Here is a 111,907-nt window from a genome sequence, read left to right on the forward strand (position 1 = left end):
TGCTCGACAATATCGCCGAGGTCAACCGCTCGGACAGCTTCATGGTCGGTCAGATCGCCACGCTGCAGGAAGTGCTCTCGCAAGAACCCTTGTCGATGCAGCAGATCTACCAGCTGGAAACCAGCCTGAAGGAAGTCATCCGCAAGCAGGGTGCGCTGAAGAACTCGCTCGACGAGGCCGCCAGCTCGCTGCGCAATCTGCTGGATCGCTTCGTGTCGCGGCTGGCCAGCATGACCGACAGCACCGACGAGTTCCACAGCAAGATCAGCACGCACAGCACGCGGCTGAGACAGATCCAGAACGTCGAGGAACTCACCCCCATCATCAGCTCGCTGATGGAGGACACCTCGACGATGCAGCTCAACCTGGTCAGGTCGCGTGACGAGCTGCTGTCCTCGCGCGAACAGGTGGAGTCGGCCGAGCAACGCATCAAGGAACTGGAAATCGCCCTGGAGGCGGCCAGCGCCAAGGTGAAGGAAGACCAGCTGACCGGCGCCTACAACCGGCGCGGGCTGGCCGAGCACTTCCAGCGCGAGATCAGCCGCGCCGAACGCACCAACAGCCCGTTGTCGGTGGCGCTGATCGATGTCGACAACTTCAAGCAGCTCAACGACCACTATGGCCACCTGACCGGCGACGACGCGCTGAAGCACCTGGTCAACGTGACCCGCCATACCATGCGGCCTTCTGACATCGTGGCGCGCTTCGGCGGCGAAGAATTCGTCATCCTGCTGCCGGACACGCCGCCCCCCGAGGCCATCCAAGCCATCCAGCGCTTGCAGCGCGAGCTGACCAAGACCTTCTTTCTCGCCAATAACGACCGCCTGCTGATTACCTTCAGCGCCGGGGTAGCGAAATGGCATCTGGGCGAGCGCGATACCGACGTGATCGAACGGGCGGACCAGGCCATGTATCAGGCCAAGATCAGCGGCAAGAACCGGGTCTGCTCCGCGGAAGCGGAAGAAGCCCCCCCTGCTGCCTGACGGCGTTCATCCAACAAAAAACGGCCCAAACGGGCCGTTTTTACTTTGGGGGCTCACTCTGCCACCGGGCCGCCACCCTTCTTCGTGGCCTTGCCGGCCTCGGCGCGACGCCGCCGCACCTCCTTGGGGTCGGCAATCAGGGGACGGTAGATCTCCACCCGATCATGCGCACGCAGGACGAAATCCTCCTTCACCGCCTTGCCGAACACCCCCAATTGGAGATGAGCCAGGTCGATCTCGGGGAACTGCCCGGCAATACCCGAGAGCTCCACCGCTTGACGCGCCGTGGTGCCTGCCGCAACGGTCTGCGTGATGATCTGCTGGCGCTCGCGCCGCGCGTACGTGACTTCAATCTCGATGGTATTAGTCATCGCCGTAAATCCGGTCTGCTTCCTTGATGAAGGCATCCACCAACGAACCGGAGATATGGCCAAATACCGGTCCGATCAGTTTTTCCAGCAGATGACTGGAAAAGCGGTAGGTGAGGCGAAACTCGATCTTGCAGCCGATCTCGCCCAGCGGGTGGAAATGCCATCGTCCCTGCAGATGCTCGAAAGGCCCCTCGACCAGTTCCATGCTGATCGTCTCGCCATCGACATTGACATTGCGGGTGGTGAAATGCTGCCGAATTCTCAGATAGTCGATATGCAGACTGGCCACCAGCTGGTTGCCCACACGTTCATGAACCTCGGCCCTTCCGCACCAGGGCAGGAAGCGGGGATAGTGCTCGACATCGTCCACCAAGGCGAACATCTGTTCTACCGTATGGGGCACCAGGACATTCTTTTCGACAACCAGCATGGCAAGGGAAAACGCAAAAATAGTAAAGGTACACCAAGCGCGCCTCCCCCGCCATGTCCGAGTTGGACGCTGCCAGGCCCAACGGAGCCAAACCGCTGAAATGACTCGACTTTAGCGATAGCACCGGTATCTGATAGAATACCGGATTCTCTTACCCTCACATGCCCATGAGCATCATCGACAACCGCAAGGCCTACCACGATTATTTCATCGAGGAAAAGCTCGAGGCCGGCCTCGTGCTGGAAGGCTGGGAAGTCAAGGCGATCCGGGCCGGCCGGGTGCAGCTCAAGGAGAGCTACGTCATCTGGAAGAATGGCGCCTTCTGGCTGTTTGGCTGCCATATCTCGCCGCTGCAGTCCGCCTCGACCCACGTCAAGCCCGACCCGACACGCAACCGCAAGCTGCTGCTGAACCAGGCCCAGATCAATAAGTTCATCGGCAAGGTCGAGCGAGCCGGCTACACCATGGTCGCCCTCGACCTGCACTACACCAAGGGCATGATCAAGGCTGAAATCGGGCTGGCCAAGGGCAAGAAGCTGCATGACAAGCGCGACAGCGCCAAGGAACGCGAACTCGACCGCGAGAAACAGCGTTTCCTGCGAGACCGGGGGTAGGCCATGAAAACCAGTGTTTCGCTACCGATCGTACTGATCACGCTGGGCTCGCTGTGGTTTCTGAAGAGCACCTACCTGCTGCCAGAAACCTCGACCCTGCTCGCCCTGTTGCTGGTGACGGCCGGGGTTATCCTCTTCGTCATCGACGGCTTCAACAAGTCGTCGATGGTCACCAGCCCGATGCTGATGTACGGCGGTGCCGCCGTCTACCTGTACGACTCGGCCGGTCTGCGCCTGAGCCACGTGCTGTCGCTGGGCATGGTGCTGATGGGAATCCTGCTGCTGTTGGCGCGCAGCGACCGCATCCCGGAGCGCAGCCAGCGTGCACCGGAACGACAGCTCAACGGCGACGGGCGTTGAGCCGATACTGACATCTATTAGACGATTGAGGGCCGCAAGGCCCGTTCTCCATTATCAAGGATAGGCATGGACAAGATCCTCATTCTCGACTTCGGCTCCCAGGTGAGTCAGCTCATCGCCCGCCGCGTTCGCGAGGCCCACGTGTATTGCGAACTGCATCCGTTCGACATGCCGATCGACGAGATCCGCGCGTTCAATCCGAAGGCCATTATCTTGTCCGGCGGTCCGAACTCGGTGTACGAGTCCGACTACCAGGCCGACCCGAAAGTCTTCAAACTGGGCGTGCCGGTGCTGGGCATCTGCTACGGCATGCAGTTCATGGCCCAGACCCTGGGCGGCAAGGTGGAAGCCGGCGACAAGCGCGAATTCGGCTACGCCGAGATTAAGGCACGCCACCACTCCAAGGTCTTCGAAGGCCTGCAGGACCGCATCGACGACGCCGGTAACGGCTACCTCGACGTCTGGATGAGCCACGGCGACAAGGTGGTGGAGTTGCCTGCCGGCTTCAAGGTCATCGCCGAGACCCTGTCCTGCCCGGTCGCCGCCATGGCCGACGAAGACCGCGGCTTCTACGCCGTACAGTTCCACCCGGAAGTGACCCACACCAAGCGCGGCACCGAGATGCTGCATCGCTTCGTGCTGCACGTGGCCGACGCCAAGCCGTCCTGGACCATGCCGAACTACATAGAGGAGGCGATCCAGAAGATCCGCGAGCAAGTGGGTGACGAAGAAGTCATCCTCGGCCTGTCCGGCGGCGTGGACTCCTCGGTGGCAGCCGCGCTGATCCACCGCGCCATCGGCGAACAACTCACCTGCGTCTTCGTCGACCACGGCCTGCTGCGCCTGAACGAAGGCAAGATGGTGATGGAAATGTTCGCGCAGAACCTCGGCGTGAAGGTGATCCATGTCGACGCGACCGAACAGTTCATGGGCAAGCTGGCCGGCGAGACCGACCCGGAGAAGAAGCGCAAGATCATCGGCGCCGAATTCGTCGAGGTGTTCCAGCGCGAGTCGGGCAAGCTCACCAACGCCAAGTGGCTGGCCCAGGGCACCATCTACCCGGACGTGATCGAATCCGCCGGCGCCAAGACCAAGAAGGCGCACGCGATCAAGAGCCACCACAACGTGGGCGGCCTGCCGGACGACATGAACCTGAAGCTGCTGGAGCCGCTGCGCGACCTGTTCAAGGACGAAGTGCGCCAGTTGGGCGTAGCGCTCGGTCTGCCACATGACATGGTGTATCGCCACCCGTTCCCGGGCCCGGGCCTCGGCGTGCGCATCCTGGGTGAAGTGAAAATGGAATACGCCGACCTGCTGCGCCGCGCCGACGCCATCTTCATCGAAGAGCTGCGCAACACCATCGACGAGAAGACCGGCAAGAACTGGTACGACCTGACCAGCCAGGCCTTCGCCGTGTTCCTGCCGGTGAAGTCGGTGGGCGTGATGGGCGACGGCCGCACCTACGATTACGTGGTGGCGCTGCGCGCGGTGATCACCAGCGACTTCATGACCGCGCACTGGGCCGAACTGCCGTACAGCCTGCTCGGCAAGGTGTCCAACCGCATCATCAACGAAGTGCGCGGCCTCAACCGCGTGGTCTACGATGTGAGCGGCAAGCCGCCGGCGACCATCGAGTGGGAATAAGCCCTCTCCCTTTGCAGCATGAACACCATGGCCCTGCCTTTGCGCAGGGCTTTTTCTTGTCCGTTGGCCGACAACATCGGTGATGTTATCGCCCCCGAACCACTTGGACTCGACGCCTGATGTCATAGACTGTTAGGGTAATCGCATGTTTCCATGCTGAAGGGAGTGGCGGAACCGCCACGTCCTTCCTCTTCCCGTTTCACCACGCACCAGGAGGATCACCATGAACGAGCAAACATTTGCCGCCGAGAAGGAACAATTGCTGCAGGATGTCCGCCACGTTCTGTCCAGCACGGAGGATCTGCTCACCGCCGCTGGCGACGAAGGCGGCGAGAAGGCCCAGCAGTTGCGCCAGCGCCTGGCCGACAAGCTGAAGGAAGCCAAGGCCAAGCTGACCGAGGCCGAGCAGGTGGTGGTCGGCAAGGCCAAGGTGGCGGCCAAGGCAACCGACCAGTACGTGCACGAAAACCCGTGGAAGTCGATCGGCATCGCTGCCGTGCTCGGCTTCCTGCTGGGCCTGCTGGTTTCCCGCCGCTGAGCCGGCCCGTCCCGATGCCGGAACATACTCCGACACCGCCCCGCCCGGGCTCGCTGCGCTCGCTGTTGGGCGGGTTCGTGGCCTTGGCGCTGACCCGGGCCGAGCTGTTCGGCCTGGAGGCCGAGGAACAGAAAGAACAGCTGCTGCGCAATACCCTGATCGGGGTTGCGGCGCTGATCTGCCTGCTCATCGGCCTCATGGCCGCGCTGCTGTTCGTCGTGCTGCTCACCCCCCCCGAGTGGCGCGTGACGCTACTCGGCTTGCTCACCATCCTGTTTGCCGTTCTCGGGGCCGCCGCCTTGCTGCAGTTGCAGCGGCGTCTGAGCCGGCAATCCGCACCGTTCGCCACGACTCTGGCCGAGGTGCGCAAGGACTGGGACGCCCTCAACGGACGCGAGTAAGCGATGACTCCACAACAACGCGCCATCAAGAAAGAGCTGCTGCTGATGAAGGGCGAGGCGCTACGCCTGAAACTGCGCATGGAGCTGAAAGCCATCAAGCGGCCGATGAGCCTGGCAGGAGAAGGCTGGCGCACCTGGGGCAACCTGCGGCGACTCGGCCCGGTGCTGGGCGCGCTGGGCGGCATCATTCCCAGCAAGCGCCTGCGCCGGATGCTGCTGGGCGGAGCCCAGCTGTTTCTGCTATGGCGAGCGGCGCGCAAGCTCTGGGCCCGCCTGTGAGTAAACCGGCGCTGACGCTATAATCGGCGCCATGACGCTACTGAGCTCGCCCCCTCTTCCCCCCAATACCCTCCACCACCTGGCTGTGCTGGGCATCTCCAGCCGCGAGGCCTTGCGCGCCCAGGGAGTGGTACATACCTTTCTGTTGTTGAAGGCGGCCGGCCATACCGTGACGCAGCGCCTGCTGTTCGCGCTGGAAGCGGCGGCGCGCGGAGTGCATTGGCAGGAACTCGACGACGATGATCGTGCCCAATTGACATGGGCGCTGCACCATCACGCCCCGGTGCGCCTGCCGCCGCCGGACGAAGAAGCACAGCGTTTCATGGCCGAGGCGATCCGCCTGGCCAAAGCCGCCGCAGCTGAAGGCGAGGTGCCGGTCGGGGCGGTGGTGGTGAAGGAAGGCCGCATCATCGGCCGTGGCTTCAACCGCCCGGTGACGAGCCACGACCCGTCCGCCCACGCCGAGATGGTGGCCTTGCGCGAAGCCGCCGCGACGCTTGGGAATTACCGCCTGAGCGGCTGTGATCTGTACGTGACGCTGGAGCCGTGTCCGATGTGCGGCGGGGCGATCCTGCATAGCCGGCTAGACCGGGTGATTTATGGCGCACGTGACCCCAAGATCGGTGCCGCCGGCAGCGTGCTGAACCTGTTCGGAGAGCGCGCCCTGAATCATCAGACGGCACTGTTTAGCGGGATAGAAGCAGAGGCCTGCGGCCGGTTGCTGAGCGAGTTTTTCCGGCAGCGCCGTGCTGCCGGCTGAGCATGAAGGGAACGATGAAGATTCGTGTTTCAATCGCCGAACAGGCGCTGACGCTGCGGGACGACGACGGCCGCGTGCTGCGCCGCTACCCGGTATCCACCGCCGCCTTGGGCGCGGGCGAGCGCAGCGGCAGCTACCAGACGCCGCGCGGGCGTCACATCGTGCGCGCCAAGATCGGCGCCGGCATGCCCGCCGGTTCGGTGTTCAAGGCGCGCCGCTGGACCGGTGAAATCTGCAGTGCCGAGGCGTACGCCGCCCAGCCCGAGCGTGACTGGATCCTGAGCCGCATCCTGTGGCTGTCCGGGCTCGAACCGGGGCGCAACCGACTGGGCCCGGTCGACACCATGCGCCGCTACATCTACCTGCACGGCACGCCGGACCAGGTCGAATTGGGCCGCCCCGGCTCGCACGGCTGCGTGCGCATGCGCAACAGCGACATCATCGAGCTGTTCGAGCTGCTGCCGTGCGGTACCGAAGTGGAGATCGTCGAGCATGAACCGGCTTAAGCTGGTGCTGGCCACCGGGCTGGCACTGGCGTCGGCCTTGCTGTACGCGGCCGAGGGTGAGAACACCCCGCCGCCACCCGCCGAGGCTGGCTTCATCCTGGCGCAGCAAACTACCGGCCCCCTGCTGCCCACGCATCCCAACCCGCAGCAGTACGGCAAGCCGTGGATCGTGGTCGGGGTGAAATCGCAGTCGCTGACCTTCTACGACGGCTGGGGACTGATGCAACACCGCTATAGCGTGTCCACCGCCCGCAATGGCGTCGGCGAGCTGGCCAACAGTTTCATGACGCCGCGCGGCTGGCACCGGGTATGCGAGAAGATCGGCGACGGCGCCGAGGAAAACACCATCATCTTCCGGCGCCAGGTCACGCCGTGGAAGTACACCCCGGCGCTGCACGCGCAATACCCCGAGAAGGACTGGATCCTGACGCGCATCCTGTGGCTGTGCGGCATGGAGCCGGGCAAGAATCAGGGTGGCGACGTCGACAGTTACGACCGCGCCATCTACATCCACGGCGCCGGCGAGCACGTCGCGTTCGGCACCCCGACTTCGCTCGGCTGCGTACGCATGCGCAACCCCGACGTCATCGAACTGTTCCAGCAGGCCGAACTTGGCACCGACGTGCTGATCGACGAAAACAGCTGACCCCCCTGCTCCCGCCGGCCCAAGTTGGCCGAAGCCCTTTTTCCCCGCACCGCACCACGATGGCTCGCTGAACGACCCGAATCCCATTCGCGGTGCCGCATGACGCTGTTCTGGTGCATGTGCTCCGCCGGATTCCCCCTCCGTCATGGCACGTGGCTTGCTAAGTCCTGTTCAGGGCCATGCCATCTCTCCAGCTGGCCCGCCCGAAAAACATCAAGACAAGGGAGATTCCCATGCACGCCCTAATGCTGCCCCATTCGTCCCACTACGATGAAATGCTGCTCTCCAGCGGCGCGGTCCGCCCCCACTACCAGGGCTTTGCCGAATGGCTGCAGGCCCAGACCCCGGAAGCGTTGTCGCGCAAGCGCGAGGAGGCCAACCAGCGCTTTCACCGGGTCGGCATCACCTTCTCGGTGTACGGCGACGAGTCCGGCGCCGAGCGTCTGATTCCGTTCGATACCATTCCACGCATCGTGCCCGCGGCCGAGTGGCGCGCGCTGGAGGCCGGCATGCGCCAGCGGGTGAAGGCGCTCAACGCCTTCCTGCACGACATCTACCACGACCACGCCATCATCAAGGCCGGCATCATCCCGGCCGAGCAGGTGTTCACCAACGCCCAGTACCAGCCGGCGATGCAGGGCATCGACCTGCCCGACCAGATTTACGCCCACATCACCGGGGTCGACATCATCCGCCACGCCGACGGCCAGTACTACGTGCTGGAAGACAACCTGCGCGTGCCGTCCGGCGTGTCCTACATGCTGGAAAACCGCAAGATGATGATGCGGCTGTTCCCCGAGCTGTTCGCCCGCCACGCCGTGGGCGTGGTCGACCAGTACCCGGCGCTGCTATTGTCGACGCTGCGCCAGGCCAGCCGGATCGACAACCCCACCGTGGTGGTACTCACCCCCGGCCATTACAACAGCGCCTACTTCGAGCACGCCTTCCTCGCGCAGCAGATGGGGGTGGAGCTGGTGGAGGGGCGCGACCTGTTCGTGCGCGACGACCACGTCTACATGCGCACCACCGCCGGCCACAAGCAGGTAGACGTGATCTACCGCCGCATCGACGACGCCTTCCTCGATCCGCTGGCGTTCCGCCCCGACTCCATGCTCGGCGTGCCCGGCCTGCTCTCGGCCTACCGCCAGGGCAACGTGATCCTGGCCAACGCCATCGGCACCGGCGTGGCGGACGACAAGTCGATCTATCCCTACGTGCCGGAGATGATCCGCTTCTACCTGGGCGAAGAACCGCTGCTCAACAACGTGCCGACCTGGCAGTGCCGCAAGCAGGAGGATCTGCAGTACGTGCTGGAACACCTCGACGAGCTGGTGGTGAAGGAAGTCCACGGCGCCGGCGGCTACGGCATGCTGATCGGCCCGGTGGCGAGCGAAGCGGAAAAGCAGCTGTTCCGCGACAAGCTCGCGGCCGACCCGGCCGGCTACATCGCCCAGCCGACGCTGTGCCTGTCGTCGTGCCCGACCTTCGTCGAGGCCGGCATCGCACCACGCCACCTCGACCTGCGACCGTTCGTGCTGTCGAGCGGCAAGGACATCACCATGGTGCCCGGCGGGCTGACACGAGTGGCGCTGAAGGCCGGCTCGCTGGTGGTCAACTCGTCGCAGGGCGGCGGTACCAAGGACACCTGGGTTTTGGAGGACTGAATCATGATGCTATCGCGTACTGCCGACCACCTGTTCTGGATGGGCCGTTACATGGAACGGGCGGAAAACCTCGCCCGCCTGCTCGAAGTCAGCCATGCCATCTCGCTGATGCCGCGCTCGCACAACGGCGGCGCCGAGATCAGCGCGCCGCTGGCGCTGACCGGGAGGCTGGAGGATTTCCAGAGCCGCCACGACGGCACCGAGCCTGCCCAGGTGCTGCACTACATGGCCTACGATCTCGGCAACCCGGCGTCGATCCTGTCGGCGCTGCGCAGCGCGCGCGAAAACGCCCACGCGGTGCGCGGCAAGATCAGCTCGGACATGTGGATGTCGCTCAACGCCAGCTGGCTGGAAGGCCGCAAGTTGGCCGAACAGGGCGAGGATTTCCAGTGGTTCTTCGACTGGGTCAAGGAGCGCGCCCACCTGTTCCGCGGCGCCACCTACAGCACCATGCGCCGCAGCGATGCCTTCTACTTCCTGCGTCTGGGGACCTTCCTTGAGCGCGCCGACAACACCGCGCGCCTGCTCGACGTGAAGAGCCACCTGTTGCCCGACCAGCAGAGTGCCGACAGCACCGACTACTACACCTGGAGCACGCTGCTGCGCGGGCTGGGGGCGTTCGAGGCCTACCACGAGACCTACCGCGACACGCTCAACGGCAAGCGCGTGTTCGACCTGCTGCTGCTGCGCGAGGACATGCCGAGAAGCTTGCGCGCCTGCTTCGACGAAATCCGCCAGGCGCTGGCGCAGATCCAGGGCGACAACGGACGCCCGGCGCGGCGCCTGGCCACCGAGCTCAACGCCGCGCTGGAGTTCACGGCGATGGACGAGGTGTTCGACGAGGGGATGCACCCGTTCCTGCGCCGCATGCTGGGCGAGATCAACCGGCTGGGCGAGTCGATCCAGCGGGCCTACCTGGAGGCGGCGTGATGAAGCTCGCCATCCGCCACTGCACGCTGTACCAGTACGCCGAGCCGGCCTCGCGCAGCACCCAGTACCTGCGCCTCACTCCGCGCTCCAGCCGCCATCAGCAGGTGCTGAGCTGGCGCCTGACGCTGCCGGGGCCGGCCAGCCAGAGCGTCGACGCCTTCGGCAACATCACCCACCTGATGACGCTGGAAGCGCCGCACGACAGCATCGAGCTGGTGGCGGAAGGGGTGGTCGAAACCGGCCCCGACGGCTGGGACGACGATGCCTGCCGCCTCGATCCGCGCGTGTTTCTTCGGCCAACCCTGCTCACCAGCGCCGACGCCGCGATCGAGGAACTGGCGCGCCAGGCCGCCAGACCCGGGGGCAAGGCCGCCAAGCGCCTCGCGGCGCTGGCGGAGACGGTGCTGGCACGGATGCCCTACACCGCCGGGGTGACCGACGCCACCACCACGGCCGCCGCCGCGCTGGCCCTGGGGGCCGGGGTGTGTCAGGACCACACTCAGGTGTTCATCGCCGCCTGCCGTCGCCTGGGCTACCCGGCGCGCTACGTCAGCGGCTATCTGCTGAGCGGGACGGTCGAGCATGCCGCCAGCCATGCCTGGGCCGAGGTCTACGCCGACGGCGGCTGGCTGGGGTTCGACATCAGCAACCGGTGTACGCCGGGCGATCATCACCTTAAACTGGCGGTCGGTCTCGACTACCTCGACGCCTGCCCGGTGCGCGGCATGCGCCGCGGTGGCGCCGGCGAAACCATGCACGCCCACGCGGCGGTAGAACAACACGACCATTAACGCTTGCAACCGGGAAGTCCGACCGAGGGTCACTTCCCGGCCTTCACGGATTTCCCGACCATGACGTACTGTGTGGCCATGCGCCTGGAGAGCGGCCTGATCTTCGCCTCCGATTCCCGCACCAACGCGGGCGTGGACAATATCGCCACGTTCCAGAAAATGTATACCTTCGAGCTGGCCGACCGGCTGCGGTTGGTGATGCTGACCTCCGGCAACCTCGCCACCTCGCAGAGCGTGGCCAGCCTGCTCGATCTGAGAAGCCGCCGGGACGGGCCGGACTCGTTGCGCAGCATCGGCTCGCTGTACGATGCGGCGGTGCTGGTGGGCCAGACGCTGCGCGAGGTCATCGCCCGCGACGGCGGTGGCGACGGCCAGGTCGACCTGGGTTCCAGCTTCCTGCTCGGCGGCCAGCTGGCCGGCGAGAGGCCACGTCTGTTCAACATCTACCCGCAGGGGAATTTCATCGAGGCGACGACGGACACCCCCTGCTTCCAGATCGGCGAGACCAAGTATGGCAAGCCCATCCTCGATCGCGTGCTGAACTACCGCTCCTCGCTGGAGGAAGCCATCCGCTGCGCGCTGATCTCGCTCGACTCGACCATGCGCTCCAACCTGTCGGTAGCGTTGCCGATCCACCTGATGTGGCACCGCAACGACGATTTCTCGCCGCGCTCGCCGCTGCACATCGGCGAGGACGACGGCTATTTCCGCGAGCTGCGCGCCGCCTGGGGACGCGGCATCAAGGAAACCTTCGCCGCGCTGCCGGCCACGCCGTGGAGCGAGGAGCTGGCATGAACACCCCGTTGTCCCTGACCACCCCGGCCCTGCTGTTCCCGGCCATCTCGCTGCTGCTGCTGGCGTACACCAACCGCTTTCTCGGTCTGGCCAGCATCATCCGCCACTTGTTCAACGACTACCAGGACAACCCCGAGGACAAGATCATCCAGCAGATCGGCAACCTGCGCAGCCGCATCAACCTGATCAAGTGGATGCAGTTTCTCGGCGTGGGCAGCCTGTTCCTGTGCGTGGTCACCATGCTGCAAATCTACGTGCAGATGGCGATCAGCGCGCAGTACACCTTCGGCGTCAGCCTGCTGCTGATGATGGCGTCGCTGGCGCTATCGCTGGTCGAGCTGAGGAAGTCGTCCGACGCGCTGAACATCCTGCTATCGGACCTGGAACAGCAGCACGGCCGGGGCTGAGCCAGAAATCGCATGATTGGCGCAAAAAAAGCCGGAGCACGCGCTCCGGCTTTTTGCTTCGGCCAACCACAAGGCCGATGCGCTACACCTTGTAGCGCTGCAATGTCTCGCCGACGCGCGCCGCCAACTGGTCGAGCCGGCGCGCGTTGTCGGCGGTCTCGTTGGAGGTGGCGTGGTTCTGCTTGGCCATGTCCGAGATGGTGTGCACGTGATGGACGATGGCCTCGCTCGCCTCGCCCTGCACCTTGAGGATGCGGGTGATATCGGCCACGGCATCGGCCACGCGCTGCGCCTGCCCCTCGATCTCGGCGATATGCTGGCCGGCGCCGCTGGCAAGGGCGCGCCCTTCGCCCACCTGCTCCACCACCTGGCGCATCTCCTCGACCGCGCCGTTGGCGGCGTTCTGGATCGCCGTCACCATCACCCCGATATCGGCAGTGGACTTGGCGGTGCGTTCGGCCAACTTGCGTACCTCGTCCGCCACCACGGCGAAGCCGCGGCCGGTCTCGCCGGCACGCGCCGCCTCGATGGCGGCGTTGAGCGCCAGTAGGTTGGTCTGGTCGGCAATGTCGCGGATCACCTGCACCACGCTGCTGATCTGGCGCGACTCCTGCCCGAGCTGCTCGATCACTTTCGACGCCGCCGTGACGCTGTCGGCGATACTGGCCATGCCGTCGGTGGTCTGGGCGATCACCTGGCAGCCCTGGCGCGACACCTCGCCGGCCTCCAGCGACAGCTGCATCGCCGCGTCGGCGTGCTCCGCCACGCCGTGGATGTTGCCGGTCATCTCCTGCACCGATCCGGCGATCGCCCCGGTCGAGCTGTTCTGCTGCGCCGAGCTGGACGCGAGCTGTTCCGACGCCGCCGACAGGCCGCTCACCGCGAGGCGGATGTCGGCCTGGCTCTGCTGAATCTCGCGGAACGACTCCTGCACCCGGCCGATCAGGTTATTGAGGGCGCTAACCATCTGCCCGACCTCGTCCTTGTTCCTGACGTCGATACGCTGGGTGAAATCGTTGCTCTCGGCGATGGCGAGCACGGTGCGACGCGCCCGGTTGAGCGGGCGCAACACCGCCGCCAGCACCGAGGTACCGTTCGCCAGCAACAGCAGCAGCGCGAACACGTTAACCGCGATCATCCAGTGCAGGCTCTGGCGCGAGGCGGCATTGGCCTGCTCCACGCTGGTCTGGGCCAGGCGGTCGTTGACCTCCACCATCTTGCGCAACAGCTCGTCCATGCCCTCCACCACCGGCAGCTGCACTTGGGCGTTGGCGTAGAATTCGCGGAAGATGGCGTACTGCTCTTCCGGCGTCACGCCCTTGGCGAGCTTGTCGAGCAGTTCGTCCTGCGATTTGTCGGTACGCTGCCACTCCTGCAGCAGCGGGCCGAACTGGTGCCACAGCTTGTTCTCTTCCTCGCTGCGCGGGAAGACGGCGTAACGTTTGAGCGCGTCGTCGAACAACTGACGCGCCTGCTGCTTGCCCTTGAAGGTGTCGGCAAACAGCTTGCGCGACTCCAGCGAATTGTCGGTGGCACGCACCGACACCTGCAGATTGCGCAACAGGGTGCGGTTGAAGTTGGAGCGCGCATCCAAGAGCGCAATCACCGCCGGCATGCGCTGTTCGCCCACTTCGGCCATCGAGGCCCCGGAGGACAGCATGCCGCGGTAGCCGAAAACCGCTACCAGCGCCAAGCCCAGCAAAGCGGTCAGCAATAGCACGATCAGGCGTGTTCTTATCGTCATCGAGTTCCTCCCCCGGCGTATGGGACACCGTATTCGCTTACCTTGCCTCCCTTTTCGGCACGACGCCATCAGGGAAAACAGCAGCCGATAATCGAACCCACGTCATTATCGGGCGAGCATGACACTCGGCTGAACGAAAAACAAGAGCAAGGAGTACGCGCACGATTCATGTCATGCCGGAGCGTTGCGCCGGATGTCCGCCGACCCACCGTGAGCACTACGGCCATGGAGGCCTCCTCGTCCGACAACCCGGCGCGGCGGCTGCCATGCCGGAAAAAACAACGTTTGCCATTCGAACGAAAAGTTCCTGTTGCTTTTGTAAAAAAATGTAATGACAATGATTCGCATTAATATATCTGAGTAACGGACCCACCAACCCGAGTCGCCATAACCGTCTCGGCCCCTTAAAACCTCGGCTCCTGCACCGCATCAACCGAGGCATCCAAACCCCTGGCAACACCCCGTTTCCACCCGCCCCGGCAGGGAGGAGAGGCCGCTGTTGCCTGCGCGGTACGACGAGGAGGCCGTGACGTTCCGGGATGCTCGTGTTCGATCGTTCGGCCGGCCCCATCGGCGCTGTTTACGGACCATAACCCAAAGCAAAATCATGAAGCAGAAGACGCTATCCACCCTCATTTCCCTGATCGGCACCTTCGGCGCTCTGCCGGTGCTGGCCGATACCGAATTGCCCGCCGTGCGCGTGGAAGCCAGCCAGGATGCCGATCCGACCACCAGCTACACCCGCGCCAGTTCGACCAGTGCCACCAAGATCGCCGCCCCGCTCAAGGACGTGCCGCAGACCGTCAACGTGGTGCCGGCGGCGGTGCTGAAGGACCAGAACGCCAGCTCGCTGCAGGACGCGCTGGCCAACGTGCCCGGCGTCAGCTTCAGCGTCGGCGACGCACAGCGCGACCAGGTGAGCATCCGCGGCTTCTCGGCGATCAACGACCAGTACGTCGACGGCGTGCGCGATGACGCGCTGTACTACCGCGACCTGTCCAACGTCGAGCGTGTGGAAGTGCTGAAAGGTCCGTCCTCGGTGCTGTACGGGCGCGGCAGCTCGGGCGGCCTGATCAACCGCATCACCAAGAAGCCGCAGGCGGAGCCCGTGCACGAGCTGGCAGTCAGCCTGGACGACCAGGGCAAGCAGCGCCTGTCGTTCGACATCGGCGCCAACAGCGACGACGACTTCGCCCGCTTCCGCCTGACCGGCGCGCTGGAGGATTCCGAGGGCTTCCGCAACCAGTCTTTCCTGAAACGCGAGGCCGTGGCGCCGTCGTTGCAGTTCAACTTCTCGCCCAACACCACCCTGCTGCTGCAGGCCGACTACCTGCAGGACAAGCGCCTGGCTGACCAGGGCGTGCCGGGCTACAAGGGCAAGCCGGTGGACGTGCCGATCGAGACCTACTACGGCTCGGCCAACGGCCGCGACCAGACCGCCAACGAGAGTGATGTCACCAGCTTCACCGGCACCCTCGACCACCAGTTCGATAGCGGCTTGAAGCTGCACAACGTGTTCCGCACCTACGATTTCTCGCTGGACCGCAATTACACCACCATCGCCAGCGTCAACGAGACCACCAACCAGGTCACCATCGACCGCACCAAGCGGCTGCGCGACGAGCATGGTTTCTACAATCAGCTGGAGCTGAGCCACGATCTCGACCTCGCCCAGACCAGGCACACGCTGCTGTACGGACTGGAAGTGGGCAAGCAGCACAAGACCGAGAAACTGTGGACGCGCAAGAACGCCGCCACCTACGACCTGTTCGATCCCCAGCTGATCGAGCTGCCGGCGATCAACACCAGTGCCGCGCCCGGCAACGACAACGACACCGACATCGACATCGCTGCGCTCTACCTGCAGGACCTGGTGAGCCTGAGCGAGCACTGGAAAGCGCTGGCCGGGGCGCGCTACGACCACCTGACGCAGACACGCGACGACAAGACCAGCAAGAACCAGGACCTGGCGCGCACCGACAACACAATCAGCCCACGCCTGGGCGTGGTGTACCAGCCGACCGAGCGCGTGTCGCTGTATGCCTCGGCCAGCCAGTCGTTCCAGCCGATCGCCGATTCGTTCACCTTCAAGCAGAACAGCGACCAGCTGAAGCCGGAGGAGACCATCAACTACGAGGTCGGCAGCAAGATCGATTTGTTCGACAACCTCACCCTGACCACCTCGGTGTTCGAGATGACGCGCAGCAACATCCAGGCCGCCGACCCGAGCGACAGCAACAAGGCGTTGTCGGTGGGCGAGCAGCGCGTACGCGGACTGGAACTGGCGGTGGCCGGTGCCCTCACCCCGCTGTGGGACGTGATCGCGGGCTACGCCTACCTCGACGGCGAGATCACCCAGTCGACCGAGAAGACCAAGATCGGCACGCCGTTCCAGGGCAACAAACCGGCGCTGACGCCGCGCCATTCGGCCAACCTGTTCGTCAAGCGCAAGCTGCCGGGTGGCTTCAACGTCAACGCCGGCCTGCGCTACGAGGGCGAGCGCTACGCATCGCCGGACAACCTGGTCAAGCTGCCGGGCTATACCCGCTTCGACCTCGGCACCGGCTACAGCGGCAAGTCGCTGGAGGTGAACTTCACGCTGAAGAACGTGTTCGACAAGAAGTACTACATCTCGGCACACAGCGGTGCCAACGACTACAACATGCCGGGCGCCCCGCGTACGGCCGAAGTCACGGCTCGCTGGAAGTTCTGATCCAGGCAGTGCGGCGGATTGTGAGTCATGAGCCGGTGAAGCCCCCCTGCAGGGTCAGGGCGGACGGCGGGTGACGCTCTCGCGCCAATCGGCGATTGGCACGCAGAGCTTCGCTCAATGAGGGACAGAGGCGAAATGGACAGGCGGTGGAATGTCCATCACGGCCGGCCCCCCAACCGGGACTAGAGCGGCGGGGTGTCGACGAAGGCGGGCAATTGCTCGGCCTGGTGGGCAAACGCCTGCAGTAGCGGGAAATCAGTCGCCTTGACCACGTCCGGCAGCATCAGTTGGGTAAAGCGCCACGCCACCGCGACGCTGACGCCCGCCTGGTCGATCCCCTCCGCGCTGGCAGCCAACGGCGCACGCGCGAATTCGCGCTCCAGTTCGCCGTAGGCCGCCAGCACCTGACCCTCGACGCGCTCCAGCCAGGGCTGGTGCTGCTTCTCGGCCGGCCTCAACTGACGCTCGTAGACGATCTGCACGCTTTTCTCGCACGCCGCCAGCGCCAGCCCGATCAGGCGCAAGGCACGCTGGCGCCCGGCAGGCCCGGCCGGCATCAGGCTCTTGGCCGGGGCCAGGCAGGTTTCGACGTAGTCGAGAATCAGCGTCGAATCCATCAGCACCGTGCCGTCGTCGCAGACCAGGGTCGGGGCCTTCACCACCGGGTTGATCCGGTGAAACTGCTCGAAGGTGCGGAACACCGAGACCGCCTGGTGCTCGAATCCGACCCCCATGAGCCGCAGCGAGACGGCCACCCGGCGCACATAGGGCGAATCCAGCATGCCGATCAATTGCATCGTGTTTTCTCCTGTCAGAAGCAGACTTTGCCCAGTAGCATCGTCCCCTGCGCGGCACGGTCCTCTGCGCCGCGAGCCGGCAGAGCAGAGGGCGGCGAGAACTCCAGCTGGCCCAGCCCCTCGGCCAGGATTTTCCCGGCCGGAACGGTTTCCCGCTCTCCGGGAGCGAGGCAGACGTCCAGTCCATCGACCGTCAGCCAATGGTAGCCCGACACGGCGCGGACCTCGACAGCAGACGGCAATTCGATCGCCAAGAGTTCGTGGCTGGCCAATTCGACACGTAGATGATGTTGCATGATTGCTCTCCGGTTGACGTTCTGGGTTCACTATAAGCGTCAGAAGAGGCAGAAAAAATCGATATTTATTTGTCGTTCATGTTAGTTTTACTTACATGAGCACACTTCCCCCCTTGCCCGCGCTGCGCAGTTTCGAAGCCGTGTCCCGCCTCGGCAGCATCACCCTGGCGGCGGACGAACTGCACGTCACCCACTCCGCCATCAGCCAGCAGATCAAGCAGCTGGAAGAGCTGCTGGGGGTGGCGCTGTTCACGCGCGAGGGGCGCGGCCTCAAGCTGAGCGAGGACGGTCGGCTCTACGCCCTGCAGATCCGCATCGGGCTGGGGGAAATCACCGAGGCCACACGGCTGGTGCGCGCCCGGCCACGCGTGGACGAGGTGGTGGTGGCGGTATTGCCTTCGTTCGGGGTGCACTGGCTGCTGCCGCGCCTGCCACGCTTTTACGCGCGCCACCCGCAATACCGCGTCAGCCTGCGCGCCAGCCTGGATATCCAGGACCTGCGCCAGGGTTTGGTGGACATCGGTGTGCGCATGGGCCAGGGCGGCTGGGAGGGACTGGCGCAGAAGCGGCTGTTCGACGACGAGCTGGTGGTGGTGGCCTCCCCCGCCTTCAACGGCGGCCGCCTGCCGCAAACGGCGCAGGAGGTCGTCTCCGGTCCCATCGTCCGCACCGTGGAATCGTGGCTACCCTGGTGCAGTGTCGCCGGCGTGGCCGAGCCGGGCAACGCCGGGCTGTGGATCAACGACTCCAACCTGGTGCTGGAGGCGGTGCGTCTCGGCATGGGGGTGGCGCTGGAGCGGCGCAGCCTGGTGCACGGCGCCCTGCAGCGCGGGGACTTGGTGCAGCTGACCGATATCAGCGTGCCCTATCCCTACCCGCACTGGCTGGTCTGGCCGCAACGCGAGAGCTCGCAGACCAAGCAGCAGGATTTCAGCACCTGGATCGAAGAGGAAATTGCCAGCTATCTGGCGGAACGGCCGCCCACGGCGTGAAGCCGTGGTCCGCTCCCGGGAGGGGCTAGCCGTGCCAGCGTCCCCACGCCAGCACCAGCCCCCACGCCGCCACGGCCCAGCACAGCGCCGCCACGAACAATGCCCAGCCCAGGCGCAGGCGGTCGGCCAGCAGGTACACCGCCGCCAGATAGACGAAGTAGGGAATCAGCGACCACATACCGAACACGATGGTGGTCTTGAGCTCGGCCACCGAGCGCTCAGAGCCGACCAGGTAATGCGCGATCAGGGCAAAGGTGGGGAACAACGGCACCAGCCCGGCGATGAAGTAGTGCTTGCTCTTCGACAGCACGGCGATCAGCAGCACCGCCGCCGAACCCAGCAGGGCTTTGAGAAACAGGGCCATCGGCCACTCCACGGAGAAAACCCGTGATGGTGGCCCAGGGCGCGCCATCCGGCAAGCGCCGGCCCGCGGTCTTGGCGCCGTCTTCGGCCAACCTGTGCGCGTCAGCGCACGTCGGCGCCGCGCTCGGCGAGCAAGAGGCGCAGCACCGAGCGGTGGCAATGCGCCTCCTCGGCGCAGTAGCAGCCGACGGAGAAGCTGCTGTGGTGCGACAGCGCCGCCAACAGATCCAGCGTGCGGCTGTTCTCCGGCGTCGCCATCTCGGCACGGTACTGCTTGATGAAGGCCGCCCAGTCGCGGTCCGTCTTGGCCTGCTGCGCCAACTTCACCGTTTCAGCGCTGGGCGCCAGGTTCGGGTACCACACGTCGTACCAGTTCTGCGTGGCGAACTCGCTCTTCGGCACACCCCGTGGCGGGCGCCGCACCGTGCCGATGCGCAACCCTTCGTCCTGCCGCCGCTCGCTACCCAATCTGACGATATACACCGGCATCGTATCCTCCCTCCCCGATCAAGCGCCCGGCCCTCAGCCCGGCCGCGGCGCGAACAGGATGATCGCCATGCCGGCCAGGGTCACCGCGCTGCCCGCCACGTCCCACAGCGAGGGACGGATGCCGTCCACCGCCCACAGCCAGCCCAGCGCCACCGCGACGTAGACCCCGCCGTAGGCGGCGTAAACCCGTCCCGCCGCCTGGGGATGTAGGGTCAAGAGCCAGGCGAACACCGTCAGGCTCAGCGCCGCCGGCAGCAGGTACCAGGCCGGCGCCGACTTCTTCAGCCAGAGATACGGCAGATAGCAGCCAATGATTTCGGCCAGCGCCGTGGCGATGTACAAGGCGAGGGTTTTGGCGATCACAACCATGCGAATCCCGATCAATGGCAACCCGGCAGCATAGGCGCGAGCCCGCCCGTGGCGCAAGCTGCGCCAGCGCTCACAGCGCCCGACCGTCGAAGTGCTTGACCGTGAGCGTGTCCAGATCGACGTCGTCGAGGCAGCGCACGTTGACCGCCGCCATCGCGTTCCCGGCCGGGTCGCGTCCCTCGCCAAACGGGTGCATGCCGCAGGTCGGACAGAAATGGTGCTGGATGACGTGCTTGTTGAAGGTGTAGGTGCTCATGTCCGCCTCCGGCGTCAGCAGGCGCAGTTGCTGGCGCGGCACGAACCACATCAGCGCCCCCTTGCGGCGACAGATAGAACAGTTGCAAGACATGACCTGGCCGAGATCGCCCTCCACGTCGAAGGCGATCCGCCCGCAATGACAGCTTCCATGGTAAATCATGATGTAGCTCCTTCAATGTCCAACTCTTCAGGCTCATGGCCGCGCTGCGCGGCCTCGTCAGACGTGGCTTCTGCCAGCACCAAGACCATGATGCTGACGATTTACACATCCTGCGGACCGATCGCCATGAACGGATTCCATGCCACTTCCCAGAGATGGCCATCCGGATCGGCGAAATAGCCGCTATAGCCTCCCCAGAAGGCATCTTGTGCCGGTTTCACCAATCGCGCGCCGGCATTCAGCGCCTGCTCCAGCACCTGATCGACCTCTTCCCGCGTCGACACATTGTGGGCCAGGGCACAGCCGCGAAAACCGCTACCCTCGGCCGGCACCGTGGCGTCTTCGGCCAGCGCCGTCCACGGATACAGGGCCAGCCAGGTGCCGTGGAGCGCAAAGAAGGCGACGCCGGCCGCCTCCATCGGGTAGCGCGGCAGACCCAGCCCCTGCTCGTAGAACCGGGTGGCACGGTCGAGGTCGCCGACACCCAGCGTCAGCATGCTGATTCGCGGTTTCATGGTTTTCTCCCTGGCTTGACGATGGCTGCCGTGCCAGCTTACAGCTCCCCGTACACCGGCTCGCAACGCACCTCGGTCTTGACCGAGTTGGCGATGAAGCACTCCTCGTGCGCCTCGTGATGCATCTGGTCGAGCTGCTCCCGCGTGGGGAGGCGCTCCCCGGAAAACGTCACCTCCGGCCGCAACGTAACCACCGTCATGGCCATCTTGCCAGCCGCATTCTTGGCCATGACGCCGACGGCCGCATCGAAGTAGCGCTCGACACAGAACGCGCGCCTGGCGGCAATCGACAGGAACCACAGCATGTGACAGCTCGACAGCGAGGCCACGAACGCCTCCTCCGGGTCGACGGCGGAGGCGTCGGACATCGGGACGGGAACGACGTGCGGGGACGACGAACCAGGCACTTCCACGCCGCTGTCGAAGCGCAAAACATGGCGGCGGCTGTAACGGTTGCCGAGGAAATCCTGCTCGCCGCGCTGCCAAAGGACTTCGGCGGTGTACTGGGCCATTCTCTGCTCCTGGGAAATGAACGATCGGCAGCTGGCAACAGCGGCACAGCAACCAGCCAATTGGCATGCCAGTTTAGCGCCGGTTCACCCCTCTGGCCCGTCAAAGCGGCACGTGCCCGCATGCAACGTCATCGGCCAACCTCACGGAGAAGACAACGGATGAAATCCGGGGCTGCACACTCTCCGCCGGCGGGGGGCGTTTCCAATCAAGCCACCCCGGCGTAGGCGCGCTGCAAGGCGGCGATGTCGAGCTTTTTCATCTGCAGCAGAGCGGTCATGACGCGCTCGGATTTTGCATAATCGGCATCGCTCAGCATCTTGGGCAGCGCCGTCGGCACCACCTGCCAGGACACGCCGTACCGGTCCTTGAGCCAGCCGCATTGCTGCGCCGCCTCATCCCCGCCGGCGGACAATTTTTCCCAGTAGTAGTCCACCTCTTCCTGCGTCTCGCAGCTCACCTGGAACGACACGGCCTCGTTGAAGGTGAATACCGGTCCACCGTTGAGGGCGGTGAAGGCCTGTCCATCCAGCTCGAACTCCACGGTCAGGACCGACCCCGCCGGCCGGCCGTGAATCTCATGTCCCGCCTGGCCGTAGCGGGTCAGGCTGACGATCCGTGAGTTCTTGAAGATGGCGGTGTAATACTCTGCCGCCTGTTCGGCCTGATCGTCGAACCACAGGCAGGGAGAGATTCTGTGAATGCTTTGCATGATGCGCCTCCTCACTGCTCGCCATGGCCGAGCCGCCAAGACTACCAGCTTAGACCGCTGTGGACGGGAGGATGCCTCCGAGATCATTCCGGCGGCCTTCACCCTCACGGCAAGAGCGAGAGAGACGCATCGCCATCTCAGCCTAGTTCGCCCGTCTTTGCCTTGCCTTCACGACGGAGACATTGAGGTCGATTGCGGCACGGATGAGCGCCTTGAACGCATCCGCGTCGATCTCCTCTCCCTCATGGATATCAATCGCGCGCCTTGTGTTTCCGTCGAGGCTCGAGTTGAAGAGCTTGGCCGGGTCCTGCAGCAACGCCCCCTTGGCGAAGGTCAACTTCACGATCGACTTATAAGACTCGCCGGTGCAGATGATCCCGTCGTGCGACCAGACGGGCGTGCCCATCCATTTCCACTCCTCCACGACGTCCGGGTCGGCCTCTTTGATAAGCTGCCGCATCCGGCTCAAGGCCGCCCCGCGCCAGTCCCCGAGTTCGGCGATTCGTTGGTCGATCAGCTCGGATGCGGGATGGCCCTCGGTCGAATCCAGTTTTTTCATGCTCTCCTCCCTAGCTTGTCGCTCCCACCAGCCTGTCAGCCTGCGGACTGTGGCTCAGGCGAGTGGCAGGCAATACAGATTTTGTTGCCGTCAGGATCGCGGAAGTAGGTGCCAAAGTAATGCTCGTGGTACTCGGGCCTTAGGCCAGGAGCGCCGTCACATGTACCTCCGTTGGCGAGTGCGACTCGGTAGGCCTCGGCAACCATTGGTCGGCTTTCAGCGAGAAAGGCCACCATTTAACCATTGCCTGGCGAGGGGGGCTGTTGGTTGTAGGGAGAGCCGATCAGGAAGAGCGGCCTAGGCTCGTCAGGGCGCTGCCAACCCGCCCAAGGGCGGCTTCGATCACAAAAGCGAAGCTGGATGCCGAGGCTAGCCATGAGCGGTTCATAAAAAGCCAATGCGCGGTCGATGTCACTCACGCCGATAAAGATATGGGAGAACATACAGCGCCCCTTTGTGTGAATATCCGACGTTTGGCATGAGCGGCAGCCGATGGACGCAGCCCCTAGGAGTCTATCTAGGGGGAGTTGGGCAGCACAGTACGTCTACTGCTTCCTGGCTGTTTCAACATGGCGAGTAAAATTATTCAAAATGGCCTGCCACCCGTCGCGTTGCTGTTCGATGGAATGCGATGGCTCACTATCGAAAGTCACGCGAACCACAACACCTTTTGGGCTATCCGCAAATTCAACCTGCGCGGTGCGATCGCCAAAGGAATATTCGATCAGTTTGTGTGCCACCACAGCGGTATAGGTTCCGGCAAAATCGAACCCCACGCTGCCATCCTTGGCTTCCATTCGTGACGAGAAGATGCCGCCGACGCGCAAATCCACTGTGGCCGAGGTGGTGTGCCAATCATCAGACGCGGCGTTCCACTGCTTGATATCCTCGGGAGTTGTGTATGCGTGCCAAACGTTCTCGATGGGGGCCGCGACTGTGGTTTCAACAGTGATTTTCATGACGAGCGTCCTTCTTGGTTTGGGGCAATTAGATTTGGCGATGTGGTGCACCGGTGTACTCAAGCTAGAAGACGTATTTTTTACGTCATCATCCAGAATGCGTGGCAACAATCATGCTGGCCATGATTGCCACAGAACTATTTATGACATAAGAGTGCGAAATAGCTACCGGGAAATACGTCATATCCACACCTCTTCCCACGCTGCTTGATCAGGTGCGCAACCACATCCACCTCTTTGATAGCGCATTGCTCAAGACAGGTGTGATGGACGTTGGGCTTCATGCAGGAAGCCCAACCTACCGTGCTGTCCGTGTTGAACACCTTGTTATGCACACGCTCTCTAGCCCTGAGCTGCGCCTTGTTTTTTAGGGAGCTGGGGGTCCATAAAATCCCACGTTGCAGCACTTGCCACATAGAAATCTAACTTTGGTACGTAGAGCGATGCTTCGTTCAACGTGCCTGCCTTTATACCCAGCATGCCGGGAAGACTGCTGAACTTTGCAAACAATTGAGAGCCGCAATTCGGGCAGAAGCCTCTTTTGTGCACATTTCCGCTGTCGGCCGTTGACTTGAAATATCTTGCCTCGCCGGAAACAACAACGTCTTTCTCGTGGAAAAGCATTGCAGGAATAAACGCACTACCTGAAGCCCTTTGACAGTCTTTGCAGTGACAGTTTCCAGAAAATAATGGCTCGACATCGATTGAATAGTGGATTGCGCCACAAAGACACTGCCCGGTGTATTTTGAATTCATACTTAAATCCATGCTGGTTGGTAACGCGCATAACTAGAAGTAGGCGTCCAATAAAAACGTATTTTTTACGTCACCATCTGGACAGCTTGCCACATCACCACCTATGACGGAAGAGTAGGCAGCCCATCCCCAAGCAGTCCCTTCCTCCTCCACACCGCAGAACCATCATCTGCCAACAGACTGAGCGCCTCCCCAAACAAAACACCCCCGCCTGCAGCGCAAGCGGGGGTGTGGATTTGGCCTTCGGCCAACGTTGGCCGAAGAGTTCAGCGTGCGTTCAACAACACGCCATCAGGCGGTGGCGACCGGAATCTTGCCGATCTTGACGCGCCATTCGGCCGGGCCGGTGTTGTGCACCGAGGTGCCACAGGAATCCACCGCCACGGTCACCGGCATGTCCTTCACTTCGAACTCGTAGATGGCTTCCATGCCGAGGTCTTCGAAGCCGACCACCTTGGAGGCCTTGATCGCCTTGGAGACGAGGTAGGCGGAGCCGCCGACGGCCATCAGGTACACCGCCTTGTTGTCCTTGATCGCCTCGATCGCCGCCGGGCCGCGCTCGGCCTTGCCGATCATGCCCAGCAGGCCGGTCTGCTCCAGCATCTGGCGGGTGAACTTGTCCATGCGGGTGGCGGTGGTGGGGCCGGCCGGGCCGACCACTTCGTCACGTACCGGATCGACCGGGCCGACGTAGTAGATGAAGCGGTTGGTGAAGTCCACCGGCAGCTTCTCGCCCTTGTTCAGCATGTCGACCATGCGCTTGTGCGCAGCGTCGCGGCCGGTAAGGATCTTGCCGTTCAAGAGCAGCACGTCGCCCGGCTGCCAGCTCGCCACTTCTTCCTTGGTGATCTTGTCCAGATCGACGCGCTTGCCGTTGGAGCTGTCGTAGGTGATGTCCGGCCAGTCTTCCAGGCTCGGGGTTTCGAGGTGGGCCGGGCCGCTGCCATCCAGGTGGAAGTGGATGTGACGGGTGGCGGCGCAGTTCGGGATCATGGCGACCGGCAGCGACGCGGCGTGGGTCGGGTAGTCCAGGATCTTGACGTCGAGCACGGTGGTGAGACCGCCCAGGCCCTGGGCGCCGATGCCCAGCGCGTTGACCTTCTCGAAGATTTCCAGGCGCAGCGCTTCGACCTTGGTCAGTTCCGCGCCGCTGTCGGCCTTGGCCTTGAGCTCGTGGATGTCGACGTGGTCCATCAGCGATTCTTTGGCCAGCAGCATCGCCTTTTCCGGGGTGCCGCCGATGCCGATGCCGAGGATGCCCGGCGGACACCAGCCGGCGCCCATGGTCGGCACGGTCTTGATGACCCAGTCGACGATGGAGTCGGACGGGTTGAGCGCGTAGAACTTGGATTTGTTCTCGGAGCCACCGCCCTTGGCGGCACAGATTACCTCGACGCCGTCGCCTTCGACGATCTCGAAGTGCACCACGGCCGGGGTGTTGTCCTTGGAATTCTTGCGCAGGCCGGCCGGGTCGAGCAGCACGGAGGCGCGCAGCTTGTTGTCCGGGTTGTTGTAGGCACGACGCACGCCTTCGTTGACCATCTCCTGTACCGACAGCTCGGCGTCCCACTGCACCTTCATGCCGACTTTCAGGAACACCACGGCAATACCGGTATCCTGGCAGATCGGACGGCGGCCTTCGGCGCACATGCGGCTGTTGATCAGGATCTGGGCCATGGCGTCCTTGGCCGCCGGGCTTTCTTCGTGCTGATACGCCTTGTACAGCGCGTCGATGTAGTCTTTCGGGTGGTAGCAGCTGATGTACTGGAAGGCATCCGCGATGCTCTGGATGAAGTCTTCCTGACGGATGATGGTCATGAGGCTGTCTCGCAAAAACGTGGGGTGATGACGAGTGGCCAGCGGGCTGGCCGCGGGAGCCGCCAAGAGCAGCCGTCCGACGGGAGCGCGATACGGCTGGTCTTAGCGGCCCAGCCGCCGATTGTAACACCGTTCCGGCCCCGGCTTCTGCCTTGTCGCCCCCATGACAGGCTGCTAGGCTTCATGAAGCACCTGTTCACGATCTTGCTGGACGTCTCTGGGCGTGATCCCGCAGACCGGAGAGCGCCAGCCGGCGTTCATCGACGATGGGTTTCGCTACGCTCCCCCATCCTACGCTCTACCTCGATCCACGATCCGCTCTCGACATATCGTGAAGCAGGTTCGGAAAATTGCTTCTCGTGCAGGAGAGACTGTCATGTCCGTCCGTATGGAACGCGATACCTTCGGCGAGATCGCCGTCCCGGCCAAGCGGCTGTGGGGTGCCCAGACCCAGCGTTCGCTGGAAAACTTCCGTATCTCGAGCGAGAAAATGCCGCCCGAGCTGATCGAGGCGCTGGCCCAGGTGAAGCGTGCCGCGGCCGGGGTCAATGCCGAGCTCGGCCTCCTGGCACCCGAGCTGGCGGGGGCGATCGAGGCCGCCGCCGGCGAAGTGATCGCCGGGCAGCATCCGGGCGAGTTTCCGCTGGCAGTGTGGCAGACCGGCTCGGGCACGCAAACCAACATGAACATGAACGAGGTACTGGCCAACCGCGCCAGCGAGCTAATGGGCGGCGAGCGCGGCGAAGCGCGCATGGTGCACCCGAACGACCACGTCAACCGCGGCCAGTCGTCCAACGACGTGTTCCCCACCGCGATGCACGTGGCGGCGGTGGCGGCGCTCGAACAACGCCTGCTGCCGGCGCTGGACGTGCTGGCGGCGACCCTAACCGTCAAGGCGCTGGCGTTCACCGACATCGTCAAGATCGGGCGAACCCACTTGCAGGATGCTACGCCGCTGACGCTGGGACAGGAGTTTTCCGGCTACGTGGCGCAGTTGGCGCATAGCCGGCGCCATCTCGAAGACGCGCTGCCGCACCTGTGTGAACTGGCTCTCGGCGGCACGGCGGTCGGCACAGGGCTCAACGCACATCCGGAATTCGCGGTGCGCGTGGCGCAAAGGTTGGCCGAAGACACCGGCCTGCCCTTCGTCACCGCTCCCAACAAGTTCGAGGCGCTGGCGACGCACGACGCGCTGGTGCACGGCCACGGCGCGCTGAAGACGCTGGCCGCTGCGCTGATGAAGCTCGCCAACGACGTGCGCTGGCTGGCCAGTGGGCCGCGTTGCGGCATCGGCGAGATCACCATTCCTGAGAACGAGCCGGGCAGCTCGATCATGCCGGGCAAGGTCAACCCGACGCAGAGCGAAGCGCTGACCATGGCCTGCGCCCAGGTGCTGGGCAACGATGTGGCGGTCAACATCGGCGGTGCCAGCGGCAACTTCGAGCTCAACGTGTTCAAGCCGCTGATCATCCACAACTTCCTGCAGAGCGTGCGCCTGCTGGCCGACGGCATGACCAGCTTCAACGAGCACTGCGCGGCCGGCATCGAACCGAACCGCGCCCGCATTGACGAGCTGCTGGAAAAATCGCTGATGCTGGTGACGGCGCTCAATCCGCACATCGGCTACGACAAGGCGGCAGCCATCGCCAAGAAAGCGCACCAGGAAGGGCTGACGCTACGCGAGGCGGCGCTGGCCAGCGGCTACCTGACGGCGGAGCAGTTCGACGCCTGGGTGAAGCCACAGGACATGGTGGGCTGAGCGCAGCCCGGCCGACGCTTAGAGCCTGTTTACGATCTCACGAGCGAGAGCGAGACAAGGCAAAAATGGCTGAGGAAGCGGAGTTTACGAGGGGTAAATGAGCATTCCGAAGTCGTTTTTAACGCCGTACCGCCGAAGCGCAGCAGATCGCAAACAGGTTCTTACGCCGGCACCCCCAGGATCACACTCGACGCCTTGAAGATCGCTGTGGCGGTCTTGCCCACGGCGAGGTCGAGTGCCTGGCTGCTGTCGTTGGTGACGATGGCGGCCACGGCGATGCCGCCGGGCAGATCGATCACCACTTCGGTGTTCACCGCTCCGGGCACGATGCGCGCGATAGTGCCGCTCAGACGATTGCGCGCGGAGAAGCGGGCGCCTTCGCCATCGGTCAGCACGATCACCGACGACGACTTCACCAGCGCAAACGCCTCGGCGCCGGACCGCAGCCCCAGCCCTTCGGCACTCTCGTGCGTGACGGTGGCCACGATCTTCTGCCCTCCCGTGACTTCCAGCTCGATTTCGTCGTTGACGGCGCCATGCTTCACGGCGACGACCTTGCCGAGGAACTGGTTGCGCGCACTGGTATTCATCCCCATCCTCCTGATCAGAACATAATCGTCGGCGAGGCTGTCGGCCTGTCGCCCCAGCTGCTCGATGAAACGGCGGTGCTCGCGCTCGATGATGCGGAAGTTCTCCACCAGTTGCTCACCGCGCGGCGTCAGGCGCGTGCCGCCGCCGCCCTTGCCGCCCACCAGCCGCTCCACCAACGGCTCGCCGGCCAGGTTGTTCATGGCGTCGATGGCGTCCCACGCCGCCTTGTAGCTCATCTTGATGGCCTTGGCGGCCCGGGTGATGGAGCCGCATTCGGCGATCTTGGCCAGCAATTCGATACGTCCGGCCCCACCGAAATTCTCGCCGCCCACCGTCATCCACACCGAACCGCACAAGGCAATGCTGTTGTCTTTCGTGTCCATGGCTTGCTAGCACCCTCGCCTGTCTGAATCGGAAAAGCCCGCACGCGGCCCCAGACCCGCAGCGCCTCCCGGCGCCGCCGCGCCAGCACGCGAGGCCGCCAGCTCGGCGAACAGGAAGGATTTCCAACTCCGGCGGGCGGGGTTGCGTCGCGACAGCGACGGGAAATAGCGCACCAGGAGCCGCGACACCGCCTCCCGCCCGCTCAGCCCCAGGTCCACCGACAACGGCCGCTCGCCAAAGCAGGCCGCCGCCACGGCGCGTGCCAGCCACTCGGCCTCCGCCTCCAGCACATCGGGCGCGCGGTGCGCCCCCAGCAGGGCGACCAGCTCGGCAAAGCCGGCGGGCGTCGCGGCGCGGATGCTGGCGTAATCCGGTTCCGGCATCGGCTCCAGACGGTCCAGCTCGGGGAAGCGCTGCGCCAGCATCGCCAGCAGCGCCGGCTGCGGCAGACCGAGGGTCCAGGCGAACAGCGGCAAGTCGCCGTCCTGGGCATGGCGCAGCACCCCGGCGATCGCCCGGTCCAACAACGCCGACTCGTCACGGGGCAGCGGCGCCGTGGCCGTGGAGAGAGAAAGAGCACTCATGTCGCGAGCCTTTCTGGTGTCGAGGTGGGTGGGTAGGTCATGGGACAGCGCAGCCGGCCCGTCCGCCGGCGCCGGGCAGAGGGAACGCGGGTCAACACGCCCGGGCCGGCAGCACGCCCGGCGGCTGGCACGCCTCGGCGGGAGCGATCATGCCGTCGTGCAGCGCCAGCACCTGCTCGCCGAACACCGCCACGTCCTCCGGATCGTGCGTGATCAGCACCATCGGCACCTGCAGGCGGCGCTGCAGTTCGTCCAGCTCCTCCCGCATCCGCTGGCGCAACAAGGGGTCGAGCGCGGCAAACGGCTCGTCCAGCAGCAGCGCCCGGGGTTCGGCCACCAGCGCCCGCGCCAGCGCGGTGCGCTGGCGCTGCCCGCCGGACAGTTCGCCGGGCATCTGGTGGGCGAGGTGGCTCAGATGCAACGCCTCCAGCCAGTAATCGACCGCCTCGCTCTTCTCGGCAGCGCGCGGGTTGAACCAGCCGCGCTTCAGGCCGAAGCCGATGTTCTGGCGCACGCTCAGGTGCGGAAAGAGCGCATAGTCCTGGAACAGGTAGCCCACCTTGCGCGCCTGCGGCGCAAGGTCGATGCCGGCGCCGGCATCGAACAGGGTCTCGCCGTCGAGGCGGATATGGCCGTGGTCGGGCCGCATCAGCCCGGCGATCGCCTTCAGCGTCAGGCTCTTGCCCGAACCGGACGGCCCGAAGATGACGATGCGCTGGCTCACCGACTGAAAGCGGACCTGCAACTGGAAGGTGCGCTTGCCGGAATGCAGGGTCTTGCGGATATCGATATCGAGCTGCATGCTCCGCTCTCCTACTGGTTGGCGATGCGGCCGGGGGCCAGACGTCCCGCCGCCAGCAGCACCACCATGCACACCACCGAGGTGATCAGCACCAAGGTATTGGCCACGTCGTCCTGCCCGGCCTGCACCGCCTCGTACACGGCGATCGACAGGGTTTGCGTCTTGCCCGGGATGCTGCCCGCCACCATCAGCGTCGCGCCGAACTCGCCCAGCGCCCGGGCGAAGGCCAGCAGCACCCCGGCCAGGATGCCGCGCCAGGCCAGCGGCAAGGTGACGCGGAAGAAGATCGCGGCCTCCGAGACGCCCAGCACCCGCGCCGCCTGCTCGAGCTGGCCGTCGACCGCCTCGAACGCCGCCCGCGCCGGCTTGAACACCAGCGGAAAGGCCACGAGGGAGGCGGCGATCACCGCGCCCTGCCAGGTAAAGATCAGATTGATGCCGAAGCTGTCGTGCAGCCAGGCGCCCAGCGAGCCGCGCCGTCCCACCAGCACTAGCAGGTAGAAGCCCAGCACCGTGGGCGGCATCACCATCGGCAGGGTCAGCACGGTGTCGAGCAGGTCACGCCCGACGAAACGCCCCCGCGCCAGCAGGAAGCCCACGCCCACGCCGAGCAGCAGATTGAGCAGCGTGGCGCAGCCGGCCACCTTCAACGACAGCGCCAGCGCCGTCCATGCCGATTCCATGTGTCCTCGCTCAGGGCTTCAAGAAACCGTACTTGCCCAGGATCGCCTGCCCGGCCGGGGACAGCACGTAGGTGACGAAACGCCGGGCTTCGTCGCCATTGGCGCTGCTGGCGGTTTTGGCGATCGGGTAACGGATGGCGAGGTCGAGCGGCACCGAGAACGCCACTTTCACCTTGTCCTTCATGATGGCGGCGTCGGTGCCGTAGACGAAACCGGCATCGACCTCGCCGCGCGCCACGTAGTCCAGCGACTGGCGCACGTTCTGGGTCGTGACCGCCTTGGTTTCCAGCGCCTGCCACAGCCTGGCGGCCTCCAGCGCGTGCCGGGTGTAGCGGCCGACCGGGACGCTGGCCGGGTTGCCGATGGCGACCTTCTGCACGCCGCCCTGATTCAGGTCCTCCAGCCGCTTGAGCGCCAGCTTGCTGTCGCCGGGCACGATCAGCACCAGGCTATTGCGCACGAAATCATGCCGCTCGCTCGCCGCTACCAGCTTCTGCTGCACGGCCTGGTCCATGGTTTCCTGATCGGCCGAGGCGAACACGTCGACGGGGGCGCCCTTGGCCATCTGCTGCAGCAGTGCGCCCGAGGCGCCGAAGTTCAGCAACACCTTGGAACCCGGATACTTGGTCTCGTAACCCTGAGCGATGTCCTTGAAGGCGTTGGTGAGGCTGGCGGCGGCGGACACCGTGAGCTCGCCGGCGTGCACCAGGCCGGTGACGGCAACGATGACGGCGGCGGCCAAAAGGCGTTTCGTCAGCGAGAGAGGCATCTTGGTCTCCGAGTTGAAATGTCGATCGAGCGTAATATACAGCAATATATCACGCTGTCGAAAACCCTCGCGACAGAAGCTGATTTACATCAAGGAAGGCGTCCGGCCCCGGTCACCTCGGACGCGCGTGGCCGGGCGCAATGGCCGGATCTTGGGAGGGGAAAGGTGGACGCTGCCGACCCTTACGGGAGGCCGGCCGGGACGCTCTCAGTCGTCCCGCGTCAGCACTTCCAGCAGTTCGATTTCGAAGATGAGGTTGGAGTTGGGTTTGATGTGAGCGCCGATCTGCCTTTCGCCATAGGCGAGATGGGCCGGCACGAAGAGCTTGCGCTTGCCGCCGACCTTCATCCCCATCAGGCCCTGATCCCAGCCCTTGATCACCCGCCCGGTGCCGATGACGCACTGGAAGGGGCGGCCGCGGTCGTACGAAGAGTCGAACTTGGTGCCGTCCTCGAGAAAACCGTTGTACTGGGTGGTGATCAAGGCGCCTTTGACCACCTCCTTGCCGTCGCCCGGTTGAATGTCCACAACCTGTAATTCGTTACTCATCAAGCACTCTCGTTGATTCGGTCATCGGTCAATGCTGCACGCAGCACGTTGGCCGAAATTGTAGCGCATCTTGCGCCGCCGTCGCCGCAGCGGGCACTGCCAAGGGTGCGCTCAGGCCCGGGGGGCATTGAAACGCGCTTCGGCCTCGCGGAACAGCGTTTTGACCCCCTCCACGTCCCAGGGGCGCTCGATCAGCGTTTCGTGGTCCCACTCGCTTCTCGGCCGGGCAGGGTGGAAGAAGTCGCCGCCGTACACATGGATGGCGCAGGTCATCTTGCCGATGGGATTCAGCACCGAATGAATGATGTCGCGACCGAGGGTCGCCACTTCGCCGGTGCCGAGTGACTGGGCCCCGGCCGCCTCGATGCCGCCTGCCGTGCGGCGCCAGAACACGTTGTCTTCACGGCCGGAATAGATGCCGATCACGGCAAACATCTGGTGGTTATGCGGCATCAGGCTCATGCACGGCGCCCAGACGAAGTTGAGGATGGTGAGTTCCGGGCCGGCATAGAGCGGGGTAATGCCGGCATGCTGCGGCTCGCCCAACCCGGCCATAACGCCTTGCCTATCCGCCACCGCCTCCTGCACCAGCTCGCGAATGGCCCCCTGCCCGTCGGCCACCGCCTTCAGGCAGTTCTGGATGAAACGGTCCTTGTCGAACATGATTTTTACCCTCCCCGGTTTCGCTCGATGGCCGGCCCTTTCAGCGTGGCACATGCCTCCCTAGTGAGAAAGGTTTTCGCGACGGTCACGCCCGGGCCGGGCGCGCCCTCCCGGCGCGGCGGCCGGATCTCGAGTCGGTTGATGGCAGTCAATGAAAACAGCGCGCCGCTTCGCCACTATCACCTCACCAACATCAGCGGAGTAACTGAACATGCAGAACAGACTTCAAGGCAAGGTGGCCGTCGTCACCGGGGCCAGCAGCGGGATCGGACGCGCGATCGTGACGCGGTACGTGGCGGAAGGCGCCCGCGTGGTCGCCTTCGCCCGCAACGCCGAGGCGCTCGCGGAACTGGCGGCGGCGCATCCCGGACAGGTGATCGCCGTCACCGGCGACGTGACGCGCCAGGAGGATTTGCAGCGGCTGGTCGAGGAAACCACCAGGCACGTCGGCAAGATCGACATCCTGGTCCCCAACGCCGGCATCGCGCGCGTGGTGCCGTTTGCGGACAGCAGCGCCGAGGCGTTCAACACGCAATTCTCGGTCAACCTGTTCGGGGCCGCCGAAACCGCCCGGCTCTTTCTGCCGCACATCCGCCCGGGCGGAACGATCCAGTTCATCACCACCTTCCTCACCCAGGTCGGCTTTCCCGGGCTCGCCATCTACAGCGCCAGCAAGGCGGCGCTGAAGTCGCTGTCGCAGACGCTGGCGGCGGAACTGGCGCCCAGAGGCATCCGCGTGAACTGCATCGCCCCCGGCCCCATCGGCACCCCGCTGTGGGGCACGGTGGGTCTCCCGCCCGAGGTGCTCGGCCAGGTGGCGGAACAGGTCACCGCCAGGCTGATCCCCGGGGCGTTCGGCCAACCCGACGACATCGCCGAGACCTCGGTGTTCCTGGTGTCGGATGCGGCCAAAAACATCTACGGGCAGGAAATCGTGGTCGATGGCGGTTACACCATTGGCTAAGCGCAAGCGGCCTCCTATCCTGCTAGGAACGGAGGCCGGCTCGCGATGCCGCACGGCATCGCCATCGACCTCCCCGTTGTCACTGTCACACCGAGTATCGCCACCATGAGCTATCCCGCCTTTTTCGACGCCGTTCCCCCGATTCTGGTTCACGACAAGCTGGCCGGCCTGCTCGGCGCCAGCAGCGACGGCATGCTGACCTATCACTACGTCGATGCCGTGCGCCTGGCCGGCCACTCCTGCCCCACCGTGGCGAGCGCCTACCTGATGGCGAGGCGCGCCTTGCAGGTGCTGTTCCCCGACGACGTGCCGGAGCGCGGCGAGATCGACGTCAGCTTCGCCAAGTCGCAGGACGAGGGCGTGACCGGCGTCATCGCCAGCGTGATCGGCCTGATCACCGGTGCCGCCGGTCCGGGAGGGTTCAAGGGCATCGGGGGACGCTTCAAGCGGCACGACCTGCTGCATTTCGATGCCGCGATCGAGGGCGAGGTCCGCTTCCAGCGCAAGGACAACGGCGCCGCCGTGCAGCTTGGCGTCAACCTCGGCCGGGTGCCTCCCAGCCCACTCAGTGGCCCCCTGCTGCAGCGGATCATGGCCGGCACCGCCACGTTGGCCGAAGCCCATGAATTCGCCGAACTCTGGCAAGCCCGGGTGAAGAAGATCCTGATCGAGCATGCGGACGACCCGGAGCTGATCGTCGTCAGGCTCTGAGCCTCCTCCATCTGGCATCACTGGCGCAGCCATGCCCGGGAGGTGGTGCCTCACCCGCTGGCCGGAGGCCGTCGCGCGGCGCCATCGCACAGCGGCCCCCTCCTCTATGCCGGATCAACACGCGCAGGCCGCAGCGCCGCCACGCATCCCGTTTTCCCGTTATGATGTTTGTGGCCGGGATGAGAGCGGGCCTCCTGCCGACGACCGGTGCCGGTATTTGCTACCGCTATCGCTCCTCCCTTCATTCGCCTACCCGGCAGGGCGGCCGCCTCGGCGGGCCTGCCCGCAACCAAGTCGACGCGATGATTATCGATTTCACCAAGACCGATCCGTTGCTGGCCTACCAATGGCTCACCGCCACCGTGACCCCACGCCCCATCGCCTGGGTATCCACCCGCTCGGCCCAGGGCATCAGCAATCTGGCACCGTTCAGCTTCTTTCAGGTGGTGACCGGCACGCCGCCGACGGTGATGCTGTCCCCCTTGGTGCAAGGCGACGGCAGCCTCAAGGACACCGTCCGCAACATCCAGGAAACCGGGGAGTTCGTCGTCAACCTGGTGCCGTTTGCCATGGCAGACCGGATGAACGCCACCGCCTTCGGCTACGAGCACGGCATCAGCGAGTTCGAGCGCTGTCACATCCCGAGTCAAGCGTCGGAACACGTCCAACCGTTGCGCGTCGAGGGCGCCAGCGTCAGTTTCGAATGCCGGATGGCCGCGCTGTACCCCTACCCGGAACACAAGCCGTCGTGCCACATCATTCTGGGAGAAGTGCTGCTGGCTCACATCGACGAGTCGATACTGGACGAACGCGGCCGCGTCGATCCGGCTTGCCTGGACATCATCGCCCGCATGGGCGGCAAGTGGTACAGCCGTACCCGCTCGGAAGCCAACTTCGAACTGTCGCGGCCGAGCGGCTGGGACGACCGCTCCACCGGCCGTACCACCCAGTAAGGCCAAATCGCGGCAGGCCGGGCCGGCGTTGACGCCGTGTCGTATCGACAGCGTACCGACAACGTCGGCCACCGGTTCTGCGAGGCCTTCCGAATACATTCATGAAGAAGCAATCGGAGCCTGCGCTAAAGCCTGCATTGTGCCGCTGGTTTCGAAACCGGCGACCTCCGCCCCCCCAAATGGTGCTGCCCGTAGCGCGTCCTATACTGCATCAGGATCAGTGTACACATCGATATCCACAAGGAGTTTCACCATGGGCAAGATCAGACAAGGCAACAAGGAAGCAAAGAAATCACCCATCATGACGCCCAAGGAGAAGAAAGCCGCGAAACAGGGCAAGAAACACACCTCGGACAAGATGCCTTGATGGTTTCCTGATCGGTTTGCCGCGATGGATGGCTTGATCCATGGACAGGACGAGCAGGCTGTTTTTCTAGCATGGGATGTTTCAGTCTTGCCGAATAAGGATTCAATTCTTGGTCTCGGCAGGCGGCTTGCCTTGTGCCCCCATCCGCCATCGCAGGGTTCTGGACGGATGTCGGCCCTCCCCTGCCACTGATGAGTCACGTGACCGCCTCAGCTGAGGGAAGTCGTTTGTTTGGTGGCCAGCCAAGACAGCCACGCGTTCATGGTGGAATAGAGCATGACGACCACCGGGGGTAAGATGCGTCACGCATTAAGCAATCACCGAACAAACCTCATCACGATTGCCACGTTGGCAATGTTCAGCCGCGGACTTGACCCAGAGTATTCTCGCGGCGTACAGCAGGAACTCGCCCGGCTGAAAGGGCCCGCCCGGGAGTCGGATAGCCATATTCGGGACCTGACGGCGCTGCTCTGGTGTTCGATTGACAACGACGACTCCCGTGACCTTGACCAACTGACGGCAATCCAGCCCCTGGCACGAGGTTCGGTGCGGGTATTCGTAGCGGTTGCCGACGTTGATGCACTCATCACAAAGGGATCACAAATTGACGAGCATGCCCGCGTCAACACCACTTCCGTTTACACCTCGGCACGCGTTTTTCATATGCTGCCCGAACGTTTGTGCACCGATCTAACTTCCCTCAACCCCGACGAAGACCGCTTGGCCCTAGTGACCGAGATGGAGTTCACCTGCGACGGTGTCCTGGTCCACCCGACCATTTACCGCGCCCTGGTTCGCAACAAGGCCCAGCTCGCTTATGACGATGTCTCCGCCTGGATCGAAGGGACAGGCGAGTTGCCCGCCGCGGCGCAACGCATCACGGGGATGAACACCCAGTTGCGCATGCAGGATGAGCTTGCCCAAAAATTAAGGGTGCTGCGACGTGCACAGGGCTCCCTGGAATTTGAAACCTTCCAACCCAGGGCAGTATTCCATGGCGAACAAATCACCGACATAAAACAGCAGGAGCAAAACCGGGCACGTCAGCTGATCGAAGAACTGATGATCGCCACCAACGGCTGCACAGCACGCTTCTTGGCTCAGCAAGGGAGTGCCTCTCTGCGGCGGGTGGTGCGCTCGCCCGAACGCTGGCAGCGCATCGTCAGCGTGGCCAACGGTTATAACGCGCAGCTTCCCAGCCAGCCTGATGGCCAGGCGCTCGAAGCCTTTCTCGCTCTTCAACACAAGACCGACCCGCTGCGCTTTCCCGATCTTTCGCTCGTGATCGTAAAACTGATGGGCTCGGGAGAATACGTGGTAGAGCGGCCCCATGGGCCACCTATCGGTCACTTTGGCCTGGCCGTGCAGGACTACATGCACTCTACGGCACCCAATCGGCGCTTCCCGGACTTGATCACATTACGTCTGCTCAAGGCGGCACTGGCCGGTAGCGTGTCGCCATACTCCAATGATGAACTGGACGAACTGGCCTTGCACTGCACCATGCAAGAAGACGCCGCACGAAAGGTGGAGCGACAGCTCCGCAAGTCTGAAGCGGCTCTGCTGCTGCATTCGCGAATCGGACAACGCTTTGATGCCCTGATAACCGGCAGCGGGGACGAAGGCAGTTGGGTGCGTATTTTTGAACCGCCGGCGGAGGGGCGGCTGACTGGCGACTTGCCCGAGTTGAAAGTTGGGCAACTAGTACGGGTGCGATTGGTGTCCACATCCGTGGAGCGAGGCTTCATTGACTTCGTTCTCGTACACTAACTCCCGCGTTTTGCGGGAATGAGCAGACGATACCAAGGCGGCTCTATGAAATCCAAGGTGTGGTGGCTTGAGTCGCTGACGGGTGAACCTGACCATCTTTCCAAGCTCAATGCCGGGTTGTCCAGTGCCGAGGCAAGAAAGAGGCTTGCCCAATTCGGCCCCAACCTGTTCCGGGAACGAGACGAAAAATCGTTGCTACGGCAGTACCTCAGCCGCTTCAAGAACCCTCTGGTCCTCATCCTCCTCGTCGCCAGTGCTGTTTCGGCTTTTACCGGAGAGGTCACAAACTTCCTCATCATCAGCTTCATTGTGCTGCTGAGCGTCACGCTGGACTTTGTGCAGGAACACCGTGCCAACCAGGCTGCCGATAAGCTACGGCAATCTGTTTCCATTCGCGCCATCGTGGTACGTGATAGTCAGAACAAGGAGATTTCGGTAGCTCAAGTCGTTCCCGGCGATCTCGCGTTGCTGTCGGCCGGCGACTTGATCCCTGCCGACGGACGCGTTCTTGAAGCACGCGACTTCTTCGTCAAGCAGGCGCTGCTGACGGGGGAGACCTACCCAGTAGAGAAGCACCCTGGCGAGCTCCCTACTACGGCCACTGAAATTCAGGAAGCGACCAATGCGGTATTCATGGGCACTTCGGTCATCAGCGGCAGCGCCCGTATCCTCGTAGTCAAGACCGGCACCGCGACCGCCATTGGTGAAATCGCGGACAGCATCTCCCGACAAGCGCCCGCGACATCGTTCGAGCTGGGCGCGCGCCGCTTCGGCATGCTGATCATGCGCTTGACGGTGTTGATGGTGCTGTTCGTATTGCTCGTGAATCTCTGGTTTCACAAGCCGTGGCTGGATTCATTCTTGTTCGCCGTGGCGCTCGCCGTGGGCCTGACGCCGGAACTCTTGCCGATGATCATTTCGGTCACCTTGGCGCGTGGCGCATTGCGGATGGCCAAGAAGCACATGATCGTCAAACGACCCGCGGCCATTCAGGACCTGGGCTCGATGGACATGCTGTGCACAGACAAAACGGGCACGCTGACCGAAGCCAAAATCACGATGGAACGGCATGTCGATGCAGAAGGCCAATCGAGCGAGCGGGTATTGGAACTCGCCTATTTGAACAGTTTCTTCGAAAGCGGCCTGAAGAACCCTCTCGATGAAGCTATCCTCAACCACCAACATGTCGACGTGACGTCCTGGAAAAAAGTGGATGAAGTCCCATTCGACTTCGAGCGTCGTTGTGTCTCGGTGCTACTGGATAACGGCCAAGACCGATGGCTAGTAGTGAAGGGAGCGGCCGATGAAATAGTCGGCCTGTGCACCCATTATGAAACGCAAGGTAGCCCACTCCAGCGCCCGCTGGATGAGTCCGCCCGATCGGTGATTCAGACCCAGTACCACGCCCTCGAGGCGGAAGGCTTCCGCGTGCTGGGTATCGCCTGGCGCCAGGTGGCACAGGATCATCCCCACGCGGTGCTGAGTGACGAAACGGAACTCGTACTGGCCGGGTTTGCCGCCTTCCTCGACCCGCCCAAAAAGAGCGCCGCCTCGGCACTCAAGGCACTGGAAAACGCAGGGGTAACCATCAAGATCGTTACGGGCGACAGTGATCTCGTCACCCGGCATGTCTGCACCCAACTCAACATACCTGTCACGGGACTTCTGACTGGCAAGGAAATCGAGCAGATCGACGACCACACCCTGCGTGCCAGGGTCGAAACGGCTAACCTCTTCTGTCGAGTCAATCCAGCCCAGAAGGATCGCGTGATCCAGGCACTCAAGGCGCGCGGTCATGTGGTCGGATACCTGGGGGATGGCATCAACGATGCACCATCGCTGCATTCGGCAGATGTCGGTATCTCGGTCGATTCGGCGGTGGATGTCGCCAAGGAAGCGGCCGACATGATCCTGCTGAAACACGATCTGCATGTGCTGCATGAGGCGGTACTGGAAGGGCGTCGTACTTTTGGCAACATCATGAAGTACATCATGATGGGAACCAGTTCCAACTTCGGCAACATGTTCAGCATGGCCGGCGCTTCGCTGTTTCTGCCTTTCCTGCCGATGTTGCCGACACAGATTCTGCTCAACAACATCCTTTACGACGTCTCGGAAGTGCCGATCCCGCTCGACGAGGTTGATGCCGAGGAAATTGCCAGCCCGCGAGTGTTGGACCTGAGTTTCATCCGCAACTTCATGCTGGTGATCGGGCCGATTAGTTCAGTGTTCGATTTCATGACGTTCTACGTGATGCTGGCTGTCTTGCACGCGGACGAAAAGCTGTTTCAAACGGGCTGGTTCGTCGAATCGCTGTGTACCCAGGTGCTGGTGATTTTCATCATTCGAACCCGCGGGAGCCCCCTGAAAAGTCGTGCCAACCCGATTCTGACGGCGACATCGCTACTGGTGGTGGCCGTCGCGATGCTATTACCGTTCACACCATTAGGGGTCCATTTCCGATTTGAACCGCCGCCCGCGCGCTTTTTTTTCATCCTGAGTGGCATGGTGCTTGTCTATCTGTTTGTTGTCGAACTGGCTAAACAAGGCTTTTACCGATGGTCGATGGCGAATCACCATCGTCGCCACCGCTTTCGAGCCAGGGCGGCTTGATGTAGTCAAGCAAGCGCCAGCCCTGCCGTGCTCGGGGTGATTGCGAAGCCGCCCGCCATGCATAGCAACCACCGGGGCACCCGACATCACGCGACACAGGCGTCGAACGATTTCACCACGCTGTTGCATCCTCGGTTGAATCCGCCCCCACCGAGGGCCGGCCTGTCCACAGTATGTGCAGACCGGCCGCGGCGGTCGAGGATAGAGTCCACGGAAGTGGTGTAAATGCAGGCCGCAGCACACCATGGCGGAGCCTGCAGAGGGCCTGCCAGACAACACCCCGCTACTGGGCGTGTAAACCTGGAAAACCGGACCAGAGTTCGGCCCTGAAATTTACACCACCTTGACGGACGCTATCGACATTATTGAATTCATGAACAGAGCCCGCCTATAAGAATACGGGCATTTGTTATGAAGACAATGACGTGCAGGGCTAGCCGTATGCAGGATCCCGCTCAAGTCTTAGAAGCCACTTACCTACCGCCCTACCGCCCACCGCCCCGCACCTCATCCAGCAAGACTTGCAGCGGATGGCGAAGCTGACGGCCGGCAAAGCGCTTGGTCTGACTCCGGCATGAGTAGCCGGTCGCCAGCGCCTCGCCCTCACTCGCCGGAGCGTCAACATGAGCGGCCCACGATTGCTGGAAGATGACCTCTGAAGTCGACACATTGCGTGCTTCGTGGCCATAGGTGCCAGACATGCCGCAGCACCCTGTCGGCTGTACCAGCAGCTGCAAGCCGCGGCGCTTGAATAGCTGCTCCCACTGCCGGTTGCTGTCCGGTGCATTGGTCTTTTCCGTACAATGGGGCAACAAGCGGTAGCGGGTGCCTACCTGCGTGACGGCCTCCGGCAATGCCTGCTGCAACCACTCCTGCGGCAGCAAAACCTGCGGCGGCGTCCCCATTTCCGGCACTTTGGCGTACTCCTGCCGGTAGGTCAGCGTCATCGCGGGGTCCAGGCCAACCAGAGGGATGTCGAACTGGCCAACTTCCTGCAACTGACTCGCATTGCGTATCGCTGCTTTTGCGAAGGCGTGAAGAAAGCCCTGCACATGCAGCGGTTTGCCGTTCGGGCTTAGCGGGGCAACCCACACCTGATAGCCCAAACGCGCGGCCAGCTCTATGAAGGCACTGAACAGCTCCGTCTCGAAGTAACGGGTAAAGGCATCCTGCACCAGGATTACGCTACGGGCACGCTGTTCACCCGACAACCTGGACAAGGCCTGGGGCGTGGCCGGCCGGACGTCCCAGCGGCGCAGCGTATCCGCCAGCTTGAAGCGGCTGAAGAGCGGGCTGTCGACAATACCGACATGCCGGGTGAGAAGTTTGCACACCCAAGTTTGGCTCATCAGGCCATTGTAGAGAGCCGGCACCTTGGCGAGATACGGCATGCTGTATTCCAGCGAGCCGATCATGTAATCGCGCAAAGGGCGCAAGTATTGGCGGTGGTACAGTTCCAGAAAGCGCGAGCGAAACTCGGGTACGCTGACCTTGACGGGGCATTGGCCGGTACAGGACTTGCATGCCAGGCAGCCCGCCATGGCGTCGTAGACCTCATGCGAAAAATCCGCCCTCCCCCGCCGCGCCGCCCGGCTATTGCGCCAGCGCTTGAGGAAGCTTCCAGCAAAGGACTGGCGCTGGCGCGCGACCTCGAGCACATCCACCCCGGCTTGTCCTTGCAGGCGCAGCCATTCCCGCATCAGCGAAGCCCGCCCTTTCGGGGAATGGACACGGTCGCGTGTCGCCTTCCATGAGGGGCACATCGCATCGTCGGGGTCGAAGTTGTAGCACGCGCCGTTGCCGTTGCAATGCATGGCGGTGCCATAGCTCTGCCAGACGCGCTCGTCGATTTGCCGGTCGAGCTCCCCGCGCGTGCTCACCTCATCGATCTTCAATAGCTGGATCGTGCTGGCTGGCGGCGTGGCGATCTTGCCCGGATTGAACTGGTTATAGGGGTCGAACACCGCCTTTAGCTGTTGCAGAGACGGGTAAAGTTCGCCGAAGAATGCCGGAGCGTACTCCGAGCGCACCCCCTTCCCATGCTCACCCCACAACAACCCGCCATAGCGTTGCGTCAACGCGGCGACGCCATCGGAAATCGGCCGGACCAGTGCGGCTTGCTGCGGATCTTTCATATCCAGTGCGGGCCGCACGTGCAGCACGCCGGCATCGACGTGGCCGAACATGCCGTACTGCAGCTTGTACTGATCCAGCAGCGCCCGGAATTCAGCGATGAAGTCCGCCAGATTCTCCGGCGGCACCGCCGTGTCTTCCACAAAAGGCTGCGGACGCGCTTCGCCCTGGATATTGCCCAACAGGCCGACCGCGCGCTTGCGCATGGCGTACACCCGCTTTACTTCGGCCTCTCCCACCGCAATGGTATGGCCCAGGCGTTCCACGGTCGTATCCGTGCGCAGGTGAGCGATGAAATCGGCCACCTGCGCATCGACCTGCCCGGCATCATCGCCGCTGAATTCGATGAGGTTGATCCCCAGGGTCTCGCGGTCTTTGTCCTGAGGAAAATACTCACCCACGCTATTCCAGACGATATCCTGCATGGCCAGCAGCAATACCTTGGAATCGACGGTCTCGATCGACAGCGGGTTAAGGGCCAACAGGGCACGCGTGTCGCGCAGCGCGTCCATGAAACTGCCGTAGCGCACATTCACCAGCACCGAATAATTCGGTATCGGCAGCACATTGAGCTTGGCCTCGACGACAAAACCCAGCGACCCCTCGGCGCCGCAGAGCACGCTGTTGAGGTTGAACCGTCCATCCGGTTCGCGTAAGTGGGCCAGGTCGTAGCCGGTCAGACAACGGTTGAGTTTGGGAAACTTGGCTTCGATCAGCGCCGCTTTTTCTTCACTGATCTGGCGCGCCGCACGGTACACCTTGCCCACGCGGTCCTGACGAGCGCATTGCTGCTCCAGCTCTTGCTCATCTAGTGGCCTGCCATGCAGGCGCTCGCCGCCCATCAGCACAAAATCAAGCGCCAGGACATGGTCGCGGGTCTTGCCGTAGGTACAGCTCCCCTGCCCGCTCGCATCGGTATTGATCATTCCGCCGATGGTCGCCCGGTTGGACGTGGACAGCTCGGGCGCGAAGAACAGTCCATACGGCTTGAGGGCGGCATTGAGCTGATCCTTGACCACCCCTGCCTGTACCCGCACCCACCGTTCCTCGGGGTTGATTTCCAGGATGCGGTTCATGTGACGGGAGAGATCGACCACCACGCCATGGGTCAGCGATTGCCCATTGGTGCCCGTTCCGCCACCACGGGGGGTGAGCACCACATCCCGATAAGACGGCGTATCCATGAGAGCCGCCAGGCGCTGCACATCGTGGGCATCGGCAGGGTAAACCGCCGCCTGGGGCAGGCGCTGGTAGATGGAGTTATCCGTCGACAGCACCGTTCGAGTGCCGTAGTCGGCACTGATCTCTCCAACAAACCCACTCGCCTTGAGTGCGTCGAGGAACGCACGAGTCGTTGAGGGCAGTTCTGCGTCTGTTTGGGCGAGTAGAGCAATCGACATAGCGGCAACCGTAGTGATGAGCCAAGGAGAAACCTTGACCTGTCTGCATGAGATGGAAGTGGCATTCCCACAATGGTGCTAGTATCCCTGAGCCACTTCACGGCAACAAACGACAATTTCACAGCAAAAGAATGAGTAAAACTCATGAATCATCGGCGCCTGACACCCTCGATGTCGCTACTGCTGGTATTCGAGTCCGCGGCTCGACATGAGAGCTACACGCGTGCGGCGGAAGAGCTGTCGCTCAGCCAGAGCGCCATCAGCCGCCAGGTGCAGGCGCTCGAGGAGCATCTGGGGCTCAAGTTATTCCGGCGCGAAGGAAGATCGGTCAGGCTGACCGATGCGGGACGTCGTTACTACCTGGAGTTGAGCGAAGCGCTGGGACGCATCCGTAGCGCGACCTTGCAAGCCATGTCTTCGCAATCAGGGACCGGGGCACTACGCCTGGCAACGCTGCCGACGTTCGGGTCCAAATGGCTGTTGCCGCGCCTGCATGAGTTCTATGCAAGCCACCCTGGCGTGACGATCCACATCCATTCGCGAATAGGGGATATCGATTTCAATACCAGCGAGATCGATGCCGCCATCACCGTCGGCACCGGCGATTGGCCCGGGATGATGGCGCATCGGCTATACAACGAATTTCTCGTTGCCATTGTCGATCCGTCCGGAGTTGAAGACGGCCAAGACATAGCGCCGGATTGGGCCATGAAGCAGACCTTGCTGACGGTCGCCAGCAATCCGCAAGCCTGGGCCGAGTGGTTCTCGCACTATCACCTCGATCATCGCCAAATGCGCATGGGGCCGAGCTTCGAACTCACGTCCCACTTGATCCAGGCGGTCAGGGCAGGCATCGGCATCGGCCTGGTGCCACAGGCCCTGATAATGGACGAACTGCAACGCAAAGAACTCATCACTATTGGCGAGGCCATCGCCAGCCCGCGCAGCTATTACCTGGTTTACCCCCCGAGAAATGCCTCGCTCCCTTCCTTGACTGCATTTCGAGACTGGCTGCTCAGCGCTTGCTGAGTAAGAATAAACTCCTTCTCTGTTCCCCCTGCTTGGAGGTTGCAGCCGGGTTGGAGGGCATACTCCCCCAGAGGAGGCCTAGCCCCGTCGCAAGGCGAGCGTTCGTTCAAATCAGGCACTGTCTACGACTTTAATAAATCGTCTACGACTATATTTGCGCAGAACAACAGATATTCTGGTCTATTAAAGTCGAAAACAAGCCCCCTGCTCTAGCAAGGCTTTAAGAGGCCCTGTTTCAGTTGGAGTTTTGGCTAAAGTCGAAAACAAACCGGCCCCACTGAAGCAACTCTCTCACAAACCATCAATTAAAGTCGAAAACAACTAACTCGTCATCTGCCTGCAAGCCTTATCCAGACAGGGATGTCGCACCTCATGATCACACTGAAAGCTTACCGCTAAGAGCAACCGATACGCTACCCGGCAGTTCATCCGCCTTTGCTTCCATTGGAAGGCAACCCGCGCTACGTCAGCTATCTGTCGGGTAGCTGATGGTAGCGGTATGCCTGCTCTAAATGACTGCTTTCCTCAGCGGCAAAGGACGGCATCCGACCCAAAGCTGTCGTTTCCTGGTCATAACGAAAACGACAGCTTAGAGTTATCATGCCGCCGTTGTAGCGGTCGACGGGGACACGGCCAAGGCATCCAGCGTATTGCGGGTTGATATACGGACAAGCCTATGACGAACACCTTGAAAAATATGGTGTTTGAGTACAATAATGGATGTCAGCAATAACTATTAATATACGGGCCCGTGTGTCTGTATATACACTGTTAGACAGGTATATGGATGCGTTTGAAGAAACTAACCTGGCTGTTGAAGCATTCTCTGAATGGAGTATGCCTTGGTTGTTTATGGAAAATATTTTAAGTAATCCGTCATTGTCTGTCGCAGCAATAGACGTCCTGTTGGATGTCTGGAATAAAGCACTTGAGGAAAAGTATTGGAAAGATGCAGATCTTTCCGCCTGCTCTCAAATTGCGAAAGCAGATTTGGCTGCTAATTTTCCTCAGTTAAAAATAGAAACAATTGAAGCAATCGTTAGGGCCGCATCTTACCAGTGGCGTTAATCGGTCTAACAGTGCATTGCAGCCTACGCCTTCGGCGCGGCTGAATTCCAACGTTAGGGGCGTATGCGTTTCGCACTTGTGACCTTCATCGTTCTTTTTGCGAGCACCAAGAGTTTTGGTGCTGAAATAGATATGAAGGCTGGTTGTAAAAGCAACCCACAGCTTGTCGCGGCCTGTTTTACCGTGCATGGTCGGTTGTCTGCCTACAATGGCACGCCCGGCTTACGCATCTGGCCAATAGGTCCGCATCGATTACTTGGGATTATTAAAGACGAAGACCCTTTGGCTATTCCTGAGAGCATTAGAAACGAAGTTGGCTTTGGCAAAGACATTTCCGGAGACTTCTTGGTTTGCCCATTTACCAAATCAAAGCCTGGGCAAATGCAATTGGTGTGTGTGGAGGAAGTTTCAAATGTTCAGGTTAAAAAGCGACCCTAACATGGCGCTTAACCTCGCTCCCTTCGGTCGCTGGACTCGCCAAAGCTGTGCTTTGGCGAGCCGGTTAGCTCTACGTTAGGTGCACATGAAACTTTCTCAAACCGCCATAGCGTTTATCCTACTAGTCGCGGGTGCGGCCCAAGGCGAAAGTTCTCTCCCACCTCCAGCGTGGCCAGTACCGGACATCAAGTCCAGCGGAACGCGAATTCAGCCTGTCACAGGTGTAACGCTAGGCTCATTTCACGTCACTTTTGAAAAAACCACGTTCAATGACATCCTCGGCGCTTTGGGCAAGGCCCCCATCGGACAGCAAGGTGATGCCGGCGAATTTCTAATGTGGGTCTGCTATACAGTGCCGGTTGCGCATGTGCGTATTTGGCTTACATCAAGTGAGCTTGGTGGGCAAGAGTACATTGACGGCATGGTTGCAAAACAACTCGAACGTGCAGAAACAGAAAATTCTCTGTGCCCAATTCCAGCCAACAAAGCGGCGGTCGCCTCCATAGACAACGGCATCTGGCTTGACGAGACCGTTGAGAGAATAAAAAGCATACTGGGTACTCCAAACAGAGCGTCTGCATCGGTAATTTACTATCTGTATGAAGGGAAAGACGGTGAGTCTGATATAAGCAGTATTCTGGCTTTGAGGATTCACAAAAACAAAGTTACGGAGCTTTATGCAAATCACTCGACCACAAACTGAGAGCTGCACACCTAACATTGTGGTCAAGCGGGACGCCAAAAAAGCTCCGCTTTTTCGGCGCCACTTACCTTAAATGTTTATGGCAGCTTTGCGATAAACAACGGCCGTTCAGCTACTGAGTAGTTGGAGCTTTGGTATGTCCGCAATTGGCCGGGAGCGCGTATTCTCCAGTAAGCCCGAAACCTGCCGTTCCCGGTTTGGCAGAACAATAAGACTCCCTTCAACAACAAGGAGTCTGTCATGGAATCCACTCGCTCTCGGGAACCTTGGAACAAGGGCAAACTGGTCGGCCAGAAGCCACCGCTGAAGCCGAAGGACATCTGGGCCATCCGGACCCATCTGCAGAATGCCCATCAGGTGCGAGACCTGGCCATGTTCAATCTGGCCATCGACAGCAGGTTGCGGGGCTGCGACCTCGTGAATCTGCGGGTCCGGGACGTCACCCACGGCAATCAGATCCTGCCCCGGGCCATGGTCGTGCAGCGGAAGACCCAGCGTCCTGTTCAATTTGAGCTAACCGAACCGACCCGGACTGCGGTGGCGGCGTGGATTGCCAAGGCGAATCTCAAGCCAGAGCAGTATCTGTTTCCCAGCCGGGTCACCAGGTCGCCTCATGTTTCGACACGGCAGTACGCCCGGATCGTCCATCAGTGGATCGCCGCGGCTGGACTCGACACCTCCGCCTACGGCACCCACACCATGCGCCGGACCAAGGCGACACTGATTTACAAACGGACAAAAAACCTGAGGGCCGTTCAGTTGCTCCTGGGCGACTTTAATAACTTGTTTTCGACTTTATTAAACTGTTTTCGACTTTAATAGACAGGAACAACAGAGGACAAAAAACCACACTCGAGGCGGTTCTGCTTGTAACTAGACGGTCGGTCTATTATTCTTCGTCCATGGCACGCCCCAGCTTATACCCCGATACCCGCGAACACATCCTCGCCACCGGCGAGGGCTTGATCCATGGCCGCAGCTTTACCGCGCTGGGCCTGACCGAGCTGTTGTCCGAGGCGGGGGTGCCCAAGGGGTCGTTCTACCATTACTTCAAGTCGAAGGAAGACTTCGGCGTGGCGATGCTGACACGCTACTTCAGCGGCTACCGCGAGCGTGTCGGCGGCTTGTTGACCGACGACAGCGTCGGCAATGGCCGCGAGCGGCTGCTGGCCTACTTCCAACAGTGGCTGGACAACCACGCCCGCTGCGAGGCGCAGAGCTGCCTGGCGGTGAAGCTGGCGGCCGAGGTGTCGGACCTGTCCGAGCCAATGCGCGTGGCGCTGGACGAGGGCATGCTGGCCATCGTGCAGCGGCTGGCGGCCTGTATCCGCGAGGGCCAGGCCGACGGTTCGATCAAGCCGCAGTTGCCGCCGGACGACACCGCCTACGCGCTCTACAGCCTGTGGCTGGGCGCGGCGCTGATGTACAAGACCCAACACAGTCTGCGACCGTTGCAGGCCGCGATGATCCATACCCAAGGCCTGCTGCTGCCCTGCAGCGCGGCCTGAGAGCGATACCGTTTGCCAGCGTGCAGGCGGTTTTTTTTTGACACCGAGACTAGACGACCGGTCTATTCTTTTCGAAACGACGGAGCGATCGATGAACGCGACACTCGAACAGATGCAGCAACACCGCAGCATCCGCAGCTACCAGGACAAGCCGGTACCGGCCGAGGTGCTGGACGCCATCATCCAGGCGGCCTGGCACGGCCCCACCTCGATCAACGGCCAGCAGGTGTCGCTGGTGGTGGTGCAGGACGCGGCGCGCCGCCAGAAAATTGCCGAGCTGGCCGGCGGCCAGCCGTGGATCGCGCAGGCACCGGTGTTCATCACCGTGGTGGCCGACTTCTACAAGACCCGCCTCGGCGTGGAGAGGGCCGGCAAGCATCAGGTGATCCACGACAGCGTGGAGGGTTTTGCCGTGGCGGCGGTGGATGCCGGCATCACGCTGGGCAACCTGATGACCGCGGCGCGCTCGGCCGGCCTCGGCGTGGTGCCGATCGGCGGTATCCGCCGCAACCCGGCGGCGATGATCGACCTGCTGCAGCGGCCGGAACTCACTTTCCCGCTGGCCGGCGTGGCCATCGGCTACGCCGCCGACGCCGGCGACATCAAGCCGCGCCTGCCGCTGGCGAGCTTCGCGCATCGCGAGCGCTACAACGCCGCCGACCTGCCCGGCCACATCGCCGCCTACGACGCGCAGCTGGCCGCGCACTGGCAGCGCATCGGCCGTGACGACGGCGAGCCGTGGAGCAGCAATACCGCGCGCTACTACCAGCAGGTGTATTTCCCGCAGGTGGCCCCGGTGGCCCGCCAGCAGGGCTTCGGATTCGATCAGTAACCCCAACTCAGCCAGAGGACTCCCCATGCAAGCCGACAAACTGCTCACTCCGCTGCGCCTTGGCGCCGTGACCCTGAACAACCGCGTGCTGATGGCGCCGCTGACCCGCCTGCGCAACACCGAGCCGGATGACCTGCCCACGCCGCTCGCCATCGAGTACTACCGCCAGCGCGCCGGCGCCGGCCTGATCATCAACGAGGGCACCCACATCTCGCCCACCGCCAAGGGCTACGCCGGGGCGCCGGGCATCTACAGCGAGCAGCAGGTGCGCGCCTGGCAGGAGATCAACGACGCCGTGCACGCCGCCGGCGGCAAGATCGCCATCCAGCTGTGGCACACCGGCCGCATCTCGCACACCAGCCTGCAGCCGAACGGCGAGGCGCCGGTGGCGCCGTCGGCGATCAGGGCCGACAGCAACACCAACATCCGTGACGAAAACGGCCAGCTGGTGCGCGCCCCCACCTCGACCCCGCGCGCGCTGGAAACCGCCGAAATCGCCGACCTGCTGGACGACTACCGCCGCGCCACCGACAACGCGCGCCGCGCCGGTTTCGACCTGGTGGAAATCCACGCCGCGCACGGCTACCTGCTGGACCAGTTCCTGTCGCCGGCGGCCAACCAGCGTACCGACCAGTACGGCGGCAGCGTGGAAAACCGCGCGCGCCTGGTGCTGGAAGTGCTGGACGCGGTGATTGCCGAATGGGACGCCGCCCACGTCGGCATCCGTCTGTCGCCGCTGGGCGTGTTCAACGGCCTGTCGGAAATCGACCAGCAGGAGATGGCGCTGTACCTGATCGGCGAGATCGCCAAGCGCCACATCGCCTACCTGCACCTGTCCGAGCCGGACTGGGCCGGCGGTCCGAAATGGCCGGACGAGTTCCGCCGCGCCGTGCGGGCGGCCTACCCGCACCCCATCGTCGCTGCCGGCGGCTACACTGTGGACAAGGCCGAGGAGCTGATCGGCGCCGGGCTGATCGACGCCGTGGCCTTCGGCCGCCCCTTCATCGCCAACCCGGACCTGCCGGTGCGCTTCGCGCAGGGCGCCGAACTCAACCCGCCGCGCCCGGAAAGCTTCTACGGCGGCGGCGCCGAGGGCTATACCGACTATCTGGCGCTGGCAGTGTCACATTGAGAAAGGTCGATCATGAGCAAGGTTCTGTTCGTTCTCACCAGTCACGACCAGTTGGGCGACACCGGCCATAAAACCGGCTTCTGGATCGAAGAGTTCGCCGCGCCGTACTACGCGCTGGTCGACCACGGCGTGTCGGTGACGCTGGCGTCGCCCAAAGGCGGCCAGCCGCCGATCGACCCGAAGAGCGCGCTGCCCGAGTCGCAGACGCCGGCCACCGCACGCTTCAACGCCGACACCGCGCTGCAAGCCAAACTGGCCGCAACGCTGCGTTTGGACGCGGTGTGCGCCGACGACTTCGACGCGGTGTTCTACCCCGGCGGCCATGGCCCGCTCTGGGACCTGGCTAACGACGGCACCTCGCAGGCCCTGATCACCGCCTTCCTGGCGCAGGGCAAGCCGGTCGCCGCGGTGTGCCATGCCCCGGCGGTCCTGCTCGGGGCGCTCACACCGGAGGGGAAGCCGGTGGTGGCCGGCCGCCGCGTCAGCGGCTTCTCCAATAGCGAAGAACAGGCGGTCGGGTTGGCCGACGTGGTGCCCTTCCTGCTCGAAGACGCGCTGCAAGCCAAGGGCGGCGCGTATCAGCGCGGGCCGGACTGGCACTCTTTCGCGGTGGAAGACGGCTTGCTGATCACCGGGCAAAACCCGGCCTCGTCGGAAGCCGTGGCCGAAGCGCTGCGGCACCGCCTGCCGCACTGAGCGCGCCGGCAGGTTGGCCGAAGCCCTGTCAGAACGGGCTTCGGCCAACCTTTGTCATGGCGGCATCTCACACCGCCTTGCGCCCCAGCGCCACGCACAGCACCACTCCCGCCGTCACCAGCAGCATGCCGGTATTGAGCTGCTCACCCAACACCAGCATGCCGCACAACATCATGCCGAAGGGCTGCAACAGCTGCACCTGGCTGACCCGCGCCACGCCGCCCAGCGCCAGGCCGCGATACCAGACGAAGAAGCCGATGAACATGCTGACCAGGCTGACGTAGGCGAAACCGGCCCAGGTCTGCCAATGGGTGATCGCCGCCGGACGTGTCAGCCACACCGGCAGCAGCAGGAACGGCGCCGCCAGCAGCAAGGCCCAGCAGATGGTCTGCCAGCTGCCCAGTTCGCGCGCCAGGCGGCCGCCCTCGGCGTAGCCGACGCCGCACAGCAGGATGGCGATCAGCATCAGGCCGTCCGCCGCCTGCCAGCCGCCCGCACTCTGCCACCAGGCGTAGCCCACCACCAGCGCGCTGCCCGCCAGCGCGAACAGCCAGAACAAGGGGCGCGGCCGCTCGCCGCCGCGCAAGGTGGCGAAGCCCGCGGTAGCCAGCGGCAGCAGGCCACCGAACACGGCGGCATGCGACGCCGCCACCCGCGCCACCGCGAGCGAGGAAAACAGCGGGAAGCCGATCACCACGCCGCCGGCCACCAGCGCCAAGCGGCGCCACTGCAACCCGGTCGGCGGCGCGGCACGGGTCAGCCACAGCAGTAGCCCGCTCAGCACGGTGGGCAGCAAGGCGCGGCCCAAGCCGATGAAGATCGGGTCGAGCTCGAACGAGGCCAGCCGTGACGCCACCAGCGTACCGCTGAAACAGGCCACGCCGAGCAGCCCCCACAACAGGCCGGCCAGCGGCTGCGATGCCGTCGTGCTCATGATGCACTCCCCAGGTTGAAGAGCCTTGAGCGTAACGCCAAACTGTCTGCCATAATCCAGACAGTTACACCAATCACTTCCCCACTGTACAGGTCACACCACCATGACAGTTTGCGCCGACAACTGGCCGATCGCCGCCACGCAGCCCGTGCCGCTGACCACGCAGATCGTCGACTTCTGCAGCGACAACATCCGCCGCCAGCTGTGGCCGGCCGGTGCGCGCCTGCCGTCGATCCGCGCCCTGGCCGAGCGCTACCCGGTGAGCCGCTTCACCGTGGCCGAGGCCTACGAGCGGCTGGTGGCGCGCGGCCTGATCCAGGCCCGCCACGGCGCCGGCTACTTCGTCGCCGGCCAGCGCAGCACACCGCACGGGCACGAGGCGCACCCGGCCGACAGCGCGCTGGCGCAAGAGGTGGAGCTGATGCGGCTCAACCTGTCCGGGCAACGGCGCTGGCAGCCGGGCGTCGGCTGCCTGCCCGCGGCCTGGCTGGCGGACGGCCCGCTCGCCGCCGAGTGGCGCGCCCTCTCCCAGGCCGCGCCGCGCCTGGTCGGCTACGGCAGCCCGCAGGGCTACCTGCCGCTGCGCGAGGCGCTGGTGCAAAAACTGGAAGCCCAGGGGCTGACGCTGTCGCCGGCGCAGCTCGTCACCACCAGCAGCGCCACCCATGCGCTCGACCTGATCCTGCGCCTCGTCACCACACCGGGCGACACCGTGCTGGTGGACGACCCCGGCTTCTACAACTTCCACGCCGCGCTCCGGCTGGCGCGCGTCAACGTGGTCGGCATTCCGCGCACCCCGCACGGCCCGGACACCGACAGGTTGGCCGAAGCCCTGCGCCAGCACCGGCCGCGGCTGTTCCTCACCGTCAGCGCGCTGCACAACCCGACCGGCAGCACCCTGACGCTGCCGGTGGCACACCAGGTGCTCAAGCTGCTGGAACAGTGGAACTGCCTGGCTGTGGAGGACGACATCTACGCCGACTTCGAAGCGCGCCCCGGCGTGCGGCTGGCGGCGCTCGACGGGTTGTCGCGGGTGATCTACCTCGCCAGTTTCACCAAGACGCTGTCGGCCAACCTGCGCTGCGGCTACATCGCCGCCGACCCCGGACGCATCGCCGGACTCACCGACATCAAGCTGATCAGCGGCATGACCACCCCGGAAGCCGTGGAAACGCTGGTCTACCGACTACTCACCGGCGGACGCTACCGGCGTCACGTCGACGGCCTGCGCAAGCGGCTGGAGCCGCTGCGCGCCGACGCCATCGCCCGCCTCAAGGCCCTGGGGTTCACGCTGTGGCACGAACCGGCGGAAGGCTTCCTGCTGTGGGCCGAGGCACCACCCGGGGTCGATCTCGACGCCTTGGTCGAACGCGCCCGCGCCGCCTCGCTGCTGCTGGCGCCGGGGCGCTACTTCAGCCCGGCGGGCGCGCCCAGCCGCCACCTGCGCTTCAACGTGGCGCAATGCGGCGAAGCCGGCCTGTGGCAGGTCATGGGCGACACGCTGCACGGCTGAGAACCCGTTCCCGATCTTGCTGCGCATCCCTGATCGGGGCTCACGTGCATTGCGTGCGAATCTTGCGCTGGGAACATCAAAGATGTGCACGCAGGGATTCGCTCAGCGAACCGTAACCCTCAGGTCTTCCCGTACATGCCGGCTTCTGCGCTGCGCTCCACCCCGCTGAGGGCCGCTTGCGACAGATCGGGAACGGGTTCTGAGCGGCCCCATGGCGGCAGACGCCGCAGGCATAGGCCATAACGAAATCAAGGGACCGGCGATACCCCCGTCATCTGGCCGAAACGGCGCGTTTCTGCTACATTAGCGGGTTCGGCCGGCCCCTTGCGGGGACGCCGCCGGTGCCGGGTGAGACCGATCCCGCGTGCCGCGTGACCTCGACTGTCTTTCGATGGAAACCGCAATGAATTCAAGCGACAAAGCCCTCGTCGTCCTGTCCGGCGGCCAGGACTCCACCACCTGCCTGTACTGGGCCCTGCAGCGCTTCGGCGCCGACAACGTGGAAGCCGTCACCTTCGACTACGGCCAGCGCCACCGCGTCGAGCTCGACAGCGCACGCACCATCGCCGCGCTGGCCGGCGTGCCGCACACCGTGCTGCCGATCGACACCTTCGCCGCCATCGGCGGCAACGCGCTGACCGACGCCAGCATCACCCCCGAGAGCGGCGCCCGCGCCGACGACGACACCGCGCTGCCCAACACCTTCGTGCCGGGCCGCAACCTGATCTTCCTGAATTTCGCCGCCGCCTTCGGCTACACCCGCGGCGCGCGCCACCTGGTGACCGGCGTGGCGCAGACCGACTACTCCGGCTACCCGGACTGCCGCGAGAACACGCTCAAGGCGCTGGAGCTGGCGCTGCGCCTGGGCCTCGATGCCCGCGTGGAACTGCACACCCCGCTGATGTACCTGTCCAAGGCCGACACGGTGCGGCTAGCGCAACAGGTCGGGGCGATGGAGGCAATGGCCTTCAGCCATACCTGCTACAACGGCGAGCAGCCGCCCTGCGGCCACTGCGCCGCCTGCGAGCTGCGCGCCAAGGGCTTTGCCGAGGCCGGCGTCGCCGACCCGCTAGTCGAACGTTTCCGCCAGGGCTGATCATGCACGCATCCTACCTTCTCGCCGGCGCGCGCTTCGAAGCCGCGCGCCAGTTGTCCGCCGACTGGTTCGAGCCGCAATTCGCCAGCCTGCACGGCCACAGCTTCCGCGTGCAGCTGCGCGTGGAGAACATCCACACCAACCAGGCCGGCCTGGCCGAGACGCTGCAGCGCGCGGTGCAGCCGCTCAACTACGCCTCGCTCAACCAGCGCATGGCTGCGGTGGACGACCTGGCCATCGCCGAACACCTGTCCGAACAACTGAGCTTTCCGCACAGCCTGACGCTCACGAGCGCACCGGAACGCGGCGTGATCCTGGACAACGGCACCCGCCTGGTCTGGCTCAACGCCGGCTTCGAGGCGGCGCACCAGCTGCCGCACGTGCCCGCCGGCCACAAGTGCGGCCGCCTGCACGGCCACGGCTTCGGCGTGCGGCTGGTGGCGGACGCGGCTTCGGCCAACCACGTCGACCTGGCTGCGGCTTGGGGTCGGCTGTTCCTGCGCCTCAACCACCGCTATCTCAACGACATCCCCGGCCTCGCCAACCCCACCAGCGAGGTGCTGGCACAGTGGATCTACCGCGAGCTGTCGGCCGATCTCGCCGGCCTGGCCTGGGTCGAGGTGCGCGAGACGCACACCGCCGGCAGCCAGTTCGACGGCCGCACCTTCCGCATCTGGAAGGAACAGCACTTCGAGAGCGCGGTGCCGTTCGACGCCGACGGCAACTACACCGGCCACAGCTACCTGATCCGGCTGATGCTGCAAGGCGAGCTGGACGGCGCGATGGGCTGGCTGCTCGACTTCGGCGACGTCAAGGACCGCTTCAAGCCGGTCTATCGCCAGCTCGACCACAACCCGCTCGACCGCCTCGCCGGCATCCGCAACGGCCACCCCGCCTCGGTGGCGGAATGGGTACACGCCGAGCTGTCGCCGCTGGTGCCGGAACTGGCGCGCGTCGACCTGATGGAGCGCGACGAGCGCGGGGTCTCGGTGTTGTTCAAGGACAACATGCGCTGGCCGCTGCTGTAGCAAGGGGGGAAACCATGTACACGGTGAAGGAAATCTTCTACACCCTGCAGGGCGAAGGCCGCCAGGCCGGCCGCGCCGCGGTGTTCTGCCGCTTTGCCGGCTGCAACCTGTGGAGCGGCAAGGAACGCCACCGCGCCAAGGCCATCTGCCAGTTCTGCGATACCGACTTCGTCGGCACCGGCCCGGACGGCGGCAAGTTCAAGACCGCCGAGCAACTGGCCGAGCGCATCGCCGGCGCATGGCCGGCCGGCGCCGGCGGCACGCCGTTCGTGGTCTGCACCGGCGGCGAGCCGCTGCTGCAGCTCGATGCGCCGCTGATCGACGCGCTGCACGCGCGCGGCTTCGAAATCGCGGTGGAAACCAACGGCACCGTGGCCGCCCCGCCCGGCATCGACTGGCTGTGCGTCAGCCCCAAGGCCGGCGCGCCGCTGCTGCAGACCTCCGGCCACGAACTGAAGCTGGTCTATCCGCAGCCGACGCTGATGCCGGAGAGCGTGGCCGGGCTCGCCTTTCAGAACTTCTACCTGCAGCCGATGGACGGCCCCGACGTCGCCGCCAACACCCGCGCCGCCATCGCCTATTGCATGGCTCAGCCGCAATGGCGGCTGTCGGTGCAGACCCACAAGGTGCTGAACATTCGTTGAGGACGGGATTGCACATTCCCAAAAAGCCGGATGTTCCGGCTTTTTCCTTGTCTGCTCGCCCCGCGTGATCTTTTTTTCGTGTATCCCTGTAATGAATGCCCGCCTGAGCTGACCAATCAACAGCCCCGTCGCAACCGCCCGGCAGTATCCTGTAAGAAACGCCACGGCGGCACGACCAACGCTCAAGTCCGGCCACCGGCCGGATCGCCTACCCCACCCATCACTTAGGAGAAACACCATGACTGCATCCCGTGCCCTGATCGCCTCCGCCCTCGGCGCCGTCGTCGCCATGGGCGCCATCGCCCCCGCCGTGGCCGCCGAGAAGGAAAAATGCTTCGGCGTCGCCAAGGCCGGCAAGAACGACTGCGCCTCGGTGGTGGGCACCCACTCCTGCGCCGGCCAGGCCAAGGTCGACAACGACCCGAACGACTGGAAATTCGTCGCCAAGGGCAGCTGCGACAAGATGGGCGGCAGCCTGCAGCCCGGCAAGAAGTAAGCCTCCCGGCCTTCGGCCCGGCGCCCATCACGACGCGGGGCCGAAGCCACCCCCTCCCGAAAGCCCGCCATGACCCAGACCCGACTCCCGTGCCGCGCCGGCATCGGCCTGCGCGCCCCGCACTACCAGCAGGTGCTGCAGCAGCAACCGGAGCTGGGCTGGGTCGAGGTGCACAGCGAGAATTTCTTCGACGGAGGCCTACCGCTCGCCATGCTGCACCGCGTGGCCGAGCGCTACCCGCTGTCGCTGCACGGCGTCGGCCTCGGGCTGGGCTCGCCGCAACGCCCCGAAGCCAGACACCTGGCCTCGCTGAGGCGACTGGTCGACGCACTCGACCCGGCGGCGGTGTCTGAGCACCTGTGCCTCAACCACTCGGCCACGCGTTTCGTCAACGACCTGTTGCCGCTGCCCTACACCCGCGATGCGCTGGAAGCCGTCAGCGCCCACGTCGCCGAGACCCAGGACGCGCTGCGCCGCCCTATCCTGCTGGAAAACCTGTCGAGCTACGTCGAGTACCCCGGCAACGAAATGCACGAGGGCGAGTTCCTGGCCGAACTGGTCAAGCGCACCGGCTGCGGCATCCTGCTCGATCTCAACAACCTCTACGTCAACCAGGTCAACCTCGGCACCGATGTGGACGCGGTGATCGCCGCGCTGCCGCCCGACGCCATCGGCGAAATCCACCTCGCCGGCTACTCGGAGCGCGACGGCCTGCTGGTCGACACCCACAGCCAACCGGTCTACGCGGCGGTGTGGCAGCTCTACCGCGACACCGTGGCGCGGCTCGGCCCGCGCCCGACGCTGATCGAATGGGACATCGACATCCCATCGCTCGACGTGCTGTGCGGCGAGGCCGCCAAAGCCCAGGCCATCCTGCAGGAGCGACACCATGACCTCGTGGACTGACTGGTCGAGCGCGCTGCTCGAGGCCATCGCCGACCCCGAGCGGCACGCCCCTTCGGCCAACCTTGGCCTGTCTGCGGCCGGGCTCGCGGTGTACCGCAACAACTACCGCGTCGGGCTGATCGACACGCTGGCCTACGCCTACCCGGTGCTGGGCCAACTGGTCGGCGAGGAATTCTTCCGCGCGCTGGCGCGCGAGTACGTCAAGCATCACGCCTCGCACTCCGGCAACCTGCACCGCTACGGCGCCGCTCTGGGCGATTTCCTCGACAGCTTCGAGCACGTCCGGCATCTGCCCTACCTGGCCGACGTGGCGCGGCTGGAGTGGCGGGTGCACCACAGCTACTACGCCGCCGACAGCACCACGCCCGACCTCGCCGTGCTGGCCACGCTGGAGCCGGAGCGCTGGGGCGAACTGCGTTTCGAGCTGGCCGACGACGTTGCCGTCGTCGCCTCGTCCTGGCCCATCGCCACCCTCTGGCTGGCACACCAGCCCGACAGCGGCGTGCCCCTGCCCGAGCGCCTCGGCGACAGCGCCGAAACCGCGCTGGTGACGCGTTCGGCCGGTACGGTCAGCGTCGAGCGCCTGGATTCGGCCCCGGCAGCCTTCCTGCTGGCGCTGCAGCAGGGCGTCACGCTGGAAGCCGCCACCGACGCGGCACTGCGACTAGGCCCTTCGTTCGATCTGCAAGCCCTGCTCGGCCAGCTACTGCAACGTAATCTGCTGTCCTCCATCACGCTGCCTGCGGGAGAACTGCCATGAAAACCCTGATCCAGCGCGTCGAGCAACTGGCATCTCCGCTGCTCCACCTCGCCGACGGCCTGCGGCCGCTGGTGCTACTGTTCCTGCGGCTGTGGGTCGCCAACGTGTTCTTTTCCTCCGGCCTGACCAAGATCGCCGACTGGGACACCACCCTGCTGCTGTTCACCGAGGAATACCACGTACCGCTGCTGCCGCCGGCCGTGGCGGCGGTGATGGGCACCTTCGGCGAACTGGTGTTCTCGTCGCTGCTGGCCATCGGCCTTACCGGCCGCTTCGCCGCCGCCGGCCTGTTCGTGGTCAACCTGACCGCGGTCATCAGCTACCCCGGCCTGACCGAGACCACGCGCCAGTTCCATTACTATTGGGGCATGCTGCTGGCCGTCATCGCCTGCAGCGGCCCCGGCCTGCTGTCGCTCGACCGGCTGCTGTCGTGGTGGAGCCGGCAGCCACAGGACGACTGATCCCCCTTCGCCCAGAAAGCGACGCCGCTGTCGGCGGTGTTGCCCCGACAGCGTACGCATCGCCGCTTTCCCGGCGAGCTGCGACCACGCCCTGGCGTTCTCGGGCCAATGCTTTTTGGAATGCGCCGAACGCGTGGCATAATCGAAGATTCGCTTGCAACCGATCCTCGAACCATGTCGTCTTCGCCCTACACCCTCGTCCTTCAGGCCCCGCTCCTCTCCGCCAGCCCGCTCGCCGCCGTCGCGGAACTGAGCGGCACCACCGACATCGAACGCGTTTCCGACAGCGTGGCCCGCCTGCACGGCGTCGATCCCGCCCGCCGTGCTGACATCGTCGCCTACTGCGAACAGCACGGCCTGGACGCCGCCTTCGTCCCGAGCGGGCGCCGCTTCGCCGATTTCGGCCTGGTGGTGTCGGACATGGACTCCACGCTGATCACCATCGAGTGCATCGACGAGATCGCCGACATGGTGGGGGTCAAGCACCAGGTGGCGGAAGTCACCGAGCGCTCGATGCGCGGCGAACTCGACTTCACCGCCTCGCTCAAGGAACGCGTGGCGCTGCTGGCCGGGCTGGAAGAAAGCGCGCTGGAAACGGTGTATCGTGAAAGGGTCAGGCTGACCCCGGGCGCCGACACCCTGCTCGCCGCCTGCAAGGCCAACGGCGTGCGCTTCATGCTGGTCTCGGGCGGCTTCACCTTCTTCACCGAGCGCCTGAAAGCCGAGCTGGGGCTCGACTACGCCTTCGCCAACGTGCTGGAAGTGGTCGACGGCAAGCTCACCGGCCGCGTCAAGGGCGACATCGTCGATGCCAGCGCCAAGGCGCGACTGCTGATGGAAGTACGCCAAGAGCTGGGGCTGGCGCCGGATCAGGTCATCGCCATGGGCGACGGTGCCAACGACCTCAAAATGCTGGCCGAAGCCGGCCTCGGCGTGGCCTACAAGGCCAAGCCGGTGGTACGCGCCCAGGCCGACGTGGCGCTCAACCATGTCGGCCTGGAAGGAGTCGTCAACCTGTTCGCATGACCGTGCAAAGGGAGGAACACCGCATGAGCAGACTACCCACCCTGGCCACCGCCAGTTTCGATGCCGACCTCCCCTTGTCTTGCCAGCGCCTGGCCGACACCGCCTACCAGGGCCGGCTCGACCGCGAAACCCGGCTGGCGCTGCAATTGCTCGCCTCGCCGGGTGAAGTCCCCGACGACGCCGACCCGCTGTTGCTGCGGCTGGAAGCCAAGATCGACCTGACGCTGGAACTGGTGCTCGCCTCGCGCTACCCGGTACGCCCCGCCATCACCCCCTGCCGGCTCGGCCTCGACGCCATCGCCTGGCATTCCGAGCACGCCTACCCGGTCGGCGAACCGGTCTTGCTGACGCTCTACCCCAACAGCGACTCGGCCCTCATCCTGCGCCTAGCGGGCAGCATCGATGCCTGCGAGCCCTCGCCCGATCAGCCCGGCTACCTGCTGCAAGCCGACATCCGCCCCTCCTTTGACAAAACCAGCCATCTGCAATGGGAAAAGTGGGTGTTCCGCCGCCACCGCCGCGCCATCCAGGAACGCTGATCCCCTTCCTCCGGCATTCGTCACCTCGCCTTGATTCAACATCAAAAAACAATTTAAAAATAACCGTCTATCTTTAAAAAAGGTTTACTCGGCACGCGCAATTCCCAACCAGGACGGAACGACTTATGATGATTACATCATTGCGTCGGGATGATTCATGCACCTCACCTTAACCACGGATGATCCGAAGCCCTCCTACGGCCGCCGGCTCAGCCGGGAGTGGCGCACGCTTCTGCTCGGCCTGCTGCTGTGCTGCCTGGCCCTGATCTGGCTCATGACCGCAGCCCTGTTTCACGCACGCTCGCGCTCCATCGAAGAGCATGCCCAAAACATGGCCCAAGCCCAGCTCAACCTGGCCAGCATCCAGTTCGAACAGCAGTTCACCTTGCTCCGGACGGCACTGCAGCAACGCGCGCTGGAGCGGGAGGCGAGTGCGCTGCCAGCGCCAATCGACAATCTCGACGAACTCTGGCTGATCCCGCCGCAAGGCGCGCCGCGCGCGCTGAGCGGCAGCTCCAACCGCCCCCCCCTCCACATTCAGGCCCTGGCACGGCGGCTCGTTTCCGACCCCGCCGATGGCGCTCCGTTCGTCCTCCTCCCGCCCCCCCTGCAGTTTTCCGTCAGCAAACGCATCCCGTTCCTGCTGCCGGCCTGCAACCGCAGCGGCGTCTGCCGCGCAAGCTACTACGGCAGCTTCAATGCCTCCGACTGGCTGCCGGCGCTGCTGCGTGACACGCCCGGCAGCCAGATCCGCCTGTTCAACCGCGCCGGCCAGTTGCTCATCCAGTCCACCCCGGCCCCGACCCAGACCCTCTCGACCTGGCGACGTCTGGCCCAGTGGCTGACGCTGCTGCCTTCGCCCCACATGGAGGCGAGCGCCGTCGTCCCCTCCATCCCGCTGCGCATTACGGTGGCCGTCTCGACCCGAGGCACCTGGAGCACCGATCGCAGCCTGCCGTTACTGCTGCTGGGCAGCACGCTGCTCAGCGCTCTGCTGGCCTTCTTCGGCATCGTCGGCAACCGTCTGCACCACCAGGCACGCCGGGAACGGCGGCAGCTCGACGAGCACACTGCACTGCTGGCGCTGTCCAATGCCAACCTGAAGAAGAAACTGCACAAGCTCGCCTCGACGCACCAGGACCTCCAGGCGCTGCTCGATACCATCCAGGTCGGGGTACTGATCCTGCATCCCGACAGACACGAGGTCACCACCGCCAACATGGCGGCCGGCCGCCTGTTCGGCCTGCACATCTCGGAGTTGATCGGGCGCAGCATCCTCAGTCTGCTAGCCGACCCGGCCGACGTCGAAGGCTGCGAGAGCCTGCTCGACCAGGGGCTGGGGATCAGCGACCGTGAAATCCAGCTGCGAGACGGCGGCGGCAAGATCTTCTGGTCCCAGGTTTCGATGCGCCGGGTGCGCTTCAACGACCACCACAGCATCGTCATGAGCGTGGTCGACATCAGCGAGCGCATGAGCCACAACCAGCAGCTGCAGCGGGAAAAGCAGGAAACGGAACGCCTGGTGAAGCAGCTGCAGGAAATGCAGCACGAACTGTACGAACGGGCCACCCACGACGACCTCACCGGCGTCGCCAACCGCCCGCACTTCCTGCAACAGGCGCAGCAAGCCTACCGCCAGGCGCTGCGCCAAGGAACGCCGCTCGGCCTGGCCATCATCGATCTGGACATGTTCAAGCTGGTGAACGACACCTACGGCCACGATGCCGGCGATCTGGTGCTACAGCAGGTCGCCATGGCCTGCGAGAGCTGCCTGGACGAGGGCCAGCAGCTGGGACGCCTGGGCGGGGAGGAATTTGCGATCCTGATGCCGCATTGCGACTATGCCCAAGCCATCGAACTGGCCGAACAGGTCAAACGCAAGATCGCCGAACTGATCATCAGCTATCATGATGACAGGATCAGGGTCACCTTGAGCATCGGTGTGTCCTGCTGGAGCCCGCAGGACAGGCCGCTGCTGATCGGCCGGCTGTTCAAGCTCGCGGACCTGGCGCTGTACCAGGCCAAGGAAACCGGACGTAACCGCGTCGTCCCGGCACGGGCACTGAATTGCCTCGAACCCTGAAGCCAGCGCGGAAAGCGTCGTGCGCAAGCCGTAGCAAGGAGCCCGCACCGGGTACGCCATCGCGGCGCGATACGGTTCGACCGAGGCTGGCGGGACGACAACAGCCCTTTTATGGACGATGCCATGCAGTTACCCGAAGAAGTCCTGCAACCCCTCATCGACACCCTGCCCGGCGGGGTGCTGCTGATCGATGCCGACGATAGCCGCATCATTCACGCCAACCAGCTGTCGTCCATCCTGCTCGGGATACCCTACAACGAACTGGCCGGCCAGCCGTTCTTCCCCTTCCTCGCCGACGATCCGGATGGACGGATACTGATGCAGGCGCTGGAACAGCGTGGCATGCTCTACAACCATCCCTGTCTGCTGCGCTCATCCAGCGGCCGCCCCTTCCAGGTCTCGCTGCTGATGCGCCGCCTGCCGCAGATCGATCGCCCGCTGCTGGTGGTCAGCTTCAGCGACCAGTCGGAAAACAAGATTCTCGGCCAGTTGCTCGATTACGAACGCCAGCTGCTCAACCGCACCCTCAAGCTGGTCAAGACGCTACGCGAAGAAATCCAGCAACACGAGATGGAAGATTCGATCAGTGGCGTGATGGGTATCCGCTCGCTGATGAGCAATACCCAGACCGAGGTGGGGCGCGCCCACCGCTATGGCAGCCCCCTCGCCGGCCTGCTGCTGCGGCTCGACGAGCCCGACCCGAAGACCGATCAGGAAAACGACAACAGCCTCTCTCACCTGCACCAGCTGACCAGTAGCCTGTGCATCCAGGCTTCGCGCGAGAGCGACCTGATCGCCAAGCGCGAAGACGGCGCCCTGGTGATGATTCTGCCCAACACCACGCTGGATGGCAGCAAGCTCTTCGCCCTGCGCCTGCTGCGCTCGCTGTCGCAGTTGACGCTGGTGCGCAATGGCAGGGAAGAGCATCACACAGCCAGCATCGGCGGCAGCAGCCTGCGGCAGGAGGAACGCTCGCCCAAGGCCATGCTGGAAAGAATGGATCTGGCGCTGCAGGTCGCCCAGGCACGCGGCGGCAACCAACTGATCATGCAAAGCTGAAATGACGAGGGGGCCATTCGGCCCCCTGTTCTGATACGGCATGGCCCGCGCGCGGCCAGGCGTGCCCCTCAGCCTTTAACGTACCGCGAGCGCATCCAGCAGTTTCTGGTGAATGCCGCCGAAACCGCCGTTGCTCATCACCAGCACGTGGCTTCCCGGCTCGGCCCGGGCCACGATGGCCGCGATCAGCCGCTCCAGATCGTTGAAGCTCGCCGCCTTGTCACCCAGCGGCGCCAGCGCCTCGGCCGGATCCCAGCCCAGGTTGGCACCGTAGCAGAACACCTGGTCAGCCTCCGTCAATGCCCCCGGTAGTGCCGCTTTCATGGTGCCCAGCTTCATGGTGTTGGAGCGCGGCTCCAGCACGGCCAGGATCGGGCTTCGGCCAACCTTGCGGCGCAAGCCTTCCAGCGTGGTGGCAATGGCGGTGGGATGGTGCGCGAAGTCGTCGTACACCGTGACACCGGCCGCCACGCCGCGCACTTCCATGCGCCGCTTCACGTTCTGGAAACGTGCCAGGGCATTGATGGCATCCTTCACCGCGACACCGGCATGGCGTGCGGCGGCGATGGCCGCCAGCGCGTTGAGGCGGTTGTGCTCGCCCAGCAGGTCCCAGCGCACCCGCCCCTGCAACTCGCCGCCCAGCAGCACATCGAAATGCCCCTGATCGTCCACGTCGGCCAACTGCCAGCCGGCTTCGACGCCGAAGCGCTCCACCGGCGTCCAGCAGCCATGCTCCAGTACCTCGTCCAGGCTCGCCTCGCGGCCATTGCTGATCAAGCGGCCGTTACCCGGCACGGTGCGCACCAGGTGGTGGAACTGGGTCTGGATCGCCGCCAGGTCGGCAAAGATGTCGGCGTGGTCGAATTCCAGGTTGTTGAGCACCGCCGTGCGCGGGTGGTAGTGGACAAACTTGGAGCGCTTGTCGAAGAAGGCGGTATCGTACTCGTCAGCCTCGATCACGAAGAACGGGCTGCGGCTCGCCGGATCGAGCGCCGGCGCACCCGGCAGGCGTGCCGAGATGCCGAAATTCTGCGGGATGCCGCCGATCAGGAAGCCCGGCGCGAGACCGGCGTCCTCCAGAATCCACGCCAGCATCGAACTGGTAGTGGTCTTGCCGTGCGTCCCGGCCACCGCCAGCACCCACTTGTCGGCCAGCACGTTCTCCGCCAGCCACTGCGGGCCGGAAATGTACGGCAGGCCGCGGTTCATGATCTCTTCCATCAGCGGCGTGCCGCGCTTGACGACGTTCCCGATCACGTACACGTCGGCGCCGATGGCCAGTTGTTCCGTCCCGAAGCCCTGGGTCAGCGCGATGCCCATGGCCTCGAGCTGGGTGCTCATCGGCGGATAAACGTTGGCGTCGCAACCGGTCACCTTGTGGCCGGCCTGCTGGGCGATGGCGGCAAGACCTCCCATGAAGGTGCCGCAGATTCCGAGGATGTGGATATGCATGAAGAAGAAAGTCCAGGACTAGCGCGGCGCTGACGCGCCCAAAGCGGCTAGCTTACGCGGGATTGTCGCCCCCCTCAAGCCAGCCCCAAGCCGGCAACACCCCACGCCATGAGGCGAGCGGTGACCGACAGCTCAGAAAAACAGCCAGGTCAGCCCCGCAAACAGCGGCAGCAGGATGACGCCCGCCCACAGCAGGAAGCCGAAGAACCCGGGCATCGCCACCCCGCGCTGCTCGGCGATCGCCTTGACCATGAAATTGGGCGCGTTACCGATATACGTCATCGCGCCCATGAACACCGCCCCCATCGAAATCGCCAGCAGCGTCTGCGGCAACTCCTTCATCAGCAGCTGGGCATCGCCGGCGGCAAGGTTGAAGAACACCAGGTAGGTCGGCGCATTGTCGAGGAAGCTCGACAACAACCCGGTAAGCCAGAAGTACATGGCATTCACCGGCATGCCGTCCTCGCCCGAGACCAGCGCCACCAGCGCCGCCAGATGCCCGTCGCTGCCGGCACGCAGAATGGCGATGGCGGGCACGATGGTGATGAAGATGCCGGCGAACAACTTGCCCACCTCGAGCATCGGCGCCCAGTTGAAATCGTTGCCGGCGCGCACCTGGCGCGGGGTCAGCGCCAGCGAGAGCAGCGCGATCAGCAGCAGGATCAGGTCGCGCACCGCGTTCTGCAGCTCAAGCGGCGTGCCGAGAACGTCGATGCTCAGCCCCGGCTTCCAGAGGCCGGACAGCAGCACCGCCCCGACCACCCCGGCGATCAGCAGGAAATTGAACTGGCCGTACAGCTTGAGCGGCGTGTCCGGCGACGGGTCGCGCGGCAGCACGCCCTCCTTGCGGTAGTAGTAGCTGTCCACCAGGTAGAACACGGCCAGCAGCGCCAGGGCCGCCGCCAGCACCGGCAGCCCCATGTGCCGGACAGTCCAGAAGAAATCCACCCCCTTCAGAAAGCCGAGGAACAGCGGCGGGTCGCCCAGCGGCGTCAGCCCGCCGCCGACGTTGGCCACCAGGAAGATGAAGAACACCACCACGTGCACGTTGTGACGGCGGTTGTCGTTGGCCTTGAGCAAGGGGCGGATCAGCAGCATGGCCGCGCCGGTGGTGCCCATCACCGACGCCAGCAAGGTGCCGGCTGCCAGCAAGGCGGTATTGAGCCGGGGCGAGCCGTGCAGGTTGCCCCACAGCAGGATGCCGCCCGACACCGTGTAGAGCGTCAGCAGCAGCACGATGAAGGGCAGGTATTCGGCCAGCAGCGCATGCACGACCAGGGACGCCATGCTGCCTGGGCCGAAGGCCAGGGTAAACGGCAACAGGAACAGCACGCTCCACAGCGCCGTGATCTTGCCGAAGTGGTGATGCCAGAGCCCTGGAGCAAAGATCGGGAACAAGGCAATCGACAGCAGGATGCCGCAGAACGGCAGCGCCCACAGCAGGCTCAACGAAGCGCCGTCGAGCTCGGCGGCCTGCGCCAGCGCAGGCAACAGCGACAGCAAGGCAGACGCCAGCAGTTTCCGGGTCATCGTATCTCCTGGAAAAAATAAAGACTCTCCGGCCCTGAATCAGTCGTGGGCGAGGAAGGTGAAGGTGAACGCCCCGGAGACAACGATGCCGCTGTCCGGGCAGAAGGCCGCCGTCGGCCAATGAAACCGGCGCACAGGCCGCACGGTGCTGCGCCTTGAGTCCGGCCGCCCAGGCGGAAGAAAGTTCCGCACCGAACGGACACGACGGTCGCCGGCACTTCAGGCAATCGGCTGCCCCGCTCCGCTTCCCCGTTCCGCCACCGCGGTGACGTCGTAACAGCGGACGGTATTGCGTCCCGCCTTCTTGGCCCGGTACAGGGCGATGTCGGCGTGCTTGAGCAGTTCATCCCGGGTTTTCTGCTCACCCAGGAACAGGCTGATGCCGATGCTGGGCGAGCTGCGATACGGCTGACCCTTGAGCACATAGGGCTGGTTGAGCGCGGTGCGGATCTTCTCCGCCACACGTTCGGCCTGGAACGCCGCCGGCAGCAGTTCGCCGCCCAGCCGCTCCAGCATCACCACGAACTCGTCACCGCCGAGACGGGCCACGGTATCCTCCTCGCGCACCGCCTCCACCAGCCGACGGGCCACCTCGACCAGCAGCACATCGCCAACGTCATGCCCGAGGGTATCGTTGAGCGCCTTGAAATGATCCAGGTCGATGAACAGCACGACGCCGTGGCTGCGCTGCCGCGCACTCTTGGCAAACGCCTGGGCCAGGCGGTCGTGCAGCAAGCGGCGGTTGGCGAGACCCGTCAGTGGATCGTAGAACGCCAGGCGGTGGATTTCCGCCTCGGCCTGCTTGCGTTCGGTCACATCCTGGAACGTCACCACCACCCCGCTCAGCCGTCCCGGCTCCCCGATCGGCGACACCGTCAGCATGGCCGGAAAACCACGGCCGTCCCGACGCAGGAACCACGCCTCGCAGCCCCGCCGCGGCAAGCCGTCCGCCAGGGTTTGCCGCACCGGACACGCGTTCGGCCGGTCATCGGCCACCTGCTCCGGGTGCCGCCAAGGAGGCACCTGGCCGATCAGTTCGTCGGCACTGTAACCCAGCATGCGCTGCGCGGCCGGATTGATGAAGGTGAGGCGTTCCTGCTCGTCGAGGCCGTAGATGCCCTCGCCCGCCGCCATCAACAGCAGCTCGTTGCGCTGCGACAGGCGCTCGATCTCGCGCTGGGCGTTGCGCTCTTCGGTGACGTCCCTGCTGATGACGATCAGCCCCTTGCGACGGCCATCGCTCTCGAAAATCGGCACCTTGCGCACCTCGAACTGGTGCAGTCGCCCTTCGGCGTCACGCAGTTGCTCCTCGAACAGGCATAACTTGCCGGCCTGCCAGGCCAACTCGTCGTCGCGTTGACAAGCCGAGCTCAGCTCGTCGAATTCGGGCCTGGCGGCCCCTAAGGCCGCATCGGTGATGCCCAGCCACTCGTTGCCCTGCAACTGGAACAGGCGCCGCGCCGGGCCGTTGGTAATCAGCCAGCGGCCGGCCCCGTCCTTGAAGAAGATGGCGTCGGGCATCGCCTCGATCAAGCTGCTCAGGCGCTCCTGGCTGCTCTTGATCTCGGCTTCGGCCCGGCCGCCTTCCGCCTGCAAGGCGGTGATCAAGAGCCCGATCAATACCAATGCCACCATGAAGGCCCACAACAGCATCAGCCCCTGGTGCACATCGTTCAGGAAAAACGGTCCGCGCCCGTGCGCCGTACCCCAGGTCGCGATCGCCGACAACAGCAGCGCCGCCAGCGAAGCCCCGGTGACACCAAAGCGCAAGGCCGCCCAGACCGCTAGCGGCAGCGTGAGGAAGACCAGGGGCAGCGCCCCTGTGCCCTGCCCGGCATTGAGGATGAAGGCGCCCCAGGCCACCAGCAACGTCACCAGGCACCACACCGCCAGCTCGGAGCGGCGACAGGAGAGGGACTGCCGGCTGCTCCGGCTGATGGTGAGCAGCAGCGGGCCGGCCAGCAGGATGCCGACGGTGTCGCCCAGCCACCAGGTGAGCCAGGCCCTGCGGGCGAGTTCAGCCGGGACCAGCCCGGTCAGCCACAGACTCGCCACTCCGCCGGAGGCGGTCAGCAGCATGCCGCTGCCGGCTCCCAGGACAAACAGGGCGACATCCTTCTGGCGGTCGAAAGTACGGTGGAAATCGAGACGCTGCAGCAGCCACCAGGTGGCGAGCGGCCCCAGGGTATTGCCGAGGGAAATGCTGCCAGCGACCAGCCACGACGAACCGATCGAGAGGTTGACCAGCAACGCGCCAAGCCAGACCCCCGACCAGTAGCGCGCCCCCCAGCGCACCAGCGCGGCCACGGCAATGCCGGTCGGCAGCCAGACCAGGGTGATGTTGGAACCGATATAGGGAATGGCCAGGCCGAGACGCCCGCTACCGACGTAGGCGCCGACGAGCAGCAACAAGCGCAACACGGCTTGCCCCCGCTCACTCGGGCCGGGGGCGGGAAAGGGGAATGACGCGGTGTTGGACACGAAATGGCTCTACGCAGGGGGTTGCCTAGCACGGGGTGGCAGTGCCGTATCAGAGTTTGGGGCGCATGCCGGAGACAGCATGCCCGCGGCCCAGCATACCATGCGCCTATTTCCTTCGGGGGAAGAAATCCCCCTCAGCATCAAGGTTATCAGTGCCGAAAAACGGGTGTGGCATGGCCGCGCAGACATGCCACACCCGGCTTAGTGATGCTTCTGGATGAACTCGATCTTGTAGCCGTCGGGGTCCTCGACAAAGGCGATCACGGTATGACCGTGCTTCATCGGGCCCGCCTCGCGCACCAACTTGCCCCCCTTGGCGCGCACCATGTCGCAGGCGGCGGCGGCATCGTCCACCTCGATGGCGATGTGGCCATAGGCGTTGCCGAGCTCGTAGCTGTCGGTATCCCAGTTGTGGGTCAGCTCCAGCACGGTGTGCGCCGACTCGTCGCCGTAACCGACGAAGGCCAGGGTGAAACGGCCTTCGGGGTAATCGTTGCGGCGCAGCAGGCGCATGCCCAGCACCTCTTGATAAAACGCCAGGGAACGCTCGAGATTGCCGACTCGCAGCATGGTATGCAGCAGACGCATGATGTTTTCCTTCCGTAGAAATCAGATCAGCCGAACGCGAACAGGGTATCGCCGTGTTGCTTCAGCCATTGCCGCGCCGTGCGCCAGTGCGGAAACAGCCGTTCGGTTTCCGACCAGAACGCGGCGGAGTGGTTCATGTGCACCAGATGCGCCAGTTCGTGCGCCAGCACGTAGTCGAGGATGTGCGGCGGCGCCTGCACCAGCCGCCAGTTGAGGCGGATGGCGCCGCTGGCGGAACAACTACCCCAGCGCGTGCGGGCCGAGGACAAGGAGAGCGAGGCCGGCTGGCGGCGGCTATATCGCGCCACCTCGGCGAGCCGGGAGGGAAACCGGCGCGCCGCCTCGCGCTTGAGCCAGGCGGCGACGGTGGCATCGAGCCGCTCGCGGTCATGCGCTGCGACCCCGGCCACCTGCAGGACCCGGCCGTCGATGCGCGCCGCCGGACGCTGCCCGGCAACATGAACGATGTCGAGCGGCTCCCCGGCCAGACGCAGTTGCCGCGGCTGCGCCGCCAGTTCGGCACAACGCCTTTGTTGTTCCAGCCAGTGCTGGCGGATCCAGTCGCGGCGCTTGTCCAGGACCGCCTGCAGCAGGCTCATCGGCACCGCCGGGTGGGCGATCAGTTCGACCCGCCCTCCCCGCACGCGGATGCCGATGCTCTGGCGCGCGCGGCGGATCAGCGCAACCGGGATGTTGCCTTCAGGCAGGCTGAGAATCACCGAGCCGCCGCTTGCGCTGGTCGGGGTGAGCGAACGGACCGACGCCGCCGATTTCCAACTGGCGAGCCTCGATCCACTCTTCCGCCTCGCGCGTCATCGCCGCCGAACTCTTGTCCTGCGGCAGGATAGGCTTGCCGATCACCACGGTGATCTCGCCGGGAAACTTGCGGAACGAATTCTTGGGCCAGAACTCGCCGGCGTTGAGCGCCACCGGCACCATCGGCACGTCGAACGCCTTGGCCATGCGCGCCGCGCCCTGCTGGTAGCGGCCCGGCACGCCCGGGGGCGTGCGCGTGCCTTCCGGGAACACGGCGATCCAGTAGCCCTTGGCGATACGCTGCCGGCCCTGCTCGACGATCTGCTGGCTGGCCTTGGTCTTGGCCGAGCGGTCGATGGCGATGGTATCGAGCAAGGCGAGGCCCCAGCCGAAGAACGGAATCCACAGCAGTTCCTTCTTGGCCACGAACACCTGCGGCGGGAAGATCGCCTGCAGGGCCAGCGTCTCCCAGCCCGACTGGTGCTTGGAGCAGATGATGGACGGCGTGTCGGGGATGTTCTCGGCGCCGACCACCTTGTAGCTCAGCCCGCAGACGTGCTTGAGCAGCCACAGCAACCCTTTCACCCAAGCCTGGGCGAAGCTGTGGCGCACGCGGTGCGGCGCGACGCAGCCCAGCAGGATCAGCAGGAAGCAGAAGGTCGTCAGGAAGGCAAGGCCCACCCAGTAGACCAGGGTACGAATCCAGATAAACATTACGGCGCTATGCCCTCGTGAAAAACAGTCAGTGATGCGTTTGGATCAGGTATTCGACAGCGTCGTAGAGGTCGTCGAACACCAGCGTGCCCTCGGGCAGACCGCCCTTCTCGAAGGTCTTTTCACCCTTGCCGGTCTTGACCAGGATGGGCTGGCCGCCCATCGCGGCGATTGCCTCCAGGTCGCGCAGGCTGTCGCCAACCATCGGCAGGCCATCGGGCTTGACGTTGAAGCGCTCGGAGACTTCCTTGACCATGCCCGGCAGCGGCTTGCGGCACTCGCAGTTGTCGTCCGGGGTATGCGGACAGACCACCACGGCGTCGATGCGGCCGCCGGCCTGGTTGACCAGGCGGTGCATCTTGGTGTGCATGGCGTGCAGCGCGTGCAGGTCGAACAAGCCGCGACCGATGCCCGACTGGTTGGTCGCCACCACGATGCGCCAGCCCGCCTGGGTCAGGTTGGCGATGGCCTCCAGGCTATGGTCGAGCGGCTCCCACTCCAGCGAGTTTTTGACGAAATCGTCGCGATCCTTGTTGATCACGCCGTCACGATCCAGGATGACTAGTTTCATGGCAGGTTTTTTCTGTCGGTAAAACGGCCAAAGGCGCGGACCCGCCAGCCGGCCGGTCCGCGCCACGCGGTGGCAGACTCAGTCGGCCAGCAGCGAGATGTCCGCCACGCGGTTGAACAGCTCGGCCAGGCGCGCCAGGAGCGCGATGCGGTTGATTCGCACCGCGCTGTCGTCGGCCATCACCATCACGCCGTCGAAGAAGGCGTCGACCGGGGCCTTCAGGCTGGCGAGCTGCGCCAGCGCGCCGGCGAAGTCGTGCGCGGCGAACTGCGCATCCACTTGCGGCGCCAGCTGCTGCACGGCGCCATACAGCGCCTTTTCGGCGTCTTCGGCCAACAGCGCGGGGTTGACCACACCGACTTCACCCTCGGCCTTCTTCAGGATGTTCTTCACCCGCTTGTTGGCCGCCGCCAGCGTGGCAGCTTCCGGCAACTGCTTGAACTGGGCCACGGCGGCCAGCACCGCGCGTACCTCGTCGAGACGGGTCGGTTCCAGCGCCAGCACGGCGTCGATTTCGTCCACCTTGTAGTCGGCGGCGAGGAAGTTCTTCAGGCGCTCGAGGCAGAACGCGAACACCTCGTCGGCCACGCTGGCCGACAGCTTGTTAGCCGGGAACGAATCGTGGGTGTCGACGATCAGCTGCTTCAGGTCGAGCGGCGTATCCAGCACCATGCGCAGCACGCCCAGCGCGGCACGGCGCAGTGCGAACGGATCCTTGTCGCCGGTCGGCACCAGGCCGATGCCCCAGATACCGACGATGGTTTCCAGCTTGTCGGCCAGCGCCACGGAGAGCGCCACCGGACCGTGCGGCAGGCTGTCGCCGGCGAAGCGCGGGTGGTAGTGGCCTTCGATGGCCGCAGCCACCGCTTCGTGCTCGCCGTCGTGGCGGGCGTAGTACATGCCCATGATGCCCTGCAGCTCGGGAAACTCGCCGACCATGTCGGACACCAGGTCGGCCTTCGCCAGGTAGGCGGCGCGGCGGGCGTCGTCGACGTTGGCGCCGAGCTTGCCGGCGATGGTGCCGGCCAGGTTCTGCAGGCGTTCGACGCGTTCGAGCTGGCTGCCGATCTTGTTGTGGTAGACCACGTCGGCCAGGCGCGGCAGGCGCGATTCGAGGCGGACTTTCTGGTCCTGCTCGAAGAAGAACTTGGCGTCGGAGAGACGCGCGCGCAGCACGCGCTCGTTGCCGTGGATGATGTGCGACGGGTCGGTCGCCTCGAGGTTGGATACCAAGAGGAAGCGGTTCATCAGCTTGCCGTGGGCGTCCAGCAGCGGGAAGTACTTCTGGTTCTGCTGCATGGTCAGGATCAGGCACTCCTGCGGCACCTTGAGGAATTCGGCTTCGAAGCCGGCTTCCAGCACCACCGGCCACTCCACCAGCGCGGTGACTTCGTCGACCAGCGCCTGCTCGGCGGCGATCACGGCACCGAGCTTGGCCGAGGCTTCGGCCAGGCGATGGCGGATCAGTTCGCGGCGCGCCTCGAAACTCGCCACCACCTTGCCCTGCTCGTACAGCACGCGGGCGTAGCTGTCGGCATCGGGCAGCGTCACTTCACCGGCGGACAGGAAGCGATGGCCCAGCGTGGCGCGGCGGCTCTTGAGCCCCAGCACCTCGCCCGCGATCAGCTCGCTGCCGTGCAGCAACACCAGGCCGTGCACCGGGCGCACGAACTGGTGTTCGGAATCGCCCCAGCGCATCAGTTTGGGTGCCGGCAGCTTCTTCAGCGCCAGCGCGACGATGTCGGACAGCACCGCCGCGAGCGGCTGGCCGGCCTTGACGCTGCGGTAGGCGTAAACGTCCTGTTTGCCGTCGCTCATGGTGGAAAGTTCGCTCACCTCGACGCCGCAGGAGCGGGCGAAACCGGCCAGCGCCGGGGTCGGCTGGCCATCCTTCATGCCGGCGGCGACCGCCGGGCCTTTCTTGACGATGGTCTGATCCGGCTGCACCGCCAGCACCGCGGGCAGGGTCAGGGCCAGACGGCGCGGCGAGGCGAAGACGTGGGCGCTGGCGTCGGCGGCGACGAACTGCAGTTTTTTCAGTTCGTCGGTGATGGTCTGGGCAAAGCTTGCCGCCAGCTTGGGCAGGGCCTTGGGCGGCAGTTCCTCGGTGAGGAGTTCGATCAGCAGGGTCGGGTTCATGGTCTGTTGGATTTCTTGCTGGAAGCGGTTTTGCCGGCGGCGCAGACGACGCGCATCATGGCATCGGCCACCGAGTTTTCATAAACGGGTTGCCAGGTCCAGCTGTAGCGCGGCAGCGGGTACAGCGTCGACCAGACGTGGCGGTTGGACGCCGTGTAGTAGGCCGAGGAGACGAAGGCGTACCGGTACTTGGCACAATCGGCGTAACCGGTGGTACGGCGGATGTGGAAGTTCACGTCGTAGCCTTTTTCGTACTGGCGCTCGGCAAACCGCTCCTGGTTGACGAAATGGATCAGCCCGTCTTCGCGCCAGATGGACGCCAGGTCCACCGCCAGTTCGAGCGCCTCGCCCTGGCGGTACACCGACCAGTCGGCGAGCGGCGCCGCCTGCGCGGACAGCGCAAGCGCGGCAAGACAGAGTCCAACCCACGTCTTCATGGTCAGGCCTTCTGGCACATCGGGAAACCCAGCGCCTCGCGCGAGTCGTAGTAGGCCTGAGCGACCTGACGGGCAAGGTTGCGGATACGTCCGATGTAGGCGGCGCGTTCGGTCACCGAGATGGCGCCGCGCGCGTCGAGCAGGTTGAAGGTGTGGCCGGCCTTGAGGATGGTCTCGTAACCCGGCAGCGGCAGCCCGGCGTCGAGCAGGCGCTTGGCTTCCGCCTCGTAGTCGGTGAACTGCTGGAACAGCAGCGCGACGTTGCTGTGCTCGAAGGCAAATTTGGACTGCTCGACTTCATTCTGCAGGAACACGTTGCCGTAGCTCAGCTCGCGGCCGTCCGGCATGCGCGCCCACACCAGGTCGTAAACGTTCTCGACGCCCTGCAGGTACATCGCCAGACGCTCCAGGCCGTAGGTCAGCTCGCCCAGCACCGGCTTGCACTCCAGGCCACCGACTTGCTGGAAGTAGGTGAACTGCGTCACTTCCATACCGTTGAGCCACACTTCCCAGCCCAGGCCCCAGGCGCCCAGCGTCGGGTTTTCCCAGTCGTCCTCGACGAAGCGGATGTCGTGCACGGTCGGATCGATGCCCAGTTCCTTCAAGGAGCCGAGGTAGAGATCCTGCAGGTTGGGCGGCGACGGCTTGATCACCACCTGATACTGGTGGTGCTGGAACAGGCGGTTGGGGTTCTCGCCATAGCGGCCGTCCTTGGGGCGGCGCGACGGTTGCACGTAGGCGGCCGCCCACGGCTCGGGGCCCAGGGCGCGCAGGAAGGTGGCGGTGTGCGAGGTGCCGGCACCGACTTCGGTATCGTACGGCTGCAACAGTGCGCAGCCCTGACGGTTCCAGTAGTTCTGCAGCGTGAGGATGATTTCCTGGAAAGTGAGCATGTCGCGTATCACGAGTGAAGGGTAAAGGCCGATTCTACCGATTACCGTGGAGCGGGAAAAGCAAACGGCAGGCCAAAACGGCCTGCCGTGCGCAGGAAATGGGGTTGGCGTGAAAAAATGCTGTCCAGTTAATGCATAAAGTTTGGACTCATCCCGACACAGAAAAGGGCTAGCCCGTCGTTGCAGCAAGGCAGCGCCATGGCAATACACCTCCCAACGCAGCCGATCCGCCCTTCCGCCACGCCGTCTGGATGGCGGACGGCGAGGTTTTAAGCCGCCGGCTGTTTGAGTGCCGCGACGTTAGCGCGGCGCGAGTTCCGGCGGCGCCTCGCCGGCCGGCAGCCAGGCGGACAGTAGCCGCGGCGGGCTCGCCTTGGGAGCGTCAATGGGCTTGGCGAGACAAGCCCCTCGACCCGCCGGCCGGGCGGGACCGGCAACGCCGACATGGCAAACAACGCTGGCAACCGTCCGGCACGCTCGAACACAACCTCATCCATCACACCGCACGGCAGGAGCCGCTGTGCCGACTTCTGCTACCCCCCCTGCCAGTCGAGAATCACCTTCCCGCTCTGCCCGGACAGCATCGCGGCAAAGCCTTGCTCGAAGTCGTCGACCTTGAAATGGTGGGTGATGATCGGGTCCAGATTCAGCCCGGACTGCAGCAGCGCCACCATCTTGTACCAGGTCTCGAACATCTCGCGGCCGTAGATGCCCTTGATCTCGAGGCCCTTGAAGATCACCTGGTTCCAGTCGATGGCGGTGTTCTCGGGCGGAATGCCCAGCAGCGCAATCTTGCCGCCGTGGTTCATGGTTTCCAGCATCTGACGGAAGGCCTGCGGGTTGCCGGACATTTCCAGGCCGACGTCGAAGCCCTCGGTCATGTGCAGTTCACCCATCACCGTTTTCAAGTCCTCGGTGGCGACGTTGACGGTGCGGCTGGCGCCCATCTTGCGAGCCAGTTCCAGACGGTAGTCGTTGACGTCGGTGATCACCACGTGGCGCGCGCCGACGTGGCGGGCGATGGCCACCGCCATGATGCCGATCGGGCCGGCGCCGGTGATCAGCACGTCCTCGCCGACCAGGTTGAAGCTCAATGCCGTATGCACCGCGTTGCCGAATGGGTCGAAGATCGACGCCAGGTCGTCGGAGATGTCGTCCGGGATCGGGAAGGCGTTGAACGCCGGGATCACCAGGTACTCGGCGAACGCACCGGGACGGTTCACGCCGACGCCGATGGTGTTGCGGCACAGGTGGCGGCGCCCGGCTCGGCAGTTGCGGCAATAGCCGCAGGTGATGTGGCCTTCGCCGGAAACGCGCTGGCCGAGCGTGAAGCCCTGCACTTCCGAGCCGATGCCGGCGACCACGCCGACATATTCGTGGCCGACGTGCATCGGCACCGGGATGGTCTTCTGCGCCCACTCGTCCCAGTTCCAGATGTGGATGTCGGTGCCGCAGATGGCGGTCTTGGAGATCTTGATCAACAAATCGTTGTGGCCGATTTCCGGCACGGGAACGTCGGTCATCGACAGGCCGCGTTCGGCTTTCAGTTTGGCAAGCGCCTTCATGGTGTCATCCTGTGGCGAGGGCGGCCGAAGGATCGCTTCGACCCGCCTTTAAGGCCGATCCCGTCTGGCGGCTGTAGCGCTCGGGATCGGCACGGGAGTCATTCGAAAGTCAGCGGATCACGCCCAGTTCGCGGCCGACCTTGATGAAGGCCGCCACGGTCTGTTCCACCTGTTCCGGGGTGTGGCCGGCCGACATCTGGGTGCGGATGCGCGCCTTGCCCTTGGGCACCACCGGGTAGGAGAAGCCGATCACGTACACGCCTTCGGCCAATAGCGCGGCGGCCATTTCGCCGGCCAGCTTGGCGTCGCCCAGCATCACCGGGATGATCGGGTGCTGGCCGGGGATCAGCGTGAAACCGGCGGCGCTCATGCCGTGGCGGAACAGCTCGGCGTTGCGCTTGAGGCGGGCACGCAATTCGGCGCCTTCGCTCTTCAGTATCTCGAACACCTTCAGGCTGGCGGCGGCGATGGCCGGGGCCAGGGTGTTGGAGAACAGGTAGGGACGGGAGCGCTGGCGCAGCAGGCCGACGATGGGCTGGCGTGCCGATACGTAGCCGCCGGACGCCCCGCCAAGCGCCTTGCCCAGGGTGCCGGTGTAGATGTCGATGCGGTCGGCGACGCCGCACAGGTCCGGCGTACCGGCGCCGTGCTCGCCGATGAAGCCGACGGCATGCGAGTCGTCCACCATGACGATGGCGCCGTAACGGTCGGCCAGCTCGCAGATGCCCTTGAGGTCGGCGATGATGCCGTCCATCGAGAACACGCCGTCGGTGACGACCAGCTTGAAGCGCGCGCCGGCGGCGTCGGCGGCCTGGAGCTGGGCTTCCAGGTCGGCCATATCGTTGTTCTTGTAGCGGAAGCGCTTGGCCTTGCACAGGCGGATGCCGTCGATGATCGAGGCGTGGTTGAGTTCGTCCGAGATCACCGCGTCTTCTTCCGACAGCAGGGTCTCGAACACGCCGCCGTTGGCGTCGAAGCAGCTGGAATAGAGGATGGTGTCGTCGGTGCCGAGGAAATCGGCGATGGCTTTTTCCAGGTCCTTGTGCACCTGCTGCGTGCCGCAGATGAAGCGCACCGAGGCGCAGCCGTAGCCGTAGTCGTCGAGCCCCTGCTTGGCCGCGGCGATCAGGCGGGCGTCGTCGGCCAGACCGAGGTAGTTGTTGGCGCAGAAGTTGAGCACGTGGTGGCCGTTGGCCAGCGCGATGTCGGCGCCCTGCGGGCTGGCGATGATGCGCTCGGGTTTCTCGAAGCCGTCGGCGCGGATTTGCGCCAGCGTCGCCTGCAGATGGGCGAGGTAGGTATGGTTCATCGTGCACGTTCCCTGTGTGGTCGGCGTGGGGCCGGGCGGGATCACCGCCATCCGGCCGTCATCGTTCTGACCCCATTCTAGACCAGCGTCGCGGCCATGATCAGACACAGTTGCCGGCGATTTGGCCGGGGTGGCTGTCACTGTCCGAGACGGCGCCGGCCGCCCGGTCCGATGGCAGGCACGGCCTAGCGGCGCCGGTCCCGCCAAAACAAAACCCGCCACGCGGGCGGGTCGGGAAGGAAACGTTGGCCGAAGGCTCAGCGCTTGAGCAGGCGTGCCGCGTCGAGCGCGAAGTAGGTCAGGATGCCGTCGGCGCCGGCGCGCTTGAACGCCAGCAGGCTTTCCATCATGCACTTCTCTTCGTTCAGCCAGCCGTTCTGGAACGCGGCCTTGAGCATGGCGTACTCGCCCGACACCTGGTAGGCGTAGGTCGGCACACGGAAGGTGTCCTTGATGCGGCGGATCACGTCGAGGTAGGGCATGCCCGGCTTGATCATCACCATGTCGGCGCCCTCCTCCAGGTCCATCGCCACTTCCTGGATCGCCTCCTCGAGGTTGGCCGGGTCCATCTGGTAGGTGGACTTGTCGGCCTTGCCGAGGTTGGCCGAAGACCCCACGGCGTCGCGGAACGGGCCGTAGAACGCCGAGGCGTACTTGGCCGAGTAGGCCAGGATCTTGGTGTGGATGTGGCCGGCTTCTTCCAGCGCCTCGCGGATGGCGCCGATGCGGCCGTCCATCATGTCGGACGGGCCGAACACGTCGGAACCGGCCTCGGCATGACACAGCGCCTGCTTGATCAGCACCTCGATGGTTTCTTCGTTGAGCACGTAGCCCGCTTCGTCGATGATGCCGTCCTGGCCGTGGATGGTGTACGGATCGAGCGCGCCGTCGGTCATCAGCCCCAGCTCGGGGAAGCGCGCCTTGAGTTCACGCAGCACCGTCGGCACCAGCCCTTCCGGGTTGTACGCCTCGGCTCCGGCGTTGTCCTTGCCGGTCTCGATCACCGGGAAGATCGACAGCATCGGGACACCGAGCTCCAGCGCCTGCTCGGCGGTGTAGAGCAGCTTGTCCAGGCTCTGGCGCACCACACCCGGCATCGAGGCCACCGCCTCTTCCCGGTTGGCGCCTTCCAGTACGAACACCGGGTAGATCAGGTCGTTGGCGGTGAGCACGTTCTCGCGCATCAGGCGGCGCGAAAAATCGTCCTTGCGCATGCGGCGCAGGCGCGTAGCGGGAAAGAAACGGTTGGCGAAAATCATCGTGATTCGAGTCCTGTCGGAACGTGGCAAGGCGCCCGGGGTGGCGGCGGGCACGCAAAGGCGCTAGCTTAACAAGCCCGCCGCCACCCGACCAGCCGGCGGGGAGAACAGGCTGTTCAGCGCGGACGATCCATGTCCTTCTTCGGGCCCTCGGCCTCGTTCTTTTTTTCTCCGGCAGCCGGTGCCGGCTTCTTGCCCCAATCGTCGTCCTCGCCCTCTTCCTCGTCGTCGAATTTGTATGGCTGCGGCACCACGCCCGGCGGCAGCTTGATCGGCGGTTCCTTGTGCGCGAGGCGCGCCAGGGTGCCGATCACCGACACCAGCGGCGCCCCGATCACCACCACCCAGAACCACGTGCTGTGAAAGATATCCATGCTTCGGCCAACCTCTTGTCCGTGCCGGCATGCGCCGGCCAGTGATTTCGATACTTTCATTTTACGCCGAGTTGGCCGCTCGCTTCCGTCTCGCGTAGGGATGGTTTGCAATGCGGCTTGCCGGTAGAATTCCGCGACAGGAGATGGCATGCCTCCTTGTAACCGCCCCCGGGGCTGATGATGCCTACACGGATTCCTCGACCGGCAGGAGGTGTAGGTACGTATCCGACAGCCCGCCGCCTGTCCAGGTTTGTGCCTCCAGCCCACACTCACTGAACACGCATGAAACACGCCCAACGTCCCGAGCAGATCGACCTGCTACCCTACCTCGGCAAATGGCTGCTGCTGGCCAGCGCCGTCGCCGCGCTCGCAGGTTCCGCTTCCGCCTTGTTCCTGTTCGCCCTCGACTGGGCCACGGCCACCCGCATCGCGCAGCGCTGGCTGATCGCGCAGCTGCCGCTAGCCGGCTTCGGCGTCGGCTGGCTCTACCTGCGCTTCGGGCAGCGCGTCGAGGCCGGCAACAACCTGCTGATCGACGAGATCCACGACCCGAAGAGGGTCATCCCGCTGCGCATGGCGCCCCTGGTACTGGGCGGCACCGTGCTCTCCCACCTGTTCGGCGCCTCGGTGGGGCGCGAGGGAACGGCGGTGCAGATGGGGGGGGCGCTGGCCGACCAGTTCACCCACCTGTTCAAGCTGCGCCACGAGGATCGCCGCATCATCCTGATGGCGGGCATCAGCGCGGGCTTCGCCTCGGTGTTCGGCACACCGCTGGCCGGCGCCATCTTCGGGCTGGAAGTGCTCGCCATCGGCCGGCTGCGCTACGACGCCATCCTGCCCTGCATGGTGGCGGCGATCGTGGCCGACCAGGTCGGCCTGCTGTGGGGCGTGCATCACACCCGCTACGTCATCCCCTTCATCCCGCCGCTATCGGCCTGGGGGCTGGCGGCGACGGTGATCGCCGGGATGCTGTTCGGTCTCACCGGCAAGGTCTTCGCCGACCTCACCCACGGCCTGGGCGGCTGGATCAAGCAGCGCATCGGCTACGCCCCGCTGCGACCGCTGCTGGGAGGGATGGTGATCGCCGCCGCCGTTTACCTGCTGGGCGCCGACCGCTATATCGGGCTTGGCGTTCCGACCATCGTGGAAGCCTTCCAGCAACCGCTGGCGCCATACGACTTCGCCGCCAAGATGGCCTTCACCGTCGCCTCGCTGGGCAGCGGCTTCAAGGGCGGCGAGGTCACCCCCCTGTTCTACATCGGGGCGACGCTCGGCAACGCCCTGGCGCCGCTGCTCGGCATGCCCCTGCCCCTGCTGGCCGGCATCGGTTTCGTCGCGGTGTTCGCCGGCGCCGCCAACACCCCGATCGCCTCGACACTGATGGCGATGGAACTCTTCGGCAGCGAGATCGGCGTCTACGCCAGCATCGCCTGCGTGGTGAGCTACCTGTTTTCCGGGCACACCGGCATCTACCGCTCGCAGCGCGTCGGCCACGCCAAGCACCGCGACACGCCGGAGGGCATCAAGCTGGGCGAGCTGCCCGCCTACCGCCAGCAGGCGCTGCAGCGCACGGCCCCGCCCTCCGCCCAGCCGGGTGAGGACAACGCGCGCCACTGAAACCCCTCGCCGCGCCGCCCCCCTTTACCGCACGTCTTGCCCTACGGGGCAGGACGGCGCTCGACTCCCCAGCCCTGATACCACGACGCCGGGGCGCTTCTCCCCGGCCTGCCCTACCTCATTTCACCCTCTCCTTATGGTGTGGCGGGCGCGCTTCGCCACGCCCGCCGGTGGCTACGACACGGAGCCCTTGCAGAGCCGCCACCGGCAAAATGCAAATTGCAACATAACCTGTAAAGTTCAAAAATTTAAGTTTTTTATACTAATAAAATAGAAATATATAGTGAAAAATTTACAATATTAGTTTTTATACTATGCCTTCTCGCTGGACACCAATTCCAGCGAACAAGACCGCATCGAGCGCCCACCTGCGCTCGCCCGGTCCATAACAAGCAGCCGCTCAGTGCTGCACGAAATAAGGCGGCGCCACGGCCAGATCGGCCCGGACGCCCTTCCCCGCTCAAAGATGGAGAAACCTGATGCAGAACCAGCAAGACCACTTGCACCGAGGCCTCGAAGAGAGGCATATCAACCTGATGGCGCTCGGCGCCGCGATCGGCGTCGGCCTGTTCCTGGGATCGGCCAGCGCGATCAAGATGGCCGGCCCGGCGATCATGATCTCGTACGCGCTGGGCGGCTTCGCCATTTTCCTGATCATGCGCGCGCTGGGCGAAATGGCGATCCACAACCCGGTCGCCGGCTCCTTCAGCCGCTACGCGCAGAACTACCTCGGCCCCTTGGCCGGCTACCTCACCGGCTGGAACTACTGGTTCCTGTGGATCGTCACCTGCATGGCCGAAATCACCGCGGTCGGCGTCTACATGGGCGTGTGGTTCCCGGACGTGCCGCACTGGATCTGGGCGCTGTCGGCACTGGTGCTCATGGGCTCGGTCAACTTCATCGCGGTCAAGACCTACGGTGAATTCGAGTTCTGGTTCGCGCTGATCAAGATCGTCACCATCGTGCTGATGATCATCTCCAGCCTCGGCATGATCGTGTTCGGCTTCGGCAACGGCGGCATCGCCACCGGCATCGCCAACCTGTGGACGCACGGCGGCTTCATGCCCAACGGCGTCAAGGGCATCCTGATGTCGATGCAGATGGTGATGTTCGCGTATCTGGGCGTGGAGATGATCGGCCTGACCGCCGGCGAAGCCAAGAACCCGAAGAAGACCCTGGCGCGTGCCGTGGACTCGGTGTTCTGGCGCATCCTGATCTTCTACGTCGGCGCGCTGTTCGTGGTGATGTCGATCTACCCGTGGGACCAGATCGGCACCAGCGGCAGCCCGTTCGTGATGACCTTCGAGAAGATGGGCATCCCGGCCGCCGCCGGCATCATCAACTTCGTGGTGCTGACCGCCGCGCTGTCCTCGTGCAACAGCGGCATCTTCAGTACCGGCCGCATGGTGTACAACCTGGCGCAGCAAGGGCAGGCGCTGCCGATGTTCGCCAAGGTGGGCAAGAACGGCGTGCCGAACGCCGCCGTGCTGATCTCGGTGGTGATGCTGCTGGGCGGCGTGCTGCTCAACTACCTCGCCCCGAAGGAAGTGTTCACCTGGCTCACCGCGATCTCGACCTTCGGCGCGATCTGGACCTGGGCGATCATCCTGCTGTCGCAGCTGAAGTTCCGCCGCACCCTGAGCCCGGCACAGCTGTCGGCCCTCGAGCATCGCATGCCGCTGTTCCCGTACGGTTCGTACATCGCGCTGGCCTTCCTGGTGCTGGTGGTGGGTCTGATGGCCTACTTCCCGGACACCCGCATCGCGCTGGTGATCGGCCCGGGCTGGCTGGTGCTGCTGGTGGTGCTCTACTATGCCCTGGGCTACCACCGCCAAGGCGGCGAGCCGGCACTGAAGGCCGCGCGCCAGTCGGCCTAAAGCGTTCCCCGGCAAGAAAAACGGCGACTCATCGAGTCGCCGTTTCAGGCTGCGGACAAGGTGCTTTGATTCTTTTTGACAGGACCCGGCAAAGCCGGGCCTCTCCACCTCAGTAGTTGATTCCGCAGCCTGCCACTTTATTCCCAATCCTTCGCTGAGCGAATCAAAGATTCGCACGCAGTCCGCCCTTGCCCTGTAAGGGAGCCTCGCGGTGCTCGAGAGGACTTAATCAACAAAAAACGGCGACCCGATGGGGCGCCGTTTTTTTATCGCCATGCCTTCGGGTTCAGCCGAAGAAGTCCTTCAGCTTGTCCATGAAGGACTTGGCGCGCGGGTTGTGCATGGCGGTATCGCCCTGGCTGATCGCCTCGAACTCGCGCAGCAGCTCCTTCTGACGCTCGGTGAGGTTGATCGGGGTTTCCACCACCACGTGGCACAGCAGGTCACCGTAGTCGGAACCACGCACCGACTTGATGCCCTTGCCGCGCAGCCGGTACTGGCGGCCGGACTGGGTTTCCGCCGCGATCTTCACCTTGGCCAGACCGTCGAGCGTGGGGATTTCCACTTCGCCGCCGAGTGCCGCCGTGGCGAAGGAAATCGGCATCTCGCAGTGCAGATCCATGCCGTCGCGCTGGAACACCGGGTGCGCCTTGATGTGGGTCACCACGTACAGGTCGCCCGCCGGGCCGCCGTTCTGCCCCGCCTCGCCCTCGCCGGACAGACGGATACGGTCGCCCTCGTCGACGCCGGGCGGAATCTTGACGTTGAGCGTCTTGTGGGTCTTGACCTGGCCGGCGCCGTGGCACTTGTGGCACGGGTCGGTGATCTGCTTGCCGCTGCCGTGGCAGGTCGGGCAGGTCTGCTGGATCGAGAAGAAGCCCTGGCTCACCCGCACCTGGCCGTGACCGCCGCAGGTCGGGCAAGTCTTGGGCTGGGTGCCCGGCTTGGCGCCGCTGCCGTGACAGACGTCGCAATTCTCGTGCGACGGGATGCGGATCTGCTTCTCGCAGCCGCGCGCCGCCTCTTCCAGCGAGATCTCCATGTTGTAGCGCAGATCGGCGCCACGGTAGACGTTGGAGCGTCCGCCACCGCCGCGCCCACCGAAGATGTCGCCGAAGATGTCGGAGAAGGCGTCGGCGAAATCGCCGAAGCCCTGGCCGCCGCGCGCACCAGCAGCATTGGGATCGACCCCGGCGTGGCCGAACTGGTCGTAGGCCGCGCGCTTCTGCCCGTCGGACAGTATCTCGTAGGCTTCCTTGACTTCCTTGAACTTGTCTTCGGCTTCCTTGCTGTCCGGGTTGCGGTCCGGGTGGTGCTTCATCGCCAGCTTGCGGTACGCCTTCTTGATGTCGTCGTCGGAGGCATCGCGGTTGACACCGAGAGTGTCGTAATAATCACGTTTGGACATGCTGTTCTACCTTGGGGCCTCCCATCAGGGGCAGGCGGAAAGGGAATTCCGAAACAGGAAAGGCACAGAGGCCAGAGGAAAGCCCCCGGAACCCTGTGCCTCTCTAGAGCCGCCCGACGCTGGGCGCATGGCGGCGTCGCGGCGGGCTCCAGGCGCAAGAACGCTTACTTCTTGTCCTTCACTTCTTCGAACTCGGCATCGACCACGTCGCCTTCGTCCTTGTTGCCGGCGCCAGCCGGCTGTTCGGCACCGGCTTCGCCCTGGGCCTGGCTGTACATCTGCTCGGCCAGCTTGTGCGAAGCGGTCATCAGCGCCTGGACCTTGGCGTCGATGGCGTCCTTGTCGTCGCCCTTCACCACTTCTTCGGCTTCCTTCAGCGCGGCTTCGATGGCGGACTTCTCTTCGGCGGAGATCTTGTCGCCGTGTTCGGCCAGCGACTTCTTCACCGAGTGGATCATGCCTTCACCCTGGTTGCGGGCCTGTACCAGCTCGTGCAGCTTCTTGTCTTCTTCGGCGTTAACCTCGGCGTCCTTCACCATGCGCTGGATTTCTTCCTCGGACAGGCCGGAGGACGCCTGGATGGTGATCTTGGCTTCCTTGCCGGTGCCCTTGTCTTTGGCCGACACGTGCAGGATACCGTTGGCGTCGATGTCGAAGGTCACTTCGATCTGCGGCATGCCACGCGGCGCGGCCGGGATGTCGGACAGGTTGAACTGGCCCAGCGACTTGTTGGCCGAGGCCTTCTCGCGCTCACCTTGCAGCACGTGGATGGTCACCGCGGTCTGGTTGTCGTCGGCAGTGGAGAAGGTCTGCTGCGCCTTGGTCGGGATGGTGGTGTTCTTCTGGATCAGCTTGGTCATGATGCCGCCCAGCGTCTCGATACCCAGCGACAGCGGGGTCACGTCGAGCAGCAGCACGTCCTTGCGGTCACCGGACAGCACCGAACCCTGGATGGCGGCACCGACGGCCACGGCTTCGTCCGGGTTGACGTCCTTGCGCGGCTCCTTGCCGAAGAACTCCTTCACCGCTTCCTGCACCTTCGGCATGCGGGTCTGGCCGCCGACCAGGATCACGTCGGCGATGTCGTTGATCGACACGCCGGCGTCCTTCAGGGCGACACGGCACGGCTCAATCGAGCGGGCGATCAGGTCTTCCACCAGGCTCTCGAACTTGGCGCGGGTGATCTTCATCGCCAGGTGCTTCGGACCAGTGGCGTCCATGGTGATGTACGGCAGGTTGACTTCGGTCTGCGAGGCCGAGGACAGCTCGATCTTGGCCTTTTCCGCGGCGTCCTTCAGGCGCTGCAGCGCCATCACGTCGTTCTTCAGGTCCACGCCCTGCTCGCGCTTGAACTCGGTCACGATGTAGTCGATCAGGCGCTGGTCGAAGTCTTCACCACCCAGGAAGGTGTCGCCGTTGGTCGACAGCACTTCGAACTGGTGCTCGCCTTCGACGTCGGCGATCTCGATGATCGAGATGTCGAAGGTGCCGCCACCCAGGTCATACACGGCGATCTTGCGGTCGCCTTCCTGCTTGGCCAGACCGAAGGCCAGCGCGGCCGCGGTCGGCTCGTTGATGATGCGCTTGACGTCCAGACCGGCGATGCGGCCGGCGTCCTTGGTGGCCTGGCGCTGGCTGTCGTTGAAGTAGGCCGGCACGGTGATCACGGCTTCGGTCACTTCTTCGCCGAGGTAGTCTTCGGCGGTCTTCTTCATCTTGCGCAGCACTTCGGCGGAGATCTGCGGCGGCGCCAGTTCCTGGTCACGCACCTTGACCCAGGAGTCGCCGTTCTTGGCCTTGGTGATCTCGAACGGCATCAGGTCGATGTCCTTCTGCACTTCTTTTTCTTCGAAGCGGCGGCCGATCAGGCGCTTGATGGCGTACAGGGTGTTCTTCGGGTTGGTCACCGCCTGACGCTTGGCCGGGGCGCCGACCAGGATCTCGCCGTCTTCCATGTAGGCGATGATGGACGGAGTGGTGCGAGTGCCTTCGGCGTTCTCGATCACTTTCGGATGGCCGTTCTCGATCACCGACACGCAGGAGTTGGTGGTGCCCAGGTCGATACCAATGATTTTGCCCATGTTTAATTCCTTTCCTTGACTCTTTACGGCGTACCGCAATCGCGATAGTCAGCGCCTGTTGACTGGATAGGTAATGGCTATGCCCACGTTTTCAAGAGGGCTTCGGCCAACCTTTTTACTGTTGGCTCTTGGCCTTGGCGACCACGACCATGGCCGGGCGCAACACGCGATCGGCCACTTGGTAGCCCTTCTGCATCACGCGCAGCACGGTGTTGGGCTCGGCGTCCGCTTCCTCGGTGCTGATGGCCTGATGGCGGTGCGGGTCGAGCGCCTCGCCCACCGGGTTGATTTCCTTGATCTGCGCTTTGTCGAAGGCCGACACCAGCTGTTTCAGCGTCAGGTCGACGCCGAACTTCAGGTTGTCGAACTGGCCGCTCTGGTCGGCCAGCGCCATCTCCAGGCTGTCCTTCACCGCCAACAACTCGTTGGCAAACTTGTTGATGGCGTACTTCTGTGCGTTCACCACCTCTTCGGCCGTACGACGGCGCAGGTTCTCCATTTCGGCGCGGGAGCGCAGAAACTGCTCGCGGGCTTCGGCCAACTCGATTTCCAGTGCGGCAACGCGCGCCTCCGTGGTCGGCTCGACCGCGCTGTCGGCGGGAGCCTGGGCGGCGGCGCTGTCCACGGCCTCGTTAACCGGATTCTGTTGGTTTTCCTGCATGACGATTCCCTTGTTAGCTAGGCGATTGAGGATGACCTGACGCTAGGTAGGGGCTTTGGCGAAAATTTCAAGAGAGCGCGGTCGATGCGCAAGCGAACCAAGCAACCGCTCGTTTGGGAACTTTTGCTTTCGGAAATGGAAAAAAACAGCGTGGCATTTCATTCGTTTTTTGTCGGTTTTGTTACCTTTTGAAAACAAAGGATTTTTTTGTGCTGCACTGCACACATTACGTTTTTTTTATGTTTAAATGGACTCACAGCACACGACGACCAGCAGGTCTGTCTCCCTTACGGAATAGGCTTCGGCGGTCGGAAACGACAACGGGCAAAACACGTTGTCAATAAAAGGTGACGGTAAAACCGATTCATCATAGCCAGAGGAATGCCGGCTGAATTTACCGGTTTACTAAGAAACGTAATCGAGAAGGATTCAAGCATGACCACTCGCGAACAACGCATTGCCGCCATCCAAAAAGACTGGGACGAAAATCCGCGCTGGAAAGGTATCAAGCGCGGCTACACCGCCGCCGACGTAGAGCGCCTGCGCGGCTCCGTCCAGGTGGAACATACCTTGGCTCGTAACGGTGCTGAAAAACTGTGGAACCTGGTCAACAACGAGCCCTACATCAACTGCCTGGGCGCGCTGACCGGTGGCCAGGCCATGCAGCAGGTGAAAGCCGGCATCAAGGCCATCTACCTGTCCGGCTGGCAAGTCGCCGCCGACAACAACGAATACTCCGCGATGTACCCGGACCAGTCGCTGTACCCGGTTGACTCGGTGCCGAAGGTGGTCGAGCGCATCAACAACGCCTTCACCCGTGCCGACGAAATCCAGCACTCCAAGGGTCTGGAAAAAGGCGATGCCGGCTTCGTCGATTACTACGCTCCGATCGTGGCCGATGCCGAAGCCGGTTTCGGCGGCGTGCTGAACGCCTACGAACTGATGAAGGCGATGATCCGCGCCGGCGCCGGTGGGGTGCACTTCGAAGACCAACTGGCTTCGGTGAAGAAGTGCGGCCACATGGGTGGCAAGGTACTGGTACCGACCCAGGAAGCCGTACAGAAACTGATCGCCGCCCGTATGGCCGCTGACGTCTACGGCGTACCGACCCTGGTGATCGCCCGTACCGACGCCGAAGCCGCCGACCTCTTGACCAGCGACTACGACGAGAACGACAAGCCGTTCCTGACCGGCGAACGCACTGCAGAAGGCTTCTACAAGACCAAGAAAGGTCTGGAGCAGGCCATCAGCCGCGCTATCGCCTACGCCGAATACGCCGACCTGGTATGGTGCGAAACCGGTACCCCGGATCTGGAATTCGCCCGCAAATTTGCTGAAGCCGTACACGCCAAGCACCCGGGCAAGCTCTTGGCCTACAACTGCTCGCCGTCCTTCAACTGGAAAAAGAACCTGGACGATGCCACCATCGCCAAGTTCCAGCGCGAGCTGGGCGCCATGGGCTACAAGTACCAGTTCATCACCCTGGCTGGCATCCACTCCATGTGGTACAACATGTTCGACCTGGCGCAGGACTACGCCAAGCGCGGCATGTCGGCCTACGTCGAGAAGGTACAAGAGCCGGAATTCGCCGCCCGCGAACGTGGCTATTCCTTCGTCTCGCACCAGCAGGAAGTCGGTACCGGCTACTTCGACGACATCACCACGGTAATCCAGGGCGGCAAGTCCTCGGTGACCGCGCTGACCGGGTCGACCGAAGAAGAACAGTTCCACTAAGATCCAAGCGTTCGACTGAACGGCAATTCGACCCTGCCGTCTGTGTCAAGCAACCCCCGCCACGGCGGGGGTTTTTCGTTGCGGCACCTCATCCATTGCTTCCCGGCGCAACGAGGGCAACGGGGGGCCCCCACATCCTGGCAGGCAGCCACTGCACGCCGCCCTGATCTCGAACAAATCAGCAGCGCATCTCCCGACACACTCCCGCTATTCGCCGTGCCCAACCGGACACAAGAAGGTCGTCGCGGCCTTCATGCCAAGGGTCGGCCAGCGGCGGACCCGGCCGACAGCTGGACTGCAAGCCATCGGCAGCCCAACAAAAAGGCCGGCAAAAGCCGGCCCTGGATGCCTACGGAGAGTCGCCTCGGTCAGGTACGCACGTGCAGCAGCGAGCGGCGGCGCGAATAGCCGAAGTACACCATCAGGCCCAGCACCAGCCAGATCACGAAGCACAGCCAGGTCAGCGCCGCGAGCTGCGTCATCAGGAACACGCAGAACACGATGGCCAGCGCCGGTACGTAGGGCACGCCCGGGCAGTGAAACTTGCGCGGCAGGTCCGGTTCGCGCTTGCGCAGCAGGATGATGGCGGCGGCGATCAGCGAGAACGCGGCCAGGGTGCCGATGTTCACCAGCTCGGCCAACGTACCCAGCGGCACGAAGCCGGCGATCAGCGCAATGAGGGTGCCGATCAGCCAGGTGGCCTTGTACGGCGTGCCGTACTTCGGATGCACCTCGGAGAACACCTTGGGCAGCAGGCCATCGCGCGACATCGCGAACAGGATGCGGGTCTGCCCGTAAGTCATCACCAGGATCACCGTCAGCATGCCGAGAATGGCGCCCAGGTCGACGAAGCCGGCGAACCAGTCGAGCTTGGCCACCTGCAACGCCAGCGATACCGGGTGATCGATGCCCTTGAACTGCATGAACGGCACGATGCCGGTCATGATGGCGGACACGATCACATACAGCACCGAGCAGATCGCCAGCGACCAGATCACCCCCTTCGGGATATCCTTCTCAGGGTTCTTCACCTCTTCTGCAGCACAAGTCACGGCGTCGAAGCCGAGGAAGCTGAAGAACACGATGGCGGCACCGTGGAACACGCCGGTCATGCCGTACGGCAGGGCCGGATTCCAGTTGGCCGGCTTGACGTGCCACACCGCGATGGCGATGAACAGCACCACCACCGCCACCTTGATCATCACCACCACGTTATTGACCTTCTTCGATTCCTTGATGCCGAACGCCAGCAGCGCGGTAATCAGCATGGCAATCACGAAGGCCGGCAGGTTGAACACCGTCTCCACGCCGGGGCGGGCACCTGCCGCGGCGGTCAGCGCATCCGGCAGATGCAGGCCGAAACCGGCGATCAGGCTCTGGAAGTAGCCGGACCAGCCCACTGACACGGCGGAGGACGCCAGCAGGTATTCCAGCATCAGGTCCCAGCCGATGATCCAGGCGATCAGCTCGCCCAGCGTGGCGTAGGCGTAGGTATAGGTGGAACCCGACACCGGCAGCATGGAGGCGAATTCGGCGTAGCACAGCGCGGCGAAACCGCAGGCGATGGCGCCGATGACGAAGGACAATACCAGGCCGGGGCCGGCCACGGTGGCGCCGGTGCCGGTCAGGACGAAGATGCCGGTGCCGATGATGGCGCCGATCCCCAGCATGGTCAGGTCAAAGGCGGACAGCTCCTTGCGGAGCCCCTGTGAGGTGTGGGCGGCAGACAGCATGCCCCTCACGCTCTTCTTGCGCATCAAGCTCATGTTTCAAACAATCCCCGAGTGTTCGCGGTGTGCCAAATGCCATGCGCCCGCAGTGTGGCGGGCGCATGGCAGGAATGGATCAGGGCACACGGTGCTCCGAAAATAACTCGTCTACGCGCGAAGATAGCCAATAAAGCCACCGCCACGAAGACGAAACGGCGTGATATTACCTCAATGCCAAGGTCAGACAAGGTAAAACTCACCCCCCGACTTCGCCACTGTCATAGCCGCCACGGCCCAGGCTGCGGCAATCCGGCAAACAGGCGCGCAAAATAGCAGCCTTCGCCCTCTATCGGAAACACTGCGCCCCGATCCATTGATCCAGCGCAATTTCACACCTTATTCCGCCACAAGGCGAAGGTGTCGGCTAGGCCGCCACATGCCGCAGCGAACGACGCCGCGAGCAGCCGAATGCCCTACCACCAAACACCGCCAGGTCGGCGCCACGAGCGGCGTAGCGGGCATGCCGACCATGAGCAGCGCCGCGCTCAACCCCAGTAGCCCGGCGCGGCGTAACAGGCCTTGAGATGGTCGATGAAGTGGCGCACCCGCAGCGGCAGGAACTTGCGTTGCGGCACCATGGCGTACACGGGGTAATCCGGCGAGGAAAAGCTGTCCAGCACCGTCACCAGCCGCCCTTCGGAGAGATCGTCCTTGACCTCCCACAACGAGCGCCAGGTGAGCCCGTACCCCTGCAGCGCCCAATCGTGCAGCACCGCGCCGTCGTTGCATTCCAGCGTGCCGGAGACCTTGAGATTGACCGGCTCGCCGTCGCGGGTGAAGGTCCAGCCGCGGCTCTGACTCTCGCCCAGCGACAGGCAGTTGTGCTGCGTCAGGTCGTCCAGCGTGCGCGGAGTGCCGTGGCGCGCCAGGTAGCTCGGCGCGGCCACCACCACGCGATAGTTTTCGGCCAGGCGGATCGCCACCAGGCTGGAGTCGGAGAGGTCCGAAATCCGGATGGCGCAGTCGACGCGGTCGCGCACCAGGTCGACCAGGCGGTCCGACAGGTCGAGCGTCACCTTCACGTCCGGGTGCAGCTGCTGAAAACTGGCGGCATGCGGGGCGACGTGACGGCGGCCGAAACCGGCCGGGGCACTTACCCGCAGGTGACCACGCGCCCGCGCGCTGCCGGACGCCACCGCCGCCTCGGCTTCGGCCAACTCGGCCAGGATGCGCAGGCTTTCCTCGTAAAAGGCGCTGCCCTCCTGCGTCAGCGTGACGCTGCGCGTGGTGCGCACCAGCAGCTTGGCGCCGAGGCGCTCCTCCAGGGCATCCAGACGGCGGCCGATCACGGCCGGCACCACCCCCTCGATGCGCGCCGCCGCCGACAGGCTGCCGTGAGCCACCACCGCGACCAGGGTTTCGAGTTGCTTGAACGTGTCCATTAGCTCACAAAAAGTAAAAGATGCTATGGCATCTTAGGTCTTTTTTTGTCACATAAACATCACTAAACTGATCCCAGCGCATCGCGATACCATTTATGCCAAATTAAGAGGGAATATTCCCCTGGTGTCGCCACGAAAAACCCAGGCCGGTTGATCGGGGACCAGCCCCAACGGAAACGAGAGAGAGTAACGTCATGACCCAACGAACCCCTTGCCATCGACTGCAGGTTGCCACCGTCCTCCACGCCTTCATCGAACAGGAAGTCCTGCCGGGTAGCGGCATCGGCTCCGCCGCGTTCTGGTCCGGTTTCGATGTCCTGGTGCACGAACTGGCGCCGAAGAACCGCTCCCTACTCGCCGAGCGCGACCGCCAGCAGAGCGAAATCGATACCTGGCACCGCCAGCATCCGGGCCCGATCGCGGACATGGCCGCCTACAAGGCGTTCCTCACCTCCATCGGCTACCTGAAGCCGGTGCCGGCCGACGGCCGCATCAGCACCAGCAACATCGACAGCGAAATCGCCGAGCAGGCCGGCCCGCAGCTGGTGGTGCCGGTGATGAACGCGCGCTACGCCCTGAACGCCGCCAACGCGCGCTGGGGCAGCCTGTACGACGCGCTGTACGGCACCGATGCCATCGCCGAGGACGATGGCGCCAGCCGCAGCGGCGGCTACAACCCGGTGCGCGGCGCCAAGGTGATCGCCTTCGGCCGTGACTTCCTCGACGCCAGCGCGCCACTGGAAACCGGTTCGCACCACCAGGCCGCGGCCTACCGCGTGGCCGGCGGCCAGTTGCAGGTCGAGCTGCAGGACGGCCGCACCAGCTCGCTCAAGCAGCCGGAGCTGTTCCTCGGCTACAACGGCGACGCAGCCGCGCCGACCTCGGTGCTGCTCAAGCAGAATGGCCTGCACTTCGAGATCCAGATCGACAAGAGCAGCCCGATCGGCGCCCAGGACGGCGCCGGGGTCAAGGACATCGTGATGGAAGCCGCCATCACCACCATCATGGACTGCGAGGACTCGGTCGCCGCAGTCGACGCCGACGACAAGGTCGTGGTGTACCGCAACTGGCTCGGCCTGATGCAGGGCACGCTGACCGAAGAAGTGAGCAAGGGCGGCAAGACCTTCACCCGCGCCCTCAACCCGGACCGCCGCTATACCGCCGCCGACGGCAGCACGCTGACGCTGCACGGCCGCAGCCTGATGTTCGTGCGCAACGTCGGCCACCTGATGACCAACCCGGCCATCCTCGACGGCGACGGCCACGAAGTGCCGGAAGGCATCATGGACGCCGTGGTGACCACGCTGATCGCACTGCACGATCAGCAGCGCCGCGGCAACTCGCGCGCCGGCTCGATCTATATCGTCAAACCGAAGATGCACGGCCCGGACGAAGTCGCCTTCGCCGACGAGCTGTTCGGCAAGGTGGAACAGCTGCTCGGCCTGCCGCAGTACACCGTCAAGCTCGGAATCATGGACGAGGAACGCCGCACCAGCGTCAACCTCAAGGCCTGCATCGCCGCCGCCCGCCATCGCGTGGCCTTCATCAACACCGGCTTCCTCGACCGCACCGGCGACGAGATGCACACCTCGATGGAAGCCGGCCCGATGATCCGCAAGGGCGACATGAAGACCTCGAAGTGGATCGCCGCCTACGAGCGCAACAACGTCCAGGTCGGCCTCGACTGCGGCCTGCGCGGCCACGCCCAGATCGGCAAGGGCATGTGGGCGATGCCGGACCTGATGGCCGAGATGCTGAAGCAGAAGATCGGCCACCCGAAAGCCGGCGCCAACACCGCCTGGGTTCCGTCCCCCACCGCCGCCGTGCTGCATGCGCTGCACTACCACCAGGTCGACGTGCAGGAGGTGCAGAAGGCGCTGGAAGACCAGTACCTCGACGTGCAGGACGACCTCCTGACCATCCCGGTGGCGGCCAATCCGAACTGGTCGGCCGAAGACATCCAGCAGGAGCTCGACAACAACGCGCAGGGCATCCTGGGCTACGTGGTGCGCTGGATCGACCAGGGCGTGGGCTGCTCCAAGGTACCGGACATCCACAACATCGGCCTGATGGAAGACCGCGCCACGCTGCGCATTTCCAGCCAGCACATCGCCAACTGGCTGCGCCACGGCATCGTCACCGAGGCGCAGGTGAAGGAAACGCTGCAGCGCATGGCCGCCGTGGTGGACGGCCAGAACGCCGGCGATCCGGCCTACCAGCCGATGGCCCCGGCGTTCGACACCTCGATCGCCTTCAAGGCCGCCTGCGACCTGGTGTTCCAGGGCTGCGCCCAGCCGTCCGGCTACACCGAGCCGCTGCTGCACCACTGGCGCCAGGTGGAGAAGGCGCACGCGCTGTAAGAACCGAGGCGAAAGAGCGTCCTCTTCCTCAATGCAAAGCGGCCCGTCAGGGCCGCTTTTTCGCTTCCTTTCACCTGGCCAATACTTCTCTGACAGCGGTTTTGTCTAAGAAAAGACAATACTGTAGACAAAATACTTTGCCATGATTCACCACGGCACGCCCCCCGGACGCAGCCTCACTCCCGCCCCACGGCAAAACCGACAATATTCTGACAATAACAACAGAAACTCAGACATTTCATTGCGCGCGTACGGCAAATTTTTTTTGTGCTTTGCCATAAAATTGCCACGATGCCGCAACATGAGTCCCGGTTTCGGCCCGATACCGCACAAGGAGTCTCCATGAAGTCGCTGTTCCCCCGCACCCTGCTGCTGGCCGCCGTCGCCACGGCCCTGTCCGCCCCGCTGCTGGCTGCCGAGATGAAATCGGTGGCGGTCACCGCCATCGTCGAACACCCGGCGCTCGACGCCGCCCGCAAAGGCATCGAGGACGAGCTCAAGGCCGCCGGCTTTATTCAGGGCAAGAACCTGAAGTACCAGTTCCAGAGCGCCCAGGGCAACACCGCCACCGCCGCGCAGATCGCCCGCAAGTTCATCGGCGACACCCCGGACGTGATCGTCGGCATTGCCACCCCGAGCGCCCAGGCATTGGCCGCCTCGACCAAGTCGATCCCGGTGGTGTTCTCCGCCGTGACCGATCCGGTTGCCGCCAAGCTGGTGAAGGACTGGAAGCCATCTGGCACCAACATTACCGGCGTCTCCGATGCACTGCCGCTGGCCCCGCAGATCGAGCTGATCAAGAAAGTGAAGCCGGGCGTGAAACACGTCGGCATGGTGTACAGCCCGGGCGAGGTGAACTCGACCATCGTCGCCAAGGAACTGAAGGCCGAACTCGCCAAGCAGGGCATGTCGCTGGTGGAGGCGTCCGCCGCCCGCACCGTGGACGTGCCGTCCGCCGCCAAGAGCCTGGTCGGCAAGGTCGACGTGATCTACACCACCACCGACAACAACGTGGTGTCGGCCTACGAGTCGCTGTATAAGGTCGCCGTCGACAGCAAGCTGCCGCTGGTGGCCGCCGATACCGACACGGTGAAGCGTGGCGCCGTCGCCGCGCTCGGCCAGAACTACTACGACATGGGCCGCCAGACCGGCAAACTGGTGGTGCGGATCCTGAAGGGCGAGAAGCCGGGCGCGATCGCACCGGAAGTCGGAACCAAGCTCAATCTGGTGGTCAACCCGGCCGCGGCCGAGAAGCAGGGCCTGAAGCTGTCGCCCGAGCTGGTCAAAACCGCCAAAGAAGTCATCAAGTAAGCCAGTCTTGTGACTTCGGCCAACCCGAAGTCTGCTCCCTCTCCCCGGGTCGGGCCACAAGCCCGGCCCGGGGAGCGAACGTTTCACGAGGTGTTGTTTCATGTCCCTGATCGCCTTGCTGGGCGCCACGGAAATCGGCCTGATCTTCGCGCTGGTGGCGCTGGGTGTGCTGATTTCCTTCCGCATTCTGAATTTCCCCGACCTGACCGCCGACGGCAGCTTCCCGCTGGGCGGCGCCGTCGCCGCCACCCTGATCGCCGGCGGCCATGACCCCTGGCTGGCCACGCTGGCCGGCACCGCGGCGGGTGCCGTGGCCGGCCTGATCACCGCCTGGCTCAACGTGCGGCTGAACATCCTGCAGCTGTTGGCCAGTATCCTGGTGATGATCGCGCTCTACTCGGTCAACCTGCGCATCATGGGCGCACCCAACATGCCGCTGATCGGCGCCGACACCGTGTTCAGCCCGTTCATCGCCCGGGCGCCCGACTCGCAATACCTGATCCAGCCCCTGGTGCTGGCCGTGATCGTGGTGATCGCCAAGCTGGCACTGGACGCCTTCTTCGCCTCCCAGTCCGGCCTGGCGATGCGCGCCACCGGCGCCAACGCCCGCATGGCGCGTGCGCAGGGCGTCGCCACCGACCGCATGGTGCTGCTGGGCATGGCCATCTCCAATGCCCTGATCGCGCTGGCCGGCGCACTCTATGTGCAGACCCAGGGCGGCGCCGACATTTCGATGGGCATCGGCACCATCGTGGTGGGGCTGGCTGCGGTGATCATCGGCGAGACGCTGATCCCGGGCCGCACCATCATGGTGGCGACGCTGGCCGCCGTGCTCGGCGCCCTGGTGTACCGCCTGTTCATCGCGCTGGCGCTCAACGCCGACTTCATCGGCCTGCAGGCGCAGGACCTCAACCTGATCACCGCCCTGCTGGTCGGTTTCGCACTGGTGCTGCCGTCGCTCAAACGCAAATTCGCCGCCAAACGCTCGGCTGCCACCAAGGGGAGCACTGCTCATGATGCGCGCTAACGGCCTCTACAAGACCTTCAACCCCGGCACCCCGATCGAGAACCCGGCGCTGCGCGGGGCCTCGCTGGACATCCCCCAGGGCCAGTTCGTCACCGTGATCGGCTCCAACGGCGCCGGCAAGTCGACCTTCCTCAACGCCATCAGCGGCGACCTGATCGTCGACCAGGGCAGCATCGAGATCGCCGGGCGCGACGTCACCCGTCTCAACGCCTCGCAGCGCGCCGGGCTGGTGGCCCGCGTGTTCCAGGACCCGATGGCCGGCACCTGCGAGGCGCTGAGCATCGAGGAGAACCTGGCGATCGCCTGGCAACGAGGTGAAAGTCGCGGCCTGAAAGGCGCCCTGAATGCCTCGCTGCGCAGCCTGTTCCGCGACAAGCTCGCCACGCTCAAGCTCGGTCTGGAAAACCGCCTGTCCGACCGCATGGGCCTGCTCTCCGGCGGTCAGCGCCAGGCGGTGAGCCTGCTGATGGCGTCGCTGCGGCCGTCGCAGATCCTGCTGCTCGACGAGCACACCGCGGCGCTCGATCCCAAGACCGCCGCCTTCGTGCTGGAGCTGACCGACCAGATCGTGCGCGAGAACCAGCTGACCGCGATGATGGTGACGCACTCGATGCGCCAGGCGCTGGATCACGGCGACCGCACCGTGATGCTGCACCAGGGCCGGGTGGTGCTGGACGTGTCCGGCGAGGAGCGCGCCCGCATGGACGTGCCCGACCTGCTGGCGATGTTCGAACGCACCCGCGGCGAAGCGATCGCCGACGACGCGCTGCTGTTGGGCTGATCCCCCGTCTCCTTCGGCCAACCTTTGCAGGTTGGCCGAAGCTTTTCGCGCGCGGCTGAGCGCATCGGGTTGGCCGACACAGTTGGCGCCGTACTGAACTCATCGCGCCCGCCATCGTCATAGTCTCTTGTCACGACAGTGCCGCGCCGCTGAGCGATACTGTCATTACCCGCCTTCCCAAGACAGGAGCCCCCATGACCCGCCTCACCACCCTGTTGAGCCTGGCCGCCCCCTTGTTCCTGCTGGCCCCGCTGGCGCCGGCCGCCGAACGGGCCGACCCGGCCGCCACCGTGCTGAACCTGTCGGCCAGCACCCAGCGCGAGATCGCCAACGACCAGATGATCGCCACGCTGTACGTGCAGGACCGCCAGCCGCAGCCGGGAACGCTGGCCAACCGCCTCAACCAGCTCATCAACCGCGCCCAGAGCGACGCGCGCGGCTACAAGAACGTCGAAGTCAGCAGCGGCAGCTACAACAGCTGGCCCGCCTACAACAAGAGCGGCAAGATCGACGGCTGGCAGGGTCGTGCCGAACTGAAGCTGAAAACCCGCGACATGGCGCAAGGCAGCGAGCTGATCGCCAAGCTGCAGGGCTACATGCTGCTGGAAGGCGTGCAGTTCGTGGTGTCCGACGACGCCCGTCATGCCGCGGAAAAGGCCATGATTCCGGAAGCGATCGCCGCGCTGATGGAGCAGGCGCAGATCGCGGCCAAGGCGCTGGGCAAGAACACCCTCAACATGCACCAGCTCACCATCGGCAACCAGATGCCGCCACCGGTGCCGCTGTTGATGCGCAGCAAGACGCTGGCCATGGCCGCCGACGCCGAAGTCGCCCCGGCCGAATGGCAGCCCGGCCGCAGCCAGTTGCAACTGCAGGTCAACGGCCAGCTGGAACTCCGCTAAAGCGCTTTGAGGCGGCCCGCCGATACGTTAAAGTAAGCCTGCTTACCCGCCGGTCGACGTCGACCGGCTCCCCCACGACCAAGCACCCTGTTCATGCCATGAAACTGATCGCGTCACTCACCAGTCCCTACGCCCGCAAAGTGCGGATCGTGCTCGCTGAAAAGAAAATCGACTGCCCGATCCTGATCGACCAGCCTTGGGAGGCCGACTCGCAAGTTGCCCGCTACAATCCGCTCGGCAAGGTGCCAGTGCTGGAGCTGGACGACGGCAACACGCTGTACGACTCGCGCGTGATCGTGGAGTACCTCGACAACATCTCGCCAGTGTCGCGCCTCTTGCCGCAGGACAACCGCTCGTTCATCGCCACCCGGCGCTGGGAAGCGCTGGCCGACGGCATCTGCGACGCGGCCGTCGCCATCGTCATGGAACGGCGCCGCCCGCCGGAGAAACAGAGCGAGGAAGCGATGGCGCACCAGCAGCAGAAAGTCGAGCGCGGCCTGGCAGCGCTGGCGCACGATCTGGGCGAACGCCCGTGGTGCAACGGCGAAGGCTACAGCCTGGCCGACATCGCGGTCGGCTGCTGCCTGGGCTACCTGGACTTCCGCTTCGCCACGCTGGACTGGCGCGCCAGCCACCCCACCCTTGCCGACTACTACCAGCGTTTGTCGGCACGCCAGTCCTTCGTCGACACCGTACCGCCGACGGCCTGAACCGGCGCGGCACACCAGACAAACAAAAGCCGGGGTTTTCCCCGGCTTTTTGCTGCCCCTTTTTGCGGCCCTAGACCCGCCCCTGTCGCTCCAGCTCGTGGTATACCTGCAGCGCCACATAGGCGTCGTTGCCGGCGTACACGCACTGCGCCTCGCTCAGCACCGGGCTCGCCCAGTTCGAGGTCGACTGGCGCTTCGACTTGCGGAAACACTGGCCGAACAGGCGCGCCACCGCCTGCACCGCGCCCACGGTACGGTGCTCGCCCGGCTGGCGGAACAGCCGCCCGATGTCCACCAGCGCCGCGCACTCGATGCCCAGCTTGGCGCGGAGCCGCTGCACGTCGGAGCCCAGCTCGAAACCGACCTTGCGGATCGCCGGCGACTCCAGAATCATCCGCAGCCGCGTCAGGTCGGCGAGGCGCTCCACCGGGAACAGGTAGGCGTGCGTGGCGGTGGCCAGCTGTACCAGGTGCGGCCCGCTCGAGGTCTCGCCCTTGTGGAAGGTCGGGCGCGATTCGGTATCGAAGCCGAGCACGCGGCACACGCTGAGCTGGTGATACGCCGCTTCCATCTCGGTCTCGTTCGCCACCACGCTCACCGCCGTCGGCGCCAGCCCCGGATAGCTCGGGAGGGTACGGATATCGTCCTTGGACAAGTGTTGTTCTGCGGTCATGGGAAGACGGGTACCCGCGCGGGTAATGAAGGCCGGGCGAGTGTACGCGGCACCGGCGCGGAACACCAGCGCCGCGCTCAGCGCACGCCCGCCGCCAGCAGCTGGCGTTCGGCCCACTGCAGCAGCTCGGCGGCCTGCATTACGCCGCTGTGACGCGCCAGCTCGCGCCCCTGCCAGAACAGGATCAGAGTCGGGATGCTGCGGATCTGGTAGTGCCGCGACGCCTGTGGCGCCTGCTCGGTGTCGACCTTGACGCAACGCAGCGTCGGCCGCGCCTTGGCGGCGGCGGCGAACTGCGGCGCCATCATCTGGCACGGCCCGCACCAGCCGGCCCAGAAGTCCACCAGCACCGGCAGCTCGGTGCCGGCGAGAAACCCCGGCAGGGCGGCGTCGGACAAGGCCAGCGGCGCAGCGGCGAGCAGCGCGCCGGCGCACTTGCCGCACTTGGGCAACTCCAGCAGACGTTCGTCGGGAACGCGGTTGCGGGCACCGCAGGACGGGCAGACCAATTGCATTTCGCATCACTCCTTCATCAAAACCACACCACATCAACACCACACCGCGGCGACCCGGCCTAGCCGCCGGGCGGAGTGCCCTGGCGCCAGCGCCGGATGACGTAACCGTACACCGCCAGATTGACCGCCAGCACCAGCCCGGCCAACACCAGCTGGAGCGCACGGGTCAGCGCCTCGGGATAGATCAGCGCCAGCAGGTAGTGCTCGATAAAACCGCCATGGTAGCCGGCCGCCCCGCCCAGCGCACGCAAGCGGTTTTCCAGCGGCGTCAGCGGGCAGATTCCGCCGCTCAGTTCGATCGCCATCGCCCATGCGGCGGCCGGCAGGTGCCACCACAGCCATCCGCGCCGCCGGCACGCCAGCAAGCCGCCCAGCAGCGCAAACACGATGAACCCCAGGTGCAGCAGCAGCACGGCGTCGGCCAGCAGGCGGTAGATCACGTCGGCGCCCCGCCGCCATCGTGCCGGCAAGGCCTACCCCAGCCAGGCCCACCAGCGCACGACCGGGGACTCCTGAGCCGCCCACGCGGCGCGCAGGCCACCGTCCCATTCCGTGCCACAGCCAGCCGCATTCCCTTCTCCCCGCCCGGCAACGCCCCGGGCTCGCCCTCTCTAACTAGCCCAGGATGGCGACGCCTGCCAGGCTCCCATGTAAAAACCGCCCTCCCGGTGACGGGAGAGCGGTTGCGGCGGTGGCGCCTTCGGCCAACGTTGGCCGAAGCCCGGGATCAGACCGACAGTTCCAGCAGCAGCTTGTTGATGCGCTTGACGAAGCTGGCCGGGTCGTCCAGCTTGCCGCCTTCGGCCAGCAGCGCCTGGTCGTACAGCACCTGGGCGAGATCGCTGGCACGGCCCTCGTCCTGCTCTTCGGCCAGACGTTTCACCAGCACATGCTCCGGGTTGATCTCCAGCGTCGGCTTGGCCGCCTGCGGCACGCTCTGGCCGGCGGCCTTGAGCAGGCGCTCGAGGTGCGCGCTCATGTCGTGCTCGCCCACCACCAGGCAGGCCGGGCTGTCGGTCAGGCGCGCGGTGGCGCGCACGTCCTGCACACGCTCGGCCAGCGCGCTCTTGATGCGCTCAAGCACCGGCTTGGCGGCCTCTTCGGCCTGCTGCTGCGCCGCCTTGTCCTGTTCGTCCTCCAGCTTGCCCAGATCGAGCGCGCCCTTGGCCACCGACTGCAGCGGCTTGCCGTCGAACTCGTGCAGCGAGGCGCTCACCCACTCGTCGACGCGGTCGGTCAACAGCAGCACTTCGACGCCCTTCTTCTTGAACACCTCGAGGTGCGGGCTGTTGCGGGCAGCCGCCAGCGTCTCGGCGGTGATGAAGTAGATTTTCTCCTGGCCTTCCTTCATGCGCGCCACGTAGTCGGCCAGCGACACCGTCGGCGTGTCGCCCTCGCTCAGGGTCGAGGTAAAGCGCAGCAGCTTGGCGATGCGCTCCTTGTTGGCGAAGTCCTCGCCGACGCCCTCCTTCAGCACCTGGCCGAACTCCTGCCAGAACGTGGCGTACTTCTCGACGTCGTTGGCGGCGAGGTCTTCCAGCAGCGCCAGCACCTTCTTCACGCAGCCGGCGCGGATGGCGTCGATGTCCTTGCTCTGCTGCAGGATTTCACGGCTGACGTTCAACGGCAGATCGTTGCTGTCGATCACCCCACGCACGAAGCGCAGGTAGTGCGGCATCAGCTTCTCGGTGTCCTCCATGATGAACACGCGGCGCACGTACAGCTTGACGCCCTGCTTGCGCTCGCGCTCGTACAGGTCGAACGGCGCGCGCGACGGGATGTACAACAGCTCGGTGTACTCCTGGCGGCCCTCGACGCGGGCGTGGCTCCACGCCAGTGGGTCGGTGAAATCGTGCGCGGTGTGCTTGTAGAACTCGCGGTACTGCTCGTCGCTGATGTCGTTCTTGGCGCGGGTCCACAGCGCCGAAGCGGCGTTGACGCTTTCCCACTCGTCCGACACCACTTCCTTGCCGTCCTCGTCGAAGCTCGCCCCTTTCTTCATCTGGATCGGAATCGAGATGTGGTCGGAGTAGGTGCGCACGATGCGCTTGATCGACCAGTCGTTGAGGAACTCGTCCTCGCCTTCCTTCAGGTGCAGCACGATCTCGGTGCCGCGCGCGGCCTTCTCCACCGGCTCAAGGGTGTACTCGCCGTGCCCCTCGGACTCCCAGCGCACCGCCTCACCGCTCGGCGCGCCGGCACGGCGCGTGGTCAGCGTCACCCTGTCGGCGACGATGAAGGCCGAGTAGAAACCGACGCCGAACTGGCCGATCAGGTTGGCATCCTTCTTGTCGTCGCCGGTGAGCGACTCGAAGAAGGCCTTGGTGCCAGACTTGGCGATGGTGCCGATGTGCTCGATCACCTCGGCGCGGCTCATGCCGATACCGTTGTCGGTGATGGTGACGGTGCGGGCTTCCTTGTCCAGGCTCACGCGAATCTTCAGCTCGGCGTCATCTTCCAGCAGCTCAGGCTTGGCAATCGCCTCGAAGCGCAGCTTGTCGGACGCGTCCGAGGCGTTGGAGATGAGTTCACGCAGGAAGATTTCCTTGTTCGAATACAAGGAGTGGATCATCAGGTGCAGAAGCTGTTTGACTTCGGTCTGAAAGCCCAGGGTTTCTTTCTGTGCGCTCATGGTGTCGTTTCACAGTTGTTGACGGAATGTGGGGGAAGTAGAGGCATAAGGCGCTATTTCAAGTGCCGGCAGGCATCGTGTATGCTGTTGAAGCTGTCCGGACGGCCGGCTCCGCCTCGCCGCGGGGATACGGGCACGCCCCGGCACACACAAAACCACTGAGCGGAACCCATGCGCAGACTCCTCTCCTTCCTCTGGTGTTGGCTAGCGTTGGCCACGGCCAGCAGCCATGCTGCCGGCACCTTCACCGTCTGTTTCGAAGAGTGGCCCCCCTACGCCCAACTGAGCAGGACCGGCCAAGCGGTCGGCCCCAGCATCGATATCTATCGCCAGGCGCTGCGTCAGGCGGGCATCCCCACGGTGGCGTTCAAGGAAATGCAGTACAACCGCTGCTCGGAACAGCTCAAGCAAGGGCTGGTCGACATGAAGCTGTTCGTGCTCGACAACGAGCTGCCCGGCCTGCCGCAGGCGCACGAGGCCACCGAGTACTGGCAGATCGCCGCCATCGTGCGCCAGGACTCGTCGCTCGCGCAGTACCAGGGTCTCGCCGACTTCGAACAGGCCCGCCTCGCGCTGATCACCGGCTACCTTTACCCCGAACCGCTGCAGGCCTTCATCCAGGCCCGCGCCTGGCCGGCCACCGACCCGACTCAGGCCTACCGCCTGATCGCCCGCAAGCGCGTCGACGCGGTGTTCCTCGACCTGCTGGCGTTCGAACAGAGCAACGCCACGCTGCGGCTACCGCTGCGCCCGCTGCATCCGGTGGTCGCGCGCCAGCCGGTGTACGCCGTGCTGGCGGCGCGCCACCCGGAGCTGCCGAAGACGCTGGATGCGGTACTCGCCCGCATGAAGCAACAGGGCGAGATCGACCGCCTCTACCGCCGTCATACCGGCCGCACCCTGACAGAGTGGCTGCACTACGCCGGCGCGGTCGACAGCGCCGAGACAAGCAAAACGCCCTGACCAGCAGGGCGTTTTTGTTCGCGAGGGAGCGCGCGGGCAACGCGTTCAGGAAGCGGCGCGCAGCCCCGGCGGCAGGGCAAAGGTCGTGGTCTCCTCGACGCCGTCGAGTTCGGTCACGCTGTCGGCCCCCAGTTCGCGGATGCGGGTGATCACGGCCTGCACCAGCACCTCGGGCGCCGAGGCGCCGGCGGTGACGCCGACACGGCTCTTGCCCTCGAACCACTGCGGCTCCAGCAGCGTGGCGTTGTCGACCATGTACGCCTCTACCCCCTTTAGCGCCGCCACCTCGCGCAAGCGATTGGAGTTGGAGCTGTTGGGCGAGCCTACCACGATCACCAGATCGCACTGTTCGGCCAACACCTTCACCGCATCCTGGCGGTTCTGCGTGGCGTAGCAGATATCGTCCTTCTTCGGGTTGGCGATGGCCGGGAAGCGCACGCGCAGCGCGGCGATGATGTCGCGCGTCTCGTCCACCGACAGCGTGGTCTGGCTGACGTAGGCCAGCTTGTCGGGGTTCTTCACCGCCAGCGTCGCCACGTCGGCGACGCTTTCCACCAGGTACATGTCACCGTCCACCTGGCCCATGGTGCCCTCCACCTCGGGGTGGCCGGCGTGACCGATCATGATGATTTCCATGCCGGCCTGGTGCATGCGCTTGACCTCGACGTGCACCTTGGTCACCAGCGGACAGGTGGCATCGTACACCGTCAGTCCGCGCTCCTCGGCCTCCTGGCGCACCGACAGCGGCACGCCATGCGCCGAATACACCAGCGTGGCGCCGCGCGGCACGTCCGCCAGGTCTTCGATGAAGATCGCGCCCTTGTCGCGCAGGTTGTCCACCACGAAACGGTTGTGCACCACCTCGTGACGCACGTAGATCGGCGCGCCGTAGAGTTCCAGCGCGCGCTCGACGATGGCGATGGCGCGATCCACCCCGGCGCAGAAACCGCGCGGGTTGGCGAGCATGATGGTCTTCGTCATCGGTTAATCCTTATCAGCAGCATAATTTGGTCGGGAGGGCGCAGCTGACCTCGTCAGCTCGGGCCGCGAGGCCCAGGCATCGCCCTTCCGCTGTCCCGTGTACAGATCGGCCCGGGTGCCGGCGCAGGCGGCCTTCGGCCAACCCGGCCATCACCGTGACGGCTTTTTCAGGCCGTCCAGCACCATCAGCCCGGCACCGACACAAATGAACGAATCGGCCAGGTTGAACGCCGGGTAGTACCAGGCGTTGTAGTAGTGCACCAGGATGAAATCGATCACGTGGCCATGAATCAGCCGGTCGATCACGTTGCCCAGCGCCCCGCCCATGATGAAGGCGGCGGCCAGGTTCATACGGCAACTGAAACGCCCCTGAACGATGTTCCAGCCCAGCCAGCCGGACACGGCGAAAGCCAGCAGCGTGAACACGAGCTTCTGCCAGCCGCCGGCGCCGGCCAGGAAGCTGAACGCCGCACCCGGGTTGTACAGCAGGGTGAAGCCGAAGAAGCCGGGGACGACCTCACGCACCTCGCCGAACTGATACTGGCTGTTGAAGTACACCTTGCTCAGTTGGTCGAGCACGATCACCAGCAGCGCCAGCGCGAACCACTTCAGATAGCCCTTGCGGCCGGCGGCCAGAGCTGCGCTATCAGGCATGAACACGCGCCTCACCCTTGCCGTCGATATTGTCCACGCAGCGGCCGCACACGTTGTCGTGGCCGGCGTGGGCTCCGACGTCGTCACGGTAGTGCCAGCAGCGCTCGCACTTGGCGTGCTCCGACGGCGTCACCACCACACGCGTCTGCTCGGCCTCGCGCACCGTGGCGCGCGACACGATCAGCACGAACTTCAGGCTGTCGCCCAGCGACGCCAGCAGCGGATAGAGCTCGGCGTCGGCCTCGATGTCCAGCTCGGCCTGCAGCGAGGAGCCCAGCTTGTCCTCGGCACGCAGCGCCTCGATGTCCTTGTTCACCGTGGCGCGGAAGGTGCGCAGCACGTTCCATTTCGCCACCAGCGCCGCTTCCTGCTCGACCTCCGGCAGCGGGAACTCGTGCCAGAGGTGGAACAGCGTGCTCTCTTCCTCGCTCTTGGTCAGCACCTCCCACGCCTCGTCGGCGGTGAAGCACAGGATCGGCGCGATCAACAGCAGCAGGCTGCGCGTGATGTGGTAGAGCGCGGTCTGCGCCGAACGGCGGGCGCGGCTGTCGGCCTGGGTGGTGTACAGGCGGTCCTTCAGCACGTCCAGGTAGAAGGCGCCGAGATCTTCCGAGCAGTAACCGACGATCTCCTGCACCGCGTGGTGGAAGGCGTAACGGGTGTACAGCTCGCCGGTCACCTTCTCCTGCAGCTCCTTCGCCATCAGGATGGCGTACTGGTCGATTTCCAGCAAATCGGAGAACGGCACCGCGTTGTCCAGCGGGTCGAAGTCGGACAGGTTGGCCAGCAGGAAGCGCAGCGTGTTGCGCAGGCGGCGGTAGCTCTCGGTGACGCGCTTGAGGATTTCGTCCGAAATCGCCAGCTCGCCGGAGTAGTCGGTCGACGCCACCCACAGGCGCAGGATGTCGGCGCCGAGGCTGTCGTTGACCTTCTGCGGTGCCACCACGTTGCCCTTGGACTTGGACATCTTCAGGCCCTTGCCGTCCACCACGAAACCGTGGGTCAGCAATTGCTGGTACGGGGCGCGGCCGATGGTGGCGCAGCCGGTCAGCAGCGACGACTGGAACCAGCCGCGGTGCTGGTCGGAGCCTTCCAGGTAGAGGTCGGCCGGCCATGCCAGTTCCGGGCGCTGCTTCAGCACCGCGAAATGGGTGGAGCCGGAATCGAACCACACGTCCAGGGTATCAGACAGTTTCTTGTACTGTTCGGCCTCGTCGCCCAGCAAGTCCTTGGCCTCCAGGCTGAACCACGCCTCGATGCCCTGCTGCTCGATGCGCAGCGCCACTTCTTCCAAGAGCTGAGCCGAACGCGGGTGCAACTCACCGCTTTCCTTGTGCACGAAGAAGGTCATCGGCACACCCCAGTTGCGCTGGCGCGACACGCACCAGTCGGGGCGATTGCCGATCATCGCCTCGAGACGGGCGCGGCCCCAGCCCGGGAAGAACTCGGTGGCGTCGACGGCGTGACGGGCGCGTTCGCGCAACACTTCGCCGCCGTGGCCCTGCTTGTCCATGCCGATGAACCACTGCGCCGTGGCGCGGAAGATGATCGGCGTCTTGTGACGCCAGCAGTGCGGATAGCTGTGTGCCAGCTTGGTGTGATGCAGCAGCGTGCCCTGCTCGGCCAGCGTTTCGATCACCTTGGGATTGGCCTCCCACACCGACAACCCGGCGAACAGCGGCGTCGTCGAGGCATAGCGGCCATCGTCCATCACCGGGTTTTCCACCGGCAGCTCGTAGGCCAGGCCCACCTGGAAGTCTTCCAGGCCGTGCGCCGGCGCGGTGTGCACCAGGCCGGTACCGGCGTCGGTGGTGACGTGATCGCCGCAGACGATCGGCACCACGCGCTCGTAGAACGGATGCTGCAGCAGCAGCCCTTCCAGCTGCTCGCCGACGGTTTCGGCCAAGAGCGGCGCCTCTTCGCAGCCGTAGCGCTTGAGCGCGGCCGGTGCCAGTTCCTTCACCAGCACCAGCTTGCCCAGCGGCGTATCGAACAGCTGATAGGTCAACGCGGCGTTGACCGCCACCGCCTGGTTGGCCGGCAGCGTCCACGGCGTGGTGGTCCAGATCACGGCCAGCGCGTTGTCCACGTTGGCCGAAAGACCGAAGGCTTCCGCCAGGCGCGCACCGTCCAGCACCTTGAAGCCGACGTCGATCGCCGGCGAGGTCCTGTCCTCGTACTCCACCTCGGCCTCAGCCAGCGCCGAGCCGCACTCGATGCACCAGTGCACCGGCTTCTCGCCCTTGAACAGGTAGCCGTTCTCGTAGATCTTGCCGAGGGTGCGCACGATGTCCGCCTCGGTCTTGAAATCCATCGTCAGGTAAGGGTTGTCCCAGTCGCCCAGCACACCCAGGCGGATGAAATCCTTCTTCTGGCGCGCGATCTGCTCGTGCGCGTACTCGCGGCACAGCTCGCGGAACTTGGCGGCGGGGATATTCTTGCCGTGCAGCTTCTCCACCATCAGTTCGATCGGCAAGCCGTGGCAGTCCCAGCCCGGCACGTAGGGGGCGTCGAAGCCGGCCAGCGTCTTGGAGCGGACGATGATGTCCTTGAGCACCTTGTTGACCGCATGGCCGATATGGATGTCGCCGTTGGCGTACGGCGGGCCGTCGTGCAGGATGAACTTGGGCCGCCCGGCGGCGAGCTTTCTCAGCTTGTCGTAGCGTTTCTGCTCGCTCCAGCGCTTGAGCCAACCCGGCTCGCGCTTTGCCAGATCCCCGCGCATAGGGAACGGCGTATCCAAAAGGTTGACGGTCTTGCGGTAATCGATACTCATGCCTGCTCTCGCTGCAAACTGGTCAAATAGGTTTTGGCACTGGCAGCATCGTGTTCGATCTGGGCTACCAGTTCAGTCAAATTGTCGTAGCGCTCTTCATCGCGCAATTTCTTCAGAAAACGCACACTCAGGCGCCGGCCGTAGAGGTCGCCGGCATAATCGAACAGGTGCACTTCCAGCTTGTAGTCCGGCGTGGTGCTGACGGTGGGGTTGAGCCCCAGGCTCGCCACCCCGCCCTTGCGCCCGTCCGGCGTGTCCACCTCGACCACGAACACCCCCTGCAGCGCCGGCTTGCGGTGCGGCAGATGGACGTTGGCGGTGGGAAAGCCGATGGTGCGGCCCAGTTTCTTGCCGTGCATGACACGCCCGGACAGCTGGTAGGGCCGGCCGAGCAGGCGCTCGGCGGCGGCCAGATCACCGCCCGCCAGGCACTCCCGCACCCGGGTGCTCGAGGCACGCTCGCCCTGCACCAGCACCGACGGCATCGCCTCGGTGACAAAGCCGGGGCAGGCGGACAGGAGCTGGAAGTCCCCCTTGCGGTCGGCACCGAACTGGAAATCGTCGCCGATCAGCAGATAACGGGCCTGCAGTTGCTCGACCAGCACCTGCCCGACGAAATCCTGCGCTGCCATGCGCGAAAAGCCGTGGTTGAAGCGGTAGACGAACAGGTAATCGATCAAGCCGAGCTGGCGCAGGAACAGCACCTTGTCGCGCAGCGTGGACAAGCGGGCAGGCGGCTGGCTCCGGGCGAAGAACTCGCGCGGATGAGGCTCGAACGTCAGTAAGGCTGCCGGCAAATCACGGGCATCCGCTTCCGCGCGCAAGCGGGCCAGCATGTTCTGGTGCCCCATATGCACGCCATCGAAATTACCGATGGTCAGTGCGCAGGCCGGCAGGCCAAAACGGCGAGGATCTCCAAGGAATACCTGCATCACCCGTTCTGCATTCCGAAAACTTCCGATTGTAGCGGTCGACAATGCCGAGCGTCCAGCCATTCCGCCGCGCTGCCGCTAAAACAAAAAGCCCTGCTCGGCAGGGCTTTTCGTGCGGGAGATCCGGCCAGAATTACTTCTGGATCACGGATTCCTTGAAGGTGTCGATGGTCAGCTCGACGCGGCGGTCACCTTCCAGGCAAGCCTGCAGAGCGGCTTTCTTCTTGAACTTCTTGGCCTTGCACTCGTCGGTCAGCTTGGCTTCGCTCTCGCCCTTGCCGACAGCGGTCACCTTCTCGGCCGGCACGCCAGCTGCCACGAAGTAGTTCTTCACGGCATCGGCACGCTTCTGCGACAGGGCCTGGTTGTACTTTTCCGAACCCAGGTAGTCGGTGTGGCCGTCGACTTCGACCGACTTCAGGTTGGCGTCGCCCTTCAGACGGCTAACCAGCGGATCCAGTTCGTTCTTGGCGTCGGCGCGCAGGTTGGTCTTGTTGAAGTCGAACAGAACCTTGGCGGACAGGGTCACTTTTTCTTTCACAGCAACCATGGCCGGTTTCGGCGCTTCGGCTACCGGAGTCGGGGCTGGCTTGGCGGCTTCCTTGTCACCGCACTCGACCAGACCTTCGGTGGCCTTGTCGAAGTAGGTGTTCTTCCAGCACTCGCCGTAGCTGTTGCGGGTTACCGCGTCGGTAGCTTGATCGGCGGTGTAGCCCGGTTTGGCGGCGAAAGCACTGGCGGACACCAGCAGAGCGGCAACCAACGCGCTCAGTTTCAACTGCTTGTTCATGTTATTCCCTCTTTAACAATACGCATCTTGGTGCGACGAAGCGCAATGGCGCCTATCAGCTTACTGCAAACTACAAAACAACAGGAAGATTGCCAAAGCTGTGTTTATGCATTCAAACCGCACTATAGAAATCCGGTCATGACCTGTCAATAATGCGGGTGACGCCAAAATACCAAGCCGGCACAAAAATGTTGTTATTCGTACACCTTGCACCGGTTTTTTGTTTCAACTACGCAACACTTTTGTGATTGGTGTTGCGTCGGCGAAACAGTGGTTCTGGCTCGCGCCAAGTAGAGTGATAACGCTCGCTAAAGGTTCCAAAGCCCTTCAACGCATCTTCCAGTGCTTTGCCTTCCTTGATCTCGAAGCTGTTGAAGCCGACCTGCCACAAATAATGCACCAGGTCCTGCCATACGTCCCCCAGTGCGCGCAGCTCGCCCCGGTAGTGGTAACGCTCGCGCAGCAGTCGGCCGATGCTGTAACCACGGCCATCGGTGAACGCCGGGAAGTCAACCGCCAACAGCGGGAAGGAAGTCAGGTGCCCGGCGAGCTCGCCCGGCTCATCGTCCGGTGCCAGCCATACCGCCACTTGCCCAGCGCGGTTTTGCCACGCCGAGGGCTCGGCCTTCCAGGCGGAGAACGGCACGATCACATCGCGCTCGGGGGCCACCTCGGGCAGTTTCCCGTTCTCGTCCGGACGCAGAACCGCCCAGCTGTCGGTCACCACCTGACCATCTTTAATGATGCTTCGCATAAACGCGCTCCTTGAACGGTTCGAGGCCGATGCGGCGCACGGTTTCGATAAAGCGCTCGCCATCCTGGCGCTGCTCCACATACAGGTTCATGATCTTTTCGAAGGCCAGCGGCACGTCAGCCTGGGCAAAGGACGGCCCGATCACCTTGCCGATGGCGGTATGGTTGCCCTGGCTGCCGCCCAGCGTAATCTGGTACCACTCCTCGCCGTTCTTGTCGACGCCGAGAATACCGATGTTACCGATGTGATGATGGCCACAGGCGTTCATGCAACCGGAGAAGTTGCAGTCGATCTCGCCCAGATCGTGCAGATAATCGAGGTCGTCGAACTTGCGCTGGATCGCCTCCGCCACCGGAATGGAGCGGGCGTTGGCGAGCGAACAGAAGTCACCCCCCGGGCAGCAGATGATGTCGGTCAAGAGGCCGATATTCGGCGTGGCAAAACCCTGGCTGCGCGCCAGCTGCCATACTTCGTAAAGATCGCTCTCCTTGATGTCCGGCAGGATCACGTTCTGCTCGTGCGCCACGCGTACCTCGCCGAAGCCGAAACGCTCCGACCAATCTGCCACCGCTTCCATCTGTTCCGCGGTGATGTCGCCCGGCGGCACGCCGGTCTTCTTCAGGGACAGCACCACCGAGCGATAGCCCGGCTGGCGATGGGTGCGGGTATTCTGCTCCACCCAGCGGGCAAAGGCGCGGTCTTCGGCCAACTTGGCGGTAAAAGCTTCCGGGTTGGGGGACAGCGTTTCGTAGGCCGGCGCACCGAAGAAGCTGG

General features: G+C 64.3%; 110 protein-coding genes, 1 pseudogene and 1 riboswitch (2 of these 112 only partly in view). Of the genes and pseudogenes, 54 read left to right on the plus strand and 57 right to left on the minus strand.

The features are described from left to right. Positions 1-983 carry the 3' portion of a GGDEF domain-containing protein gene (locus FURADRAFT_RS05610; RefSeq protein ID WP_008953156.1) on the plus strand. Its footprint begins 799 nt before the window's first position, so the window shows 983 of its 1,782 coding nt (coding positions 800-1,782); its start codon lies off the left edge, out of view; its stop codon occupies positions 981-983. A 53-nt stretch (positions 984-1,036) separates the two neighbouring features. Here FURADRAFT_RS05610 and FURADRAFT_RS05615 read toward each other — a convergent pair whose 3' ends face one another. After that, positions 1,037-1,354: an RnfH family protein gene (locus FURADRAFT_RS05615; protein ID WP_008953157.1), complete on the minus strand. Its 318-nt coding sequence runs from the start codon at positions 1,352-1,354 to the stop codon at positions 1,037-1,039. Further along, on the minus strand, positions 1,347-1,784 hold the full coding sequence (locus tag FURADRAFT_RS05620) for a type II toxin-antitoxin system RatA family toxin (RefSeq protein WP_008953158.1): 438 nt from the start codon (positions 1,782-1,784) through the stop codon (positions 1,347-1,349). The genes FURADRAFT_RS05615 and FURADRAFT_RS05620 overlap by 8 nt, the downstream gene beginning before the upstream one ends. A 167-nt stretch (positions 1,785-1,951) precedes the next feature. Here FURADRAFT_RS05620 and smpB point away from each other — a divergent pair, with 167 nt between their 5' ends. From smpB to FURADRAFT_RS05690, 14 genes are all read left to right on the plus strand, one after another. Beyond that, entirely contained in the window at positions 1,952-2,398 is a 447-nt protein-coding gene (gene smpB / locus FURADRAFT_RS05625) for an SsrA-binding protein SmpB (protein ID WP_008953159.1), read from the plus strand. Positions 2,399-2,401: 3 nt separating this feature from the next. Continuing rightward, a complete protein-coding gene (locus FURADRAFT_RS05630; protein WP_008953160.1) occupies positions 2,402-2,758 on the plus strand; it encodes a hypothetical protein in 357 nt (118 codons plus the stop codon). 60 nt (positions 2,759-2,818) lie between these two features. Then, entirely contained in the window at positions 2,819-4,402 is a 1,584-nt protein-coding gene (guaA, locus tag FURADRAFT_RS05635; protein WP_086007377.1) for a glutamine-hydrolyzing GMP synthase, read from the plus strand. Positions 4,403-4,625: 223 nt separating this feature from the next. Beyond that, a complete protein-coding gene (locus FURADRAFT_RS05640) occupies positions 4,626-4,940 on the plus strand; it encodes a DUF883 family protein (protein ID WP_008953162.1) in 315 nt (104 codons plus the stop codon). Positions 4,941-4,954: 14 nt separating this feature from the next. Beyond that, on the plus strand, positions 4,955-5,341 hold the full coding sequence (locus tag FURADRAFT_RS05645) for a phage holin family protein (protein ID WP_008953163.1): 387 nt from the start codon (positions 4,955-4,957) through the stop codon (positions 5,339-5,341). Positions 5,342-5,344: 3 nt separating this feature from the next. After that, on the plus strand, positions 5,345-5,620 hold the full coding sequence (locus tag FURADRAFT_RS05650; protein ID WP_008953164.1) for a hypothetical protein: 276 nt from the start codon (positions 5,345-5,347) through the stop codon (positions 5,618-5,620). Positions 5,621-5,651: 31 nt separating this feature from the next. Then, on the plus strand, positions 5,652-6,380 hold the full coding sequence (gene tadA, locus FURADRAFT_RS05655) for a tRNA adenosine(34) deaminase TadA (RefSeq protein ID WP_008953165.1): 729 nt from the start codon (positions 5,652-5,654) through the stop codon (positions 6,378-6,380). Between the two features lie 14 nt (positions 6,381-6,394). Further along, positions 6,395-6,886: a L,D-transpeptidase gene (locus FURADRAFT_RS05660; RefSeq protein ID WP_008953166.1), complete on the plus strand. Its 492-nt coding sequence runs from the start codon at positions 6,395-6,397 to the stop codon at positions 6,884-6,886. Next, positions 6,873-7,532, plus strand: coding sequence for a L,D-transpeptidase (locus tag FURADRAFT_RS20080; protein ID WP_008953167.1), 660 nt, complete (start codon positions 6,873-6,875; stop codon positions 7,530-7,532). Before FURADRAFT_RS05660 ends, FURADRAFT_RS20080 begins: the two co-directional genes overlap by 14 nt. A 233-nt stretch (positions 7,533-7,765) precedes the next feature. Next, positions 7,766-9,196, plus strand: coding sequence for a circularly permuted type 2 ATP-grasp protein (locus tag FURADRAFT_RS05670; RefSeq protein WP_008953168.1), 1,431 nt, complete (start codon positions 7,766-7,768; stop codon positions 9,194-9,196). A gap of 3 nt (positions 9,197-9,199) precedes the next feature. Continuing rightward, positions 9,200-10,126 (plus strand): alpha-E domain-containing protein, encoded by a 927-nt coding sequence (locus FURADRAFT_RS05675; protein ID WP_008953169.1) that lies wholly within the window; start codon positions 9,200-9,202, stop codon positions 10,124-10,126. Further along, entirely contained in the window at positions 10,126-10,917 is a 792-nt protein-coding gene (locus FURADRAFT_RS05680) for a transglutaminase family protein (RefSeq protein ID WP_008953170.1), read from the plus strand. Before FURADRAFT_RS05675 ends, FURADRAFT_RS05680 begins: the two co-directional genes overlap by 1 nt. Before the next feature lie 60 nt (positions 10,918-10,977). After that, the gene (locus FURADRAFT_RS05685; RefSeq protein WP_008953171.1) at positions 10,978-11,712 is read left to right on the plus strand and encodes a peptidase; all 735 of its coding nucleotides are present in this window, start codon (positions 10,978-10,980) and stop codon (positions 11,710-11,712) included. Continuing rightward, positions 11,709-12,119 carry a DUF2721 domain-containing protein gene (locus FURADRAFT_RS05690; RefSeq protein ID WP_008953172.1) on the plus strand — a complete coding sequence of 137 codons (411 nt, stop codon included), beginning with the start codon at positions 11,709-11,711 and terminating at the stop codon, positions 12,117-12,119. Before FURADRAFT_RS05685 ends, FURADRAFT_RS05690 begins: the two co-directional genes overlap by 4 nt. 82 nt (positions 12,120-12,201) lie before the next feature. On the opposite strand, the gene FURADRAFT_RS05695 is transcribed toward FURADRAFT_RS05690, so the two are convergent. Then, entirely contained in the window at positions 12,202-13,863 is a 1,662-nt protein-coding gene (locus FURADRAFT_RS05695) for a methyl-accepting chemotaxis protein (RefSeq protein WP_008953173.1), read from the minus strand. Between the two features lie 607 nt (positions 13,864-14,470). Here FURADRAFT_RS05695 and FURADRAFT_RS05700 point away from each other — a divergent pair. Continuing rightward, entirely contained in the window at positions 14,471-16,576 is a 2,106-nt protein-coding gene (locus FURADRAFT_RS05700) for a TonB-dependent receptor (protein ID WP_008953174.1), read from the plus strand. A gap of 182 nt (positions 16,577-16,758) precedes the next feature. On the opposite strand, the gene FURADRAFT_RS05705 is transcribed toward FURADRAFT_RS05700, so the two are convergent. Next, positions 16,759-17,373, minus strand: a complete 615-nt coding sequence (locus FURADRAFT_RS05705) for a glutathione S-transferase (RefSeq protein WP_008953175.1) — start codon at positions 17,371-17,373, stop codon at positions 16,759-16,761. A gap of 14 nt (positions 17,374-17,387) precedes the next feature. Beyond that, entirely contained in the window at positions 17,388-17,669 is a 282-nt protein-coding gene (locus tag FURADRAFT_RS05710) for a hypothetical protein (RefSeq protein WP_008953176.1), read from the minus strand. Between the two features lie 95 nt (positions 17,670-17,764). Between FURADRAFT_RS05710 and FURADRAFT_RS05715 the strand changes: the two genes are divergently transcribed. Next, entirely contained in the window at positions 17,765-18,661 is an 897-nt protein-coding gene (locus tag FURADRAFT_RS05715) for a LysR substrate-binding domain-containing protein (protein WP_008953177.1), read from the plus strand. 25 nt (positions 18,662-18,686) lie between these two features. Here the strand turns inward: FURADRAFT_RS05715 and FURADRAFT_RS05720 are convergent, their stop codons facing one another. The 12 genes from FURADRAFT_RS05720 to FURADRAFT_RS05765 all read right to left on the minus strand — a co-directional run bounded on the left by FURADRAFT_RS05720 (position 18,687) and on the right by FURADRAFT_RS05765 (position 26,129). Continuing rightward, positions 18,687-19,025, minus strand: coding sequence for a GlpM family protein (locus FURADRAFT_RS05720; protein WP_008953178.1), 339 nt, complete (start codon positions 19,023-19,025; stop codon positions 18,687-18,689). Between the two features lie 101 nt (positions 19,026-19,126). Then, positions 19,127-19,513, minus strand: a complete 387-nt coding sequence (locus tag FURADRAFT_RS05725) for a DUF488 domain-containing protein (RefSeq protein ID WP_008953179.1) — start codon at positions 19,511-19,513, stop codon at positions 19,127-19,129. 33 nt (positions 19,514-19,546) lie between these two features. Next, positions 19,547-19,882: a YnfA family protein gene (locus FURADRAFT_RS05730; protein ID WP_008953180.1), complete on the minus strand. Its 336-nt coding sequence runs from the start codon at positions 19,880-19,882 to the stop codon at positions 19,547-19,549. A 70-nt stretch (positions 19,883-19,952) separates the two neighbouring features. Further along, entirely contained in the window at positions 19,953-20,300 is a 348-nt protein-coding gene (locus FURADRAFT_RS05735) for a GFA family protein (RefSeq protein WP_008953181.1), read from the minus strand. A gap of 101 nt (positions 20,301-20,401) precedes the next feature. Continuing rightward, positions 20,402-20,815 carry a VOC family protein gene (locus FURADRAFT_RS05740; protein WP_008953182.1) on the minus strand — a complete coding sequence of 138 codons (414 nt, stop codon included), beginning with the start codon at positions 20,813-20,815 and terminating at the stop codon, positions 20,402-20,404. A gap of 38 nt (positions 20,816-20,853) precedes the next feature. Next, on the minus strand, positions 20,854-21,327 hold the full coding sequence (locus tag FURADRAFT_RS05745) for an OsmC family protein (RefSeq protein WP_008953183.1): 474 nt from the start codon (positions 21,325-21,327) through the stop codon (positions 20,854-20,856). 206 nt (positions 21,328-21,533) lie between these two features. Beyond that, a complete protein-coding gene (locus tag FURADRAFT_RS05750; protein WP_008953184.1) occupies positions 21,534-22,037 on the minus strand; it encodes a VOC family protein in 504 nt (167 codons plus the stop codon). Between the two features lie 142 nt (positions 22,038-22,179). Beyond that, on the minus strand, positions 22,180-22,596 hold the full coding sequence (locus FURADRAFT_RS05755; protein ID WP_008953185.1) for a DUF1801 domain-containing protein: 417 nt from the start codon (positions 22,594-22,596) through the stop codon (positions 22,180-22,182). Between the two features lie 35 nt (positions 22,597-22,631). Next, on the minus strand, positions 22,632-22,832 hold the full coding sequence (locus FURADRAFT_RS21350; protein WP_268869727.1) for a VOC family protein: 201 nt from the start codon (positions 22,830-22,832) through the stop codon (positions 22,632-22,634). Between the two features lie 309 nt (positions 22,833-23,141). Further along, positions 23,142-23,555 (minus strand): SRPBCC family protein, encoded by a 414-nt coding sequence (locus FURADRAFT_RS05760; protein ID WP_008953186.1) that lies wholly within the window; start codon positions 23,553-23,555, stop codon positions 23,142-23,144. A gap of 342 nt (positions 23,556-23,897) precedes the next feature. Beyond that, positions 23,898-24,311: a GFA family protein gene (locus FURADRAFT_RS20090; protein ID WP_081455938.1), complete on the minus strand. Its 414-nt coding sequence runs from the start codon at positions 24,309-24,311 to the stop codon at positions 23,898-23,900. Between the two features lie 291 nt (positions 24,312-24,602). Beyond that, a complete protein-coding gene (locus FURADRAFT_RS05765; protein WP_008953187.1) occupies positions 24,603-26,129 on the minus strand; it encodes a fumarate hydratase in 1,527 nt (508 codons plus the stop codon). Between the two features lie 376 nt (positions 26,130-26,505). Here FURADRAFT_RS05765 and fumC point away from each other — a divergent pair, with 376 nt between their 5' ends. Further along, a complete protein-coding gene (gene fumC / locus FURADRAFT_RS05770) occupies positions 26,506-27,888 on the plus strand; it encodes a class II fumarate hydratase (protein WP_008953188.1) in 1,383 nt (460 codons plus the stop codon). Positions 27,889-28,049: 161 nt separating this feature from the next. On the opposite strand, the gene FURADRAFT_RS05775 is transcribed toward fumC, so the two are convergent. From FURADRAFT_RS05775 to FURADRAFT_RS05805, 7 genes are all read right to left on the minus strand, one after another. Further along, positions 28,050-28,862 carry a TOBE domain-containing protein gene (locus tag FURADRAFT_RS05775; protein WP_008953189.1) on the minus strand — a complete coding sequence of 271 codons (813 nt, stop codon included), beginning with the start codon at positions 28,860-28,862 and terminating at the stop codon, positions 28,050-28,052. Between the two features lie 6 nt (positions 28,863-28,868). Continuing rightward, a complete protein-coding gene (locus FURADRAFT_RS05780) occupies positions 28,869-29,447 on the minus strand; it encodes a nitrogen fixation protein NifQ (RefSeq protein ID WP_008953190.1) in 579 nt (192 codons plus the stop codon). Between the two features lie 91 nt (positions 29,448-29,538). Next, positions 29,539-30,249 carry an ABC transporter ATP-binding protein gene (locus FURADRAFT_RS05785; protein WP_008953191.1) on the minus strand — a complete coding sequence of 237 codons (711 nt, stop codon included), beginning with the start codon at positions 30,247-30,249 and terminating at the stop codon, positions 29,539-29,541. Positions 30,250-30,260: 11 nt separating this feature from the next. Beyond that, positions 30,261-30,932: a molybdate ABC transporter permease subunit gene (gene modB, locus FURADRAFT_RS05790; RefSeq protein ID WP_008953192.1), complete on the minus strand. Its 672-nt coding sequence runs from the start codon at positions 30,930-30,932 to the stop codon at positions 30,261-30,263. A gap of 10 nt (positions 30,933-30,942) precedes the next feature. Continuing rightward, positions 30,943-31,701: a molybdate ABC transporter substrate-binding protein gene (modA, locus tag FURADRAFT_RS05795; RefSeq protein WP_008953193.1), complete on the minus strand. Its 759-nt coding sequence runs from the start codon at positions 31,699-31,701 to the stop codon at positions 30,943-30,945. Between the two features lie 207 nt (positions 31,702-31,908). Further along, on the minus strand, positions 31,909-32,250 hold the full coding sequence (locus tag FURADRAFT_RS05800) for an FKBP-type peptidyl-prolyl cis-trans isomerase (protein ID WP_008953194.1): 342 nt from the start codon (positions 32,248-32,250) through the stop codon (positions 31,909-31,911). Between the two features lie 111 nt (positions 32,251-32,361). Further along, positions 32,362-32,913 carry a hypothetical protein gene (locus FURADRAFT_RS05805; protein WP_008953195.1) on the minus strand — a complete coding sequence of 184 codons (552 nt, stop codon included), beginning with the start codon at positions 32,911-32,913 and terminating at the stop codon, positions 32,362-32,364. Between the two features lie 211 nt (positions 32,914-33,124). Here FURADRAFT_RS05805 and FURADRAFT_RS05810 point away from each other — a divergent pair, with 211 nt between their 5' ends. The 5 genes from FURADRAFT_RS05810 to mgtA all read left to right on the plus strand — a co-directional run bounded on the left by FURADRAFT_RS05810 (position 33,125) and on the right by mgtA (position 40,291). Beyond that, on the plus strand, positions 33,125-33,877 hold the full coding sequence (locus tag FURADRAFT_RS05810; protein WP_008953196.1) for an SDR family NAD(P)-dependent oxidoreductase: 753 nt from the start codon (positions 33,125-33,127) through the stop codon (positions 33,875-33,877). Positions 33,878-33,922: 45 nt separating this feature from the next. Then, positions 33,923-34,588 (plus strand): FmdE family protein, encoded by a 666-nt coding sequence (locus tag FURADRAFT_RS05815; protein WP_008953197.1) that lies wholly within the window; start codon positions 33,923-33,925, stop codon positions 34,586-34,588. Between the two features lie 302 nt (positions 34,589-34,890). Further along, positions 34,891-35,541 carry a flavin reductase family protein gene (locus FURADRAFT_RS05820; protein ID WP_040652459.1) on the plus strand — a complete coding sequence of 217 codons (651 nt, stop codon included), beginning with the start codon at positions 34,891-34,893 and terminating at the stop codon, positions 35,539-35,541. A gap of 643 nt (positions 35,542-36,184) precedes the next feature. Beyond that, complete coding sequence (locus FURADRAFT_RS05825; RefSeq protein WP_008953200.1) at positions 36,185-37,678, plus strand: RNB domain-containing ribonuclease; 1,494 nt, start codon at positions 36,185-36,187, stop codon at positions 37,676-37,678. Positions 37,679-37,723: 45 nt separating this feature from the next. Then, positions 37,724-40,291 (plus strand): magnesium-translocating P-type ATPase, encoded by a 2,568-nt coding sequence (gene mgtA / locus FURADRAFT_RS05830; RefSeq protein ID WP_008953201.1) that lies wholly within the window; start codon positions 37,724-37,726, stop codon positions 40,289-40,291. Here mgtA and FURADRAFT_RS21415 read toward each other — a convergent pair. Continuing rightward, a pseudogene (locus FURADRAFT_RS21415) lies at positions 40,266-40,399 on the minus strand (IS3 family transposase); the annotation flags it as partial. The gene mgtA and the pseudogene FURADRAFT_RS21415 overlap by 26 nt on opposite strands. Positions 40,400-40,776: 377 nt before the next feature. Continuing rightward, positions 40,777-43,824, minus strand: a complete 3,048-nt coding sequence (gene ydiJ / locus FURADRAFT_RS05835; protein WP_008953202.1) for a D-2-hydroxyglutarate dehydrogenase YdiJ — start codon at positions 43,822-43,824, stop codon at positions 40,777-40,779. 144 nt (positions 43,825-43,968) lie between these two features. On the opposite strand from ydiJ, the gene FURADRAFT_RS05840 reads away from it, so the two are divergent. From FURADRAFT_RS05840 to FURADRAFT_RS05865, 9 genes are all read left to right on the plus strand, one after another. Then, positions 43,969-44,853, plus strand: coding sequence for a LysR substrate-binding domain-containing protein (locus tag FURADRAFT_RS05840; protein ID WP_008953203.1), 885 nt, complete (start codon positions 43,969-43,971; stop codon positions 44,851-44,853). 783 nt (positions 44,854-45,636) lie between these two features. Then, positions 45,637-45,921 carry a hypothetical protein gene (locus FURADRAFT_RS20465; RefSeq protein ID WP_150105022.1) on the plus strand — a complete coding sequence of 95 codons (285 nt, stop codon included), beginning with the start codon at positions 45,637-45,639 and terminating at the stop codon, positions 45,919-45,921. A 63-nt stretch (positions 45,922-45,984) separates the two neighbouring features. Then, positions 45,985-46,359 carry a hypothetical protein gene (locus tag FURADRAFT_RS20470; protein WP_150105023.1) on the plus strand — a complete coding sequence of 125 codons (375 nt, stop codon included), beginning with the start codon at positions 45,985-45,987 and terminating at the stop codon, positions 46,357-46,359. A gap of 85 nt (positions 46,360-46,444) precedes the next feature. Then, positions 46,445-47,062, plus strand: coding sequence for a hypothetical protein (locus FURADRAFT_RS20475; protein ID WP_008953204.1), 618 nt, complete (start codon positions 46,445-46,447; stop codon positions 47,060-47,062). Positions 47,063-47,302: 240 nt separating this feature from the next. Beyond that, positions 47,303-47,881, plus strand: a complete 579-nt coding sequence (locus tag FURADRAFT_RS05845) for a tyrosine-type recombinase/integrase (protein ID WP_008953205.1) — start codon at positions 47,303-47,305, stop codon at positions 47,879-47,881. A gap of 83 nt (positions 47,882-47,964) precedes the next feature. Next, positions 47,965-48,570, plus strand: a complete 606-nt coding sequence (locus FURADRAFT_RS05850) for a TetR/AcrR family transcriptional regulator (RefSeq protein WP_008953206.1) — start codon at positions 47,965-47,967, stop codon at positions 48,568-48,570. Positions 48,571-48,661: 91 nt separating this feature from the next. Then, positions 48,662-49,402: an NADPH-dependent oxidoreductase gene (locus tag FURADRAFT_RS05855; protein WP_008953207.1), complete on the plus strand. Its 741-nt coding sequence runs from the start codon at positions 48,662-48,664 to the stop codon at positions 49,400-49,402. 25 nt (positions 49,403-49,427) lie between these two features. Continuing rightward, the gene (nemA, locus tag FURADRAFT_RS05860; protein ID WP_008953208.1) at positions 49,428-50,534 is read left to right on the plus strand and encodes an N-ethylmaleimide reductase; all 1,107 of its coding nucleotides are present in this window, start codon (positions 49,428-49,430) and stop codon (positions 50,532-50,534) included. Between the two features lie 12 nt (positions 50,535-50,546). Beyond that, positions 50,547-51,230 carry a type 1 glutamine amidotransferase domain-containing protein gene (locus FURADRAFT_RS05865; protein ID WP_008953209.1) on the plus strand — a complete coding sequence of 228 codons (684 nt, stop codon included), beginning with the start codon at positions 50,547-50,549 and terminating at the stop codon, positions 51,228-51,230. A 67-nt stretch (positions 51,231-51,297) separates the two neighbouring features. On the opposite strand, the gene FURADRAFT_RS05870 is transcribed toward FURADRAFT_RS05865, so the two are convergent. Beyond that, positions 51,298-52,164, minus strand: a complete 867-nt coding sequence (locus FURADRAFT_RS05870) for a DMT family transporter (RefSeq protein WP_008953210.1) — start codon at positions 52,162-52,164, stop codon at positions 51,298-51,300. 103 nt (positions 52,165-52,267) lie between these two features. On the opposite strand from FURADRAFT_RS05870, the gene FURADRAFT_RS05875 reads away from it, so the two are divergent. The 12 genes from FURADRAFT_RS05875 (at position 52,268) to FURADRAFT_RS05930 (ending at position 63,775) form a co-directional block, all read left to right on the plus strand. After that, a complete protein-coding gene (locus tag FURADRAFT_RS05875; RefSeq protein WP_008953211.1) occupies positions 52,268-53,677 on the plus strand; it encodes an aminotransferase-like domain-containing protein in 1,410 nt (469 codons plus the stop codon). 403 nt (positions 53,678-54,080) lie between these two features. Then, the gene (queC, locus tag FURADRAFT_RS05880; protein WP_008953212.1) at positions 54,081-54,773 is read left to right on the plus strand and encodes a 7-cyano-7-deazaguanine synthase QueC; all 693 of its coding nucleotides are present in this window, start codon (positions 54,081-54,083) and stop codon (positions 54,771-54,773) included. Between the two features lie 2 nt (positions 54,774-54,775). Then, positions 54,776-55,801 carry a 6-pyruvoyl trahydropterin synthase family protein gene (locus FURADRAFT_RS21420; protein WP_008953213.1) on the plus strand — a complete coding sequence of 342 codons (1,026 nt, stop codon included), beginning with the start codon at positions 54,776-54,778 and terminating at the stop codon, positions 55,799-55,801. Between the two features lie 14 nt (positions 55,802-55,815). After that, a complete protein-coding gene (queE, locus tag FURADRAFT_RS05890; RefSeq protein ID WP_008953214.1) occupies positions 55,816-56,445 on the plus strand; it encodes a 7-carboxy-7-deazaguanine synthase in 630 nt (209 codons plus the stop codon). A gap of 238 nt (positions 56,446-56,683) precedes the next feature. Beyond that, positions 56,684-56,941 (plus strand): BufA1 family periplasmic bufferin-type metallophore, encoded by a 258-nt coding sequence (locus FURADRAFT_RS05895; RefSeq protein ID WP_008953215.1) that lies wholly within the window; start codon positions 56,684-56,686, stop codon positions 56,939-56,941. A gap of 69 nt (positions 56,942-57,010) precedes the next feature. After that, positions 57,011-57,847, plus strand: coding sequence for an MNIO family bufferin maturase (bufB, locus tag FURADRAFT_RS05900; RefSeq protein WP_008953216.1), 837 nt, complete (start codon positions 57,011-57,013; stop codon positions 57,845-57,847). Continuing rightward, complete coding sequence (locus tag FURADRAFT_RS05905; protein ID WP_008953217.1) at positions 57,831-58,607, plus strand: HvfC/BufC N-terminal domain-containing protein; 777 nt, start codon at positions 57,831-57,833, stop codon at positions 58,605-58,607. The genes bufB and FURADRAFT_RS05905 overlap by 17 nt, the downstream gene beginning before the upstream one ends. After that, positions 58,604-59,068: a DoxX family protein gene (locus tag FURADRAFT_RS05910; protein ID WP_008953218.1), complete on the plus strand. Its 465-nt coding sequence runs from the start codon at positions 58,604-58,606 to the stop codon at positions 59,066-59,068. The genes FURADRAFT_RS05905 and FURADRAFT_RS05910 overlap by 4 nt, the downstream gene beginning before the upstream one ends. A gap of 174 nt (positions 59,069-59,242) precedes the next feature. Further along, positions 59,243-60,094: a phosphoserine phosphatase SerB gene (gene serB, locus FURADRAFT_RS05915; protein ID WP_008953219.1), complete on the plus strand. Its 852-nt coding sequence runs from the start codon at positions 59,243-59,245 to the stop codon at positions 60,092-60,094. A 23-nt stretch (positions 60,095-60,117) separates the two neighbouring features. Beyond that, entirely contained in the window at positions 60,118-60,633 is a 516-nt protein-coding gene (locus tag FURADRAFT_RS05920; protein ID WP_008953220.1) for a hypothetical protein, read from the plus strand. A gap of 157 nt (positions 60,634-60,790) precedes the next feature. Then, positions 60,791-62,716: a sensor domain-containing diguanylate cyclase gene (locus FURADRAFT_RS05925; protein ID WP_008953221.1), complete on the plus strand. Its 1,926-nt coding sequence runs from the start codon at positions 60,791-60,793 to the stop codon at positions 62,714-62,716. A gap of 123 nt (positions 62,717-62,839) precedes the next feature. Next, the gene (locus FURADRAFT_RS05930) at positions 62,840-63,775 is read left to right on the plus strand and encodes a GGDEF domain-containing protein (RefSeq protein WP_008953222.1); all 936 of its coding nucleotides are present in this window, start codon (positions 62,840-62,842) and stop codon (positions 63,773-63,775) included. A gap of 75 nt (positions 63,776-63,850) precedes the next feature. On the opposite strand, the gene mpl is transcribed toward FURADRAFT_RS05930, so the two are convergent. From mpl to FURADRAFT_RS06000, 14 genes are all read right to left on the minus strand, one after another. Further along, complete coding sequence (gene mpl, locus FURADRAFT_RS05935) at positions 63,851-65,227, minus strand: UDP-N-acetylmuramate:L-alanyl-gamma-D-glutamyl-meso-diaminopimelate ligase (RefSeq protein WP_008953223.1); 1,377 nt, start codon at positions 65,225-65,227, stop codon at positions 63,851-63,853. A gap of 132 nt (positions 65,228-65,359) precedes the next feature. After that, entirely contained in the window at positions 65,360-66,757 is a 1,398-nt protein-coding gene (locus FURADRAFT_RS05940) for a sodium:proton antiporter (RefSeq protein ID WP_008953224.1), read from the minus strand. A 219-nt stretch (positions 66,758-66,976) separates the two neighbouring features. Next, a complete protein-coding gene (locus FURADRAFT_RS05945; RefSeq protein ID WP_150105024.1) occupies positions 66,977-69,178 on the minus strand; it encodes a sensor domain-containing diguanylate cyclase in 2,202 nt (733 codons plus the stop codon). Positions 69,179-69,439: 261 nt separating this feature from the next. After that, entirely contained in the window at positions 69,440-69,826 is a 387-nt protein-coding gene (gene gloA / locus FURADRAFT_RS05950; RefSeq protein WP_008953226.1) for a lactoylglutathione lyase, read from the minus strand. Between the two features lie 26 nt (positions 69,827-69,852). Continuing rightward, on the minus strand, positions 69,853-70,545 hold the full coding sequence (locus tag FURADRAFT_RS05955; RefSeq protein ID WP_008953227.1) for a M48 family metallopeptidase: 693 nt from the start codon (positions 70,543-70,545) through the stop codon (positions 69,853-69,855). After that, positions 70,526-71,296 (minus strand): lysophospholipid acyltransferase family protein, encoded by a 771-nt coding sequence (locus FURADRAFT_RS05960; RefSeq protein WP_008953228.1) that lies wholly within the window; start codon positions 71,294-71,296, stop codon positions 70,526-70,528. The genes FURADRAFT_RS05955 and FURADRAFT_RS05960 overlap by 20 nt, the downstream gene beginning before the upstream one ends. Before the next feature lie 28 nt (positions 71,297-71,324). After that, complete coding sequence (gene gmhB / locus FURADRAFT_RS05965) at positions 71,325-71,867, minus strand: D-glycero-beta-D-manno-heptose 1,7-bisphosphate 7-phosphatase (protein WP_008953229.1); 543 nt, start codon at positions 71,865-71,867, stop codon at positions 71,325-71,327. A gap of 78 nt (positions 71,868-71,945) precedes the next feature. Next, on the minus strand, positions 71,946-74,006 hold the full coding sequence (gene glyS / locus FURADRAFT_RS05970) for a glycine--tRNA ligase subunit beta (RefSeq protein ID WP_008953230.1): 2,061 nt from the start codon (positions 74,004-74,006) through the stop codon (positions 71,946-71,948). Further along, a complete protein-coding gene (locus FURADRAFT_RS05975) occupies positions 74,003-74,443 on the minus strand; it encodes a surface-adhesin E family protein (protein ID WP_008953231.1) in 441 nt (146 codons plus the stop codon). Before FURADRAFT_RS05975 ends, glyS begins: the two co-directional genes overlap by 4 nt. A gap of 2 nt (positions 74,444-74,445) precedes the next feature. After that, the gene (gene glyQ / locus FURADRAFT_RS05980) at positions 74,446-75,336 is read right to left on the minus strand and encodes a glycine--tRNA ligase subunit alpha (RefSeq protein ID WP_008953232.1); all 891 of its coding nucleotides are present in this window, start codon (positions 75,334-75,336) and stop codon (positions 74,446-74,448) included. 533 nt (positions 75,337-75,869) lie between these two features. Next, positions 75,870-76,901 (minus strand): L-threonine 3-dehydrogenase, encoded by a 1,032-nt coding sequence (gene tdh, locus FURADRAFT_RS05985; protein ID WP_008953233.1) that lies wholly within the window; start codon positions 76,899-76,901, stop codon positions 75,870-75,872. Between the two features lie 109 nt (positions 76,902-77,010). Further along, on the minus strand, positions 77,011-78,210 hold the full coding sequence (locus FURADRAFT_RS05990) for a glycine C-acetyltransferase (protein WP_008953234.1): 1,200 nt from the start codon (positions 78,208-78,210) through the stop codon (positions 77,011-77,013). 257 nt (positions 78,211-78,467) lie between these two features. Further along, on the minus strand, positions 78,468-79,469 hold the full coding sequence (hemB, locus tag FURADRAFT_RS05995) for a porphobilinogen synthase (RefSeq protein ID WP_008953235.1): 1,002 nt from the start codon (positions 79,467-79,469) through the stop codon (positions 78,468-78,470). 116 nt (positions 79,470-79,585) lie between these two features. Beyond that, positions 79,586-79,843, minus strand: coding sequence for a hypothetical protein (locus FURADRAFT_RS06000; RefSeq protein WP_008953236.1), 258 nt, complete (start codon positions 79,841-79,843; stop codon positions 79,586-79,588). Between the two features lie 130 nt (positions 79,844-79,973). Next, a riboswitch (Fluoride riboswitch) is annotated at positions 79,974-80,037 on the plus strand. An 88-nt stretch (positions 80,038-80,125) separates the two neighbouring features. On the opposite strand from FURADRAFT_RS06000, the gene FURADRAFT_RS06005 reads away from it, so the two are divergent. After that, positions 80,126-81,460: a voltage-gated chloride channel family protein gene (locus tag FURADRAFT_RS06005; protein ID WP_008953237.1), complete on the plus strand. Its 1,335-nt coding sequence runs from the start codon at positions 80,126-80,128 to the stop codon at positions 81,458-81,460. 479 nt (positions 81,461-81,939) lie between these two features. After that, entirely contained in the window at positions 81,940-83,337 is a 1,398-nt protein-coding gene (locus tag FURADRAFT_RS06010; RefSeq protein WP_008953238.1) for an amino acid permease, read from the plus strand. A gap of 286 nt (positions 83,338-83,623) precedes the next feature. Here the strand turns inward: FURADRAFT_RS06010 and dnaJ are convergent, their stop codons facing one another. From dnaJ to grpE, 3 genes are all read right to left on the minus strand, one after another. Next, complete coding sequence (gene dnaJ, locus FURADRAFT_RS06015) at positions 83,624-84,745, minus strand: molecular chaperone DnaJ (RefSeq protein ID WP_008953239.1); 1,122 nt, start codon at positions 84,743-84,745, stop codon at positions 83,624-83,626. A 164-nt stretch (positions 84,746-84,909) separates the two neighbouring features. Beyond that, positions 84,910-86,826 carry a molecular chaperone DnaK gene (gene dnaK, locus FURADRAFT_RS06020; RefSeq protein ID WP_008953240.1) on the minus strand — a complete coding sequence of 639 codons (1,917 nt, stop codon included), beginning with the start codon at positions 86,824-86,826 and terminating at the stop codon, positions 84,910-84,912. 115 nt (positions 86,827-86,941) lie between these two features. After that, a complete protein-coding gene (gene grpE, locus FURADRAFT_RS06025) occupies positions 86,942-87,487 on the minus strand; it encodes a nucleotide exchange factor GrpE (RefSeq protein ID WP_008953241.1) in 546 nt (181 codons plus the stop codon). Between the two features lie 435 nt (positions 87,488-87,922). On the opposite strand from grpE, the gene aceA reads away from it, so the two are divergent. Further along, the gene (gene aceA / locus FURADRAFT_RS06030) at positions 87,923-89,221 is read left to right on the plus strand and encodes an isocitrate lyase (protein WP_008953242.1); all 1,299 of its coding nucleotides are present in this window, start codon (positions 87,923-87,925) and stop codon (positions 89,219-89,221) included. A gap of 368 nt (positions 89,222-89,589) precedes the next feature. On the opposite strand, the gene FURADRAFT_RS06035 is transcribed toward aceA, so the two are convergent. Both FURADRAFT_RS06035 and FURADRAFT_RS06040 read right to left on the minus strand, forming a co-directional pair. Beyond that, the gene (locus tag FURADRAFT_RS06035; RefSeq protein ID WP_008953243.1) at positions 89,590-90,987 is read right to left on the minus strand and encodes an amino acid permease; all 1,398 of its coding nucleotides are present in this window, start codon (positions 90,985-90,987) and stop codon (positions 89,590-89,592) included. A 488-nt stretch (positions 90,988-91,475) separates the two neighbouring features. After that, positions 91,476-92,372 carry a LysR family transcriptional regulator gene (locus tag FURADRAFT_RS06040; RefSeq protein WP_008953244.1) on the minus strand — a complete coding sequence of 299 codons (897 nt, stop codon included), beginning with the start codon at positions 92,370-92,372 and terminating at the stop codon, positions 91,476-91,478. 194 nt (positions 92,373-92,566) lie between these two features. Here FURADRAFT_RS06040 and FURADRAFT_RS06045 point away from each other — a divergent pair, with 194 nt between their 5' ends. The 6 genes from FURADRAFT_RS06045 to FURADRAFT_RS06070 all read left to right on the plus strand — a co-directional run bounded on the left by FURADRAFT_RS06045 (position 92,567) and on the right by FURADRAFT_RS06070 (position 99,463). Beyond that, on the plus strand, positions 92,567-94,732 hold the full coding sequence (locus FURADRAFT_RS06045; RefSeq protein ID WP_008953245.1) for a malate synthase G: 2,166 nt from the start codon (positions 92,567-92,569) through the stop codon (positions 94,730-94,732). Positions 94,733-95,074: 342 nt separating this feature from the next. Beyond that, the gene (locus tag FURADRAFT_RS06050; protein WP_008953246.1) at positions 95,075-96,043 is read left to right on the plus strand and encodes an ABC transporter substrate-binding protein; all 969 of its coding nucleotides are present in this window, start codon (positions 95,075-95,077) and stop codon (positions 96,041-96,043) included. 100 nt (positions 96,044-96,143) lie between these two features. Beyond that, positions 96,144-97,070: an ABC transporter permease gene (locus tag FURADRAFT_RS06055; protein WP_008953247.1), complete on the plus strand. Its 927-nt coding sequence runs from the start codon at positions 96,144-96,146 to the stop codon at positions 97,068-97,070. Then, complete coding sequence (locus tag FURADRAFT_RS06060) at positions 97,057-97,851, plus strand: ABC transporter ATP-binding protein (protein ID WP_008953248.1); 795 nt, start codon at positions 97,057-97,059, stop codon at positions 97,849-97,851. Before FURADRAFT_RS06055 ends, FURADRAFT_RS06060 begins: the two co-directional genes overlap by 14 nt. A 194-nt stretch (positions 97,852-98,045) precedes the next feature. Continuing rightward, complete coding sequence (locus FURADRAFT_RS06065; protein WP_008953249.1) at positions 98,046-98,753, plus strand: SIMPL domain-containing protein; 708 nt, start codon at positions 98,046-98,048, stop codon at positions 98,751-98,753. Positions 98,754-98,851: 98 nt separating this feature from the next. Next, complete coding sequence (locus FURADRAFT_RS06070; RefSeq protein WP_008953250.1) at positions 98,852-99,463, plus strand: glutathione S-transferase; 612 nt, start codon at positions 98,852-98,854, stop codon at positions 99,461-99,463. A gap of 70 nt (positions 99,464-99,533) precedes the next feature. Here the strand turns inward: FURADRAFT_RS06070 and FURADRAFT_RS06075 are convergent, their stop codons facing one another. The 4 genes from FURADRAFT_RS06075 to htpG form a co-directional block, all read right to left on the minus strand. Continuing rightward, positions 99,534-100,136 carry a 3'-5' exonuclease gene (locus FURADRAFT_RS06075; RefSeq protein ID WP_040652466.1) on the minus strand — a complete coding sequence of 201 codons (603 nt, stop codon included), beginning with the start codon at positions 100,134-100,136 and terminating at the stop codon, positions 99,534-99,536. A gap of 77 nt (positions 100,137-100,213) precedes the next feature. Continuing rightward, the gene (trxC, locus tag FURADRAFT_RS06080; RefSeq protein ID WP_008953252.1) at positions 100,214-100,651 is read right to left on the minus strand and encodes a thioredoxin TrxC; all 438 of its coding nucleotides are present in this window, start codon (positions 100,649-100,651) and stop codon (positions 100,214-100,216) included. Between the two features lie 59 nt (positions 100,652-100,710). Beyond that, the gene (locus tag FURADRAFT_RS06085) at positions 100,711-101,091 is read right to left on the minus strand and encodes a DUF2784 domain-containing protein (RefSeq protein ID WP_008953253.1); all 381 of its coding nucleotides are present in this window, start codon (positions 101,089-101,091) and stop codon (positions 100,711-100,713) included. A gap of 287 nt (positions 101,092-101,378) precedes the next feature. Next, positions 101,379-103,283, minus strand: coding sequence for a molecular chaperone HtpG (gene htpG, locus FURADRAFT_RS06090; protein ID WP_008953254.1), 1,905 nt, complete (start codon positions 103,281-103,283; stop codon positions 101,379-101,381). A 171-nt stretch (positions 103,284-103,454) separates the two neighbouring features. Between htpG and FURADRAFT_RS06095 the strand changes: the two genes are divergently transcribed. Beyond that, positions 103,455-104,246 (plus strand): substrate-binding periplasmic protein, encoded by a 792-nt coding sequence (locus FURADRAFT_RS06095; RefSeq protein WP_008953255.1) that lies wholly within the window; start codon positions 103,455-103,457, stop codon positions 104,244-104,246. Between the two features lie 45 nt (positions 104,247-104,291). On the opposite strand, the gene ispH is transcribed toward FURADRAFT_RS06095, so the two are convergent. From ispH to FURADRAFT_RS06130, 7 genes are all read right to left on the minus strand, one after another. Beyond that, positions 104,292-105,227, minus strand: coding sequence for a 4-hydroxy-3-methylbut-2-enyl diphosphate reductase (ispH, locus tag FURADRAFT_RS06100; RefSeq protein ID WP_008953256.1), 936 nt, complete (start codon positions 105,225-105,227; stop codon positions 104,292-104,294). Between the two features lie 150 nt (positions 105,228-105,377). Continuing rightward, positions 105,378-105,863, minus strand: coding sequence for a signal peptidase II (gene lspA, locus FURADRAFT_RS06105; RefSeq protein WP_408003236.1), 486 nt, complete (start codon positions 105,861-105,863; stop codon positions 105,378-105,380). A gap of 10 nt (positions 105,864-105,873) precedes the next feature. Continuing rightward, the gene (gene ileS, locus FURADRAFT_RS06110; protein ID WP_008953258.1) at positions 105,874-108,657 is read right to left on the minus strand and encodes an isoleucine--tRNA ligase; all 2,784 of its coding nucleotides are present in this window, start codon (positions 108,655-108,657) and stop codon (positions 105,874-105,876) included. Continuing rightward, positions 108,654-109,589 carry a bifunctional riboflavin kinase/FAD synthetase gene (locus tag FURADRAFT_RS06115; RefSeq protein WP_008953259.1) on the minus strand — a complete coding sequence of 312 codons (936 nt, stop codon included), beginning with the start codon at positions 109,587-109,589 and terminating at the stop codon, positions 108,654-108,656. Before FURADRAFT_RS06115 ends, ileS begins: the two co-directional genes overlap by 4 nt. A gap of 133 nt (positions 109,590-109,722) precedes the next feature. Continuing rightward, complete coding sequence (locus FURADRAFT_RS06120; protein WP_008953260.1) at positions 109,723-110,379, minus strand: OmpA family protein; 657 nt, start codon at positions 110,377-110,379, stop codon at positions 109,723-109,725. Positions 110,380-110,608: 229 nt separating this feature from the next. Further along, positions 110,609-111,133 carry a DUF934 domain-containing protein gene (locus tag FURADRAFT_RS06125; protein ID WP_008953261.1) on the minus strand — a complete coding sequence of 175 codons (525 nt, stop codon included), beginning with the start codon at positions 111,131-111,133 and terminating at the stop codon, positions 110,609-110,611. Continuing rightward, positions 111,117-111,907, minus strand: partial view of a nitrite/sulfite reductase gene (locus tag FURADRAFT_RS06130; RefSeq protein WP_008953262.1) — the final stretch only. Its footprint extends 868 nt past the window's final position; only the last 791 of its 1,659 coding nucleotides appear in the window; its start codon lies beyond the right edge, outside the window — the gene reads right to left on this strand; the stop codon is at positions 111,117-111,119. The genes FURADRAFT_RS06125 and FURADRAFT_RS06130 overlap by 17 nt, the downstream gene beginning before the upstream one ends.

It is taken from the genome of Pseudogulbenkiania ferrooxidans 2002, from assembly GCF_000174355.1.
In the GTDB taxonomy this organism is placed as follows: domain Bacteria; phylum Pseudomonadota; class Gammaproteobacteria; order Burkholderiales; family Chromobacteriaceae; genus Pseudogulbenkiania; species Pseudogulbenkiania ferrooxidans.

Excerpts from the sequence above, each read along its gene's own strand:
- FURADRAFT_RS05615 (WP_008953157.1), bottom strand. The coding sequence starts at position 1,354 with ATGACTAATACCATCGAGATTGAAGTCACGTACGCGCGGCGCGAGCGC.
- FURADRAFT_RS05620 (WP_008953158.1), bottom strand. The coding sequence starts at position 1,784 with ATGCTGGTTGTCGAAAAGAATGTCCTGGTGCCCCATACGGTAGAACAG.
- smpB (WP_008953159.1), top strand. The coding sequence starts at position 1,952 with ATGAGCATCATCGACAACCGCAAGGCCTACCACGATTATTTCATCGAG.
- FURADRAFT_RS05630 (WP_008953160.1), top strand. The coding sequence starts at position 2,402 with ATGAAAACCAGTGTTTCGCTACCGATCGTACTGATCACGCTGGGCTCG.
- FURADRAFT_RS05640 (WP_008953162.1), top strand. The coding sequence starts at position 4,626 with ATGAACGAGCAAACATTTGCCGCCGAGAAGGAACAATTGCTGCAGGAT.
- FURADRAFT_RS05645 (WP_008953163.1), top strand. The coding sequence starts at position 4,955 with ATGCCGGAACATACTCCGACACCGCCCCGCCCGGGCTCGCTGCGCTCG.
- FURADRAFT_RS05650 (WP_008953164.1), top strand. The coding sequence starts at position 5,345 with ATGACTCCACAACAACGCGCCATCAAGAAAGAGCTGCTGCTGATGAAG.
- tadA (WP_008953165.1), top strand. The coding sequence starts at position 5,652 with ATGACGCTACTGAGCTCGCCCCCTCTTCCCCCCAATACCCTCCACCAC.
- FURADRAFT_RS05660 (WP_008953166.1), top strand. The coding sequence starts at position 6,395 with ATGAAGATTCGTGTTTCAATCGCCGAACAGGCGCTGACGCTGCGGGAC.
- FURADRAFT_RS20080 (WP_008953167.1), top strand. The coding sequence starts at position 6,873 with ATGAACCGGCTTAAGCTGGTGCTGGCCACCGGGCTGGCACTGGCGTCG.
- FURADRAFT_RS05670 (WP_008953168.1), top strand. The coding sequence starts at position 7,766 with ATGCACGCCCTAATGCTGCCCCATTCGTCCCACTACGATGAAATGCTG.
- FURADRAFT_RS05675 (WP_008953169.1), top strand. The coding sequence starts at position 9,200 with ATGATGCTATCGCGTACTGCCGACCACCTGTTCTGGATGGGCCGTTAC.
- FURADRAFT_RS05680 (WP_008953170.1), top strand. The coding sequence starts at position 10,126 with ATGAAGCTCGCCATCCGCCACTGCACGCTGTACCAGTACGCCGAGCCG.
- FURADRAFT_RS05685 (WP_008953171.1), top strand. The coding sequence starts at position 10,978 with ATGACGTACTGTGTGGCCATGCGCCTGGAGAGCGGCCTGATCTTCGCC.
- FURADRAFT_RS05690 (WP_008953172.1), top strand. The coding sequence starts at position 11,709 with ATGAACACCCCGTTGTCCCTGACCACCCCGGCCCTGCTGTTCCCGGCC.
- FURADRAFT_RS05695 (WP_008953173.1), bottom strand. The coding sequence starts at position 13,863 with ATGACGATAAGAACACGCCTGATCGTGCTATTGCTGACCGCTTTGCTG.
- FURADRAFT_RS05700 (WP_008953174.1), top strand. The coding sequence starts at position 14,471 with ATGAAGCAGAAGACGCTATCCACCCTCATTTCCCTGATCGGCACCTTC.
- FURADRAFT_RS05705 (WP_008953175.1), bottom strand. The coding sequence starts at position 17,373 with ATGCAATTGATCGGCATGCTGGATTCGCCCTATGTGCGCCGGGTGGCC.
- FURADRAFT_RS05710 (WP_008953176.1), bottom strand. The coding sequence starts at position 17,669 with ATGCAACATCATCTACGTGTCGAATTGGCCAGCCACGAACTCTTGGCG.
- FURADRAFT_RS05715 (WP_008953177.1), top strand. The coding sequence starts at position 17,765 with ATGAGCACACTTCCCCCCTTGCCCGCGCTGCGCAGTTTCGAAGCCGTG.
- FURADRAFT_RS05720 (WP_008953178.1), bottom strand. The coding sequence starts at position 19,025 with ATGGCCCTGTTTCTCAAAGCCCTGCTGGGTTCGGCGGCGGTGCTGCTG.
- FURADRAFT_RS05725 (WP_008953179.1), bottom strand. The coding sequence starts at position 19,513 with ATGCCGGTGTATATCGTCAGATTGGGTAGCGAGCGGCGGCAGGACGAA.
- FURADRAFT_RS05730 (WP_008953180.1), bottom strand. The coding sequence starts at position 19,882 with ATGGTTGTGATCGCCAAAACCCTCGCCTTGTACATCGCCACGGCGCTG.
- FURADRAFT_RS05735 (WP_008953181.1), bottom strand. The coding sequence starts at position 20,300 with ATGATTTACCATGGAAGCTGTCATTGCGGGCGGATCGCCTTCGACGTG.
- FURADRAFT_RS05740 (WP_008953182.1), bottom strand. The coding sequence starts at position 20,815 with ATGAAACCGCGAATCAGCATGCTGACGCTGGGTGTCGGCGACCTCGAC.
- FURADRAFT_RS05745 (WP_008953183.1), bottom strand. The coding sequence starts at position 21,327 with ATGGCCCAGTACACCGCCGAAGTCCTTTGGCAGCGCGGCGAGCAGGAT.
- FURADRAFT_RS05750 (WP_008953184.1), bottom strand. The coding sequence starts at position 22,037 with ATGCAAAGCATTCACAGAATCTCTCCCTGCCTGTGGTTCGACGATCAG.
- FURADRAFT_RS05755 (WP_008953185.1), bottom strand. The coding sequence starts at position 22,596 with ATGAAAAAACTGGATTCGACCGAGGGCCATCCCGCATCCGAGCTGATC.
- FURADRAFT_RS21350 (WP_268869727.1), bottom strand. The coding sequence starts at position 22,832 with ATGGTGGCCTTTCTCGCTGAAAGCCGACCAATGGTTGCCGAGGCCTAC.
- FURADRAFT_RS05760 (WP_008953186.1), bottom strand. The coding sequence starts at position 23,555 with ATGAAAATCACTGTTGAAACCACAGTCGCGGCCCCCATCGAGAACGTT.
- FURADRAFT_RS20090 (WP_081455938.1), bottom strand. The coding sequence starts at position 24,311 with ATGAATTCAAAATACACCGGGCAGTGTCTTTGTGGCGCAATCCACTAT.
- FURADRAFT_RS05765 (WP_008953187.1), bottom strand. The coding sequence starts at position 26,129 with ATGACCATCATCCGTCAGGAAGACTTCATCCAGAGCATCGCGGATGCC.
- fumC (WP_008953188.1), top strand. The coding sequence starts at position 26,506 with ATGTCCGTCCGTATGGAACGCGATACCTTCGGCGAGATCGCCGTCCCG.
- FURADRAFT_RS05775 (WP_008953189.1), bottom strand. The coding sequence starts at position 28,862 with ATGGACACGAAAGACAACAGCATTGCCTTGTGCGGTTCGGTGTGGATG.
- FURADRAFT_RS05780 (WP_008953190.1), bottom strand. The coding sequence starts at position 29,447 with ATGAGTGCTCTTTCTCTCTCCACGGCCACGGCGCCGCTGCCCCGTGAC.
- FURADRAFT_RS05785 (WP_008953191.1), bottom strand. The coding sequence starts at position 30,249 with ATGCAGCTCGATATCGATATCCGCAAGACCCTGCATTCCGGCAAGCGC.
- modB (WP_008953192.1), bottom strand. The coding sequence starts at position 30,932 with ATGGAATCGGCATGGACGGCGCTGGCGCTGTCGTTGAAGGTGGCCGGC.
- modA (WP_008953193.1), bottom strand. The coding sequence starts at position 31,701 with ATGCCTCTCTCGCTGACGAAACGCCTTTTGGCCGCCGCCGTCATCGTT.
- FURADRAFT_RS05800 (WP_008953194.1), bottom strand. The coding sequence starts at position 32,250 with ATGAGTAACGAATTACAGGTTGTGGACATTCAACCGGGCGACGGCAAG.
- FURADRAFT_RS05805 (WP_008953195.1), bottom strand. The coding sequence starts at position 32,913 with ATGTTCGACAAGGACCGTTTCATCCAGAACTGCCTGAAGGCGGTGGCC.
- FURADRAFT_RS05810 (WP_008953196.1), top strand. The coding sequence starts at position 33,125 with ATGCAGAACAGACTTCAAGGCAAGGTGGCCGTCGTCACCGGGGCCAGC.
- FURADRAFT_RS05815 (WP_008953197.1), top strand. The coding sequence starts at position 33,923 with ATGCCGCACGGCATCGCCATCGACCTCCCCGTTGTCACTGTCACACCG.
- FURADRAFT_RS05820 (WP_040652459.1), top strand. The coding sequence starts at position 34,891 with ATGATTATCGATTTCACCAAGACCGATCCGTTGCTGGCCTACCAATGG.
- FURADRAFT_RS05825 (WP_008953200.1), top strand. The coding sequence starts at position 36,185 with ATGACGACCACCGGGGGTAAGATGCGTCACGCATTAAGCAATCACCGA.
- mgtA (WP_008953201.1), top strand. The coding sequence starts at position 37,724 with ATGAAATCCAAGGTGTGGTGGCTTGAGTCGCTGACGGGTGAACCTGAC.
- ydiJ (WP_008953202.1), bottom strand. The coding sequence starts at position 43,824 with ATGTCGATTGCTCTACTCGCCCAAACAGACGCAGAACTGCCCTCAACG.
- FURADRAFT_RS05840 (WP_008953203.1), top strand. The coding sequence starts at position 43,969 with ATGAATCATCGGCGCCTGACACCCTCGATGTCGCTACTGCTGGTATTC.
- FURADRAFT_RS20465 (WP_150105022.1), top strand. The coding sequence starts at position 45,637 with ATGGATGCGTTTGAAGAAACTAACCTGGCTGTTGAAGCATTCTCTGAA.
- FURADRAFT_RS20470 (WP_150105023.1), top strand. The coding sequence starts at position 45,985 with ATGCGTTTCGCACTTGTGACCTTCATCGTTCTTTTTGCGAGCACCAAG.
- FURADRAFT_RS20475 (WP_008953204.1), top strand. The coding sequence starts at position 46,445 with ATGAAACTTTCTCAAACCGCCATAGCGTTTATCCTACTAGTCGCGGGT.
- FURADRAFT_RS05845 (WP_008953205.1), top strand. The coding sequence starts at position 47,303 with ATGGAATCCACTCGCTCTCGGGAACCTTGGAACAAGGGCAAACTGGTC.
- FURADRAFT_RS05850 (WP_008953206.1), top strand. The coding sequence starts at position 47,965 with ATGGCACGCCCCAGCTTATACCCCGATACCCGCGAACACATCCTCGCC.
- FURADRAFT_RS05855 (WP_008953207.1), top strand. The coding sequence starts at position 48,662 with ATGAACGCGACACTCGAACAGATGCAGCAACACCGCAGCATCCGCAGC.
- nemA (WP_008953208.1), top strand. The coding sequence starts at position 49,428 with ATGCAAGCCGACAAACTGCTCACTCCGCTGCGCCTTGGCGCCGTGACC.
- FURADRAFT_RS05865 (WP_008953209.1), top strand. The coding sequence starts at position 50,547 with ATGAGCAAGGTTCTGTTCGTTCTCACCAGTCACGACCAGTTGGGCGAC.
- FURADRAFT_RS05870 (WP_008953210.1), bottom strand. The coding sequence starts at position 52,164 with ATGAGCACGACGGCATCGCAGCCGCTGGCCGGCCTGTTGTGGGGGCTG.
- FURADRAFT_RS05875 (WP_008953211.1), top strand. The coding sequence starts at position 52,268 with ATGACAGTTTGCGCCGACAACTGGCCGATCGCCGCCACGCAGCCCGTG.
- queC (WP_008953212.1), top strand. The coding sequence starts at position 54,081 with ATGAATTCAAGCGACAAAGCCCTCGTCGTCCTGTCCGGCGGCCAGGAC.
- FURADRAFT_RS21420 (WP_008953213.1), top strand. The coding sequence starts at position 54,776 with ATGCACGCATCCTACCTTCTCGCCGGCGCGCGCTTCGAAGCCGCGCGC.
- queE (WP_008953214.1), top strand. The coding sequence starts at position 55,816 with ATGTACACGGTGAAGGAAATCTTCTACACCCTGCAGGGCGAAGGCCGC.
- FURADRAFT_RS05895 (WP_008953215.1), top strand. The coding sequence starts at position 56,684 with ATGACTGCATCCCGTGCCCTGATCGCCTCCGCCCTCGGCGCCGTCGTC.
- bufB (WP_008953216.1), top strand. The coding sequence starts at position 57,011 with ATGACCCAGACCCGACTCCCGTGCCGCGCCGGCATCGGCCTGCGCGCC.
- FURADRAFT_RS05905 (WP_008953217.1), top strand. The coding sequence starts at position 57,831 with ATGACCTCGTGGACTGACTGGTCGAGCGCGCTGCTCGAGGCCATCGCC.
- FURADRAFT_RS05910 (WP_008953218.1), top strand. The coding sequence starts at position 58,604 with ATGAAAACCCTGATCCAGCGCGTCGAGCAACTGGCATCTCCGCTGCTC.
- serB (WP_008953219.1), top strand. The coding sequence starts at position 59,243 with ATGTCGTCTTCGCCCTACACCCTCGTCCTTCAGGCCCCGCTCCTCTCC.
- FURADRAFT_RS05920 (WP_008953220.1), top strand. The coding sequence starts at position 60,118 with ATGAGCAGACTACCCACCCTGGCCACCGCCAGTTTCGATGCCGACCTC.
- FURADRAFT_RS05925 (WP_008953221.1), top strand. The coding sequence starts at position 60,791 with ATGCACCTCACCTTAACCACGGATGATCCGAAGCCCTCCTACGGCCGC.
- FURADRAFT_RS05930 (WP_008953222.1), top strand. The coding sequence starts at position 62,840 with ATGCAGTTACCCGAAGAAGTCCTGCAACCCCTCATCGACACCCTGCCC.
- mpl (WP_008953223.1), bottom strand. The coding sequence starts at position 65,227 with ATGCATATCCACATCCTCGGAATCTGCGGCACCTTCATGGGAGGTCTT.
- FURADRAFT_RS05940 (WP_008953224.1), bottom strand. The coding sequence starts at position 66,757 with ATGACCCGGAAACTGCTGGCGTCTGCCTTGCTGTCGCTGTTGCCTGCG.
- gloA (WP_008953226.1), bottom strand. The coding sequence starts at position 69,826 with ATGCGTCTGCTGCATACCATGCTGCGAGTCGGCAATCTCGAGCGTTCC.
- FURADRAFT_RS05960 (WP_008953228.1), bottom strand. The coding sequence starts at position 71,296 with ATGTTTATCTGGATTCGTACCCTGGTCTACTGGGTGGGCCTTGCCTTC.
- gmhB (WP_008953229.1), bottom strand. The coding sequence starts at position 71,867 with ATGAAACTAGTCATCCTGGATCGTGACGGCGTGATCAACAAGGATCGC.
- glyS (WP_008953230.1), bottom strand. The coding sequence starts at position 74,006 with ATGAACCCGACCCTGCTGATCGAACTCCTCACCGAGGAACTGCCGCCC.
- FURADRAFT_RS05975 (WP_008953231.1), bottom strand. The coding sequence starts at position 74,443 with ATGAAGACGTGGGTTGGACTCTGTCTTGCCGCGCTTGCGCTGTCCGCG.
- glyQ (WP_008953232.1), bottom strand. The coding sequence starts at position 75,336 with ATGCTCACTTTCCAGGAAATCATCCTCACGCTGCAGAACTACTGGAAC.
- tdh (WP_008953233.1), bottom strand. The coding sequence starts at position 76,901 with ATGAAGGCGCTTGCCAAACTGAAAGCCGAACGCGGCCTGTCGATGACC.
- FURADRAFT_RS05990 (WP_008953234.1), bottom strand. The coding sequence starts at position 78,210 with ATGAACCATACCTACCTCGCCCATCTGCAGGCGACGCTGGCGCAAATC.
- hemB (WP_008953235.1), bottom strand. The coding sequence starts at position 79,469 with ATGATTTTCGCCAACCGTTTCTTTCCCGCTACGCGCCTGCGCCGCATG.
- FURADRAFT_RS06000 (WP_008953236.1), bottom strand. The coding sequence starts at position 79,843 with ATGGATATCTTTCACAGCACGTGGTTCTGGGTGGTGGTGATCGGGGCG.
- FURADRAFT_RS06005 (WP_008953237.1), top strand. The coding sequence starts at position 80,126 with ATGAAACACGCCCAACGTCCCGAGCAGATCGACCTGCTACCCTACCTC.
- FURADRAFT_RS06010 (WP_008953238.1), top strand. The coding sequence starts at position 81,940 with ATGCAGAACCAGCAAGACCACTTGCACCGAGGCCTCGAAGAGAGGCAT.
- dnaJ (WP_008953239.1), bottom strand. The coding sequence starts at position 84,745 with ATGTCCAAACGTGATTATTACGACACTCTCGGTGTCAACCGCGATGCC.
- dnaK (WP_008953240.1), bottom strand. The coding sequence starts at position 86,826 with ATGGGCAAAATCATTGGTATCGACCTGGGCACCACCAACTCCTGCGTG.
- grpE (WP_008953241.1), bottom strand. The coding sequence starts at position 87,487 with ATGCAGGAAAACCAACAGAATCCGGTTAACGAGGCCGTGGACAGCGCC.
- aceA (WP_008953242.1), top strand. The coding sequence starts at position 87,923 with ATGACCACTCGCGAACAACGCATTGCCGCCATCCAAAAAGACTGGGAC.
- FURADRAFT_RS06035 (WP_008953243.1), bottom strand. The coding sequence starts at position 90,987 with ATGAGCTTGATGCGCAAGAAGAGCGTGAGGGGCATGCTGTCTGCCGCC.
- FURADRAFT_RS06040 (WP_008953244.1), bottom strand. The coding sequence starts at position 92,372 with ATGGACACGTTCAAGCAACTCGAAACCCTGGTCGCGGTGGTGGCTCAC.
- FURADRAFT_RS06045 (WP_008953245.1), top strand. The coding sequence starts at position 92,567 with ATGACCCAACGAACCCCTTGCCATCGACTGCAGGTTGCCACCGTCCTC.
- FURADRAFT_RS06050 (WP_008953246.1), top strand. The coding sequence starts at position 95,075 with ATGAAGTCGCTGTTCCCCCGCACCCTGCTGCTGGCCGCCGTCGCCACG.
- FURADRAFT_RS06055 (WP_008953247.1), top strand. The coding sequence starts at position 96,144 with ATGTCCCTGATCGCCTTGCTGGGCGCCACGGAAATCGGCCTGATCTTC.
- FURADRAFT_RS06060 (WP_008953248.1), top strand. The coding sequence starts at position 97,057 with ATGATGCGCGCTAACGGCCTCTACAAGACCTTCAACCCCGGCACCCCG.
- FURADRAFT_RS06065 (WP_008953249.1), top strand. The coding sequence starts at position 98,046 with ATGACCCGCCTCACCACCCTGTTGAGCCTGGCCGCCCCCTTGTTCCTG.
- FURADRAFT_RS06070 (WP_008953250.1), top strand. The coding sequence starts at position 98,852 with ATGAAACTGATCGCGTCACTCACCAGTCCCTACGCCCGCAAAGTGCGG.
- FURADRAFT_RS06075 (WP_040652466.1), bottom strand. The coding sequence starts at position 100,136 with ATGACCGCAGAACAACACTTGTCCAAGGACGATATCCGTACCCTCCCG.
- trxC (WP_008953252.1), bottom strand. The coding sequence starts at position 100,651 with ATGCAATTGGTCTGCCCGTCCTGCGGTGCCCGCAACCGCGTTCCCGAC.
- htpG (WP_008953254.1), bottom strand. The coding sequence starts at position 103,283 with ATGAGCGCACAGAAAGAAACCCTGGGCTTTCAGACCGAAGTCAAACAG.
- FURADRAFT_RS06095 (WP_008953255.1), top strand. The coding sequence starts at position 103,455 with ATGCGCAGACTCCTCTCCTTCCTCTGGTGTTGGCTAGCGTTGGCCACG.
- ispH (WP_008953256.1), bottom strand. The coding sequence starts at position 105,227 with ATGACGAAGACCATCATGCTCGCCAACCCGCGCGGTTTCTGCGCCGGG.
- ileS (WP_008953258.1), bottom strand. The coding sequence starts at position 108,657 with ATGAGTATCGATTACCGCAAGACCGTCAACCTTTTGGATACGCCGTTC.
- FURADRAFT_RS06115 (WP_008953259.1), bottom strand. The coding sequence starts at position 109,589 with ATGCAGGTATTCCTTGGAGATCCTCGCCGTTTTGGCCTGCCGGCCTGC.
- FURADRAFT_RS06120 (WP_008953260.1), bottom strand. The coding sequence starts at position 110,379 with ATGAACAAGCAGTTGAAACTGAGCGCGTTGGTTGCCGCTCTGCTGGTG.
- FURADRAFT_RS06125 (WP_008953261.1), bottom strand. The coding sequence starts at position 111,133 with ATGCGAAGCATCATTAAAGATGGTCAGGTGGTGACCGACAGCTGGGCG.